Here is a 90,466-nt window from a genome sequence, read left to right as displayed (position 1 = left end):
CTCTTGTCGCGTTCATCGCGTCATCGATGCGATCCTTCTTCTCTCTGACCTCGACTTCCGTGGCACCGCCGACCCGGATCACAGCGACGCCGCCGGCGAGCCTCGCCAGCCGTTCCTGGAGCTTCTCGCGGTCGTAGTCGGAGGTGGTTTCCGCAAGCTGGATCTTGATCTCGGCGATGCGGGCCTCGATGCTTGCCCGCTTGCCGGCGCCGCCGACGATCGTGGTGTTTGCCTTGTCGATCATCACCTTCTTGGTGCGCCCGAGCGTCTCGAGGGAAACATTCTCGAGCTTGAGGCCCAAATCCTCCGAGATGATGGATAGCCGCCGGGGCAACGTCCGACCTTCGGATCAACGTTTTTGGACGGAAAGGAGCATGCGAGCTCCCGGAACGGCGTGGAGGCGCCAGAAGCGGTCGTCGATGGTCAGAAAATATTTGGCCTTCAGCCATGTGTTCGACGGTCCGCTCCTGTAGCGGCTGTCGGCTCGCTTCGAGATGATGCTCTCGAACCCCACATTCTCGATGGCGCGAAGGATCGCTAGCGCACTGCCCTCGAAATGCTCGCTGTACTGGATCTTGCCGAGGCCGTGCTCAACCAGTTGCCACAGCGCCTGCTTGCGCTGCAGCAGGGGCAAGGAGGCTAGATTGCGACCGTCGAGATGGAGGATGTCGAACGCGACGAACACCAGCCGGCTCGGTTCGTTCCATATCGCGGCTTCCAGCGCAGGACAATCGGGAGCGCCCTGCTCGCCTGACACAATGACCTCGCCGTCGATAACGGCAGCCCGGCATGGCAGCTCGACCGCCAGCGCGATGGGCCAGTATTTCGTGGTCCAGTCACGGCCGTTCTCGCTGCAAAGACGCACGCCGCCTTTGTCGATGATGATCTGTGTTCGGTAGCCGTCAAGATTGACCTCGTGAACCCATCCCTCATCTTCGGGCGGCTCCTTGACCCGAGTCGGGATCTGCGGCGGAATGAACTCCAGCCAGCCGCCGTTCACCATGGTACGCCTACTCAATGACGCCACCTTTGACCGCGCAGCGGCAGCTGATCGGCACAGGCAGCCGGACATCCCCCCAACTGGAACGCCTGCCGCCTGTGCCGAGCCCCCGCTAAGCCACTGTGGCCGAGCCCCCGCTAAGCCATCCCGAACATCCACGAACGAGGCCGGGTTGTCGTTACCTTCGCATCCTAATACTTATCTTGGCGTACATATCTCGCTCGGTGCGGCGCACTTGCACCGTCCGACTGCCATGTGCCATCCGGATTGCCGCCAGCCCACGCAGTCCGGGGGGCCTGGTCAGTCCATCAAAAGCACCAGAGCGGGATGCAGCTTCTTCAGGTTCGGCAATGATTTCGATTTCCAGGGTATGTCGGGCGTTCCACGCACGACGAGTCGAACATCGGGATGCTTGCGCACCTCGATGGTAAATTTCGCCAGCAGGTTGATGCCGGAAGAGTTGAGAAAGTGAAGGTCCCACAGATTGAGCGTAATGGAAGCGGGATTTGAGGCAAGAACACTGGTCGCCAAGGCCGTGATGGGCGCACCGGCCTGGCAAGCCGCATGCGCCGTCGAAGAAAATATCGCTTCCTTCATTCCACACGCGGTAATCGTCTGTCTTGATTTCCATGGCCTGGCTTCGAGCGTTGAAAAGAGCAAAGGTACGAGCGCCGGCGCAAGTGACGGGGCAGCCTCATTGTTAGCTTGAACGGCGCGCGGCCAACGACGTCGATCACGCTTCGGCGCCTGCCTCGCAAGCGCCTCGTCCTGCCTCTTAGCGCTCATCGCGTGGTGCCATATCCGATTCGGGTATGCCCATGCCCGCCTCAATGATGTGGTGTACCACAGACACCTGGCAAGACTAGCGGAACGCCAGTCCACGGAAGCGGTCATCACGCCGGATTACAGCAGGAAATGCATCCCGAGAAAAGTTTCTGGATGCGAAGCTAACGACACTCTTCAACCTGGTGCGTATAGAATCTGGCATCATGAAAGCGTAGTTGAGGAGACCACGAAATGAACGCAAAGCTCAAAGGAGAAGCCCGCCGCAAGATCATTCTTGATGGATATTTCAATAACGAACCTTTGAAAGATATTGCCGCCAAGCTCGGATGCTCACTGGCGAGTTTAAAGGTCAGCGCCAGTAAACTCGGCTGCACTCGGACCCCAAGGGCGGCGGCTGAATTTCGACGCGGCTTCCATGTCCCCGAACACAAACGGCAAGATTACTACCAGCTGATGATCGCTGGGCAGTACAGGGCCCACGAGTGCGCGCAGATCTTGGGACTTTTGACGATGCAATCATCGGGGGCCGAGTAGTCGCCTACAATTCCGTCGACGATATTGTCCCTCAGGCATTTCATCGCCTCAGCGGTTCATCAGTAGGAAGCCCGCCGCAAAGCACGGGTGACGGGCCCTGAAAGGTTGGCACAGATGCTGCGTCGGCGTTTCAATCGCACCTGCCTCAGCCCTCACGACTTGGCTATCTGCGAACGCGTGTTCAATCAGGTCTGCGCAGATGAAAATCTCGACCCGTTGGAGCCGGACGCCGAAATTCTGGCGGTGATGGTTGTGGCCATCTTTCGAAATGCTCACACCAGCGAGCGCGAACTGCTGGAGACTGTCAGGTCTCGACGGCAAAAGGCCGCGGGAACCGCGCATTAGTGCATGTCGCCCAAAGGTGCGCAGCGGTTTTGCTACAACGAGATGGATAAAGCAATAACCTAAGGCGCGTTCGCATGAATCCATTCAGTCGCGACGCGCTTTGGCCAAGGCGCCGGACTTGAAAACCGGCGCGGGCACGAGTTCACGGTGGTTCCAATCCCACTCCCTCCACTGGTTGAGATTTGCTTCGGAAGATCGTTTTTGATGCAAGCGGACCTGTTAGCAGTGATGTCGGCTGTCGTGTTTGGGTCAAAGGTGTGAATTTGACGACATCACGGGCTCTAATCAGCGCGGTCATCCGTCCGATCTATGAGCGGGGCTCACGCGCCACGGCTAATCGCCGGTCATCTGCTTGAGGCAAAAAGGCATGGTGCGACGCACAAAAATATTGCAATGCACTGCAGATGCCGTAACGTCAGTTTCTTAAATGAACGAGACGGCTTTTGTAAAAGTCCGCCCACCGAAAGGATGGAGACTATGGCCAAGACCGCTGATAAGACTGCTGAAATCATCGAGAACGTAGAACTCCCAACCGTTGACGAGGTAACTGATCAGTTCCGCGCTGTCGCCGAAAAGGGCGTCGAGCAGTCGAAAGAAGCATTGTCGAAATTGGAAACCGGCGCCGAGACGACCCAGAAGGCTCTCCAGTCAACCTTCGAAACTGCCAAGACTGCTAGCAATGAGCTGTCGCTGAAGACGATCGCCGCGTTGCGCGCTAATGCTGAGGCGAGCTTTTCTCACCTCGAAGCCCTGGTTGCCGTGAAATCGCCCTCCGAGTTCATCGAACTACAGACTGCCTTCTTGCGCAAGCAGCTGGAAAAGAGCGTCGAGCAGGGCAAGGAGTTTCAGGCGGCGGCAACGAAAGCCGCCGAAGATGTATCCAAGCCGATTAAAGACGTCTACGAGAAGGCGATGAAGGATCTCAAAGTCGCCTGATTAGCTAGGCAATCGGAAATCTCCGCAAAGAAAAGTTCCGAATGACGGCAGAAGTGGTTGCGGCGACACGATTTAAGGCTGCAAACCGCCCTATAACTTACAAAGCAGTCGAGTTAGCAAACGAATTCAGTGACCGCACGCCATTGGCGGCGTTGGAGGCGCTTCATCGATCGTGGCAGCTGATCGATTGCATGCCTTCAACCTGGGCCGTCTGTAGTATTCAATCCCTCATCGGCTCGCCGAGCGTATGCATCAAGCGGTTCGCCCAGCCGAAGATGGCAGCGGACAGGACCAGGTCGAGACACTCCAGCTCGTTGAGCCCGACGTCGACCAGCGCCTGAGCGTCGGCCGCGGTCGCCTCGGGCGGCGTGGTCGACAGGCGTGCCGAGAAGTCGAATATTGCCTGGAGGTGTTCGTCGAGCGTTGCCTCAAGACCGTCGGCGAAGACAGCTTCGATGACGTCCGTCCGTTTTGTAAGGTTGTTGAACCGCGAGGCGTGCACCGCGGCGCAGTATACGCAGCGGTTGACGACGGAAGCGGCGACGGCTCCCAGCTCGCGCTCGCTGCCCGTCAGCCCATCGCGCCCGTACATGATCAGATTAAACAGGGGTGAGCGGACCGCGAGCGACTCTGGGTCATGCGCAAGCGTGAGCACATAGGGCGAGATGCCCTTGCCGGACGGCGTCACCTGCATCGCCGCGCGCTGCTCGTCGGTGGCAGTCGCGAGATCGACTGGAACCACATAGGGTTGCCAGCGCGGTATCGTGGTGGTGAAAGTGTGGACGAGCTCGCTCAACGCATTCCTCCGATCAGCGTGATACCCGCAATGACGCGCACCTGGTAGTTGACGAAGGCCGCGAGCTCCGAGAGCCTGACTATATCAGCGTCGGCTACGCCAACCTCGCGCAACGCGTCCACATGGGCGCGTGTGGCCTCGCGTGGCGCGAGCGTGAGCCGATCGGCGTGACGGACTATCTCCGCGGTACGCCGGTCCGTCACGTTCGTGCCGGGATTGACGAGCGATGCTGTCGTCGGTTCGTCGGCGCGGGCGACCAGGGTGTCGTAGTGGCTTGCGAGCGCCGGGTTGCGATTGAGGCGCGCCATACGGGCGGCGAGCGCGGCCCTGAGGCCATGAGACAGGCCGCCGGGTTCGCGCGGCAGTAGCACGGCATTGTGGGCCGCTTCGCTGAGGCGCAAAATCTCCGCGCGTTTCTCCATGGCTTCCGCAAGCGCGGAACCCGGCCCTGCGGAGGCAAGGTTTTCGATGAGTCTCAAAGCAAGCCCCAGTACGTCAGCAGGCATGCGATCTAGGTAGGCGCGACGTGCCACTATGTCAAATGAGAATGATGCCCAACTTTCGATGTGGAAATTTTATCTATTCCCCATCGTCAATTGAGAAATGCCATGCTTTAATGACATGACGGAGAGTGGTTGATGTCAAATATGCATTCTAACTCTTTCGATATCCGACAACTTGAGGCCTTCGCAGCGGTGATGTCCGCCGGTAGCGTGACCGGAGCGGCACGGCTGCTTGGCCGATCGCAGCCGGCGGTCACTCGGCTTATTCAGGATTTGGAAGCCGATATCGGCTATGCGCTGCTGCATCGAAGCGGACCGCGCATCAGCCCGACCGCGCGCGGTCTACTCTTTCACGCCGAGGTAGAGCGCCATCTCGCCAGCCTGACCCACATCCGCGAACGGGCAAACGCTATCGGTCTCGATGAGCCTGCTTCGCTGACGATCGCGGCCACGCCTTCACTTGCGGCCGGCGTTCTGCCCCAGGCGATCGCGGCCGTCGCGCCAGACCTGCTTCCGCGTCATCTTCATGTACAGGCGCTGGCGGCCGAGAACGTGGTGCAGGCCGTGCTTGCCCGTTCGGCGGACTTCGGGATCGCCAGCCTTCCGCTGGAACACCCCGGCCTTGAAGTCCACTGGGTCGCCGACGCTCCATGCGTCGTCGCTCTCGCGGTGAGCGATCCTCTCGCCGAAAGCGACATTGTGCGCCTTGCCGATCTTGCCGAACGTCGCATCATCACCCTGGCGAACCCTTATCGCCTGCGGCATCGCGTGGACGAGGCTCTTGAAAGGGCGGGCGTGACACCGCGACGGATCATCGACGTCAACGCCTCGATGACGGCCCTCACGATGGTCAAGGCTGGACTGGGGGTCGCCATCGTCGAGCCGGCGACCGTCTACGGCGTTCCGCTCAAGGGTATCGTGATGCGCGTGCTCGACCACACGATCCCCTTCCTATTCGGCGTCATTTCGCCTGCCGCGCTGCCGATGACGTCGACCGTCGCCGCCATGATCGACGCGGCGCGCACGGTTGCCTTGGCGATGCCTGGCTGCCGCCTGCACGACTCGTCCGGCGACGCATTGGCCGACACCGTCTACGGGCAAACTTTGCTATCCGAGGAAGCGCCGTCGTGAGCGACATGTCAGGGTTTCCGACCTCTCTCGACGCCCTCGAGGCGCGCCTGCAGCAGGATCTCGCCTGGCTGGAACTGCCGGCCAAGGCCTGGGTTCCGACCCGCGTCGTCGACGAACAACGTGTAACCGATGTGGTGATCATCGGCGCCGGCATGGCCGGGCTTGTCGCCTCGGCCATGCTGAAGCGGCTCGGTGTCGCCAACCACATCGTCCTCGACAAGGCACCTGCCGGTCGAGAGGGTCCGTGGGTCACCTTCGCGCGGATGCGAACACTCCGCTCCCCGAAGCAGTTGACCGGACCGGCAATGGGGCTGCCGGCCCTCACGTTCCGCGCCTACTATGAGGCGCTGCATGGCCGCGAAGCCTGGGGCGCGCTTGACAGGGCACCGCGCCAGACGTGGATGGACTACCTGGTCTGGTACCGCCGCGTGCTCGACCTGCCGGTACGCAACGGGGTCACCGTCGACGCTATCCTCCCGCGCCCGGACGACATGCTCGACATCGTATGCCGTGAGGACGGCCACACCAAAACGACGGTCGCCCGCCACGTGGTGCTCGCGACGGGCCGCGACGGCTTGGGTGGTCCCTTTTTACCGCCTGTAGCCGACGACATTGATCGCAAGTTCTGGGTTCATACCGCCGACGCTATCGATTTCGCCGCACTCCGCGGCAAGCGCGTCGGCGTGGTGGGAGCCGGCGCTTCTGCGATGGACAACGCCGCCACCGCGCTCGAGGCTGGGGCGGCACGGCTCGACCTGTTCGTGCGCAGGACGGATCTGCCACGGATCAACAAGTTCACCGGCATCGGCAGCCAGGGCGTGGTGCACGGCTTCGCCGGCCTGCCCGACGACTGGAAGTGGCGCTTTCTTGACTACGCCATGCGGGCGCAGACGCCGCCGCCCCGCCCCAGCGTTCTGCGCGTCAGCGCCTTTCCGCAGGCCCATCTCCATCTGAAAAGCCCAATCACCGGGCTGGAGCAGGACGGCGATCACGTCGTGGTGACGACGCCGAAGGGCCGCTATCCCGTCGACTTCCTGATCTTCGGCACCGGCTTCAAGATCGAGCTGACGAACCGGCCGGAGCTCGCCGCCGTCGCACCCCACATACGCCTGTGGCGTGACCGCTTCCCCGCACCGGCTGAAATGCCGAACGGCGAACTCGAAGCCTCGCCCGATCTTGGAAACGCGTTCGAATTCCTCGAAACAGAGCCGGGTGCCTGCCCAGCGCTCTCCCGGATACACTGCTTCAACTTTCCAGCTACGCTGAGCCACGGCAAGCTCACGGGTGACATTCCTGCCATAAGCGAAGGTGCCGACCGGCTAGCGCGTGGCATTGTCAGGGCGCTCTTCGTCGCCGACCGCGAGCGCCATTTCGCCGATCTCCAAGCGTTCGACACGCCCGAGCTCCTCGGAGACGAATGGGCGGACCACGAGACAGCGCCAGACGATGCGAGCGACGACCCGGCGCTTCCCGGACCATCTCCCGAAAGGACACCCACCAGAAATGCTTGAACTCAAAGATCTAAGGCTGTCCTACGGGAACACGCAGGTTTTGAACGGCGTCGATCTCTCTGTTAAGCGCGGAGACGTGGTGTCGATCATCGGCCCCAGCGGTACCGGCAAGACCACGCTGCTGAAGTGTATCAACTACCTGGTAAAGCCGGCGTCCGGCACCATCGCGTTCGATAAGGTCAAGATGGACTACCAGCGCCCAGACAAGACCGCGGTACAGGCGATACGGCTCCGGACGGCCATGGTCTTCCAGCAGTTCAACGTCTTCAAGAACATGACGGTCATCCAGAACGTGATGGATCCGCTGGTGGTAGTGCAGCGCAAGTCCAGGGACGAGGCGCGGGCGATCGCCCTGAAGGAGCTCAATCGGGTAGGCCTCTCCGACAAACTGGACAGCTACCCGTCCCAGCTCTCCGGTGGCCAGCTCCAGCGGACCGGCATCGCGCGGGCGCTCGCGATCAAACCAGACGTGATGCTCTTCGACGAACCCACGTCGTCGCTCGATCCCGAACTCGTAGGCGAAGTTCTTAGGGTGATCAAGGACGTCACGTCATCGGGGATCACCTCGCTGCTCGTCACCCACGAGATGCAGTTCGCGAAGAACATCTCGAACCGCATCGTCTTCATGGATCGGGGGGTCGTCGCCGCCGACGGCAGCCCGGCCGAGATATTCGACGCGCCGTCGAATCCACGCCTTGCCCAATTCCTCAATTCCGAGCTTGCAATCCAGTAGAGAAAGGACGCCTGAAATGTCTTCTATCAGATCAACTTCTCGCCGTTGGTTCGGCCTCGCCGTGGCTGGCGTCGCATTCGCTATCGCAACGGCTGGCGTATCCCATGCCCAGGACGTGCGCAACATCAAGATCGCGACGGCAGCCGAATCCAAGCCGCTGTCCTGGGGTGCGATCGGCGTCGAGCCGCAGGGCTACGAGCCCGACGTCCTGAAAGCCATCAACGCGAAACTCCCCCAGTACAAGTTCGAGATGGAAGGCGCCGCCGACATCGCTCAGGAGACGGGCCTCGCCACTGGCAAGTACGACATCGCGACCGGCGGCTACTACCGTGCGCCCGCTCGCGAAAAGCAGTTTCTTATTCCAGAGAGCCCTATTGGCGCCAGCCTGATCAAGATCTATAGCCGCAAAGACAGTGGCATCAACGAGATGAAGGATCTCGTCGGCAAGAAAATCGTGCCCGTCACTGCCGGCGGCGGCATCTACAAGTTCGCTACCCAGTGGCAGGAACAGAACCCAGACTACCAGATCGAGATCACCGCATCGAGCGCGGGTATCCCCTATCCGGATCGCCTGAAGGAAGTCCAGAACGGCAAGTACGACGCGCTGGTTCTGCCGTCCAACCTTGGCGAGCAGACGGTCATCGACCAGCAGAAGCTCGACATCAAAGCGAGCGAGCCCGTTGCCATCAACAACACCTTCGTCCTGATCCACCGCTCCGAGGAGAACAAGGCCCTCTCCGAAGACATCGACAAGGCGCTGAAGGAACTCAAGGCCGACGGTACGCTCGCCAAGCTCTCGCAGAAATGGTTCGGCGAGGACATCACCACGTACATGAAGTAACGAAAGCTCGCACTAAACGAGTTCTCGGACTGCCGACGATCAAGGCTGAAACTGAAAGAAGGGAGTGTCGTACTGTGGACCTTTCCATAATGATCCCCGAGCTGCTCAAGGCGTTGCCGCTGACACTCGCGATCACGTTCACGGCCATGATCGTCGGCTTCTGCCTGGCGCTGATTGCGACGACATTCCGGGTGCGCAGAGTACCGGTGATCAGTCACCTGGCCGACCTCTACGTATCCTATGCCCGGAGCGTCCCCGTCGTCCTCCAGCTGTTCGTCGCGTTCTACGGGCTTCCATTGGTGGTCGGTCTGCTCGAAATCGAAGATTTCGTCTCGCCTACTGTGGCTGCGATGCTGGGGCTCAGCTTCTACCACGGAGGTTATCTGTCGGAGGTCATGCGGCCGGCATACCTGGCCGTCGATCGCGGCCAGCATGACGCGGCGGACAGTCTCGGATACACTTTCCGTCAGAAGCTCACTCGCGTGCTCGGACCACAGGCGGTGCACATTGCGTTGCCCGGCTACGGAAACTCCATCATCTACCTGATCCACAACGTTGCGCTGGTCATGTACATCGGGGCGGCGGACGTGATGGCGACCGCGCATCTGGTCATGGAGCGGGACTACAACCAGTACCAGTTCGAAACCTATCTCGTCCTGGCGGTGATCTATGCGCTGCTGTGCCTGGCCGCGTGGCTTGTGGTGCGCTTCTTCGAACTTCGGTCCTCGAAGTTCGCACCAAGAGCGGCTCCCGCGAAGGCCACCATCATGGCAAGCGTCTGATCGAAGAGGAGGTCATCACATGTTCGATTCCGAAGTTCTTCTTCCCGATCTCTGGGATATACTGGGCGCGGTGCCCATGACGCTCCTGATGGCGCTCGCGATCTTCGTCTTTTCCACGATCGTCGGTAGTCTGTTTGCGATGGTCGAATATCGCAGGATAACTGTCCTGCGGGAACTCGTCGTGGCCTACAAGGTTGCCTTCAAGGGCGTCCCGATGGTGATTGTAATCTTCCTCGCCTACTACGGCCTTCCCCCGGCACTTCAGTTCCTGGCCGCGCTAGTTGGAATAGAGTTCAACGGTCACTTGACGCCTAACTGGGTCACACTCATCGTTGCGTTGACTGCTTGCGTCGCCGCTTTCCAGGCGGAGGTCGTGAAGGGCGCCCTGAACTCCTTTGACACCGGTCAGGCGGACGCGGCCTATTCGTTGGGCTACAAACGCAGCCAATTGTTCCGGCGGGTCATGCTTCCCCAGGTGATCGTAGCCGCAATCCCGGACCTCGCCAACTCGTTCATGGTGATCATGAAGGCGCTTTCTCTCGGATTCGCTATCGAGGTTGTTGACATCTTTGCGCAGTCCCAGTTGACCGCTGCGCTGAATTTCTACTACCTCGAAGCCTTCTTGATCGCGGTCGTCATCTACATGGTGATCGCCTATATCGTCACACATGGCGCCGACCGGGTGGAAGCAGCCCTTAGGGCGCGGACCTAGGGAAGCCTCGCCGTAGTACGGCACATTGGTTGCCTTTTGAGGGTAAGCCGAGATGACCACAGATAGCATTCCGTCGTAAGATCAAACGATTGGCGTTCAGGTAGCTGCCACACTGCATCGTCGGCATGGGAGCCTACTTCAGCGCGCACTTCGTCAGCGGACCAAGCATCTTTGGGCTTTGCATGAAGCTGAACGCACCGCCTCCCCAGTCGGTGATGAGGCCCTGTCTTTTGGCGAACGCCCGCTGAACGCCGGAACTTGACGGGAATGTTGTTGGCGATCGCACTGGGCAAGCGGGCCAGTTGACCGCCTCAGACGCAATCTCCGTCCCTCAATAGCACGTCGAGAACCGCCACATCCGGACATTCCTCTGACAACCACCTTTGGGCCCCCTCACAGGAGCCAGAGCGACAGTAAATCCTGCTTCGCAAAGGTCACTTCAAGGTCGAACGTTGGCTCATCGTCGGCAACGAGGACCTTGGTTTTTCATGATTTCCCTCGCTGAGGCTCCCCGCAAGCGACCTCCGTGCCGGACCAGGGAGAGAGGCCACGCTCGCCCTCGCCGAGGACAATCTGTTGAGGCTCCACATCTAGCTTGAGCCCGGCCGCCGGTGCTTGCAGGAGCTTCCAAACCAGAGCCGTTCCGTCCTTACGCTGCCTGCACGTTTTTCGAGATCCGCGCCCACTGCGGAATCCAGTCGCGGTGCGCGGCGAGCAGGTCGTCGACCAGCGACCAGATCTGGTCGAGATCGAGCTCGGCGGCGGTATGCGGATCCATCATCGCCGCGTGATGGAGATGCTCGCGGTTTTCCGTCATCAAGGCCGCGACAGTCAGTTCCTGCACATTGATATTGGTGCGGATGAGCGCCGTCAGTTGCGGCGGCAAGGCGCCGATGAAGGTCGGCTGGATGCCGGACGCATCGACCAGGCACGGCACTTCGGCCGCGCAATTTTCCGGCAGCGAGGTGATGCAGCCATTGTTGCGGACATTGCCGTAAATAACCGAGGGCTCGCCGGTCCAGACCGAGTTCATGATCGAGGAAGCATATTCATGGCTCTCCTCGATCTCGATGTTCTCGGCGCTCCGGTAGGCGGCCGCCTGCCCTTTCCAACGCTCGATCTGCTCGATGCAGCGCTTGGGATATTCATCGAGAGGAATGCCGAATTTCTCGATCAGATCGGGCCTGCCGTCCTTGATGAAATAGGGCGTGTATTCGGCGAAATGCTCCGAGCTTTCGGTGACGAAATAGCCGAGGCGGGTCAGCATCTCGTAACGCACCTTGTTCGGGCAGCGCGGATTCCAGTGGCTGGGTTTCGGAAATCGCCCGTCGCGGTAGCCGCGCACGAGATCCGGATAAAGGTCGCGGTAGCTGCCATCGGCCTGCCGATGCTCGAATTTCAGGTAGAAGGCCATGTGGTTGATGCCGGCGGCACGGTAACGGATTTCCTCGAGCGGGATTTCGAGATCGCGGGCGAGCTCGAAAGCCGTTCCCTGCACCGAATGGCAGAGACCGACCTGCTTGATGAGCGGATACTTTTCCGCAATCGCCCAGGTGTTGATCGCCATCGGGTTGACGTATTGCAGGAGGATGGCGTCGGGGCAGATTGCCATCATGTCTTCGCAGATTTTCCAGAGATGCGGCACGGTGCGCAAACCCCTCATGATGCCGCCAACCCCGAGCGTATCGGCGATCGTCTGGCGCAGGCCGTATTTCTTCGGCACCTCGAAATCAGTGACCGTGCAGGGCTCGTAGCCGCCGATCTGGAAGGCGACGACGACGAAGTCCGCGCCTTCTAGGGCCTTGCGCTGGCTGGAATGCGTCTCGATGGTCGCCGCAGCGCCAAGCGTCTTGACCAGCTTTCCGGCGACGATCTCGCTTTCTTCGAGGCGCTGCGGATTGACGTCCATCAGCGCGATCGTAGCGCCCGAAAGAGACGGCCGCTGCAGCACATCGCCGATGACATTCTTCATGAAGACGGTGGAACCGGCCCCGATGAACGTGATTTTGGGTTGTCTCGTCATGAATTGCGCCTCTTGTCTGCGATTTATGCGGCTACCTCGAACGCGGCCTTGACGAGCCGTTCGGTATAGGCGGTCCTCGGATGGGAAAGAACCTCGTCGACGGGTCCCTCCTCGACGATTTTACCGTGCTGCATCACCACGACCCGGTGACAGAGCGCGCGTACGACCTTGAGATCGTGGGAAATGAAGAGATAGCTCAGGCCGCGCTCGTCCTGCAGTTTGCGCAGGAGGTCGATGATCTGGGCCTGAACGGAGAGATCTAGCGCCGAGGTCGGTTCGTCGAGCAGGATGAATTCCGGTTCGAGTGCGATTGCCCGCGCAATAGCGATGCGCTGGCGCTGGCCGCCGGAAAACTCGTGCGGGAAGCGCGACAGGATGTTGTGCGGAAGCCCGGCGCTGATTAGGGCGTCCCTGACCCGCTCGAGCCGATCGCCCTTGTCATTGCCGAGCCGATTGACGATCAGCCCCTCCTCGATGATCTGGCCGACCGACATGCGCGGATTGAGCGAGGAGAACGGATCCTGGAAGACTACCTGCATGCGCGATCTGAGCGGCCGCATCTGGTCACGTGTCCTGGCGTGGATCGGTTCGCCGTCGAAGAAGATTTCGCCGCCGTCGGCGGTCAGGAGCTTCACCAGCGCTTGCCCGAACGTCGTCTTGCCGGACCCGGATTCGCCGACCAGCCCCAGCGTCTCGTGCCGGTGAAGCTTCAGGCTGAGACTGTCTACGGCGACCAGGTCCTTGAGCCGCGGTTTGAAGAAACCGCCATGCTTCAGCATGAACGATACCCGGACATTGCTGCCTTCGAGAATGACGGCGGAGTCCACCGGCGGCGGATTGGCTATGCCCTTGGGCTCGGACGCCAGAAGATGGCGCGTATAGGGGTGCTGAGGGTTTTCGAAGAGCGCTGCGGTGGTGTTGTGCTCCATCACCTCGCCCTGGCTCATGACATAGACGTAGTCAGAAAACTGGCGAACGACTGTCAGGTCGTGGGTGATCAGGATCACCGCCATACCGAGCTTCTGCTGCAGATCACGGATGAGGTTGAGGATCTGCGCCTGCACGGTGACGTCGAGTGCCGTCGTGGGTTCGTCGGCGATGAGTACGTCCGGATTATTGGCGAGCGCCATGGCGATCATGACGCGCTGGCGCTGACCGCCGGAAAGCTGGTGCGGATATTGGTTGAAGCGGCTTTCCGGGTCCGGAATCTGCACCTGCCGCAACAGCTCCAGCGTACGCTTCGCAGCTTGCCTGCGGCTCATCTTCTGATGAACGCGGATCGCCTCGATGATCTGCGTGCCGATCGTGTAGACCGGATTGAGCGAGCTCATCGGCTCCTGGAATATCATCGAAATGCGGTCGCCGCGCAGCGCCCGGCGCTGCCGGTCGGAGAATTTCAGCACGTTCTTGCCATCATATTCGATCCGCGATTGCACGGCCACGGTGGCGCGCTTGGTGAGCAGGCCCATGACCGTGCGCGCCGTCACCGACTTGCCGGAGCCGGACTCTCCCACCACAGCGATGGTCTCGCCGCGATAGAGCTGAAACGAGACATCCTTGACCGCGTCGACCGTTCCGCCTTCCACCTTGAAGGTCACCGCGACATTGCGGGCGTCGATGATCGGGCTGCCGGTCCTCACCGCATGATCGTGACGTTCGTCGGGCGCCATCGAGGTCTTTTCCGTCAGAGCCATGGTGCCGGCCTTCTCAATAGGGATCGACGGCATCGCGAAGACCATCGCCCAGCGCATTGAACGCAAAGACGGTGACCAGCACGAAACCCACGGGGGCAAGGATCCAGGGATAGGACCCGATGACGGAGTATGTCGCGGTATCCTGCAGCATCAGCCCCCAGGAGATCAGCGGCGGCTTCACCGCGAAACCGAGGAAGCCCAGGAAGGATTCAAGCAGCACGACGTTGGGGATCGCCAGCGTGACGGCGACGATGACGTGGCTCATGACGTTTGGGAAAATATGCTGAAAGATTATCCGGCGGTCGGTTGCGCCGATCGCCATCGCCGCCCGCACATAGTCGATCCGCGCCAGCGCCAGCGTCTTGCCTCGAACTTCGCGCGACATCTGTGCCCAGCCGAGCGCCGACATGACGAAGATGACGAAGGCGAGGAAGACATTGGTCGGCGCCGTCACCGGAATCAGCGAGGTGAGCGCGAGATAAAGCGGCAGTTGCGGAAAGGCGAGCACCAACTCGACGAAGCGCTGCACCCATGCGTCGAACCTTCCGCCGAAATATCCGGACACCATGCCGACAGTCGTGCCGACTACCGTGATGATGAACACCACGGTCAGGGCGATCATCAGCGAAATGCGCGAGCCGTAGATGACGCGCGACAGCACATCGCGGCCGAACTTGTCGGTGCCGAGGAAATTGACCGGGCTTCCGTCGGTGGCGCCGAAGAAATGCCGATGCGCCGGGATCAGTCCGAAAAGCCTGTACCCGAACCCTTTGACGAAAAAGCCGAGCGTCTGCGGGTTTTCGTAGTCGGGGCCTACGATCGGCTGGAACGTGACGGGGTCGAATTCATCTGTTTCACGGATCGGATAGCTGCGCGGCGGAAAGACGAAGTTCCCGTCCCGGTCCGTCATGCTGATGGTCTGCGGCGGCGCGAAACCGACGCCGGTCAGCTTCGGATCGACGGGTGCGAAGAACTCCGCGAATATCGTCATGATCATCAGGAGGCAGACAAAGATCAGCCCTATCATGCCGGTCCAGGATCGCTTCAGACGGCGCCAGACAAGCGCAGTATAGGTTTCGTTGCCATGGCCTTTGGCCGGCGGCACGGAGGCGGAGACTACGGGTTGGACGTCGGCTTTCATGCGTCGGCCCCTCCCCCAAGGCGAACCCGCGGGTCGAGCGCTGCAAGCAGCATGTCGGCGATGATGTTGCCGACGATCAGGGTCACCGACAGAACCAACATGAAGGTCGCCGTGACATAGACGTCGCCGATCCACATCGAGCCGACGATGGCCGGGCCGACCGTCGGCAGGGCGAAGATGATCGCGGTCTCGATCTCGCCGGTCAGCATGTAGGGCAGCACGACGCCCTGATACATGACGAGCGGATGCAGCGCGTTCGGCACAGCGTGGCGCATGACCACCGTGCGCTCGCTCAAGCCCTTGGCCCGAGCCGTTTCGACATATTGGGCGTTCAGCGTATCGAGAAGATTGCCCCGCATGACGCGCATGTTGTAGGCGAGCCCGCCCAAAGTGGCGATCGCGATGACCGGCCAGACATGCTTGACCAGATCGACGAACTTGCCCCACGACCAGGGCGCCCCGCCGTAGCGGGCGGAATGGAAACTGTTGATCTCAGTGACATTGAAGTGGAACACCAGGACATAGACGATGATCAGCGCCATCAGGAAGCGCGGCACCGTCATGCCGAGAAACGAGATCCCCGACAGCACGCTGTCCACCCAGGAATATTGCCGGGTTGCCGCCAAGACGCCGAAGGTGATGCCGATCACCGATGCCAGGATATGGCAGACGAGCGCCAGCGCCAGCGTACGGGGCAAACGTTCGCCGACCACATCGGCGACAGGCTTGTTGTAGAAGAGACTGTGGCCGAAATCGCCGCGGGTGACGATGCCGGTGATCCAGTTGACATACTGGAGGGGCAAGGGCTTATCGAGGCCATGCGCGATCTTGTAGGCCTGCGCCTGGGCGTCGGCCTTCTCGAAGGACGCGCCACCCTGGTTGATCAGTTGCGAGCGCACATAGTCGCTGTAGTCGCCCGGCGGGGCCTGGATGATCGCGAACGTCACGACGCTCAGGACGAAGAGGACAGGAATCGCCGAGGCGATACGCACAAGCAGAAATCTGAACATGATCGTGTTTGCTTCTCTTGTGGCGCGTGGCGATCTGCTCCTTCACGAGGCGCGGTATCTCCACGGTTCAATTCGGAACCTCCCCTCCGGCGGATGCCCGCCGGAGGAGAAATCGACTGCGGTCAGTTGATCGGACCGCCTTCACCGGGCTTGCCCGGAAGCTGCTCGGGGAACAGCTCGTAGTCGCCCTGCTTGTCGGCGGCGACGAAGACCCGTTCGCGTATGATCGTGTCCTCGGCCCAGTTGAACATGAAGATCGGGGCGCCTTCGGGAATGTTGGAGAAACGCTTGTTGATGATGAGCGCGCCCGGATATTCCGTAAGGCCGATCGTATCGAGATTCGACGTCGAGACCTTCTGGAACTGTTTCATCAGTTCGGTCCGCTCGTCGTTGTCGTTGCTGGAAATGAACTTGTTGACGATGTTCACCATCTCCTGCTCGAAGGGCATCAGATCGACCGTCCCGTCCTTCCCTGCTCGGTGATGCCAGCTCGTACGCGGGCCGGTCGGGGCAAGCTGGGTCGTGTTCTGCACGACCGAGGTCTGTTCCTGTTCATTGCGGCGAACAAGCCAGTCGAAGCGCCCGGCATACTGCGTTGCGTCGCGCTTCGCGCCATCGATTGTGTTCAGCACGACCTTGAGGCCAAGCTGTTCCATCTGGCCGACCAGACCTTCCGCGAGATTGCGATCGGTGCTGTAGTCGGAATTCACGAGAAGCACGATCTGTACGTCCGAGCCGCCAGCTGTACCGGCCGGGAAGTTGACGGCGCCGTTGCCGTCCGTGTCCTTCAACCCGACCTTCTCCAGCAGCGCCTTGGCGCCTTCCAGATCGAACGGGTAGTACACTGTCGAGGCGCGATCATAGAAGCTCGTGCCAGAGGAAATGCCGCCGGGATAGATCGCCGTGAACGGACCTTTGACGAGGGATTCGCCGAGTTTCTCGCGATCGATGGCCATGGTCACGGCCTTACGGAAATCGACGTTGCGATTGAGCTCGCGTACGGCCTGCGCCCGCTCGTCCGGCTCACCCCAGCCATTGGCCGAGAAGTTCATGCGCAGATTGTAGCCGATCAGCCGGGCGCCAAAGGCCAGCCGCGCGGGAGCCGTTTCCTGTGCGGCGCGCTTCAGCGATTCCACGAAATTTTCCGGCTGCTCCAGGTTCGAGAAATCGCCGGACCCGGCGATCGCCTGCACGTCGCGATCGGCCCAAGTCGAAAGCTTGTAGTGCAGTTCGTTGAGATAGGGCAGCTGATTGCCGTCTTCGTCCACCTTCCAATAGTAAGGATTGCGGCGAAGCACGATGACGTCGTCCGAACGGTATTCAATAGGCACCCAGGCGCCCATGACGGGCATATTCAAGTATTCCGGCGGAAAGCCGTTCTTGTACTCATCATAGGTGGTGCCTGCATAGTTCGGATGCTTGGTCTTCAAAATGTGCGAGGGGCCGGGGCAGAAGGTTCCGTAGGCCATCGCATAGAGATGCTGGCGCGGGAACGCGTCCTTAAAAGTCCATTCGATCGTATATTTGTCAATCGCCTTCAGGGTGGTGCCTTTTCCGAACGTTTCCGGTGTTGCACCGTTCAGCGGCGAGACGTTCGGATCGACGACATTGTCGTCCCAATAGAACATCACGTCATCGGCGTCGAAGGGATCTCCGTCGGACCACTTTGCGCCTTCGATCAACTTCATCGTCAGTGTGTGTCCGTCCTGCGACCACTCCCAGCCCTTGGCAAGGTTGGGCAGCGGCTCGACGTCTTTGGCATCGACCTGGAAGAGCGGCGCGGTGCGCGTCAGGCATTCGAACATCGCAATGTCAATGCCGCCCCAGCCTTGCGTCTGCCCGGCGCTGTAGTTCCAGCCTTCCGGCCGACCGCCGATGACGTGGCGCATCGTGTCGCCATAGACACCTGTCCCGTCGGGCATGTTGCCTGTGTTGAAGACCATCGGCTCCTTCGGCAGCCGCTCGGCCAACGGAGGCAGTTTCCCGGTCTTGACGAATTTTTCGGTGACCCACTCCGGCTCGCGATATTCGGATAGCGCCTTGAATTCCAGAATTGAATCGCGCGGCACGTAAGTGATCTTGCCTTGCGCCGGAAACGGCGGCTGTTCCGGCACGATGGTCGGCTCGGAGGCCGAGGCCTGGATCGCGAACGCCGATACGCCAAACAGAAGCGCGGCGACGGTTTTCATGCAGCAAAAAATGTTCATTGTCCTGGTTTCTCCCTTATGCTTCGGGCCTGCCGCGATGGCATGGCTCTCCTCCTACAAGCATCGAACGAAGCGGTATTCCGCTTTCTCAGATGACAGTGCCGTGCTGCCAGGGCGCATTCGCCGAGGCGCGATCCTGTCCGCCCGGTTTTCCGGAACATTGGCTTATCGCAGCCAATAACTCAGCCGGCCACGCGCAATTTCATGGCTTCCTTTTCGGCCCTGATCTCTTCGATCGAGCGAACCTCGCGGCGGGCGACGCCCTTCCATTCCCGCGTTTTTACCGTCGCGCGGCTCAGCCGCTCCTTGGCGCCGTCGATCGCATGGGCGTATTGCGGCAACCATTGCGCTTGCGCCACAACCATCTCGTCGACCATCTGCCAGATCTCTTCCGGCGTGCAGATGGCGCCAACCAGCGGATCGTGCAGTACGGCCAGTTTCAGGAGGTCGATGTCGCCGGAGATTGCCGCGTGGACGGACATGCGCTGGACATTAATCGACGAAATGCAGGTCGCGGCGCAGGCTTCCGGAAGCGTGATGCCGGCCACCATGTTGATGCCGAAGCGATCGACGAAACCAGGCGATTCAATGATTGCATCGGACGGAAGATTGGTGATGACGCCGCCGTTCTTGACGTTGAAGTGCCCGCGATAGACCCGACCGGTCTCGAGCGCCTCCAGTATGTGGCTGGCGTGCTCGTTCGAGCGGCGCCCCGGATCGATGGGTTTTCCCGCATCTTCGAGGAATTGCGGGAACTCGGTTTCGAACCAGTTCCGGGTTTCGGTCGAATAGCGCAGATAACCGCCGGTTTCGCCGTGGATCCAGTCCGACATGTCGATCCACTTGGCAGTCTCCTCAGGCCGTTTGCGGTACCAGGGTAGATATTCCGACAGGTGGCCGTTGCTTTCGGTCGAATAGACGCCGAAGCGCTTCAGCACGTCGATCCTGAGTTTCTCCTGCCGCGAGAAGACAGGGTGCGCCTCGAAGGCGGCGACGAGCTCATCCTTGCCGATCTTGCGGCCCTTGACGCGAACGTCGACGAACCAGGTCTGGTGGTTGATGCCGGAGCAGACATAGTCGAGTTCGCCTTCCCCGGCGCCGAGAATCTCGGCGATCTGCTCTGCCCCATGCTGGACCCCATGGCAGAGACCGACCGTATCGACCTTGCCGAATTCGATCGCCGCCCAGGTGTTCATCGCCATCGGGTTGGCATAGTTCAGGAATTTCGCGCCCGGCTCGGCCAGTTCGCGAATGTCCTTGCAGAAATCCAGAATGACCGGGATGTTGCGCTGGCCGTAGAGAATGCCACCGGCGCAGATCGTATCGCCGACGCACTGGTCGACGCCATATTTCAGGGGGATGCGGATATCGTCGGCATAGGCGGCGAGACCTCCGACGCGCACACAGCTAATGATGTAGCGCGCGCCCTCGATCGCCTTGCGGCGGTCCGTCGTCGCGGTCACCCGTGCAGGAAGCTGGCTCGACTTGACGATCCGCAGGAGAATTGACTCGATCATCTTGAGATTGTGCTCGCTGATGTCGGTCAGTGCGAACTCGATGTCGCGTAGCTCCGGCACACACAAAATGTCCGTGAACAGCTTCTTGGTGAAACCGACGCTGCCCGCGCCAATAATTGCGATCTTAAATCTGCTCATTCGAACCTTCTCCGCAAGCGGATTGGACCGATAGGTAAAATCGGTTCGTGGAAATCCGGTCTAGGCGTGTTATTCGGAAGACACGCAACCAAGCGGCGTGCTACCGGGATTTCATCCTCATCTCTTTTATTTTTGGTCAATATGCGCAACATCACGTCCCTCCGGTAGGGCGTAGATGTGCTTTGTAGGGTAATTTTGTGCTGCAAAAACTCATCGACCTTGGACCAGTGATGAAGATGATTTCTCTGCCGCGCGCTCGGCAGCGATTGCACACCATGCCGACGAGCACCGGCTACGACGTGAGAACGGATGCCGGCTACAGCTGGGATGGCCGCAGGCGCGGGCAGACGCCGTTCACAGTGATGCAGCACACCATCAGCGGCGCCGGAAACCTGCGTTACGGAACCAGGTCCTACCGCATCGCTCCGGGCGAGACGATGCTGTTGGTTGTTCCACATTCGCACCGCTACTGGGTCGAAAAGGGCGGGCGCTGGGAGTTTTTCTGGATATCGATGCATGGGGCGGAAGCGTTGCGCATCCATAGAGAGGTCCTAGCAACGAAAGGACCGGTGTTCAGCCTGCGGGCAGCGACCGTCGATAATCTGGCCGATTGCGCCTACCGGCTGGTCAAAGGTGACGGCTCAACGCCGGCGCGCGCCTCGGCAATTTCCTACGAGGCGGCCATGGCACTCTATGACGACGTGTTCCAACTGCACGGAAATGACGTGGCGGAGAATTCGGTAGTGCGTCAGGTGACTGACTATATCGGTGCGCATCTGCATCTGCCGTTGCCGGTCGATGAGCTGGCGCGGCTTTCCGGTCTCAGTCGCGCGCATTTCTCGCGTGTGTTCGCGGCGCATGAAGGTATTCCTCCGGCTGAGTTCGTCCTCAACAGACGCCTCGACCGCGCAGCAAAGCTACTGACCATGTCCGCCGACCTTCCGGTGAAGGATATTTCCGGCATGTGCGGCTTCGAAGATCCCAACTACTTCGCCAAGGTATTCCGACGTGGCTTCGGGGTCAGTCCGACAGAATTCAGAACCACAGGCATGTATGCAAGCGCCGGGTATCAGCAGGGGCAGATTTTGGACAGGTGACAAATAGCGCTGACCTGTCACCCTTTGATGGCTGCTTTTAGCGCGAGAGAGACCGTCAACTTGGTCACTCGGACATCGGCTTTCAGGAGGCGGCAAAGCTGATCTCGACGTCCGAGATCGGCGCGAAGCGGCCACCTCCTGGAATCCGAGAACGGGGAGGACGCGAATGCCTTCTGGCGCAGAACCGCAATTCTCGTTCAACTGTCCGAATCAGGAATTGCACCCGGGCCCGCCGAACAGGAAGTTGGAACTTTTCTTCATGCTGTCTTAGGCGATATAGCCACCCGAAGTGCTGCGAAACTTGCACAATAGCATCGGCTCACCACGAAGGATTGCCGCGTGGAGACACCCTGGGGCTCCGCAAGCGTAGCACCACTGCATCCGTCAAATGCAAGATTTCTCAATGCGGATGAAAAGAGCGCCGCGTTCGTCGAAAGCATGCGCGCAGCGCGAATGTGCTCTCGGGCGAGATACAGTTCCGCCTCGATTATTCGGCGGTGATCGATCAAATCGATGTAGGCGATGCAGAAATCCGCATTCATGGAAGGCCCACGACTCTGCTCCACCCCGAGCCACCTTTTCCACGGCTGAACCCGCGAAAACAATGAGCCGGTAGCCTGAACCACGGTGCCGGGCGGACAATGAGGTGCTTGGCGAAGCGTGACGGAGATCGACCACGCGTTTGCCCAGCACGCCCGGCGGGAGGGGCAGTCGATCAAATAGGTGCTCTTTTGCCGGAACCTGAGTCGACAGCCCCAGCGCATTGGCTGCGCGAGCGCCAGCCATCTGCACGTGCGATCCCGTCTCCCGCAAAGCCCACCCCGAGCGGGCCAGGCCAAGGTCCGTCAGCCGATATCAAAGCGACGGATCACGCTTCCCTCGAATCGGAACATATGCCGGGTCTGGGTGTCGAACAGCAGTTTGCCATCGTGGTCGCGCGCCGTCAGATGGACATCGACATACGCCGTCCCGTCTGAATTGTCGTGGTATTCAAGGGGCTCGGCACGCGAATCCATCTTCTTCCATTGATCTTGCCAGTATTCCCGAACCTCGTCGTGCCCGTGAACATGGCCGCCATCGAGACCATTCGCCCACATGACGTCCGAGTGCATTGCCGCCAGCGCCCCTTCGAGATCGCGGCTATTGAACGAATCGTAGAGGCGTTTGAGCAGTTCGTTTCGGGACGGCATGGAAGACCTGGTCGGTTTATTCAAGCCACGCTCCCCCTGTTGTCAGAAAGGCAATTCATCAGCTCTATCACTTATCCTTTGACTGGATGCTGAGCGAGTAGAGTAGACTAATTCTCGGCCGCGCCCACGCGTCAAACTCTCGAAGCGAGGCAGGGAGCCGTGAGCGTTGCGGCAGGGCAAACATTTAACTCGCGCATCTGCTCATGCCGGAACGTGCAGGAGCAGCGGTGAATCGGCACGCGGCCGCACCGTCCGGCCGCTCATCCTGCTGCCGGCTCATAGCCGTATGCGTCGCCCTTACGCACCACGCGACCGATGCCCGGCCAGCCAAGGTGCGCGCCGGCGATCCACGTTCCCGCCTCGGACGCGTCACGGAAAACCTTGAGGCGGGTTGCGCGTGCGGTCGCCTGATGGTCGTCATAGCCCCAACTGAACGCGGGGTCGCCGAACTGCAAAGGCGGCACATGAACGACGTCCCCGAAGAACAGGAAACGGTCCTCGTCCGTGCCGAACGCGTAGCCGGTATGACCGGGTGCATGACCGGGCAGGGCGACCGCCCTCAATCGCTCGGCCACCTGGTCGCCATTCCGGACGGGCTTCAGCAGGGATCGGAACTGTGCAAGGTGCGCCTCAGCGAAAAAGCGCTCGACAGCCACCTCGGGAATTACGATCGCCTTCAAGTTCGGAAAGAGCACTCGGTCGTCGGGGGTCAAAAGTCCTTGCACGTGATCCTGATGGGTGTGGGTGAGCGCCAAGACCGTGATCGAAGCCGGGTCGATCCTGGCTTCCGCCATGGTCTGCTCGAGACGCCCTACTGTCGGAGCCCAGCCCCCTCCTCCGCTGTCGATCAGAACGCCGTCAACGCCTGAACCTGCGAGGGCGAAGCAATTGACAGACAGGCGAAGCGGCCCTGCCTGCGCAGCTTGCGGCACCGGGTTATTCTGCGGGTCCCGCAACAGGTCCGCCGGCATCTCGATGTAGCCGTCCGAGAGCGACCAGACACGCCATCCTCCGGACCTGCAACTGAAGACGTTGTCGCTGTGGGATGTCACGATCACAAGGCCACCCTCCGGAAGCGTATTTTCAGCTCGCTCTGCCTTCGCAGTTGCGGATCAACCTGCAAGTGTGCCGCTGGCCATGCACAAGGCGATCACACCAAAGAGGTCGCGTTTGGATAGACCGTCGTTCACACCCCTGGCGTTCCCCCAAAAGTGTGCGGTTTTGGTCGCGCTAGGCACGAGCCATAACACCAAAATGTGTGCGCCCACGCTTGACATTTCTCAAGGGCTGCCGAGAAAATCCAACAAGCGTGGCGGTGCGAAGCCCTGATGCCGGCTGGTGACAAGAGGATTCCCGTTGTCGAGCCAAATGACCGTTTCGCCGGTAGCAGACCCGCTGATCCTGGCCGCTGCGGCGCGCGGTGTTGAGCGTGCGATCGCAGCAGCCGGCGTCAATTCGCATCGTGTCCTCGAACTTGCGGGCGTCGATCCGGCCAGGATCGCCGATCCCTTGCTGCGTCTAGAACTCGGGGATTATTGCCGGCTGTTCGACGTCGCAGCCCGCGAGACCGGTGACGATTTTTTCGGCGCACGTTTTGGACAGGGGTTGATGACGCCGGAGCACTTCAACGCGGTTAGCAAGCTGGTGGTCAGTGCCCCGACTGTCCGCGATGCTCTGGCGGCGCTTGCGGAGAATTACCGCTGGATCCAGGAAAACTCGAGACTGCAATTCACTGTCCATCGGGGTTTCGCTTCGCTCGAATATCAGATCTGTGACGCCCGCATCTCGCACAAGCATCAGGACGCCGAGTTGACCATCGCTGCCCTCTGCGGCCTCATTCGGCACTTTTTCGGTCCCGCATGGCAGCCATCTGAAACGCATTTCGAACATGGGCAAGGCGGCTTGCGAAGGGATTACCAAAGAGTCTTTGGAGAGGCGGTCTTCGATCAGAATATCAATGCAATCCTGATCGATTCGGCGTTGCTCGACCGGCCAATGCCCCAACAAAATGCGCGCGCCTTCGCCGAGTTTCGCGCCTTAATCCGCCATCAGCTCGCTTCGGTGGACCGTGAAGTCGACCTGCGCAGCGACCGGGACAGCCGGCTGAGTCTGCTCGCACATGTGATACAGAGCCAGTTCAAGGTTGGCGATGCATCCATCGGTGCTGTCGCCAAGCGGGTTGGCCTCACGGTGCATGGTCTTCGTCGCCAGTTGAAGGACTGCGGCGTGGCCTATGATGAGTTCGTCCTGTCCGTGCGGCAGGTCGCGGCGAGACGCTACGTGGAGAGCTCCGATTACGATCTGACAAGCATCGCGCTTATGCTCGGCTATTCGGAGCTCAGTGCCTTCAGTCGGGCGTTCAAGCGCTGGCACGGCCAAAGCCCGAGCGCACTGCGAAGTCATGCTACCGATCGCTAAGTCATGCAGCCGGACTCGGATGACTGAGCGCGTCGTCGAATCCCGGCCTGTGCGGTCTCCGCCGCGACCTCGACTGAGGCATGGGTCCCGCGTCAGCGTGTTTCCATTGTCATCACCTTCTGAGCGATCTTCCAGGTTCCGCCAACTCTTAAGCACGATAGCATGTGGGTCATATAGCGCGGTGGGATCTGCAGGCTCAGCCTCACGAGCGCGAGATCGCGCTCGACGTTGATTGAGAGGATCTCGTCATGCCGCTCAAGTCCGAGTTTCTTCGGGGCGCAACATTCCTGTTCGAAGATCGAAAGCGTTGGACCGACCGGACCTCGGCGTTCATCGCCCCAGAAAGCGGCCGTGCTGGACCATCGCGATACCCTGAAGCGAGCGGAGGAGCATCGTCGCCCAATGCCGCGCGTTTCAAAGCGCCGATGGGCTCACCCGCTTCGAGCGCACGCGCCGCGGCTGTAATCGGCACCATCGGGATAGCGCCACGCTTGTTACTCCCACCGTCCGCTTTCCGGCGCCAAACTATCTCACGGCCAACAACGGGCAATGGGGCAGCGTGAGGAGATCTTGAAGTTGGTGGCCTCCGACACAAGCAGGCCACGGCTATAGGCGACACTGAGCCCGACAAGTTAGCTAATGCAGGATCTGGGCCAGAAATAGCTTGCTGCGCTCGTGGTGCGGGCTTGAGAAGAACTCGGCCGGTGTGTTGATCTCGACGATTTCACCCTGGTCCATGAAGACGACACGGTCGGCCACCTGTCGGGCGAAGCCCATCTCGTGGCTAACACACAGCATGGTCATGCCCTCTTCGGCCAGCGAAACCATGGTGTCGAGCACTTCCTTGACCATTTCAGGGTCGAGCGCCGAGGTGGGCTCGTCGAACAGCATGATCTTCGGGCTCATGCAAAGCGAGCGCGCGATGGCCACCCGCTGCTGCTGGCCGCCTGAAAGCTGCCCGGGACATTTGTGCGCCTGATCCGGGATCTTCACGCGATCGAGGTAGTGCATCGCGACCTGCTCGGCTTCCTTGCGCCGCATCTTGCGCACCCAGATCGGCGCCAGCGTCAGGTTTTCCAAAACGGTCAGGTGCGGGAACAGATTGAAGTGCTGGAACACCATGCCGACGTCGCGGCGGATTTCATTGATCTTCTTCAGGTCGCCGGTCAGTTCAATACCGTCCACGACGATGCGGCCCTGCTGGTGCTCTTCCAGTCTATTGATGCAGCGGATCATGGTCGATTTGCCTGAACCAGACGGTCCGCAGATCACCAGTTTTTCACCGCGTTGGATGGTGAGATCGATATTTTTCAGTACGTGGAAGGTCCCGTACCACTTGTTCACGCCGACCATCTCGACGGCGGTGGGATCGTTTGTCATGGGCAGGGACGGAACGTGCCGGATGGCGGATACGGAAGTCAACATTGTAGCATTCCTAGTGAGCGGCCGGGCCCCGCCGCTCCAGGAAATCGGCGAAGCGGGCGAAGGAGAAGGACAGCGCAAAGAAGATCGCGCCAATGAAGAGAAAGGTCTCGGCCGCCGGCGACGGCCATTCGGGGTCGGCCAGTGCAGCCTTGCCTGAACTGATCAGGTCGAACAGCCCGATGACCAGGACAAGGCTCGTATTCTTGATCATGACGATGATGGTGTTGGCGAGCGCAGGGATCACCACCCGAATGGCCTGCGGCAGGATGACCAGACGTTGTGTGTGCCAAAAGGGCAGGCCGAGCGCCGCCGCCGCCTCATACTGCCCGTTCGGGATGGCCTGCAGGCCGCCGCGGATCACTTCGGCGAGATAGGCAGCCGCGAAGATGGTGAGCGCGACAAGCGCGCGCACGAATTTGTCGGGCAGTAGCGCCTCGGGCAAGAACAGCGGCATCATGATCGACGCCACGAATAGGATGGACAGCAATGGCAGTCCGCGCACGGATTCGATCAGCACCACCGCGCCGACCCGGACGGCCGGCAGGGTCGAGCGCCTTGCCAGCGCGAGCAGGATGCCGACCGGAAAGGCGATGCCGATGGCGACGACGGTCAAGATCAGCGTCACCGGCAGACCGCCCCAGGATGAAGTCGGCACTTCGGCCAGTCCGAAGCCTCCCCCCATCAGCCAGAAGATCAAAGCGAACGCCGCCACCCAGAGCGCCAGCAGTCGTGACGTCCAACTCGCCGGACGCACCGACCAGCCGAGCAGCGCCAGAATGAGCAGGCAAACAATGGCTGGGCGCCAGCGTTCGTCGAACGGATAGATGCCGAACAGAAGTTGGCCGGATTTGGCATAAATGAAGCTCCAGCAGGCGCCGGTGGCTGCTCGGCAGGCATTCGGGTCGGGGTCGAAGAGCACCGCATCGATTACCAGCCAGCGCAGCATGGGCGGTACGGTGACGACGAGCAGCGCGCCGAACAGCAGCGTGAGCGCGGCGTTGAGCGGTGTGCCGAACAACAGCTTGGCGAGGCGCCGCAGGCCGATGAACCGGAAATGGCCCGGCGTTGCCTCGGAGGACATGGGAAGGGACATGGCCATGGTCACCGCTCCACGATGGCGATGCGGCGGTTGTACCAGTTGGCCGCGCTCGACAGGGTAAGATTGAGGGCGAGATAGGCGCCGAGGATGATGAAGACGCCTTCGATCGAATGGCTGGACTTGCTGATGATGGTATTCATCACCGCGAGGAAGTCCGGGTAGCCGACGGCGATCGCCAGCGTCGAATTCTTGACGACATTGATGTACTGGCTGTTGAGCGGCGGGACGATCACCCGCAGCATCTGCGGGATGACGACCAGCCGCAGGATCTTGCCACGTGACAGGCCGAGCGAATGGCCGGCGTCCCACTGGCCGCGGCCGACCGACAGAACACCGCCGCGTACGATCTCGGCCACGAAACCGGTGGTGTAGATCGTGAGGCCGACGAGGATGGTGCTGAGCTCGGGCGTCAGTTCACTGCCGCCCCGGAAGTTCGAACCCGTGAAGACCGGGAAATCGACGGCGAAGCGAATATCGGCGAGCCACAGTCCCACGACGCCGGCAGCCAGGATTGCCGGCACAACCAAAGGCGGCAAGCGACCACTCCGGGCGAGACCGTAGCCGAGCGCGGCGAGCGTCAGGGCGAACAGGATGATCAGCGCGCCTGTCATGCCGATGTCGATGCTGATCGCCGGCACGACGAAGCCGCGCATGGATGCGTAAACACCGGGCAGCGGATTCAGCGCTTCGCCGACCGGCGGCAGAACCTTCCACCACAACGAATAGAGGAAAATCAGAAGGACGATCGGCGGTGAGTTGCGGGCTATTTCAACCCAGACACGGCAGGTACCGGCTGCCAGGGGATTGCTGCTCAGCCGGGTGATGCCGACGACGAGGCCAAGGACGGAGGAGAAGAAGATGACAAGAGCGGAAATGAAGACCGTGTTGGCCAGCCCGACAACGATCGCCCAAAAGTAGGGATCGCGCGATTTATAGGTGAGGATGGCCTCGGAAATGATGATCCTGGACGGCATCGTCAGGAAATCGAAGCCAATCGGGATACCGCGCGCCTTTAGATTGGCGAAGGTGGTGGAGACCAGCAGCGCGGCGAAAGCGATGACAGCCGTCACCAACATGCCTTGAATGATGATCGATCTGGTCTTGGCGTCGCTTAACATGCCGGCCTCGGTTCATCGATTGAAGGGAAGGGGCGCGCGCCCGGCACGCCCCGACCAAGGCTCAATCCCATGGGAAGGGATAGTTGAGACCGCCGTCTTTCCACAGCGCATTCATGCCGCGTTCGACCTTGAGCGTGCTGTCCTTGCCCAGGTTCTGGTCCCAGATTTCGGCATAGTTGCCCATCTGCTTGATGACGTTGTAGGCCCATTTGTCGTCCAGCCCGAGCGGCGCGCCAAAGCCGGGCTCTTCGCCAAGCACCCGTTTGATCTCCGGATTGCCCGCAGCGAGCTTTTCATCGACGTTCTGCGCGGTGATGCCGTTGGCCTCGGCCCAGAACAGGGCGTTCATCGTCCAGCGCACCACGTCGAAGAGCTGGTCGTCGCCGCGCGCGACAGCGACGCCATTGGGTTCAGCGGCGTGGCCGACCTTGAGGATGTCGTAGTCGTCCGGATTCTTGGCCACGGAGGCACGCTGGCCTGCCGCGGCGGTGCCGTCGGTTACGTAGGAGTCGCAACGACCACCGAAGAAGGCGTCACGCGCCTGAATGGTCGAGTCGTAGTAGACCTTCTTCATGGAAATCCCGAATTCCTCCTCGGTCTCCTCAATGGCCTTTTCGGTCAGGGAGCCGCCGCCCTGCAGGCAGACGGTCTTGCCGTCGAGCAGTTTCGGCTCAGTGATGTTGTCGGCCTTGCGCACCAGCACACCGTCCGTGTCGTAGAGGTTGATCCAGACAAAACGGACAACCGTGTCCCGTGTAAACGTGATGGTGGATGTGCGCGATAGAATGTCGATCTCGCCCGTCTGCAGGGCCGGGAAACGTTGGCCGGCGTTGAGGGGCACATAGCGGATCTTATCCTTGTCGCCGAGGATAGCGACCGCGAACGCGCGGCAGATGTCGGAATCGAAGCCGCGATAATAGCCTTTCTCGTCGGGGCGCGAGAGACCTGGCACGCCTTGGCTGGCGCCGCAGCTCACATAACCGCGCTCCTTGATCTTGTTGACGACGGCCTGCGCCGACACGTCGCCGACGCCGGTGGCCAGACCCACTAGCCCGATCGCGATACCGGTGATCCATTTCAAACTTCTGGTTTTCATCGTTATTCCCCTTGTTTGTTGAGTTTCTTGTCACTCGGCAGCCTTGGCATCGGCCAAGGCAGCTCCGTTCCGCCGGCCTTCGGCAAAAAGGTCGAAGGCTTGGGAAAGATCGGCCAGCAGGTCGTCGGGTGCCTCGAGGCCGATCGACAGGCGCCAGACCGGACCACGCTTCAGCCAATCGGGGGCGGGCCGGTCTCTTCGCGGATCGCTGACCGAGATCAACGAATGCACACCGCCCCAGCTCGCGCCCAGCCTGAACAGGCGCATGCGAGCGAGAACTTTCGATTGGAGCGGGGCCAGTTCCGGCCGTAGCACGAAGGAGAACACACCCGCCGAACCGGCGAAGTCGCGTTTCCAGACAGCGTGGCCGGGGTGGTCCGGCAGGCACGGGTGAAGGAGCTGGGCGATTTCGGTCCGCCCTGACAGCCACTCCATGATGCTGCGGGCCGTGGCGTCGGCGTGTCGCATGCGCACCGGCATGGTCATCAAGCCGCGCTCGCATAGCGCGCAGTCTTCTGGCGAAACGCCGTAACCGAGAAATCGCGCCGTATCCTTGAGGCGCCGGAACAGAGCCTCATCACGCACGGCGAGCGAACCCATTAGCAGATCGCCATGGCCGCCGGCATGTTTGGAAAGCGCCTGCATAGAGATGTCGACGTTGTAGTCGAGCGGCTTGAACAGCAGGTGCGAAGCCCAGGTATTGTCCGCCGCCACCAATGCGCCGGCCTTGTGAGCTACTGCCACGATGGCCGGCACGTCCTGCACCTCCAAGGTGGTCGAGCCCGGCGATTCCACCCACACCAGCCGTGTCGTGTCGTCAAGCAGCGCAGCTATTCCAGCGTCGAGCCGGGGATCATAGGAAACGGCGTGGATGCCGAGCGGCCCCAGAAAACGGGCCATCATGTCGCGCGCCGGACCGTAAAGTGTTTCAGGCATCAGCACCCGGTCGCCGCCGCGGCAGGTGGCCATGGTCGCCAGCACGATGGCTGCCATGCCAGAAGGGACGATAAGCGCGCGCGTCGCGTGCTCCAGCATGGCGATATGATCCTCCAACTGACGGCTGGTCGGCGTGCCGTAGAGCCCGTAGCTGAAGCCGTCATACAGACGCGCGACGCGACGTTCGAAGGATTCCAGATCGTCGAAGATGACGGTCGACGCACGCTCAACAGGCATCGCCAACGACTGGAATGGCTCTTGCGAACGCTTGGGAGGATGGACATGGGAGGTGTCGTCGCGCTGGGTCATAGGCAAACCATAGCCATCTCGCCCATTGCTATCTATGACCGCAACGATAAAGTTCATCCGTTTTTGATATGGCTTATCCATGAACCTGCACGACGTCGATGTCTTCAACGCAATCATGATCACACGCGGCGCTGGCGCTGCCGCAACGCTGCTCGACACCTCGCAGCCAGCGATCAGCCGCTCGCTCGCGAAGTTAGAGGCCGAACTCGGCTTCAAGTTGTTCGACCGCATCCGCGGCAGGCTGGTAGCCACGCGCGAAGGCGAACTTTTCCATGCAGAAGTGAAGGCTAATCTGGTCGGTCTCGACCGGCTGAAGCTGCGCGCGGCCCAGATCAAGGAAGTGGGCACGGGGACGATCCGTGTCGCCAGCCTGTCGGCACTGGGGCATGGGCTAGTGCCGCGCGCCATCGTGGCCTTTTCGCGCAAGCATCCGCAGGTGCGCATCAGCTATCAGGTGCGCACCTCAAATGTGGTGCGCGATCTGGTGGCTTCAGGCAGTTTCGACATCGGGCTCGCCGCTGACGAGGTGGACACGAGCGGTGTGCTCCACAGCGTCTTCAACACGCCGCGCGCGGTTTGCGTGATGCCGAAGAACCATCGACTGGCGGAGAAAGCGGTGATCACGCCAACCGATCTCGCCGACGAGGCGTTCCTGGCACTGTCACCGGAGGACACGGTGCGGGTTGCGATGGACAAGGTCTTCGCCGCGCATGGCGTGCGCCCGCGCATCCTGATCGAGACCCCCTATGGCCTGACGATCGCCATTCTTGCTGCAAGAGGCATGGGAATCGGCCTGGTTAATCCGTCCGTTATCGCCGACCGCATGATCGCTGGCATTATCGCGACACCATTCGAGCCGGCGGTCCATTTCCGAGCGCTGATCCTGCGACCGCCAGACGGCATCAACGCGGCTCTGATCACCGATTTCACGGCGGAACTCTATGCCGCGCGCAATGTGCTGTCGGCCGAAGAGTAGGCAAGGAAGCACGGTCCAGAGGCGAGGCAGGCCAATACCTGTCCAGCATGAGATAAAACGAATTCCTCGAGACCGAGAGGAGACTTTGTCAACGAGGCGATGTAGGTCTGGATTCTGCGAATCCCGACGTTAGCTGTAGCGTCTAGGAAGGTCCGCAGATGGCGCGGCACTGATGCCGGATCACTTGATACCGGTGACCGTGATGCGTCCGTTGACGCGGTCGGCTCTGAACTCGATCGCCTGGCCCGTTTTGACTTTATCGAGCAGGCCCTGCTCCGCGACGACGAACACCATCGTCATCGCGGGCATGTCTAGATTGGTCAGCGGCTCATGCTTGATCGTCAGCTTCTGCTGTTTGGCGTCGACCTTGACGACTTCGCCCTTCACGTATTCCTGCGCAAGCGCGCTGCCGCCGAGCACGAGCACGAGCGCGAGTGTCGAGAGTGCCTTTATCAATGGTGTCATGATTGTTTCCTTTGCGGTTTTGGCGATCAGTTGGCGACGCTGATGTCGCCCTTCATGCCGGAATCGTAGTGACCCGGTATCAGACAGGCGAAACCGAATTCGCCGGCATTGGCGAAGGTCCAAATGATCTCGCCTCTGGCGCCGGGAGCCAGCCGGATCGAGTTGGGATCGGCGTGTTCCATTTCGGGGAACTTCTCCATCAGCGCCTTGTGCTCCATGATCCCGTCATGGACGTCCATGACGAATTCGTGGTCGACTTGGCCCTTGTTGGCGAACTTCAGGCGAACGGTCTCACCCTTCTTCACCTTGAGCACGGCCGGTTGGAACAACATCGTCCCGTCGTCCTTCTCCGACATCGAGATGTTGACGGTCCGCTTTGCCTTGCCAGCCTCGCCAGGGTTGCCAATCGGCATTGCGGCGGCTTTGTCGCCATGGCCTCCGGCGTGGGTTCCACCGGCAAGAGCTGCTCCGGAACTGACCGCCATCAAAACGGCCGCTGCGATTATACGTTTCATGCTGCACTTTCTCTCATTGTTGAGGTTGAGGGTTTCGGGTTCTCATCCCTGTTTGCCGTGACCGCCGTGCGTTGCCGGGCGATGTATTCGGGCTGGACCGGCCGACCTTGTCGGTGACCTTCGAGTTGTCGACGCCGATGAACGTGGGCACGTCGTGGCCCATGGCGTTCATTGTGTGGTGCGACTTATGGCAATGGATCGCCCAGTCGCCATCGTATCTGGCTTCGAACTCATATGCCCGCATTGCACCGGCGGGGGGTGTCGATCGACACCTCCGACGATCCAAGGATATTGCTTCAATACCGAGATTCGAGCACGGGTCAACGAAGGCCGTTGCAAGAACGGTATTGCTCGAAGCCGCCATCCGCCACAACATTTTTCATACATTTTTGTAAGGCTTGTGTATGGCTCGTGGCCACCTGCGAGTGGTCGTCAACCTCGCTGCAGAACTCCTGAATCAGGAATGGAATAGCGGACGGCCGACGCAACCCCTGTGCGACGATCTCGGCGCCTCAAGCAGACGCGACAGTCAGACTCCGTTTTTCATGACGTCTGCTTGCACGCGCGCTCTTTTGCCTTTGAAGCCGCATTGGATGGCCATGCATCGGCGCAAGAGAAACTGCGACAGCCGTTCAACATATGGCATTTCAGAAGCTGATCTTCCCGACTTCGGCTTCAGTCGCGGCGACGCATGAGAATCACAAAAATGTAAATCCGAGGGAAGGTACCCGTGAATTCGACCCGGCAGCCTGTTGTTGCTGAGCGTTCGAACGCTCGCTTTCGACAAAAGGACTGAACCATGAAACACACCATCGGATATGCATTGATAGTCTTCGCGGCAATGACCTCGACCAGTGTCGCCAGCAGCGGCACGAACCCGACAAGCTCCGGCATCGACAGGGTATTGCAGGGTCATGGATCGGCGGGCGAAACCGCGAAATCGGCATCCAACCCCGACATATCTTACCGAGTGCTCGACAATGGCGAAATCCAGAAGACCAATTCCGCCTATGATCGAGTTGAAGTCGTGAGCCCGTCATGGTGGCAGGGCATGAGTACCCGCCAGCGCGATAGCTGGGCGGGCCGATAGCAGGACCAACACCGCAGCTCCGCATCCTCCCACGGATCCAATGCAGGGCAAACCAGCCGGCAGCACCGCCGGCTGGTTTGCCCTTCAACCGCTTCGCTAACGAGTCTGACTCAAACCTTGCTCCAGTGCAGCGAAAATACTCTCCACGCACCTCCGGGATGGTCGCCGCTTATCCAAGCGACGCGTCACGATGCTGTAATCACCGGCCACGATCCGCCAAGCTACGGGCCCATATTGAACACAGTTGTGAGAGAATCCGTAGTCATCGTCGGAATCACCTAGCCATTGCCCGGAAATAGAAAAAGGTGAGCCCTATGTTGGACTTGCGGCACAATGAAGGGATACGCCAAAATGACGATACGAGTGATCAATTGTCGCGAAAGTTGCAAGGCGCTTTCGCTTGCAAACCGAGTTGTCGATCCAGTTCATGGATGTTGAGACATCAAAACCCAGTACCTGGCTGGTGGAAAGGCCGCGTCACCGACTAATGGCATTGTGCCGGAAAACCCGCCGAGCAACGCCTCACTGAGACATCGCTTCGTACGCCATCGCTGGCAGAAGAAAACTGAATAAAAGGTCATCAACGCTTGGCGCGCCAAGCCAGATGAGAGATTACCATTATGAAAATTCTCTTGGTCGAAGACGACGAACAAATCAGCCGCTACATCGAAAATGGACTGAACTCTTGCGGCCATGTGGTCGATGTCCTGACAGACGGGCGCGATGCTTTGCTTGTCGGACTGCGTGAACCCTATGACGTTGCAATTGTGGATCGGATGCTGCCAGGCCTCGATGGCTTGTCGCTCGTGCGGGGTCTTCGAGGCGCCGGCGGAAAGGTGCCAGTGATCTTCCTGACGGCGGTGGGCGGCGTCAACGATCGAGTTGAGGGATTGGAGGCAGGTGCTGACGATTACTTGATCAAGCCCTTTGCCTTCTCCGAACTCCTGGCCCGCGTCAATGCTCTGCGAAGGCGCCCTCCGATCACCGCCGAAAAGGCAAAGCTGAAGGTGGCTGATCTGGAACTCGATCTCTTCAGCCGCCTCGCCACCCGCAGCGGAACTACGATCGAATTGCTCCCTCGGGAATTCGCGCTGCTTGAACTCCTGATGCGTAACGAGGGCCGCATACTGACCAAGACCATGCTCCTGGAGCGGATCTGGAACTTCAACTTCGACCCACAAAGCACCGTGGTGGAAACCCATATCAGCCGACTGCGGGCGAAGATCGACAAACCATTCGATGTTCCGCTCCTGCATAATACACGCAATACCGGCTACACCATTCATGGCCGACGCTAGTATCGCCAGAAGCACGTCGATCCGCCTTGCCGCGTTCTACATCTCCCTGTTTCTGCTTTCGTTCCTTGGAGCCAATTTCGTCGCTTACAACATGGTCGCCTCCTATCTGTACGAGCGGCTGGATTCCAATGTGATGGAGCGGTTCCGGGAGATTTCTTCCGCCTATAAGGGGAACGGTGTCGATGGCGCTGCCGCCATGATCCGAAGCCATGGTCCGGCGATCAGGGGACAGGAGACGCTTTACACACTGAAGGATCCCAACGGCGACTTCCTGGCTGGCAACATTGATATTTCCGCCGTGCCGCCGGGATTTTCCACGCGCTCACCGACAAGCCACGACGCGGCGCTCAACAACTACCGGCTCTACCGGAAGAACCTGGACGGCTACGACCTGACCGTCGGCGTAAGCTATGACGACACCAATCGCTTGCGCGGCATCGCGCTTGTCAGCTTCGGCTGGGGAACGGCGATCGTACTTGCCGGAGGCCTCGGCGCGGGTGCAGTGTTGGCGTTCCGCACACGACGGCGTATCGCTGGACTCTCGGGTGCCATGAAGGCCGTCGGCGCCGGCGAACTCGCTGCCCGCCTGCCGATCTCCTTGCGCGGCGATGACATCGACATGCTGGCAACTGAGGTCAATGTCGCGCTGGCACAACTGCAGGCTAGCGTCGCGGCGATGACGCAGGTAACGACCGACATCGCGCACGACCTCAAGACGCCGGTCGGTCGGCTGTTTCTAACGCTTGAGGCCGCTTCCGAAAGCAAAGACCAAACGGCCACGAGATCCCTCATCGAAAAGGCGATGGGCGAAGTCTCGCATATAGCCGGCACGTTCGAGGGCTTGCTGCGCATCTCGCAGATCGAGTCCGGCGCACGCCGTTCGCGATTTGCAAAGGTGAACCTTTCAGAGTTGGTCGCCGAAATCTACGATATCTATAGTCACATCGTGGAAGACGCCGAGCGTTCGCTGGTTCTGTCCAGTGACGGCCGAAACACGGCCTCATTCATATGCGGCGATGCCGATCTGCTGAAGCAGATGTGCGTGAACCTTATTGTCAACGCAATGCGCCACACACAACGAGAGGCCCGGATTGCGATCGGTGTCACGACGCAGGCGAATCGCTACTCCATCGTCGTCAGCGACAACGGACCGGGCATCCCGGCGGAGGAGCGGCAGAAAGTGTTCAAGCGCTTCTATCGCTTGGAAAAGAGCAGGACCACCGAAGGGACAGGGCTCGGCCTCAGCCTGGTCAAGGCCATATCGGACATGCACGGCGCGACAATTTCCCTGGACGACAATAGTCCCGGCTTAATCGTGAGGACAGAATTCCCACGTACACGATGAGTGGAGGCGCCGATTAGGGTGCATCTCCTGTGTTCGCTTGATGAACTCGATCATGAGGGAGAGTGCTGGTTCGGCGTGGGTCTCAAGCAGGAAATGTCCGCCGTCGAAAATATGCGCTTCCGTGCGCGGCAGATCCTGCATCCAGGACAGCGTTTCGGCGATATCGAAATGGGGTCGTGACGGCCCCACAGCATGAGCGCAGGCGGTTGCCATCTCTTCAAATACGCCGCGATCGTATCGAAACGCGCGGCATGGCTTTTGTAGTCGCCGATGAGCGCGAGGTGTGTCTCCATGCGGCCGTGAAGATTCATCACCCTCCAGTCCTCGACCCAGGGTTCGCCCCTGATCGTCGCGGCGACCTCCTCTGGCAGCCCGGCCGTGTATTGCTCGCGCGTGAATTCAAAGGTCAGGTCGGGGGTCGTGGCTGCTTCGTTCTCTTTTGTCGGTTCTGACCAGAATTTTAACACGGCGTCCCAAACGGGGCCGAAGCCGGTTCGATGCGCGTTTGCGTTCTGGATGATGAGTCCCGAAACCAGCTCGGGCGCTTGCGTGGCAATCTGCAGACCCACGGCGGCGCCCCAGCCATGAATGTGGATGAAGCGGCGACCAATCTCGAGGTGAGCCAGCAATTCGGAAATTGCCTCGCTGATCGCGGCGAAGGAGAGTGTCGGCGGAACGTCGGACTGGCCATGGCCTGGGAGGTCGGGCGCGATCACATAGGCTGCGCCCGCCAGTTCGGGAATCACCTCGCGGAATGCACGTGCGGAGCTGGGAAACCCATGCAGGAGAAGCAAAGCGGGTTGGATGGATCGCCCGCAGTGACGTAGGCAAGCTCGGTTCCACCGGAGAGACGCATTTGGCGTGGGGCAGGCAGCTTCATGTCAAGATTCCTTTTTGCCGTCTGGAAATGGAGTTAAATTCAAACGAGTGGCGCGAGTTCCGGATGTCGCCGAGAGCGTTTGGCCGGCGAGACGCGCGAGCATTGCGGCCGAAAACTTTCCTACAAGCGGCTGGAAACTCCGTGATCCACTCCTGTTTCGGATTCGGCCGTCGCTACTCGGCTGAGGATCAGCGGCCTGCTTGTCCGACCGCTGCGACAACGCGCTCTATCGCTGCCGTCAGAGAAGTCGTTCCGCGCCGGTGCTCGCTGTCGTTCTGGCGCACGAACAGCCCATTGGCGATTCCCTCATACATGCCGAGGAGCGCGCTCGACACCTCGCCGGGCACGCCTTCCTCGGCAAGCAGCGCGGCACGCTGCTCCGGCGGAACAAGCACCGACTCCACCGGCCGGCCGAGAATTTCCTCGAATGCCGACGCCACGTCGCCGGCGCTCCAGTCCTCCGGTCCGCCCAGTTCCACGACCCGCTTGCCGATCCATTCCTCACGAAGGAGGGCTGCCGCCGTGCGGCCGACATCGATCGTGCTCACCATCGGGATTTGCTGAGAGGGCTCGATAAAGGTCGGCAGCACGCTTTCCGACAGAACTGGTTCCGCCACCTCGCTCCAGGTCTCGACAAAATAGCCCGACCGCAGAAAGGCGGTCGCCGGCGCCACCCCGTCAAGCAGCGCCTCAAACCGGTTGAGGGTGGCGATGACCCCGGTGCCGGAGACATGTTGCGCTCCGATGGACGACAGGACGACGGCCTTGGGGAGCCGCGCCCGCCGTGCCGCATCGGCCAGCGCCGCGCCGAGTTCTTCCGTGCGCGCGTAGGGATCACCGCTCACCGGCGGCGGATTGAGCAGGAACGCGGCCTGCGCGCCCTTCAGCGCATCGGCCATCGCACCGGGATCCTCGATGCTCGCGACTGCCACCTCGGCGCCGAGGGTTGTCCATTTTTCGCTCTGTTCCTTGCGACGCAGGACGACACGAACAGCCTCGCCGCGTTCGATGAGCGCGCGCGCTGCTTCGCCGCCTGCCCGTCCGTTTGCTCCAAGTACAATATACATGATTGCTGCTCCTTCGGTTTGCTCGATGGAGGAAGGATAGGTGCTAGGTTGTCATGCGTCTAATACATGGTATGTATAGCCATCATGCGCGAAGTGAATTTACGCCGGATCGACCTCAACCTGCTGGTGGCGCTCGAGGCGCTGTTGGACGAGAAGAACGTCACCCGTGCCGCAAACCGGCTCGGCATGAGCCAGCCGGCCGCGAGCCGTGCACTCGGGAGATTGCGCGCGCTGTTTTCGGATACGCTGCTGGTCGATGGGCCGGGCGGTTACGTTCTCAGCGCCCGCGCTGAGGAGGTGCGCCCCGTTCTGCGCCGGATACTGGCCGGCATCGGCGAGATGCTGGAGGCGAACCCGTTCGATCCCGCGACGGCGAAGGGTCAAGTTCGGCTTCTGATGCCCGATCTTCAGGCCGCCGCGCTCGCGCCGCATTTGCTCGCTCGCCTCGCACGAGAGGCACCGTCCCTTGATCTTGACATTGTCGCGCCGGGCGCGAACGGAATCAAAGCGCTGGAGGACGATGACGCGGATGCGATGGTGGCGCTGATCGACGAAGCACCCGCCGGTATCCGCCGCCGCCGCCTCTATGACGAAAAACTTGTGACATTAGTGCGCACGGATCATCCGGCCGCTGTCGGAAAACTCACGCTTGACCGCTTTCTGGCGCTTGAGCACATCGTAGTGAGCGTCACCGGCGTCGGGCCTGCGCCCGTCGATGAGGTGCTTGCGCGCATGGGGCGAACGCGACGGGTGAAGCTGCGCGTGCCGAACTTCTTTGCAGCGGTGGAGATAGCCGCCCGCTCCGACCTCATCATGACCCTGCCGTCGAGCCTGGCACGCGCCGCCGCCAGTATGAAGCGCCTGGTATCGTTGCCGCCGCCCCTCGATCTTGGGAGCTTCACGATGAGTCTCGCATGGCATGCGCGTCAGCAGGACACCCCCAGGCACATCTGGCTAAGGCGCGCTATTGTCGCGGCGGCGGCGGATATGTCATCGGCGATTGACGTTGGAAACTGAGGCCGCAAAGCGGCTCTCTGTAGCACAACTCCTCGAGCCGACTCCGCGTTCAAGGAAGATGCTCTAGAAGGGGCTCAACCGAAGCCTAGGTTCGGCGCTGCGTTTCCGCCTGCTCGAGTGCCTTCAGTCGCGGTCGGCCCCCTCCGCGTGCCAGAGCTGGATCGGGTTGCCCTCTGGATCGGCAAGCCGGGCGAACCGACCGTTTGGGTAGTGTTCGGGGCCGACCTCAACCTCTAATCCGGCCGCGGTGAGTTGTGCGACCATGGCCTGGAGGTCGCGCACCCGGAAATTGATCATCCACTGCTGATCGACCCGACCTAAATAGTCACTAGTTGCGGCAAAGGGAGCAAAAACGGTGGCGCCCTGCTGTTGCTCCCACGAGCGGTCATAGCTTTCTGGAGGCAGCGCCACGCCGAGATGGTCGGCATACCATCGAGCGAGCGCACCGGGCTCCTTCGCTCGGAAGAAGAAGCCACCGATGCCGAGCACCTTTTCCATTTTGTCTCCTTACTGAGGCGATCGCGGTGATGACCACCCCAATCCATATGCGTAATGCCAGGCTCTACAGGGCTTCTTGTTTAGCGACTGACGATACCGCTGATTTGGAGTCCTGAAAGCGCCTGTCTCCACTGTGCAACAGCCCGAGTTTGTTGGCGAACCATTCTGGAGGTCGCGGTGCGGACCAAGCAGACATTAGCGTGGCGCGGAATTTGGCTGTCACCAGTGGTGATTTAACCCACGTTCGATTGCAGCGGAGATGACGGCCACTGGAAGGTCAGCAATCACACCAATGGGAGGAAGATGTCGGTGATGGCCTCGTGCTCTGGGACGATCGGAACAAAACTCACCCGCTGACAGTAGAGAGGAAAATCCCGAAGAGCCTCACCGCTTGACGGCAATCAGTCGCGATACAAAAATTCAATCGCGAGCTCGACATCTTCTGCCCCGATTACTCGAAGCACCGCACATCGTCCGGCCCGAAGAACACCGGCTTCCACGCCCTGCTCGTTCATCTCTATTTTCCGATCGGTCGCTGCACATATGTCGACGCGGAATTCGTCCGGCGGCATCATCTCGGAATCCGAATGAAACACATTGTAGGTCGCACTAGACGCCGCGCCCAAACCTTCCGCCCTTCGCCAGGCGATGAATTTCTGAATAGTCTCGCCGACCAGGGCCGGATTGCCTCGGTGCTGCAAGACGGCAACGGGTGTTTCCGGCACGTCCAGGATGGTGACGTCATTCAAAGAGTACGCCGTTTTCATGAGCTTGCTCCGCGCGTTGGTCAATGGCCACAGGCGGGCAAACCACACCTCCCAGTCGGGCGTGTCCCGAAATGCCGAAGGCAATTGCCCAAAGCTCTTCCGAAACGCGCGGGCGAAGGCATCGGGCGCATCGTAACCGACATCCAGTGCGGTTTCGGTCACGCTCGCCTCGTCCTTGAACGCAAGCACCTGTCCCGCCCGTTTCATACGAACGAGTTGGACGTAGCGATGCACTGATATGCCGAAGTGTCCCCTGAATTGGCGGTGGAAATGGTACTTGGACCGCAACGGCACTAAGCGTGTCTAGGCTAAGGTCATCCTCAAGATGTCGGTCGATGTAGTTCAAGACCCGTTTCATACGCGAGTGGTAGGGATCTTGCCGCGTCGTCATCATGTTCTCCTGTGGTGAGAGCAATCTGCCAGCTTGCGAGAGTGCGCGCTCGACTGTTCTTGCTGAACACCGCAGGCGCTGTTCACTTCGATGGGAGCCGTTGGCGGTAGAGCACTGCTACTCGGCATATGTGAGAAAGCGACCGGCAGCCTTTTGCAGTCCTCGTTCGCGAGTGACAGGCCAATCTGTATTGGGTCGGTGCTCCTCCCTCCATTTTCCGAACCGCGCCGAACGCCGACCGTGGCTCACCAGACTGCGGCTCGCCGCTTGTCTACAATTACAACAGGGACGGCTTTTTGCGCCTACGCTACTATTCGGTTCGCGGGAGTATCCCTTCTTCCAAAACCGGCTTAATTCCAGAAACTAAGCCGGTACGCCCTAGCGCGAAAGACCGAAAAGATAATCAATTTCAATTGGTTAGAATGGCGCGCCCGAAGAGATTCGAACTCCTGACCCCCAGATTCGTAGTTTGCAGTTACGCCGCATGCCGGCGATAGTGGAAGAAGGCGTTTTCGATAGTGGGTGTAGCGATGTAGCGGTCTACTGACTCGAGCCCGACCGTTTCTTAGGTCGCGCCTACAGTTTTGCACGCCCTCCCCTGCCCGGCAGTGACGGAAGGTTGAACCCGTCGGGCGGCTTGCTAGGTTCCAGACTGGAGGTGGTAACCCGACATGAACACGGCACTGCTTTTGATGGCTCAGTATGGTGGTAAGGCCATCATCCCGATCGATGACGTCTGCCGAGACTATTTCTCCCACCTGACGTCGCCGAAATTGATTCAGCATTGGCATCCTCGGCTATGGCCATATCGGCAAGATGCTTGCCCTTCGCGCCAAAGCTTTTGGCGCATTGCGCCTGTTGAATACGCATCCTTGCCAAGCCGGATTGGGTTCCATAAGCGCGTCAGTCGAACCCCAAGGGTGCCCCAACAGCAGGGCTGGATTGGTCGATCCGCGGGGCGGTGAAACGCAGTGCAGGGCGCCGTGATTTTCCCGATCCGTCATTGCCGCGACGAACTTTGCGCCTAGAGTAGTGGCACATGCCGCAGCATGGAGAGTTCTCATGCGCCGCCTCTTCCGCTTTATCGCACTCGCCGCCAGCCTTGCCGCCTTCCCGGCCTACGCGCAGGAACGTCAGGTCTACAGTCTCCCGCAGGGCGCGCATCCCCATGACGTCGCGCCCGCGCCCGACGGAGACATCTGGTACACGGCCCAGCGACAGGGGGCACTGGGTATTCTCGATCCCGAGACCGGCAACGAAGGATCCAGCCCTCACGGTGTCATCCAGGGTCCGGACGGTGACGCGTGGATAACCGATGGCGGGCTCAACGCGATCGTGCGCTTCGACTCGACAACCGAGGAAATCAAGGTGTGGGCGCTTCCGCAGGACGTCGGCTACGCCAATCTCAATACTGCCGCCTTCGACGGCGACGGTCTCCTCTGGTTCACCGGGCAGAGCGGAATCTACGGAAGGCTCGACCCTGAGACGGGCGACATGAAAATTTTCCACGCTCCAGAGGGCCGCGGCCCCTACGGGATTACTGCGACCCCCAACGGAGACGTCTACTTCGTGTCGCTCGCCGGCAGCTATCTGGCAAGCATCGACCGCAAGAGCGGTGAACCTCGAGTGATCGAGCCTCCGACCCCGGACCAGGGGGCGCGCCGCGTGTGGTCGGACAGCCGGGGACGGCTTTGGGTTTCGGAATGGAACGCGGGACAGGTATCGGTCTACGACCCCCATGACGGCGGCTGGAACGCTTGGCGTTTGCCCGGCGACCTTCCTCGCACCTATGCGGTCTATGTGGACGAGCGCGACATTGTCTGGCTCTCCGATTTCGGAGGGAATGCCGTGCACGCGTTCGATCCGCAGACAGACAAGTTTACGACGTACCCCAAGTCGACGGAAAACGCGGATGTCCGTCAGATCAATGGCCGCCGCGGAGAGGTTTGGCTGCCAGAATCCGGGGCCGACCGGCTGGTCGTGATCCGCACCGTCTCCGCCAAGTGAGGCGCCGTCCCAGCCGCGGCTTCATTAGCGCCAGCAAGGCGAAAATCGGTCTCCCCGTCCTTCCTCCGCGCTGCTAGCGCCGCGCTCCGTGCTGGATCGACGCGGATCCGCATCCGCGGATCGGCGCCGCCCCTTTTGCGGCGGCTCATTCCGTCAACGCTGTGCGGAAGCCTCATTGCTATGACCGTAAAGGCGCTTTGGAGCACGCAGACCGGCTTGGAAAGGCTCTTGAGGTGAAAATGGCGAAATGGTTCGAGCCGACCGGCGACAGCTATTTCTCGCATATCAACCACCAGAGCATCGAGGCCGTCATTCGTGAGGCGAAGGGTGATCAGGCCACGCTTGCCGTCGGCGGCGGGCAAGAAGTTCGACGATCATTTGCATCGAGTTGTGGCTCACATCTGGGGATCACGACCTGCACGGCCCCACTCCGGTAACAACAGGCTGCAAAATTGGAACAGTCGTTTGGCCCTCTCCACAGCCCTTCAGACGCGTCTTTGATCATTGCCTGAGGAACGCGCCCGTGTAGGTCTGGCCAGCAAGCCTAACGGTTCCGGCGAGGGCTTCGTCGGACAGCATAACAAAACTGACCTCCGCGCCATTCGGTAGGCGCTCAAGCTTCAACGTAGTCCCCACAATTCTTCCAGCGCCGGCGGCCTCTCCCGGATAGTTGTCGCCCAGATTTCCCCACGCATAGGTGACCGTCACCTTCCCATCGGAAGAAATCGTCTGAACAGCAAGTTTGGCGTCATACATCCCATCCAATCGTCCGGCCCATAGACCCGAAAAAGCAGCGTACTTTGTTGGAACGCCCTTGCCAGGAGAAATGACCGCCACGGATTGATGCATGATTGCTGAGCCGGAAGGAACCAAGGCAGGTTGGGGAGGAATGGCACCAGGTTCTAACGCAGGTTCGAGAGTGGCCGGTTGCAACGTTTCAGGAGCCGATTGGCACGCGGCTAGGGCAAGTGCCGCGAAGCCAAGCATTGCGTTGCACATTCGGTGTGCCATCTTCTGGTGCCCCGGCCATCTTTGAATCTAGCGCAGGCCGACCTTATCGCGCGTTTTCACAAGCTGTGTCTACGCAAGGTAAGTCATACGACAGCGGGTCGTCGAAGAACCCGCAGCGGTCGTGAGTGAATGCCTCCATTCGTCGCCCAAGTAGCGGCCTGGAGCGCCATTCGCCCGGCATCCGCTGGTTCATTAGGAGTTGAGCGGGAGGATCAGCAGTTGACCTTCTAGATCACATAGTGAGGCCGTTGCGACTGTATTCCTGAACCTTCGACAAACGAGTACACGCCGGTCCAACGGACTCACCAAGCTGCTGAATGAACCGCTCTAGATGCATTCGACAGACGTTTGACCGACGAAAGCTTAAGCCCCCCAAGATGCCGCGGCCTATTTCAAGTGCTGTCGCCCGGTACTGGACGGGGTGTTTGTAACCGGCGACGAAGTGACGGCGGGAGGCCTGATCATCGCAGGCGTGTTGACGGGCTTGCAGGTTCGCATCGAGCGCCGCGCTCCTACCATTGTCGAAGGAGAGGCGTTATGACAGTCGCCTATCGAAAACCGGTCGCTCGTCGTCTCGGTTGGAGGCTTCGCCGCGAGCATCGCGGCGAAGTCGATCGAACACCAGTTCGACGCCGTCACCCATTTTCCGGACCGGCGCGCAAATATTGAGCTCGACGAGCTTGCAGCGCGTCTCAATGACTTTGCGGCCCATGTCGAGGACCTCACCGGCTTAAGCACCGCTAGAGATGCGCATCCGTTTGCTCAGGATGTCCAGGATCGCCGTCCCGAGCACATCTCGTCTTGAGATCGATGGTTCTGTGGTCAAATTGAGGGGCCGAGGCGGCAATTGGTGCCGCCTCGGAAAGTTCAGGTCCGTAAAGTATTCCCATCCGCTTTGGCGAGGCCCTCAAATCGTCGGCGGTAACAGCGCTTCCGCCAACGCCAAGGCACCGGGCTGAATATCTTGGATCGTCACCCAGGTGACCTGGTGAAGACCCTCGCCCTCGACGGAGAAGACGGCATCCGTGACCTTTCGAATGATTTCCTGTTTCTGTTTGAGGGTCAGATAGTCACCAACCCCGGTGATCTGACGAGCGGCATTGTGGTCTCCTTTTGCTTGAGTAGGATCAGGCCGCTTCCGACCACTCGAGGGGTTTGAAGGCGGCGTCGAGCGGCGTCTTGGCGATATGCGTGGTGTAGTTCGAGATGGTCTTGAGCCCGACGCCGAGAACGACCTCCAGCACCTGCTGCGGGCCATAGCCGGCGGCGAGGAACGCGGCGCTGTCTTCCTCGGACACCCAGCCCCGTGCGCGAGTTACGGCGGCGGCAAAGCGGCGCAGCGCCTCAAGCTTCGGATCGGGGATGGTGGCGTCATCGCGGATGGCGTTGACCGCATCGACCGGAACCTTCTGCATCCCGGCAATCGCCGTGTGCACCGACATGCAGTAGGCGCAGCCATTTTCGCGGCTGACGGCGAGAAGGACGACTTGGCGTTCCGCCGCCGACAGCGACGAAGCGTCGAAAATCTTCGACAGTGTCAGATAGCCCTCCAGCAGCGCAGGGGCGGTGGACATGACGGCCAGAAGGTTGGGCAGAAAGCCGAACCCCTTCTGCGCCGCCGCCAGCGTCGGCCTCGCGGCCTCCGGGGCGGTTTCGATGGTGTTGACAGGGTAGTTCACGAAGTTCTCCTCGATCTCTGCCGTTCTGGAACGATCGTTCCAGGCCGGGTGCAATGAGACAGCCGGGCTGCCACCGGGCGGCGCCCGGATTGGTGGCCCGGGGCGGGTGTCACCCCCGGGGTAATTTCAATGACCAGAAAGCCTGTGGCTCAGATCGTCGAAGCCGCCGACATGTTCATCACCCGCGAAGATCTGCGGGACTGTCCGTGCGTGCGGCACGCGTCGCCGCAACTCTTGCAGCACTTCGGGCCCCGACACGTCGTGGTCGACAAAAGGCAGGTTGCGCGCTTTCAGAAGGTTCTTGGCAGCCGTGCAGTAACTGCATCCGGGGCCGGTAAAGATTTCGATATTGATCATGGACAACGCCCCTCAGTGGTTTACGTGGAGGATCGGCGCGGTGCCGTCGAACATCGATTCCAATCTCACCCTGAGCGCATTCGCCAAATGCCGGTCGTTCTGGCGCCTGAAGACTCCATGACGTGGCTGACCGATCCCGACCCGGAACACCTGATGAAGCCGTTTCCAGAGGATCTGATGACCATGTGGAAGATTGGCCGGAATGTCGGCAACCCGCGCAACAATCGGCCCGATCTGCTCGATGAGGTGCGGGACGATCTGTTCGACCTATAGCAACGCCCCATACTGCGCCAGCTTATCAGCGCTTTCTGTTCTTCATGAGAGCGCGGACTTTGATGATCATCGAAGCGTTGCCATCCGCCGCGTCGGTAAAGCAGGCGAAGCTTTGCCAGCGCAGTCTTCATTATGCCGAGGTAAAGTCGGCCTGATCCGGTATCGCAAAGGCGCGCTGTTCAGCACGGTCGAGAGCGCTGCTCTGCACGAATTGCGACAGGGGCGGATCAAAGCGAAGGAAGCTGAACAGCCGACAGTGCGCGGCCCACTGCTTCGGGTCGCCCCCCTCGACCGCGAGGCGAGTATGATCGATGCGTTGGTGCCAGGCTTCTGAACTGATAATCACGACGATGGTAGTCATTCTCGACGATACAAGAGTGCTGCCATTTATTCGGACAGGAGCTACCGGTTCGATTGAACCGGGTAGCGGTGAACGGAAAGGGCACAAACACCCTTCGGCCGCGATTTCGCCAATAGCAATACCGCAGAAACGTGCCACTTTGGCGGAGGATGTGCGCCCTCCGAGGGCAGAAGTTACAGGTTCGAATCTGTCGGGTGCAGCATTGCCGCAGTTCGCTTGCCGACAACTATTCCTGCTGGAATTGACAGGGCCAATCTTCAGGCCTCGTCAAGCCAGAAGGCAACTCGGTCCGGGCGTCTCCGCAAGCCATGTTGAGCTGCCACTGGGACAGACCCGCCGAATTGGAAAGGTCGACGCCCTCGATACGGGTCAGAAAGAAAAAGGCGCGGTCAAAGTCTATCGGCGCGGTGAACGTCGCTCCTCGGAAGTCCGCCCGTGCGAGATTGGCAAACGAGAAGCGGCTGCCGCTGATATCGGCGTCATGGAACTGCGCACGCCCCAATTCTGCCTTTGTGAAATCAACATTGGTCAGATTGGCGTCCTGGAAATTCGAGCGCTGCATTTCCGCGCTCGCAAACACAGCGCCCTGCGCGTCCATACGGCTGAAGTCGGTCCTGTAGGCCTCGATTCTGTCGAACCGGGCGCCTTTGGCGGTCGAGTCGGCCAGGGAAGCACGCACAAGCGTTGCCTTCTCAAGATTTGCCGCAAGGAGATTGCTGTTCCTGAGGTCGGTCGAAGTGAAATCAACACCGAACAGGTTCGCCCCGCTCAGGTCCTGTCCTTCTAGGATGAGAAGCTTCTTGTCACACTCGTGCCAATTGACGCCAGGCGTCGCGGCTGCGTGGCAATTGTGAGCAGCAGTGGCGTTCTGCCAAGCAAACACAGTGCAAACCACTAGAACCAAGCCGGATGCGCCGTAAGCTCTGGTTCGCCTCAAAGTCATTGTTGTTGCACCTCTGCTACTCGCCGACACTCAACCTTACCACATCTGCTGACACTCGAGCCACGGTGACCACCGCCGTCACAGTTAGCGCATTTCTCATATTCAAGCTTTGATGTTGATCAACCGATCAACCCGCGCGTAGGGCGCGATTTGCGAGCGCCTCCCCATATCATCGGCGGTCCAGCAGAGATTCATTTGTCGCCGGCCAGGCGCATCATTCCGTACTAAGCCGAGGAGAGCGGTCGTTCAGGCTGGCGCAGTCGCGTGCCAAGATTGGCCTCCGCTCTGGACGTTTGTCTCGCTAATGGGGAGCCTGCTCGGGTGCTGACCGCCACCGCCGGCGTCCGCTGCCGACAAGCGTGAATCCGCTTGGTTCCGCACCGATCGGTACTTCCCGACGGCGAGGTTGACCCGGCACGGGGTGCTAGTCGCGTATCCTGATTCCGCTGTCGCATGAACCCCACGACTTCGCTTAGCGAGGCCGAAGTTGATCTCTGCCATCTACCAGGTCGAAGCATCAACCCCGCATATTTGTGTCGTAAGCTGACGTGCCGCGAATACGCCGTTTTCGGTAGGCAGGCTTTATGGCGGGCGCGCAACCTATTCTTGGATTTTTATCAATGTAAACAATGTCGTATGGCGGAGAGGGAGGATTCGAACTCCGCGCTTGGAAGAGCGTCCTTCTCGTCTTCACCGTGCAGGCCGGTTACTCTGGGCGGCAGAGTGCCCTTCCGCGCTTCGCCAAACTGCCGTGGAAAAGGCCTTGCCGTTTTTTCCGGCGGGGCTTTGATCAGATCGCGACTATTAGTGATTTATGCTGGAACTGGTTGCGGAGGTCGGAGTCGGACTTATTTGCGCTGATTAAGAAGCCCCGTCAGCAAACGAACTCGGTCACAGCACTGTATTGGCGGTATCCCTCTCCCACTGCCAAAGTTTCTTCAAATGAAATCAGCCGCTTAGGTGCAGTTTAATGCGCATGGGGCGGCTGATTTTCATGTCGCGCATGTTGCAAATCACTACCGTTGATTTCCAACGGTTTCCTGCGACTATCAGCGGGTACACGCGACATGGATGTGGACGGCTCCCAAACTTGGGACACCTTTCTTGAAAATTAAGATTGATATTGGCATAACGGGTTGAAATATAAAGAAAATATCGTCAGAAAGACATGAATTTCGGCATGATTTCGGCATTTGCGCCTTGACCAATGCCGAAACGGGCGCAAGCCCAAGGATCGGTGGCCGAGTGGTTTAAGGCTCTGGTCTTGAAAACCAGCGTAGCGGCGACTCTACCGTGGGTTCGAATCCCACCCCATCCGCCAATGCCCCAACATTCTCTGTCTCGGCCCGATGCGCACGAACCGCGCAGAACCGCGGGGCTTTTCAATTTAAGCTGCCAACTGCGCTGCCGGCCTCCCGGGCTGAATGGGCGTGCTCTGGCACAACATTCTCTGAAGCTCTCAACTTCGCATTTTTGGTTCTCAGCTTTCAATCCGAACAGTTTCAATTATTTGCAGTGCGCCAGCAGTCAGCAGGTTGGGTGAACTCTTTGCACGAGACGCATCGAAGGTCGCGATTCGCCCCGATCAGGCCTTCCAAAGTGATTCCGCAGAACGACAGCAATGGGTCATGGGCGTGAATTCGGCCGAGCGCGAACGAGCTTCCGCTTAGGGTCGAACCTTGCCGTTTGAATTGCTTGGCGGGAAAGAGCACAGAGCGCCAAACCGGTCGCTCAGCAGAGGTACGATCGCCGTCCGCTTCTGGCGCGACCTGCTCGTTCTGGCAGATGAGCCGAACGGCAGCGTCGCCGCGTGACGTTCGCGACATTCGCATCGCGGCCGCTTCAAACGGCTTGATGTCGCCTTATTTGGTGTTGGAGCAAGCTATCGTGTTAAGATCGCTGGTCGGCACCGTGCTACCTTTAGGGCAACGCGGCTGCAAGTGCCGGTTCGTACGCATGAGTATACTGCCAAGCTGACCGCAGAAGACAATGCAAAGATTTTCTTGCCGCAGATTTTCGCAAAAGCAAGGAGACGTTCATGAGCGCAAGTGGCCGATATCTCCGGAGCCTGGTGGCATGCATGCTTGCCTGTGTCTTCTGGGTGGATACCGCTTCAGCGCAGTCGAATAACGCCGGCTGTACGTTCGAACTGGTAGCAGGTACGTCCCGGCAAATTCTGAGATGCCGGGAAGGCCTTACCATCATTGCGGAAGATGGCGCTCGTTTTGCACTGGTGGACCGTGATCGAAATGGTAGTGCCGATGCGGTCAGATTACGGCGCAAGGCGCTGTTGCTCGATGCTCCAGCCGGCAGGGTCCGGGGTGGCTTCGCTGTCGTCACCCCGCAGGCCATCGCCGCGGTGCGAGGTACAAAATGGGCAGTCGACGTTGCCCGAGGCAAGACGTCTGTTTTCGTCGTCAAAGGTCGCGTCGCCGTGCAAAGGCCGGCGTCCAATGCTGGCGTAGTCCTCGGGCCGGGCGAAGGCGTCGATGTGGAAGCCGGAACAGGCACACTGACGGTCAAGCGCTGGCCCGCCGCACGTGTTTCGGCTTTGATGGCCCGTTTCGGTCGGTAAGCTAAATGAGCGGGCGAGCGCTTCAGACGCTGATCGCGCTCGTTCTGGCGGGTCTTTGGGGGGCCGGCCTTGGCTTTGCGCACTGGCGCGGCAACATGTGGTCCCTCGATCGCGTCGAAGCAACGATGACGGATCTTCGAACGCTTGTTCGGGGAACGGCAAAGCCGCCGGAGCTGATTACCATTGTCGCAATAGACGATGAAGCGGTCCGAAACGAGGGCCGCTATCCCCTCAGCCGCGCCACGCTTGCCCGGATTGTCGATACGATAGCTCGCTTTGGACCGAAAGCCATTGCGGTCGACCTGCTGCTGGTCGATCCCGGGAAAAAAGGGGATGATGAGGCGCTCGCGCGTTCGCTGCGTGGGACTTCAAGCGTAATCGCTGCTGCAGCGGTCTACTCGGGAGGTAAACAATCGATTGTAGCCGAGGGCGATGGCCCTCTCGCCCGAGTGCCGAATGCCAAGCGGTTTCTGTGGCCCCTGAAAGCGTTCTCGGATATCGCCGCTGTCGGCGTCGTGAACGTGGTTACCGACTGGACGGGAACGCCTCGGTTCGTGCCGTTGCTGTTTCGGGCCGGAGATCGGACGGAAGCGTCTTTCTCCCTGCGCGTTGCCGCCATGGCGGTGGGAGAGGATCCGGGAATTGCGCCCGACTATCTATCTCTGGGCGGACAGCGGATTCGGACGGACATTGGTCACATACTCCCTCTGACATTCTATGGCCCCCGCGGCACGATCCACACGATCAGCGCCACGACGGTGCTGGGCGGCCAAGTCGATGGCGGCATTATTCGGGATCGAATTGTTGTGATCGGAGCAACTGCAACCGGCGCCGGCGATGTTTTCCCGACACCGTTTGATCCCGTGCTCCCAGGCGTCGAGGTCATGTCGACGGCCATTGCCCATCTGATGACCGGCGACGGCATAGTGCGAGATCAGTACGTTCGCCTTGCAGATGCCGGCTTTGCAGTGGTGCTGCCAGTGGTTCTTGTGGGGCTGTTGGCATGGCGTCGCAACGCCATCGGCCTTGCAGCGATCGTCGGCGTGGTTGTGATCTGGTTCGTGGTCAATATGACCGCATTCTCACACCATATCTGGCTGAGCGCGGCGTTGCCGATGGCCGCCGCCGTTCCGCCAGCTATTTTGTTCGGGGCCGCGCAGCTTTGGTTGGGCAGGAACCAGGCCCAGTTTTTCGCCACGCAGAGCGAATTGCTTCAACGAGTTCAGGCCCCGGGCTTTGCGGGGTGGCTCGCGAAGCATGGCGACTTTCTCCTGGAACCTGTCCGGAGGGACGCCGCCATCATATTCATTGACCTGTCCGGTTTCACCGGACTGAGCGAAACATTGGGGCCGAACGCCACACGCGAACTTTTGAACACGTTCCATGCGTTGGTGGACGAAGAGGTGACAAGCTGCGGTGGCGTTGTCACGAATTTCATGGGTGACGGAGCCATGATCCTGTTCGGTCTACCGGAAGCAGCGACAGATGATGCCTTCAATGCTGCCCGCTGCTGCGCAGCGCTCTCCAGCCGTACCAACAACTGGCTCGTCTCGTTGCCCGCATCAACTGCATCTAGGCTCGGCTTCAAAATCGGAGCGCATTACGGAACAATCGTTGCGTCGAGACTCGGTGGCAAAGGCCGTCAGCACATCGCGACTACGGGTGATACGGTTAACGTCGCCAGTCGCTTGATGGAGATCGCGGCCGACCAAAATGCCGAAGTCGCGGTGAGCGACAAAATGCTGCAAGTCGCCGGCCGCGACTGCGAGTTCTTCAAATCTGGTGCTCTAAGAGGACCTGTGGAAGCACAGGTCCGCGGGCGTTCAGGCTCGCTCGCAATCTGGCTGTGGCAGAGTTCGCAGACGCTGTAGGATACCGGGCCTCGTGAACAATGATGGTACCGGAATGTCTGAATGGCGCCCGTTTGGCCGCGACACTTCAAATCCTGCCTGAGGCCCCGGCCAACTCGAATGGGAGGTTCTGAAAAAATCCGCATTGATGGAACGCCGCTTCGGGGTCAACTTGCGTCGTGCCGGCTCTGGGCGTCAAATCTGCGAGAAGGGTCCGAACTCGGTCGTTCAGAGTGATTGGTTTTTGACCCCGGCGCTCACAGCCGCTCGAGTGTCAGCAGGCGGGGTAACCGCGCCTGGTCTCAGCAAGCTCCTCGGCGCCTTCAGCCGCAAGGTCATCGGCTGGGCGATTGCGACCCACCTGAAAGCGGAACTTGCCATTGAGGCGCTCGACAAGGCGATTGCGGCACGTCGGCCGGCACCGGGAAGTGTCATTCACCATAGCGATCGCGGCGTCCAATACGCCTGCGCTGACTACGCGGCACGACTTGCAAGCCACGACATCCAGCCGAGCATGAGCCGCATCGGCAATCCTTATGACGATGCCAAGGCCGAAAGATTCATGAGGACCCTGAAGGAAGAGAAGGTGGATGGCCAAGTCTATATCGCGACATAGACGATGCAACGACAAGGATCGGCGAGTTCATCGAGGTGGTCTACAACCGGCAGCGCCTGCACTCTGCTCTCGACTATCTCTCGCCGGACGCACACGAGACCAGTCTCATGCAACTACGGCAAAAGACACCAAACGCAATCCACAACAAGGAGAACTGTTACTGATTACTGTCTCACCGAAGGGGTGCAGTCCAATGGGTGACAACCTCGTGCCGAACGGGTTGTCGATTGCTTGCAAGGTCCTCTGTTCCAGGTCGATATATCCCAAATCATAGTGCATGAAGGAGACGAGCCAAATGCCGTCGTCGACTTCCTTGATGCCGATCCTCGATGGATCTCGAAACACAGTAACGGTTTCGACTAAGTCCCGCATCGCCTCGGCGGATTCGGAATCGCCACCCACAATGCCTTTGGCAAGCCCCGTTTGAAGTTGGTTTAGTTGTTCCTCGTAGCGTGCCAGCACCGCGGGATGCAGCGCGATCACACCGGTCGCCGCGGGTACCTGGTCCAGTTCGGCCACAATGCCCATTGAGCGTCGTTGATTGCGGTCCCGTGCGCAAATCGACGCCGATTGGCAGATCCCTGAAGATCAAAGACCGTAGAAGACTGCGGTTCAACGGCGCTGGTTGCGATGACTGGCTTCGACCTTTGTCCAACTTTCTCCGATCCGATCGGTTTTGCTGAGGATTGGCCAAGTCAAGGATGCCGATCAGTTCGCCGCGTAGCGCGGCGATGACCTCGCCTCGCTTGCTACCGGGCGAACGAATCACCTCACCGACAGACTACTTGCGGCAGCCCAACCTATGGCGTGGTTAGTGTCCCTTCAATGTCTTGGTCGGTTCCGTTGCCGTCGGGCGTGCGTCTCGGCGACGGCGAATGGCGTTGTCGCGGATTTCGTCCTTGGACAGGAAAGTTGACCTGGTCGATCAGCACCTCATGCACCAGATCGGCGCCTACGCGAGTGTTGATAGTATCGCGGATGGCTTTGCGGAAGGCGTCGAGGTCGATCGTTTCCTTCTTGGTGAAGTCGATCCGACGATTGGAATAGGGATAGGAGTAGACCTGATCGGTCATAAGCGGCCGGTATCGACAGCTTTTTTATCTGCTCCGGCTCGACCGTGTAGACGAGCTTGGTCAGAAAATAGCCGTCGATCTTGGAATCGTGGATCAACGGCACCGAGATGACGTCGGTCTTCACGCAATCAAGACCGCCCAGCATCAGCTTCGGGTCTCTCGCCGACACCCTACGACGCAATTTCTTGTTCGATGCCACCATGAGAGTCCTCCCGTGACGGCTGCGCATCCATGCGCAATCAGACGCCGAGATAGCGATCCTGCAGTTCAGGCGTGAGGTCGGCGGGACGGCCGGTCCAAACCGTCGTTCCCTTTTCGAGCACAAAACAGCGGTCGGTGGATGGCAGCAATTCGGCAAGCGTCTTGTCGACGATCAGGATCGACTGCCCTTCCGCCTTGAGCGTACGGATGACCGTCCAGATGTCGTGTCGGATCACCGGCGCCAATCCCTCGGTCGCCTCATCGAGGATAAGCAGGCGCGGATTGGTCATCAGTGCGCGGCCGATCGCCAGCATCTGCTGCTCACCGCCGGAAAGCGTCCGTGCCATCTGGTCGCGCCGTTCGGCGAGCCGCGGAAACAGTCCGTTGATCTCCGCAAGCGACCAGCGGCCGGGGCGCGCGGCCGCGGAGAGATTTTCCGCAACGGTGAGGTTGGGAAAGCAGCGCCGCCCCTCCGGCACCAGCCCGATGCCGAGCCGCGCAATGCGGTGCGGACGCATCGCCTGGGTCTCCCTTCCGGCGAAATGGATTGTTCCGGATCGCGCCGGATTGAGCGCCAGGATCGAACGGATCGTGGTCGTCTTGCCCATGCCGTTACGGCCCATCAGCGCCACGACCTCGCCCTCGGCGACGTCGAGTTCGACACTGAATAGAGCCTGGCTCGCACCGTAGAAGGTTTCCAGTCCGGCGATCTCGAGGAGGCTCATGCCGGATCTCCCAGATAGGCGCGCCGCACTTCCGGATCGGTACGGACCTGATCGACCGTGCCGGAAGCGATGATGCGCCCGTAGACGAGAACGGAGACCCGGTCGGCAAGCGCGAAGACCGCATCCATGTCGTGCTCGACCAGGAGGATCGGCGCTTCCTCGCGCAGCCTGTCGAGAAAGCCCGTCAGCGAGCGCGAGCCTTCCGGCCCCATGCCAGCCATCGGCTCATCGAGCAGGAAGGCTTGCGAGCCGAGCGCCAGCGCGATGGCGATCTCGAGCTGGCGCCGCTCGCCGTGCGAAAGCTCGGCGGCCGGAACGCGTGCGCGCGTCGCCAGCCCAACCCGCTCGAGCGACGCCATTGCGGGCTCGATGAGCGACGCATCGCCCATCACCGGCCGGAAGAAACGGAAGGACGAGCCCTGTCGCGACTGGACGGCGAGCATGACGTTGCGCAAAGCGGAGAATTCCGGCGCCAGCGACGAGACCTGGAAGGATCGTCCTAATCCCATCCGGGCGCGTTCGACAACGCCGAGATGGCCGACCGGCCGGCCGAGAAAGTCGATGTCGCCGCTGTCGGGCGCCAGCGTGCCTGCGATCTGATGGATAAGGGTCGACTTGCCCGCCCCGTTAGGGCCGATCAATGCATGGATCTCGCCCGGCTTCAGGTCGAGGCTCACATTCTCGGTGGCCTTCAACGCGCCGAAGCTCTTGCACAGGTTGCGGACAGCGAGGACGGCATCAGCCATGACGCATTCTCCCCGCGAGAAATCCGACAAGTCCGCCACGGGCGAACAGCACGACGGCCAGGAGAGCGAGGCCGAGGAAGAACTGCCAGCGTTCGGTCAGCCCGCCGAGGACGAATTCGAACACCACGAACAGCATCGCGCCCGCCACCGGTCCCCACAGCCGGCCGACGCCCCCGAGAACGACGATGATGATGAGTTCGCCCGACATGTGCCAGGACAGCATCGACGGGCTCACGAAGCGGTTGAGGTCGGCATAAAGCGCACCGGAGAGCGCCGTGATCATGCCGGAGATAATGAAGGCGACGAGCCCTATCCGAAACGGCGCGATGCCGATCGACGCAACGCGCAGTTTGTTCTGACGGGATGCCTGGAGCGCGGCACCGAAGCGCGAACCCCTGATCAGCGCGAAGATCAGGAGCGCCGTCAGAAGCAAAGCGTAGCAGACGAGGAAATAGTTGATCGGTATGAGCGTGTTTATGCCCGGCACCACATTGCGGATAGTGATCGACAGTCCATCCTCGCCGCCATAGGCGGGCCAGGAGATCGCGAAATAGTAGGTCATCTGTGCGAAGGCCAACGTGATCATGATGAAGTAGACGCCGGAGGTGCGCAGGCTGATCACGCCGATGGCGGCCGCCAGCAGCCCGCCCGCGAGAACCGCCACCGACCAGACCACCAGCATCTGGTTGGTGCCCGGCAGGGCGAACAGGCCAAGGTTGAGCGGCTGGCCGGCAAAGGCGTGGCTCGCGAGAATGCCAGCCGCGTAACCGCCGACGCCGAAGAAGGCGGCATGGCCGAACGAGACCAGCCCGCCTAGGCCAAGCGCCAGGTTAAGCCCGACCGCGGCGAGACCGAGGATCGCCATCCGAGTGGCCAGCGTTACATAGAAAGGCTTGCCGAGCTGGAGCGCCAAAAAAGGCATCGCCAGCAGGATCAGGGCCAGCGTTACGTTGATCGCGGTTTCGCGGGAGATCGTCATCGGTTCATCCCCTCGCCGCGAACAGGCCCTGTGGCCGCACCCAGAGGATGACCGCCATGACGATGTAGATTAGCATCGAGGCCAACGCGCCGCCGACGAGGCCGGCCTGCGATGGGTTCATGAGGAGGCCGAAGAGTTGTGGCAGCAGGAAGCGCCCCATCGTGTCGACGAGGCCGACGAGGAGTGCTCCCACGAGCGCGCCCTTGATCGAGCCGATGCCGCCGATCACTATGACGACGAAGGCAAGGATGAGCACCGGCTCGCCCATGCCGACCTGCACCGACTGCAGCGCGCCGACCAGCGCGCCGGCGAGCCCGGCCAGCGCCGCTCCGAGCGCAAAGACGACGGTATAGAGCGTACGGATGTCGACGCCGAGCGCACCGATCATTTCGCGATCGGATTCACCGGCGCGGATTCGCATGCCGAGCCGCGTCTTGGAGATCAGCAGGAAAAGCCCAACCGCCACCGCGACGCCGACGCCGATGATCGCGAGGCGGTAGAGCTGATACCGCGAACCGCCGGGGATTGGCACGGTGCCCCGAAGCAGTGGCGGAATGTCGAGATAGAGCGGAAAAGAGCCGAACAGCCAGCGCGTACCTTCGGAAAAGATCAGGATCAATGCGAAGGTCGCCAGCACCTGGTCGAGATGGTCGCGCTCGTAGAGACGACGAATGACAAGGATCTCGATGATCGCGCCGGCGGCAGCCGCCGCCGCGAGGCTGGCGGCGAGCCCGAGCCAGAACGAGCCGGTGGCGGCCGCGACTGTGGCGCACGCGAAGGCGCCGACCATGTAGAGCGATCCATGGGCAAGGTTGATCAGCCCCATGACGCCGAAGATGAGAGTCAGGCCGGCGGCCATGAGGAACAGCATCACGCCGAGCTGCAGCCCGTTGAGGACCTGTTCGATGAAAAGAGCGGTTTGCAAGGTCGGTCAGGCTCTTCTGGTCAAATTGGGCCGCAACACGGGCAGACCAAGTCGCTGCCGTGCGGCAGAGGGCGAGGGTTGGAGGCCACAGGGAAGCCGGCAGGAGATACGGCTCATCATCCCCTGCCGGTACCGTCTCCCCGCAAGCGGAGAGAAGGCATGATCATTTCATCCCGCAGTCGGCCGCGTAGGCGTCCTGGTGTTTCTCGAAGGCGGTGCCGATAATCTTGTTGGTGAGGCCGCCGTTATCCTTAATCACCTCGCGCACATAGATGGTCTGGATCGGATGGTTGTTGTTGCCGAACTCGAAGTCTCCGCGCACCGACTCGAAATCGGCTTCCTTCAGCGCGGCGCGAAAGGCGTCGGCATCCTTGACGCTCGCCTTGGCTGCGGCCGAGAGGATAAGGTTCGCCGTGTCGTAGCCCTGGCTGGCGTAGAGCGAGGGCAGACGCCCGTATTCGGCCTGAAAGGCCGCGACGAAGGCCTTGTTGGCTTCATTGTCGATGTCCTTGTTCCACTGTGAGGAGTTTTTGACGCCCAAGGCAGCATCACCAACCGCGGCGAGGATGTCCTGGCTGAGCGAGAAGCCGGGACCCATGATCGGGATGCCGACGTCGGACTGGGCATACTGCTTCATGAAGGCGATGCCCATGCCGCCCGGCAGGAAGAAGAACACGGAGTCGGCGCCGGAGGCGCGGATCTGCGCGATCTCCGCGGCATAATCCGTCTGGCCGACCTGAGTGTAGATTTCGCCGGCAAGCTCGCCCTTGTAGAAGCGCTTGAAGCCGGTCAGGGCGTCTGTCCCGGCGGGATAGTTCGGCGCCATGATGAAAGTCTTCTTGTAATCCTGGTTGGCGTACTGGCCCATGGCCTCGTGCAGATTGTCGTTTTGCCAGGCGACGTTGAAATAATTCTCGTGGCACTGCGCGCCGGCCAGCGCCGAGGGTCCGGCATTCGGCGACAGGTAGAATTTGCCCTGCGCAACCGCGCTCGGAACAACGGCCATGGCTAGATTCGACCAGATGATCCCGGTCAGGATATCGACCTGGTCGGACTGGATCATCTTGTCGGCGATCTGCACCGCGAGTTCCGGCTTCTGGCCGTCATCCTCGATCACGACCTCGATCTCGCTGTTGCCGGCCTTTTTGAGCGCCAGCATGAAGCCGTCGCGGACATCGATGCCAAGGCCCGCGCCGCCGCCCGAAAGCGTCGTGATCATGCCGACCTTGATCGGCTCGGCCGACGCGAGACCGGATACGCCCAGGGAAAGCGCCACGAGGCTTGCTGCAATCAGTTTCTTCATAGTGTTACTCCCGTTGTTATCTGTATCGTTGTCTGGACCCTCTGGGACCTTCACGATGAAAGAATCCCCGCGGCTTTGCCAGCCCGGACGAAATGTTTTTGTTATTGGGTCGCCGTGCGGCCGATGGTTCAGAACTCCGTCCTCGCTGTCCAGGGCCTGGGAAAAGCTCCACTTCCAGTATTCGCTGGGGGTATGACCCCCCGCTGTGCCGACGTCGATGACATGATCGATGCCGTTGTCCTGCGCTGTTCTTGCCATCAGCCTTGCTCATCGCGCAGGCGAAAGCGCTGGATCTTTCCTGTCTGCGTCTTCGGCAGTGTGGTGACGAACTTGACCGAGCGCGGATATTTGTACGGCGCGATGACCGCCTTGACGTGCTCCTGCAGGAGCCGCGCCGTCTCGTCGTCGGCCGAAGCGCCTTCGACGAGCACGACATGCGCTTCGACGATCTGGCCGCGTTCCTCGTCCGCCGCGCCGATGACCGCGCATTCGAGCACAAGGTCGTGAGCCAGCAGCGCGGCCTCCACCTCCGGACCCGCGATATTGTAGCCAGACGACAGGATCATGTCGTCGGCGCGGGCGGCGAAGCGGAAGCGTCCGTCCTCATCCTGAATGAAGGCGTCGCCGGTCAGATTCCAGCCGTCTCGGACATACTCCCGCTGGCGCTCGTCGGAGAGGTAGCGGCAGCCTGTCGGACCGCGCACGGCGAGCTTGCCGATCGTACCGCGCGGTATCTCGTTCATCTGGTCGTCGACGATCTTCGCCTCGTAACCGGTTACCGGCCTTCCGGTCACTCCCGGCATGCGATCGTCGAGCCGATTGGTGATGAAGATGTGCAGCATTTCGGTGGCGCCGATACCATCGAGGATCGGCTTGCCAGTCTTCTGCGTCCACTCCTCGTAGACAGGCGCGGGCAACGTCTCGCCGGCAGAGACCGCGATGCGCAGCGAGGAGAGATTGGCGCCCTCGTCCATTGCCTTCATCATGGCGCGATAGGCGCTCGGTGCGGTGAACGAGATCGTCGCGTAATACGTCTCGATGATCTCGACCATGTTGGGTGGCGTCGCGTTTTCCAGAAGCGTCGCCGCAGCGCCGAAGCGCAGCGGGAAGACCGCGAGCCCGCCGAGCCCGAAGGTGAAGGCGAGCGGCGGCGAGCCGACGAAGACGTCGTCTGGCGTGACGCCCAGAATTTCCTTCGCATAGCCGTCGGCGATGATCAGGATGTCGCGATGGAAATGCATCGTTGCCTTGGGCACGCCGGTGGTGCCCGAGGTGAAGCCAAGCAGTGCAACATCGTCCCGGCCGGTCTTCACCGCCTCGAACCTGACCTGCTTGTCGAGCGCAACGCGGTCGAGTTCGGCGTCATGGTTGGCGGTGCCGTCGAAGCCGACCACCTGCTTCAGGAAGCGGCTATCCTTTGCGCAGGCGATGATCTCGTCCTTGATGCGCGTGTCGCAAAGCGCAAGTGTGATCTCAGCCTTGTCGACGATCTTTGCCAACTCGCCGGCGCGCAGCATCGGCATGGTGTTGACCACCACCGCGCCAGCCTTGGTTGCGGCCAGCCAGCATGCGACCATCGCCGGGTTGTTGGGCGAGCGGATCAGGATGCGATTGCCGGGCTTGACGCCATAGTTTTCGACCAGTGTGCGGGCAAGCCGGTTGGTCCAGTCCGTCAGTTCCTTGTAGGTGCGTCGGCGGCCATTGCCGATCAGCGCGGTGTGGTCGCCGAAGCCCCTCTCCACCATGCGGTCGGTCAGTTCGACCGCGCAATTCAGGTAGTCGGGATAGTCGAAGCCATCCTGCGGCAGGTCCGGCCACTCGTCCTGCGGCGGCAGGTGGTCACGACAGAAGGTGTCGGTATAGGCGGTTGGTCCGAGTTTCATGCCGCCACTCCCACGATTGCGCAAACCACCCTGGAGTGAGGGTGCTGAATCGACAAGCGACAATCCATGTTCTTCATGCTCCCATTGTCTGGCGCGCGATCACTTCTCGGACTTCCGACGCGCCCTCGTAATTTGCAAGGCCCGCGGATTTCGCGATCGACGATGTGCTCCTTGCGCACGCCGTCGCCGCCTACACCGCTCTGTCGACCATCGCCTGCGCCCGGCCGGTGGTGGAAAGCCTGCCATCGCAGCTTCTCTCGTAACCCGCGCGGCACCGGAATCCCTTGGTTTTGACGGCAGGATGACATCGAACCGGTTTTATTCAAGCATGAACTTTCATGATTGAAATATTCCTGTATCTGGACAGGTTGGCACTGCCGGGCAATTAAGGCCGACATCGACCGGGAGATGGCAATGATCTATCGTCGCGTTGAAGACTGGGACGACGCCTATGCGAACGGTCCCAACATCCCGGGCGGCGACCGCTGGCCCGGCCTGTGGGCGGAGCAGGCCAAGGCATTTCGCGACAAGCTCTCTGCTAAGGGAAGAATGAAGCTCGATCTTCCCTATGGCGACCTGCCGCGCAACCGCTTCGACCTGTTCCTGCCGGAAGGCGAGCCAAAAGGGCTCGTCGTGTTCGTTCATGGTGGCTACTGGGTACGTCTCGACAAAAGTCTCTGGTCGCATCTGGCGGGAGGCAGCCTCGCACGCGGCCATGCAGTCGCGATGCCCTCCTACACGCTCTGTCCCGATATCCGCATCTCCGGCATAGTGACGGAAGTCGCGGCGGCAATCGAGACTGCCGCGAGGATGATAGGAGGGCCGATCCACCTTGCCGGCCATTCCGCGGGCGGCCATCTCGTGTCGCGGATGATTACGACGTCCGCGCCGCTTTCGCAGGACGTGCAGCGGCGGATTGTATCCACGGTGTCGATTTCCGGGCTCCACGATCTGCGGCCGCTGATGAACATCGCTGCCAATGCGGATCTCAAGATCGACCGGGAAGAAGCAATGGCGGAAAGCCCGGCGCTGCTCGAGCCCATGGCGGGAGCGCGATTGGCCTGCTGGGTCGGCGCGGGCGAGCGTGCCGAATTCATCCGTCAGAACGCCCTGCTCGCCAACATCTGGACCGGCTTCGGTGCATGGACGTCAGCTATCGAAGAGCCAGACCGGCACCATTTCAACGTCATCGACGGGCTTGCCGATTCCGACCACGCCCTGACGAGAACCTTGTTGACAGGCTGAAGGCGACGCCCGACTCTGGCCGGGGATTTGCTGAGGCAGTAGCCTGAAGGGCCGGACTGCAGTGCGAGGAATACGATGAGACCGGTTTTCGTGCAGCTTCAATGTTCGCCTGGCAAGACCTACGAGGTTGCCGACGAGCTGTTCGAGCGCGAGGTCGCGTCGGAACTCTATTCGACCAGCGGTGATTACGACCTGCTGATGAAGGTCTACATCGAAGATGGCGTCGATATCGGCAAATTCATCAACGAGAATGTCGCCAATGTGCCGGGCATCGTCCGTTCGCTGACGACGCTGACCTTCAAGGCGTTTTGAGCCTCCCCAGGACATTTCCGCCCGACTCCGAAAATCCGGTTGCGCGCTGGATCGGAATTCAACCACATCGCCGACGCTATCGATGGCGCGGCAGTGCTACATCACCCGACTGCGGACCATGACGTAGGTTTTCGTCGGCATGCCATTTGGCTCTCACACCGCGTTCGCTTTATGAAAACCACTCGTACCTATACATGTGAACGAGACAGACGATCAGGGTTCTTGCGTTCAAAAACGAGCGCCCCTTCTTGATCACCAGGATCGGCTTCTTGAGGGTCGTGATGTCGAGCAAATGCCGTCGACCGCGATGATGTCGGCGGCCTTGCCGGTTCTCATCCGGCGCCAGCGAAGCACTGGCGCCCTGTCGTTTCACGGCACCGCGCCAATCGCATTCTCGCGAAGATGGCCTAGGTCGCGCGCCAAACAGGCGAATGCGCCGCCTCGGGTTGATCGTTCAATCGGTTCTTGAGGATATCGATGAGGCTGATGGTGACCGCGATCACCGCAGGGCCGAGGACGAGCCCTGATGCTCCGAAGAGGATGATGCCACCGACCGCGCCGATAAAGGCCACCAACGTGTGGAGCCGCAGCCGGCTCCCGACAAGCATCGGATAGAGCAAATTGTCGATGCCGGCGACGACGACGCCGCCCCAGATCGTCAGTATCGCCGCGCTCACCCACGCCCCTTCCAATGCGAGATAGATCGCTGCCGGCACCCAGATCACGAAGGCGCCGAGCACTGGCACGATGGCCAGAAGTCCCATCACCAGCCCCCAGAAGACCGGAGTGGGCAGGCCGAGCCACCAGAACATCAGGCCGCCCAGCGTTCCCTGCACGGCGGCGACGAGCACGGTACCCATCAGGATCGCATGCACCGTCTCCGCAAAGCGGGACAGCATGTATGCCGTCTCCGGAGCACGCAGGGGCGAAAGACCCTCGATCCCCCGCAGGGCGGGTTCGCGGTCCCGCAGGAAGTAGAACAGCAGGTAGAATGTCAGCACGAACATCACGGCCTGATTGATCGAGACGCGCAACAGCGACGTGCTTTGTCCCGTCAGCCATTGTACAAGTGCGGCGACCGAGCCCGCCGGATCGAGTTGGTCCTCGATCCACAGGGCAACGGCCGAAAGTGTGGGATAGTTCGACATGAAACCATCCGCGTCCGAACCCCGGATGACCCCCTCCAGATAGGTCGCTCCGTTTACCGCCTCGCGAACGAGCTGCTGTGCAACGAATACCAGCGGCAGGCCGACGGCGATCGCCGCGACGCCAACCGATATCAGGGCCGCCAGATTTCGATTTCCGAGCCTTCCCTCGACCCACCGATGAGCCGGATAAAGGACGATTGCCAACACGAGGGCCCAAGTCAAAGCCGGTAGAAACGGCAGCGCCAGCAGATAGCAGACATACAGACCGAGCGCTGTCGCCGCCAGGACGCCAAGCAATCTCAGTTGTTTCAAGTCCGGCATTTGTTTCAGGTCAGGCATCTGTCGTCGTTTCACAAGCCAGGCAAGCCTAATCGGTTCCCGGAAAAAGGGCAGCTACCGTTGCCGTGCCCTTACGGTGAAGGCGCTGTCGGCCCGCACGGGCAAGCACATCAACGGGTTCACCGGCAATTTCCACATCGGGACACGCGGTTCAGTGTGAGAACAGCACCGGCAACCTGAGGTCATCGAGCACATCCTCGGTTGCCCCGCCCAGCACAAAATCGCGAACGACGGAGTGGCCGTAACCGCCCATCACCAACAGATTGGCTCCCCGCTCGATGGCATGCGATTGCAGACCGATGCCAACCGGGCGCTCGTCAGCGTCGATAGAGGCAGCCTCAGCCGTCAGCCCCCTCTTCCCAAGGCCCGCTGCCAGGCGCTCGGCGCCATTGCCTTCCATGATGGGCTTCTCACCGACGATGGTGAGCACGGTGATCTTGGATGCCCGCTCAAGGAATGGCTTGGCGTCAGCAACGGCGCGCGCCGCGACCCGGCTCCCATCCCAGGCGATCGCAACATGGTCGATCGGCTCGAAGGCCGGGGTCTCCGGCAACAGGATGGCCGGGCGGCCGGATCCGAACATGACGGCTTCCGCGGTAGCCCGCGAAGTCGGATTGTCGGTCTCCCATCCGAGCAGCGAGATATCGAAATAACGTGCCTCTATCGCCGCGGCTTCGCCAATCAGCGCCAGCGTGGCCGACGATACGCCGGTCGTCAGGCTCACCGGCCTCCTTGCGGCTTCCTCACGAATCCTCTCAAGCAGGTGCTCGCCGCGCTGGCGGCTCGCGGCTTCGGCTTCGCGAATGAGTTCCGGCAATTTGAGCAGTAGCCGCGACATGACGTTCGAAACGTCTGGAATATGGGCGTTGATGACTTCGGCATGAAGGTCGGCGTCCAGATATGCTGCAATCGCCGTCGCATTGGATGCGATCACATCCGAGTTGCTGTCGGGATAGGTGGCAAGAGGGAGAAATGCCTGCGATTTCACGGGTCGACACCCCTAGTTGAAACGACCATCGCCAAACACCGATTGGGTGGCGACGCCGAGGGTATAATTGACGCGAACCGGCCGCGACGCTTTGATGTGGCTCAAATCGAGCAGCGGCACTGCGCAAGAAGCAACACGCCATGCTTTCGCCAAACCGGCGTTTCGGCCCGGCGTTCCGGCGACATCCGGTCCCTGAGCAGGAATCCGGAATCGTCAAAATCTGGTCGCCGGGCATCTACCGGCCAATCGATCGTTGTCTTCGATTGATCCAGATCAACGCGTTTCGGCCTTTCGCGCAGTCTCCTCAGTCAGTCTTTAAAGGGGAGAACAAACGTGCCAACGGACAGCTTGCTGGTCACTATCGCCGTCTTGGTCGTCTTTGCATTTTTCATGGCTGTGCTGGGCTATGCCTCTTTCGATGAATCGCGTCGCCTGCCAGGTGCGAAAAATCGCGCCAGAATTCAGTCAAGTCGAAAGCCTGAAGCATCAAATATGAGATAGCGCCCCGTAATCAGGGGAATCTTGAGGATCGGGCCCTCCTGATTTCGGTCCTGCATCGGCGGGCCCGCAACGTATGCGTGTCCCTTCAGTGTGGTCTGCCAGATCGTGGGGAAGTCCACGCCCTTGCTTCGCGTCAAATTGCACTCCTTGACAAGCCTGGAGACGATGTTCGCCATCGGCGCGACCTCTTCGATAAACTGCTGATTCTCAACGCATCCTATGATCGCGACCGCCTGCATTTGATCTAAATCAAATGACCCGACATTTCTCGCTCTTTGGGCAGGTTATGCCGGTTGGATGCTGCCCATCGCTTTGCCCAAGTGCGGTTCCATGGCTTGCTCGTGGACACCGGTCTTGCAGTCATCGTTCAAGGCCGCGCACGGGCCAATAGAAAAAAGGCCGGACTGTTAAAGTCCGGCCAAGCATGAAGGTTCAAAACCTCCAGAGGGGAACGCGCCGGACGCAATGGGAGGAAACATCCGACGCAAGGCATATATGGGTTAGCCCAGGTGGCGTTTCAACGACATGTGGTGGGCCACATCGGCCGCTCCGTAGAGCCACGTGCGGATTCGATCATCACGACCCATGTTTCAGTTTTAGCGTGACAGCCATGTGAGAACGGTTTTACTGCACTGCTTAACGGTCCAGTTGTCGGTGATATGATGCCGCCTCCCCATAGCAAGAACGTCATCGTTGTCGGCGAGACCGGAATGCCGGCTGCACTCGGCACCCCCCCGCTCTAGGGATCCACCATGCTTCTGGGAGCCATCGCCGACGATTTCACCGGTGCGAGCGATCTCGCCAATACGCTTGCCAAGGGCGGCATGGCGACGACGCAATTCGTCGGCATTACAGCCGATCCGGCGCCGTTCGGCTGCGAGGCAGGCGTTGTCGCCTTGAAGACACGATCGATCGCCGCCGAGGAAGCGGTGCGCCAGTCGCTTGAGGCCGCGCGCTGGCTGCTCGCGCAAGGCTGCGAACAGATCGTCTTCAAATACTGCTCGACATTCGATTCCACCCCGAAAGGCAATATCGGTCCGGTCGCCGAAGCCCTGCTCGACCTTCTCGAAGCGGACGTGGCGGTCGTCTGCCCGGCCTTTCCCGCGACCGGGCGGCGGCTGTTCATGGGCCATCTGTTCGTCGGCGACGGGCTGTTGAACGAATCCGGCATGGAGAACCATCCGCTGACGCCGATGACCGACCCCGATATCCGCCGCTGGCTTCGGCTCCAGACCCGTGGCGAAGTGGGGTTGGTGCCGCTGCATACGGTCCGTGGCGGTGTGTCGGCCATCGGGCAGGCCTTCGCTGAGCAGCAGGCACAAGGACGGCGGCTTGTCGTCGCCGATGCGGTCGCGGACGGCGATCTTCTACTGCTCGGTCAGGCGCTTGCCGACCACAGGCTCGTGACTGGCGGCTCCGGCATTGCGATGGGGCTGCCGGAGAATTTCCGCAAGGCAGGCCGGCTTTCGCGAAGAGCGCACGCCGCCGCAAGCGCCGCCGGACCGGCCGTCGTGCTGTGTGGCTCCTGTTCGAAGGCTTCGCAGGCGCAGGTCGCCGCCTATCTCGCCGCCCATCCAGGCCTCGCTCTCGATCCGGCCGCGCTCATGGACAAAACCATGACCGTCGACCGCGCGGCCGATTGGTTCTGGCGGCAAAAACAGGTGCCGATCATCTATTCGACAGCCGACGCCGCCGCCGTTTCCGGTGCCCAGGCGCGCTACGGGCGCGCCGAGGTGGCGGAGGCCGTAGAGGGTTTCTTCGCAACGCTCGTGCGCCGGCTCGTCGACGGCGGGGTGCGCCGCGTGGTGGTCGGCGGCGGCGAGACATCCGGCGCCGTGGTCGAGGCGCTCGGCGTCAGCAGCCTGCAAATTGGCGAAGAGATCGACCCGGGTGTACCGGCGTTGCTGGCAGATCGCGGCGACCCGCTTGGCCTCGCGCTCAAGAGCGGCAATTTCGGCGCCAATGATTTCTTCGAGAAAGCGGTACAAAGGATCGGTACGCCATGAGCGAACAGGCAGTCCGCGACAATCTGGTCAAATGGGGCAAATCGCTGTTCGAGCGCGGCCTCACCGCCGGCTCGTCGGGCAACATGTCGGCGAGATTAGACGACGGGTTCCTGTTCACGCCGACCAATTCCTGCCTCGGTTTCCTCGACGCGGACAGGCTGTCGAAACTCGACGCCTCGGGCAAGCATGTCTCGGGCGACGCACCGACCAAGGAATTGCCGCTGCATTTCGGCTTTTACGACCAGCGGCCCGCGGCGTGCGCCGTGGTTCATCTTCATTCGACCTATGCGACCGCGCTCTCCTGTCTCTCCGACGTCGATCCGGCCGACGCCATCCCGCCGATCACGCCCTATGTCGTGATGCGTGTCGGACAGGTGCCGGTGGTGCCTTACACCCGCCCCGGTTCGGAGGCGGTCAAGCCGCTGATCGACGCGCTTGCCGCGCGTCATCCCGCCGTCCTCTTGCAGAACCATGGGCCTGTGGTAGCCGCCGCCTCGCTCGATGCGGCGGTCTTCGCCATCGAGGAGCTCGAGGAGGCGGCAAAACTTGCCGTCATCTTGCGAGGCATGAGCGTCCGCCATCTCGAGGCCGGCGCCATCGCCGAGCTCAACCAGCATTTCAAGCTGAAGTGACCATGCCGAAATTTTCCGCGAATCTCGGTTTCCTTTGGACCGACCGGCCCTTGCTGGACCGCATCGCCGCAGCCGCATCGGCGGGTTTCAAGGCGGTTGAACTGCATTGGCCCTATGACGTCCCGGCCGGGCTTGTGAAGCAGGCTTGTGAAAAGCACGGCGTGGGATTGCTCGACATCAACACGCCTGTCGGCGATGCCGCCAAGGGCGATTTCGGCCTCGGTGCGCTGCCGGGCCGGCAGTCGGATTTCGCCAAGACCTTCCACGAGGCCGCGGCCTATGCGCGCCAGAGCGGCGCTTCGTCGGTCCATGTCATGGCCGGTGTCGTCGTACCGGCGGCCAAGCCGGAAGCCACCGAAGTCTTCGCGCGCAATCTCGCCTTCGCGGCAGCTGCCGCCCCGGATCTGACCCTGCTTCTGGAACCGATCAACCAGCGCGACAAACCGGGATATTTCTATTCGACGATCGCCGAGGCGGCGGCATTGATCGAGCGCGTCGGCGCGTCCAACATCCGGATCATGTTCGACGTCTATCATGTCGGCGTCAGCGAAGGCGACATCCTCAAACGCCTCGAACGACACTTGCCGATGATCGGCCATGTGCAGATCGCCGCCGTTCCCAGCCGCGCCGAGCCGGACGAAGGCGAGATCGCCTATTGCGCCATATTCGCGGGGTTGGACCGGCTTGGCTATGCCGGCTGGGTCGGCTGCGAATACAGGCCGCGCGCCGGCACCCACGAGGGATTGCGCTGGATGAAGACGCTCCAGGTCCTGATGACCCGGAAATCGCTCTGTTAGACGAGCGAGGCGAGGAGTGTCCCGAGGAACACTCCTCGCCCGTTTTTACTCCGAAAGCGTGAAGGGTGCCGTGTATTTGTCGACATTGTCCTTGGTGATGAGAAGGCAGTCGAACAGCTGCTTCTCGGTCGGCGCCCCAGTCTTGCCGGTCCTTATAAACGAATCGGCCTGTTGTACGGCCTTCGCCGAGTAGACGGCGACCGGCTGGAGCACGGTGTACTGCAAGTCGCCCGCCTTGATCGCGGCGACGGCATCCGGGGAGCCATCGAAGCCGCCGACCTTGATGCTCGACAGTTTTCCGGCTTCTTTCAGCGCTGCGATCGCGCCGAGCGCCATCTCGTCATTGCCGCTCGTCACGCCGATGATATCGGGGTGGGCTTGAAGCAGGCTCTGCATCTTGTCGTGGCCCTGGGTACGGTCCCAGTTGGCGACTTCCGAGCCGACCTTCTTGAGGTCCGGATACTGGCTGATCACGGTTTCATATCCGTTTGACCGGGTGGCGGCGTTGTTGTCGGACGGAGCGCCTAGAAGTTCGACGTAGTTGCCCGTCTCGCCGATGTTCGTCACCCACTGCTGTGCCCCCAGAGCGGCGCCCTGGGCGTTGTTGGAAACGAGCTGTGCCTTGGCCAGGCCCTCCTGGTTGATCTCGGCATTGACGAGGAAGACCGGGATGTTCGCGGCAATGGCCTTCTTCACGGCGCCGATGGATCCGCTCGCATCAGCGGGATCGAGGATGATCGCCACGGATTTGTTGGTGATCGCGGTGTCGATCAGTCTGCTTTCCGTATTCGTGTCGGCTTTCGATGCACCGACAGTCGCGGTGTAGCCGAGTTTTTCGGCCTCGGCCTTGGCCACATTGCCTTCGGTGAGCCAGTACGGGTTGGCGGGATCGATGACGATGATCGAGATGAGGCCTTCGGCCGACGCTACGGTTACCGACCCTGCGAGGACCGGAGCGGCCAGCGCAAAGGCCGTGAGCATCAGAATTCTTGCCTTGCCATACATGAAATTTCCTCCTTGGTTAGCGATGGTACCGGTCAGCCGGCAATCTTCTCGTGAGCGGGAGCGGCCGTCTGGGCCTTGCCGCCTTGTTGCGGAGAAGTCGAAGGGCCGTCGGTCGAGCCCGGGAGCTTGACGCGACGGCGATACTGAATGGCGTTGAGCAGCACCGCCAACACGATGACCGCGCCGGTGAACACTGTTTGCCAATAGGCGGAGACGCCAATGATCACGAGGCCATCGGAGAGGAAGCCGATGACGAAGGCCCCGACCAGCGTTCCGCGGATGTTGCCTCGACCACCGGTGAGCGCCGCGCCGCCGATGACGACGGCCGCAATGGCGGTCAATTCGTAGGAATTGCCGGCGGTCGGTCCTGCCGAGGTCAGCTCGGAGGACAGGATGAGACCGGCCACCGAGGCGCAGATGCCGGACAGCATGTACACCGACACCTGCACTTTCTTCACCGGCACGCCGGAGAGTTCCGCCGCGCGCTCGTTGCCGCCCGAGGCATAGAGCCACCGACCGAAGGCCGTGCGGTTGAGGATGATGCTGCCGATGATCGCGATGACCATCATGACCAGCACGCCGACGGGAATGCCGAACAGCCGGTTGAAGCCCAGCCAGTCGAAGCCGGTATTGCCCAGTTCCGGCTTGCCGCCGAGGTCGTTGTAGGTCAGGCCGTTTGTCATCAGCAGCGCGGCGCCGCGCACCACATACAGCATGCCCAGCGTAGCAACGAAGGCAGGCACCTTCAGCCAGGCGATGAGGACACCGTTGACTAGGCCGACCAGTGCGCCCAGCGCGCACACCAGCACCACAACGACCCAGACCGGGGGGAACAGCACGACGCCGAGCATTTGCAACTGCACACCCTGCATCAGGAATCCCGCGACGACCCCCGACAGCCCGAGCGTCGACCCCACCGACAGATCGATGCCGCCGTTGAGGATGACCAGCAGCATGCCGACCGCAAGGATGCCGAAAATGGCGACATGCGACGCCATGGTGAGGAAATTGCCAAGCGAGAAGTAATAGGGAGACAGCATCGAGAAGACGACGATGATCACGATCAGCGCCAGGAACGCCCGGCCCTCGAGCAACAGCTTGGCCACACTGAAGCCACCGCTCGATGTCCTCGGGCCGGAGCGGCTGCGATTCTGACTGGCGTTGGTCACGGTCTGGCTCCTGTATTTTTCATGATCAGACAAGCACGGCCTCGCCCGAGGCGGCCATGATCTGCTCTTTCGTGACATCGGCGCTGAACTGAGCCGAAATCCTGCCTCGACGCATGACGATGATCCGGTGCGCGATGCTCAGGCACTCGGCAACTTCCGAGGTCGAGAACACGACCGCGAGCCCCTGCGCGGCCCGCTCGCCGATCAGCCGGAACACCTCCGCCTTGGCGCCGACGTCGATCCCGCGACTAGGCTCGTCCAGCAGCATGACCTTGGGGTTGGTGGTCAGCATTTTGCCGATGACGACCTTCTGCTGATTGCCGCCGGACAGCGATCCGATGGGCGCGCCTCCGCCCGCGGTCTTGACGCGCACATCGCGGATGGTTCCGTCGATCAGCGACCGCTCCCGCGACCGCGACAGCATCATCCCCTTGACGAAGGCACCGATGCTGGCGAGCGACAGATTTGCACCCACAGACATCGTCTGAACCAGCCCGTCGCGTTGGCGGTCCTCGGGTACCAGCACAAGCCCCCTGTCTATCCGCTCGGCAATGCTGAGGCGGGAGATGTCCTTGCCCTCCAGCAAGACCCGTCCGCCCGTCATCGGCAGGCGTCCGGCGACGGACTCCAGCAATTCCGTGCGCCCGGCGCCCATCAGCCCGTAAATACAGACGATCTCGCCCGCGCGCACTTCAAGCGACAGCCGGTCGACGACCAGGCGATCCGAACCCGAAACATCGGCGATGCTCAATTCATCGATCGACAGGGCAACCTCGCCGAATGCGTAACCCGTGGGTGGAGATCCCAGGTCGAAGTTCTCGCCCACCATGTTGCGGACGATCCATTCGAGATCGATATTCTTCGCATTGGCCGTCGCCGTGATCGCTCCGTCGCGGAGCACCACGGCGTGGTCGGTGATCTGCAGCGCCTCCTCGAGGTGATGAGAGATGTAGACGATCGAGACGCCGCGGGCGGTCAGGTCCCGGATCACGCGGAACAGCACCTCGACCTCGGTCGCGCTCAGCGCGGACGTCGGTTCGTCCATGATCAGGATACGCGAATCCACCGACAGCGCGCGTGCGATCTCGACGATCTGCTGCTGGCCCAGACGCAGATCCTGCACCAGGGTCATCGGATCGATGTCTTCCTCGAGATCGGCCATCAACAGTCGCGTCTGACGAGCCTCCTCCGCGAAATCGAGGCCGGTGGCGCCACGCAGCTCACGGCCCATGAAGATGTTGTCGCGCACGCTGAGATTGGGTGCGAGGCTCAATTCCTGATGGATTATCGAGATGCCGCGGTTCCGAGCGTCGACGGTAGACGAGAAAGCGACGGGACGGCCATCGAGTTCGATGCTTCCCGATGTCGGCGTCTCGACACCGGAGAGGATCTTCATCAGCGTCGACTTGCCGGCACCATTTTCTCCGAACAGCGTGGTGACCTCGCCACGGCGGATGTCGAAATTGACCCCTTTGAGGGCATGCGTGCCACCATAGGATTTTACGATGTTGCGCGCTGCGAGCACGGTGTCCGCTGGAGCCGGCTCGAATTGAGGTGCCGCATTCATTGAACGCTCAGCTTCACGGGCGTGACGAGCCAGCCTTTGGGGTTGATCAACTTGAAGACGCCGACGACCGAGATCGTCTTGCCGATGAGCTTGGTGTTGTCGATGGTCGACAGAACCTGCTTCTTCATCTCGTTGTTCAGAGCCGATCCGGCGTTCTGGTACTCGATCTGGTTGGTGAATTGCCCGAAGGTGATCGTACCCGTGGCATCGCGCAGGTCGGTTCCGTTGATCGCCGGCCCGGTCTGCACCCGAATAACCAGGGTGCTGGGAACGTCGTCAACCTTGACGTTATAAATGCCGGACTTCCCTTCGCCGACCACGCCGGTGAACTTGACGGAAAACTCCGTCCCGACATTGGCTGGCACGCCATATTGCTTTTCCGCCGCGGCCTTGTCCTTGGCGATTGCCGACGCCAGGACGCCGGCGGCCACCGCGCGCTGGTCCACGGCGGACTGGACATTCGGAAACTCGGACTTGCCGAATGCCTCCGGCGAAAACGCAACCTTTCGCGCATCTTCCGCCGAACCGATTACAACGACCTTGGTGTCGAGAGCCATCGCGCCGAGCAAGATTATGATCGCGGCCGCGGCGATAATCCAACGAACGCCGGGGGTGACCCGCCGATTGATCGTGGTGACAGGCTGTGAACTCATCACGCGAGGACCTGTGGCGTGACACCGATCAGATCACGATCACGACTGGCGGCGCTGCTGGATTTCATCCATCTCCTCCCGAGATGATATTATTATCTTCAGTTGAAAAATTTTTCACGCGTTCGTGTCGTTGTCAATTCGCCTCCACAGGGACCAGCGTGCAACAGGCGCCATGGAGAAGACCCTTGCCGTGTGGCAGTTGATTGCGACCGAGAACCAACAGCCGCTGTTCGGCGGCTGCACGATGGTGTGACGCGATCGCGTGTGCTGGTTCGTCAGCCAACTGCCTTGAGCGAGAAATTCCTCACGCGCCGAAGCCTTTCGCAACGGTCCGGCCCAAGCACGAAATCGACCATACATTAGTGTTAAGTTCACGTCAACATATGTGATATTTTGACCGTTCTCCGGCACACTTAGAGAACCGACATGTGTGAACAAGGCTTAGCATGCTGTTTTCACGTGATATTTTTTTGAAAGGCAGGACGTTCCGGCGACGCTCCGCTGCAATCAGTAAGTCCATTACAATCGCACTAGATTTTTGTCGCTGAGCTGCGTGACAGCGGCGTCGAGCTCCTCGGATATCCGTTGCGGATCCCAGTTGCGCGCCCGGCCCGCAATGGCGGCGATCTGCTTCAAGTCGCTTATGGTTAGCGAACCGCCAATGGCGAGCGTCGTACGCCGCATGACGATATCGGCCAAATGCTCGACGAATTCGTTGCGGACGATGTAGTCGATTTCGGATGTGCCATAGTCGCTCGCCCCCGGCAGGCGATCTTCATTGTTCCATGGGCTTTGGTGGCGGGCGATCGGCAACGCCTTGGTTCCGTATCGCGATAGAAGCTGGTCGAGACGGCGTTCGTCGATGCCTGAAGCCGATTTGGCATCGGCTAACCAGGCAGAGCGCGCCGCAGGCTCGGTTGGAAAACCCTTGCCGCCGCCGATCGGCATCGATCGCGTGGTAGCTTTGCGGCCGCGCCCCAGCCGGTCGAGTATCGTGTCGGCAACTTCTTCGGCAAAGCCGCGGAACGTCGTCCACTTGCCGCCGACCAGCGAGATAATCGGAAAGGGCCGCGAATTTTCCGGCTCGACGATCGGCGCCGAATGATCCCGGCTGATTAGGCCGGGAACCGAGGCGTCGGATGCGGGCAACGGTCGGATGCCGCTATAGGCATAGACGATCTGGTCGCGTCCGAAGGTCATGCCCGGTATCAGCGCTCGAACGCTTTCGAGCAGATAGTCGATCTCTTGCGGCTCGCAACGCACCGTGTCCGGATTGTCGGCCTGGATGTCGGTCGAGCCGACCAGCGCCAGACCGAGATAGTCGTAGACGAGGCAGATGCGGCCGTCATCGGCTTCGAAGTAAAGCATGCGGCCCGCAAGGCTTCGCACCAACTCGTCATGCTTTAACAGGATGTGCGAGCCCTTGGTGCCGCCGATCATTTTCGACGGCGCGCCGAGCAAGGCGTTGACGTCGTCGATCCACGGGCCGGCGGCATTGACGACCAGTTTCGGCCGCACCGAAAACACGCCACCATCCTCGGACCGGCCCCTGTCTTCTGACTGGCCCCTGTCTTTTGACTGGCCCCTGTCTTTTGACTGGAAAGTCAGCACACCGTCGGATGACGAAACCAGCGCCGTGTAGTTGGCGGCCGCGGCGAGCATATTTGCCGCCAATCCGTCGGTGATCAGCTCGAGCACCAACCTTTCGGGATGACTGATCTTGGCGTCATAATAGGTGCCGGTGGCGACGATCGACTTGGTCAGCGCCGGCATGTCGCGCAGCGCCCGCCGCCGTCCGACCAGCCGGTGGCGTGGCATCACCCTATGCCGTGATCCATAGAAATCGTAGATCGCCAGACCGATCTTGATGAGGATGGCGCCGCGGCTGCGCGGCGCGCTGGTCGAGCCCAACAGCGTGCGCACGGCCGCCCACATGCCCTTGGCCCAGGAAAAGATCGGGATGACCGTCGGCAGCGGGCTGACATAGTGCGGCGCGTTCCTCAACAGCAGGTTGCGCTCCAACGTCGACTGCGCCACCAGTCCGAACTCGCCCGTTTCGAGATACTTGAGGCCGCCATGGATCAGCCGCGAGGGTGCCGCGCTGGTGCCCGATCCGAAATCGCCCTTGTCGACGATCAGGCAGCTGACGCCTTGCGCGCACAAATCGCGAAACAGGCCAGCGCCATTGATGCCGGCGCCAAGAATGACGACGTCGACGTCGCCCGTCCTTGCCATGGTGGCGATGCGCCCAGTGTGGTCCGGTACGGAGTGGTCCGGTAAAGCGGAGTGCGACAGGCCGGCGTCGTCGGCAGGGTTCATGATCGGGCCATGTTGACGACGCGCAGTTTCACGCCGGCTTGTTCAAGCTTTTGCGCTTGCGCGTCGCTTATGCCGTCGGTCGTCAGCACTGCGTCGAAGCGGGTCAAATCGTCGAAGACATGCAGGGCGACCTTGTCGAACTTGGAATGGTCGACGGCAAGAATGCGTTTGGCCGAGGCGGCAAACATCGCTTGCTTGACCCGCACCACATGCTGGTCCTGGATAAAGGCTGTGGTGCCTGAGATCGCCGAAGCCGAGCAGATCAAAAGATTGGCGCGCAGTTGCGCCACGGCATTCTCGCAGACGATGCCGATATAAGCATTGTAGGTGCGATGGTATTGACCGCCGAGACAGATGAAATCGATGTCGTCGACATTGGTCAGGAGTGCCGCGGTCGCGACACTGTTGGTGATGACGGTCAGCGGTTTGATGTCAAGCAGCAGTGGCGCGATCGCGTTCGCCGTCGTCGAATCGTCCAGCATGACGGCCTGGCCGGCCTCAACATAATTCAGCGCCGCGTGCGCCAGCGCGTCCTTCTCGGCCCTGCCGACCGTCACCCGGTAGCGAAACGCGCTTTCATAAAGGCCGGAAGGCTGAACGGTCACCGCGCCGTGCAGCTTGCGCAGCACGCCCTGGCGCGCCAGTTGGTCGATGTGGCGGTGGATGGTCATGCGCGACACGCCGAAATGCTCGACCAGATCGTCGATGCGCACCTGGCCGAACTTGATCACATAGTCGGCGATTTCCTCGCGCCGTTCGTCGGCCTTGATCATGCAGCCCCCTCAGGGCTTTGCCCCGCCAGTCTTTCGATCTCGGGCCATAGCGGCTTGAGCGATTCGGCAATGCGGCAGTAAAGAGAAAAACGATCCTCGAAAACAGCGCTGCGCGCTCTGTCGGGCAGATATTCGCGGCTCGTCTTGCTGACGGCCCGCGCCCCCTGTTGCGGCGAGGCAAAAAGGCCAACCGCGGCGCCGGCGCAAAGAGCTGCGCCGAAGGCCGCCGCCTCGTCGGTCGACGTGACGATGACCGGCACGTCGAGCACGTCGGCAAACATCTGCGCGAACGCCGGATTGCGTGAACCGCCACCGGTGAGCCGCACCTCGCGAACGGCAAAGCCGCCCCGCAGCGCATCGACGTGTGTGCGATGATTGAAGACGATGCCTTCCAGCACCGCCTTCAGCATGTCGCCGCGATCATGCCAGCCATGCAGGCCGAGAAAGCTGGCGCTGGCGGCATTGCCGTAAGGCGAGCCGAACAGATAAGGATGGAAGAAGATGGTCGAAGGCTTGCCAAGCGCCACGTCGATCTCTGCCGCCAGCATCTCGTGGATCGAGCCGCCGGTCCTTTTGGCTTCATCCTGTTCCGGGCGGCAGAGCGTGTCGAGAAACCAATCGTAATTCGCCGTCGAGGCTGGTGAGATCGACATGTTGTTCCAACGCCCCAAGTCGATGGCGTTGCGGCAGAACCAGCGCGGATCGAGGCGCGGCTCGATTGAGACGATCTCGTTGATCGAATAGGTGCCGGCGACGATGCTGACCACGCCCTCCTCATGGCCGCCCATGCCAAGCGCCGAAGCCGTGACATCATGCAGGCCGCAAGCGACCGGCGTGCCTTCTGCAAGCCCGGTCAGTGCCGCTGCATCTGCGGTGACGTAGCCGACGACATCGGCCGAATGCGCCACCGCCGGCAAAGCTTCGAACACCCCCTCAAGACCGAAGATGCCCATCGCCTCCGGCGCAAAGCTTTGCGTGCGCACATTGGTGAACGAGGTGCTCGCCTCTGTCAGGTCTGTACCGATGGTGCCGGTCAGGCAAAACCGCAGCCAGTCCTTGCAGGCGAATATGTGCGCTATTCGGTCGAAGCGTTCCGGATCGTTCTCCCTCAACCAGACCAGCAAAGACGAAGGTGAGGAAGCATGCGGTACCTGGCCAGTCAGAGCGAGCGCGTCGGCGAAGACCGAACCTTGCGACCATCGGTCGACAATTTCGCCCGCCCGGCTGTCCAGCGACAATATGCCGGGACCCAGCGGCCGGCGATTCCTGTCGAGCAGGTACAGGCCATCGCCATGCGCGGTCGCCGCCACTGCCTTGATGTCGCTGGCTGGCCTACCGCTCAAGGTGATGGCTTCCCGGATCGCCTCGGCGGTCGCTTGCCAGAGACCGGCCATGTCGCGTTCGACCCAGCGCGCATGCGGCATCGACTGCGGCACCCGCCGTCGCGCCACCGACAATTGCGAGCCGTCGGCATCGAAGATCACCGCCTTCGTCACCGTCAGACCGTTGTCGATCCCTAGCAGGCTGGACATGGTTACCTCTCAGCTCAGCGCTTGCCGATACGCGTTGCGAATAGGATTTTGGTGCATTGCGCTCGACGACGGATGAGGGAAGCTGCCCGAGTGACGCAGCAGCCGAACAGCGATGGGAATTCCGAACCAACGGAATCGACCATACTATGGTGTTAAATTAACGTCAATGTGTGTGATTTTTGAGATCAATCTTGCGGCCGAGGCCCTTACGGCCGCCGATGTCCGAACCCGGACCGGCCGCGGCAGCTTCTGACGAACAGGCGCGCATACAGCGCGATCTCGCCACCATCGCTCCACCGCAGATGGCAAGGTCATGGGAAATAACGGTGACCGGGGCCAATCGTGGCAGCTACGACGTATCTGCCACGACAAGGATCCCATCGGCTCAGTCGATGTCGAATGACACGCCCTGGGCGAGCGGCAGCGCCTTGGAATAGTTCACCGTATTGGTGGCACGCCGCATATAGGCCTTCCAGGCGTCGGAGCCCGACTCGCGGCCGCCGCCGGTTTCCTTCTCGCCGCCGAAGGCGCCGCCGATCTCGGCGCCTGACGTGCCGATATTGACGTTGGCGATGCCGCAGTCCGAACCGTCGACACCGAGGAAGCGTTCGGATTCCTGCAGGTCGCGGGTGAAGATCGATGACGACAGCCCGGCTCCGACCGCATTGTGCTCGTCGAGCACGGCGTCGAAATCCGAGTATTTCATCACATAGAGGATCGGCGCGAAGGTCTCTTCCGTCACCGGCGACACCTGCCGGGGCATCTCGACCAGTGCTGGATGAACGTAATAGGCGTCGGGATGGCCGTTCTCGACCCGCGCACCGCCGGTCACCTTGCCGTCATGCGAAGCCGCTTCCTTGAGCGCCTTCTGCATATTGTCGTAAGCGGCCTTGTCGATCAGCGGCCCGACCAGCGCGCTTGTCTCCATCGGATTGCCGACCGAGACGCTTTCATAGGCCTTCTTCAGGCGCGGAACCAGGGCATCATAGATGCTCTCGTGCACGAACAGGCGCCTCAGCGTCGTGCAGCGCTGGCCGGCCGTGCCCATGGCGCCGAAGGCGATGGCGCGCAAAGCCATGTCGAGATCGGCCGTCGGGCAGACGATGCCGGCATTGTTGCCGCCGAGTTCCAGCACCGCGCGCGCAAAGCGCTTCGCCAGCCGCGGACCGACGTCCCTGCCCATGCGGGTTGAGCCGGTGGCCGAGACCAGCGGAACCTTCAGATGGTCGACCAGGATTTCGCCGACGGCGCGATCGCCGATCAGCACCGGCGCCAATCCTTCGGGCGCATCGCCGAAACGTTTTGCCGCGCGCTTGAAGATCGCTTCGCACGCGAGTGCCGTCAGCGGTGTCTTTTCCGACGGCTTCCACACCACCGCGTCGCCGCAGACCAGCGCAAGTGCTGCATTCCACGACCACACCGCAACCGGGAAATTGAAAGCGGAAATGACGCCGACGACTCCCAGCGGATGCCAGGTTTCCATCATGCGATGGCCGGGGCGCTCGGTCGCGATGGTCAGGCCGTACAATTGCCGGGAGAGGCCGACGGCAAAATCGCAGATGTCGATCATCTCCTGCACTTCGCCGAGCCCTTCGGACGGAATCTTGCCGACCTCGATCGATACCAGCCGGCCAAGCTCGGCCTTGTGCGCGCGCAGTTCCTCGCCAAGCAGCCGAACCAGCTCGCCGCGCCTTGGCCCCGGCACCAGCCGCCACGCCTGGAAGGCCTTATGGGCACTATCGATGGTCTTGGCCGCATCGGCCGGCGAGATCGTCTTCAGCGCGGCGATCTGCTCACCCGTCACCGGACTGCGCACGATAAGATCGCCGCCCGAAAGCGTATCCCCGGCAACCCCCAGCCTCGCCAGCAGCCCGGCCGTTTCCTTCGCAATCGTCATCTTTGTCCCTTTCAGATCCAGTCGCTTAGCGTCTGTGCACGCGCCGTGTGCTCATCGGCACATCAGGGGCGCTGTCATGACGTGGCATTACTCGTTTCAGGGAAAAATCGCCACCCCGGCATGGTCTAAGCCGAGGTCAGACCGTTGAACCAGTGAGGCGAGCGTTCAGTGCGCCGTCCGCGCGGCTCCCCGCGTGGCGCCTTCCTTCATCAGCCGGTCGATATGCATGCGGATATGGGCGGCCTCGGCTGCCGTGTTGGCAAGCGCGATGGCACGGTCGAAGGCAGTACGCGCCTCCTCGCTTCGACCGAGCTGCATCAGCAGGCCGCCCTTGAGGCCGAAGAAATGGAAATAGCCGGAAAGCCTTTGTTCCAGGGGCTCGATCATGGCAAGTGCCGCTTCCGGCCCGCGCACCTTGGCGACCGCGACGGCGCGATTGAGCGTCACCACCGGCGACGGCTGCATCTGCTCGAGCAGGCCGTAGAGCAGGTCGATCTCGTTCCAGTCCGTATCTTCGGGCTTTTCCGCCCGCGCATGCAGGGCGGCGATCGCGGCTTGCACCTGGTAGGGACCCGGCTTCTGGTGGCGCAGCGCCTTGTCGACCAGCGCCAGCCCCTCGTCGATCATCTTGCGACTCCACAGGCTGCGGTCCTGGTCTTCGAGCAGCACGATCTCGCCATTCTCGTCGAAACGCGCCGGCGCACGCGCATGCTGGAGAAGCAGAAGCGCCGTCAAACCCATGATCTCCGGCTCGGTCTGGAACAGCCTGAGCAGCAGCCGGGCCAGTCGGATCGCCTCTTCGCAGAGCGGCGCGCGGGCCGGTGCCTCGCCGCTGTTGGTCGAATAGCCTTCGTTGAAGATCAGGTAGACCATGGCGGCAACGGCGGCGAGACGTTCGGACCGCTCGACCGCGCCGGGCGTCTCGAACGGCACGCCGGCATCAGCGATGCGCGCCTTGGCACGCGTGATGCGCTGCTCCATGGCGCTTTCACCGACGATAAAAGCGCGGGCGATCTGCTTGACGCTCAGGCCTGAAACGATACGCAACGCCACGGCGATCTGCTGCGTCGCCGGCAGGTCGGGATGACAGCAGATGAACAGCAGCCGCAATATGTCGTCGCGGTAATGCGCGCCGTCCAGCCGTTCGGCGATGTCGGTCTCGGCATCCTCCAGATCGGAGATCTGGTCCTCTTCCGGCAGCGGCGCCTGCTTGGCACGCTTGCGCACTGCGTCGATGCCGCTGTTGCGGCCGACGAAGATCAGCCAGGCTGCCGGATCGCGCGGCGGCCCGTTTGTCGGCCAATTCTTCAGCGCTCGCAGGCAGGCGTCCTGGAAGGCTTCCTCCGCCGCATCGAGATCGCGGAAGTAGCGCAGCAGCGCACCCATCGCCTGTGGACGGGCGGTGCTGATCGCCGTGCTGATCCAGGTAAGGTCGGTCATGCGGGAACCTTGGCGGGGCTGAAGAGCGAAACCGGCCGTATTTCGTAGGAGCCGCCGCTCGGGTTGACCTCGGAAAGCTCGCGGGCGAAATCGACGGCTTCGTCGAGATCAGCGCATTCGAGGGTGTAGAAGCCGAGGAACTGTTCCTTGGTTTCGGCAAACGGACCGTCGATGACGATCGATTCGCCCTTGACCTTTCTCAGTGTCGTCGCGGCGGTCGTCGGCAGCAACCGCGCCACCGGGCCAAGCCGGCCCGCCTTGGCGTATTTCTCCTGCACGCCGATGAGCTTTTCCATGACGGCATCGTCCTGCTCCTTGCTCCACGAGCAGACGACGTCTTCGGAGGCATAGCAGAGGATAGCGTAGAGCATTGGGGCGTCCTTTTCTTCTGTCAAAGGACGAAACAGTAGAACCGATCCCGACACAGCGTCGATAAAAAAATGTGTCCTGCGAGGCCGTGAAAGTCTGCGGTTGCTCTGTCTGGTTCAGCCTTCTTGCGCCTTCAGCCATCTCAGAACGAGAGCTTCTTCATCAAGGCCGGCTATCGATCGCTTCCGCTTGTTCGCATCCGCCATTTCGCTGAGCAACCGTCCTTCGGACCAGGCATCGAACACTTGCGGGTGGATGTAGCATTTGCGGCAGATGGCGCGCGTGTTGCCCAGCCGCTCGGCCACCTTGTCGATGACGCCGTTCATCACCCGCTTCTGTTGTGCCTGGCTTTCGGGTCGTTCGGTTTGCGCAAACAGCGACGCGGCATGGATGGTGCCGCCCCAGGTCCGGAAATGCTTGGAGCTGAAATCGACCCCTGCCGTCTCCCTGATGTAGCGGTTGACGTCGTCGGAGCGGATCGGTCGCCTGCTTCCTTCCTCGTCGAGATACTGGAACAGCTTCTGGCCCGGCAGGTCCTGCGCCCCGCGCACGATCCTGGCGATCCGGCGATCGACGAGCTTCAGCTTCCATTCCTTGCCGGACTTGCCCTTGAAAGCGAAACGCAGGCTCGAGCCATTGATGTCGACATGGCGGTCGCGCAGCGTGGTCAGCCCAAAGCTGTTGTTGTCGCGAGCATAGGCGGCATTGCCGACGCGGATCATCGTATTGTCGAGCAGCCAGACCACAGCGGCGACAACCCGCTCCAGCGACAGACCGCGACGGCGCAGATCGGCGTCGATCTGGCGTCGCAGCTCAGGCAGGATTTCGGCAAAGGCGACCAGGCTCGAGTATTTGACGCCGTCACGCTCCTCAGCCCACAGCGCATGATACCGATACTGCTTGCGCCCACGCTGATCCCGGCCGGTCGCCTGGATGTGACCGTCGGCATCCGGCGCGATCCACACATCCGTCCACGCCGGTGGAATGGCGAGCGCCTTGATGCGGGCCATAGTGTCCTCATCGACGCCCTGCCCGTCAGGCCCTTTGTATGAAAATCCTCTGCCGGCCCTAAAACGGCGGATACCGGGCTCGGTATCGGTGATGTAGGTAAGCGAGGCTCGATCGGCACAGGCTTGCGATCCATTTTTCGGCACCCCGTTCTTTGGTGCAACCTTCCTGGCGACCGATCGGCCAGACGACGACCCGGATTTGTCCAGCATGTCCTCTCCACGAAGTTTTTCCCGTAGATAAGCGCCGGACCCGCAGCTGGTTCCCCCATGGATTGCGGACTCGCTGCCGTCATGTCTTCTCGAGCACGACCGGAATGACGTCGACCGCTTGCTCGCCGACCTGCCCGCCCGTCGTCTTCAGCACGCCGACGATCGGCGCTACATCCGAATAGTCGCGGCCGTGGCCGACGGTGATGTGGTCGTTGCTTGCCCGCATGCCGTTGGTCGGATCGAATTCCTGCCATCCGGTGTCGCGTCCGCACCACACCTTCACCCAGGCATGCATGGCGTCGGCCCCTTCCAGTCGCGGTTTCCCGCGCGGCGGAATGGTGCGCAGGAACCCGCTGACATAGCCGGCGGGAACACCCAGGCCGCGCAGGCCGGCGATCATGATGTGTGAAAAATCCTGGCAGACACCCCGCTTCAGGCTGAAAGCGTCGCTGGCTCGGGTCCGAACGGTGGTCGCTTTGCCGTCATAGGTGAAATCGCGATGAATGCGGCTGCACAGGTCCATGGCCGTGCCGACGACGGAACGGCCGGCACTGCCCTGCGCGTAACTCGTGATCGCCGCATCGACGCCTGCATGGTCGCTGGCTGCCAGAAAGTGATGCGGTGTATCGGGCGACAGCGACCGCACCGCGTCGAGTTCCACGCGCAGCCGGGGAATGTCGGGCGATACGTCAAGCCCGGGTTCCGGCCGCGAGACCGCAACGCGCGCGCTCATCCTGATGTCGAGCGCATCGTGGACGTCGCGAAAGGCGATCGACGTGACGCTGTTGCCGAAGAAGTCGGAAAAGTCCGAGCGTTCGCTCGGCGACGGCGCGAAGGATAGCGAAGCGGCGATCACGCGCTGCACCCCCGATATCGTCGGCGGCAGCACATGCACCTGATGACGGCCGCCGCCGGCTGCGGCATCATAGTCGTAACGCAGATTGAGCCTGATGTCGTAGAGCATACTTACCCGAAATAGGCCTTGGCGAGGCTGTTGTAGAGGCCGCCGATCTCGTCGGCGAGATCGTCCAAGGCTTTCGCCGTCATATCCGAGGGCTCCTTGATGGCGATTGCCGTGTTGAGCTGCAGGATCTCTTTTGCCGCCGGCGACATATGCCCCTCGCCGCCGACGGAAGGCAACAGCGCGATTTCGGCCTTCAGCCGCTCAAGCTGGAACAGGATCGAGCGCGGGTTGAGCGGATCGAGCACCAGGAGATCGATCACCGTGCGCCGGCCGGCCTGCACCGGATACTGCCGCCGATGGGTCATGACGCTGTCGCCGATCTCCAGCATCATGTCGAGCGCGCCGTCCGGCGCAGCCGCCCTGGTCAACCGGGCGAGCGTGCGGGCGATCTGGATACCGCGTTCCAGCCGCCGGCCGATCTCCAGGAAGCGCCAGCCGGTGAAGCGGTACATATTCTCATGCAGCAGGCCGGAAAACCCGGCGAGCTTGCGCAGGATGACCGTCATCGCCCGCGTCGCATCGTCGCCCGGCGCCACCGTTGTCGCGAATTGATGAATGGTCTTCGACAGGTCCTTCAGCGCCAGCCAGCCATCGGGCGAAAAGCGGTCGCGGATCTGTCCGGCACTGTAGACGGCGCTGTCCAGCGTGCCGATCAGCCCCAGCGGGATCGCCGTCGCGGTGTCGATGCCGAACGGTTCGAGATAGTCCCTGATATCGGCAAGCAGCGGCATGTCCGGGTCGGACGCCTCGGCCAGCCGCACGTGATAGGCGCGCAGGATGCGTACCGTGTCTTCCGATCGCTCGATATAGCGGCCGAGCCATGTCAGGTTTTCCGCCGAGCGGCTGGGCAGGCTGCCCGGCATGCTGCGGGTGAAGCTGTCGTGCTCCTGCGGCAGCAGCGTCTCGCGCTCCACCGGCCTGTCGCTGACCACCCAGACATCCGCCGCCTGACCGCCGCGCTGCATGGCGAGTGCTGTCGGGTCAAGCGAAAAGCCGACGCGGGCAAAACCGCCGGGCATCACCGTCCAGCCTTCCGGCGTTCGCGCCAGATAGACGCGCAGGCTTGCCGGCCGCGGCTCCAGCCAGCCGCCGACATAGACCGGCGTGGTCGAAAGCGTCACCGCTTCCTGTCCGACAAAGTCGCCGCCGTCCCGTTCGATCTGCGCTATCAGTTCGGCCCGTTCTCCGGCCGACAGCGCCGAGCCCAGCCTGGTGGACTCGTCATCCTCGAAGGCAAGCCGCGTCGACAGCGCCGGACCGATTACCATGCGGTCGATATTGGCGAGCACATGCGCGCGCTCCGTGTCCCGCCCGCACCACCAAGTCGCGACGCTCGGCAAAAGAAGCTCCTCATTGCGCAATTCGCGCGAAATCTTCGGCAGGAAGGCGAACAGCGCCCGCGTTTCCATCAGCCCGGAGCCGAGTGCGTTGACGGCCGAAACGGCGCCCCGGCGGATCGCCTCGACCAGCCCCGGCGTGCCGATCTGCGAATCCGGCCGCAATTCGAGCGGATCGGCGAATGCGGCGTCGAGCCGTCGCCACAGCACGCTGACCGGCATCAGCCCCGAAACCGTGCGCACCATAAGCCGGCCGCCGGAGACGGTCAGATCCTCGCCTTCGAGCAGCATGATGCCGAGATAGCGGGCGATATAGGCATGTTCGTAATAGGTTTCGTTGAGCGGCCCCGGCGTCAGGATGGCGACCCGGCCGCCTGATCCCTTGGCCATGCCGTTCAGCGCGTCGCGAAAGCGACGGAAGAAGCCGGCAAGGCGGTGCACATGCATCTCGCCATAGATGTCGGACAGCGCACGCGTGGTGGCGACGCGGTTTTCCAGCGCGAAGCCGGCACCTGACGGCGCCTGCGTGCGGTCGCCCAGCACCCACCAGCGGCCGTCCGGTCCACGGCCGAGCTCGAAGGCGCAGAAATGCAGGAAATGGCCGCTGGCCGGCCTGATGCCGACGACGGGCCGCAAATATTCCGGGCTCGCCGCGATCAGCCCCGCCGGCAGGATACCTTTCTCGATGAGCCGGTTCGGCCCATAGATATCGGCTATCGTCTCCTCGAACAGCTCGGCCCGCTGGACGAGGCCGGCGCTGATGTCGGCCCATTCCTGCTCCTCGATCAGCAGGGGAACATGCGCCAGCGGCCATTCGCGCTCGTTGGCGCCGGCCTTGTCATAGACGCGGTAGTAGACACCGGCGTCGCGCAGATACTGATCGGCGCGGGCGAACCGCTGGGCGAGCTTTTCTGGCCCCAGGTTCTCCAGTGCCTCGATGAAGTTCGTCCAGACCGGGCGGGGATTGCCCGATGCATCCACCATCTCGTCGACGACGCCATCGATCGGCTGGTAATGCTCCAGCAGGTTATGCGGCCTGCCGCGTATTTTCTCGTGATTCCCCTTTGCCATGGCTGATCAGAGTCTTGCAGGCCGCCGCAGGTCAAGGGTCATCGGGAAATCTTCAGCGGCTTCTTCGTCGCGCAGCACGTAACCGGACGGCGTATGGCCGCGCGGCTCGAAGCGGGCGAGCCGCCGCGCCTCCGCTTCGTTGCCGTTGACCGGAAAGGTGTCGTAGCTGCGCCCGCCGGGATGCGCGACATGATAGACGCAGCCGCCGACCGCCCGGTCCGACCAGCGGTCGTAGATGTCGAAGACCAGCGGCGTGTTGACCGGCAGCGCGGGATGCAGGCCCGAGGCCGGCTGCCAGGCCTTGAAGCGGACGCCCGCCACCGCGATCTCTCTGGTATCGGTCACCTTCATCGGCACGATGCGGCCGTTGCAGACGACGGCGTGACGCTCGGGGTTGAGCCCTTCGGTCTTCACCTGCAACCGCTCGACCGAGGAATCGACGAAACGCACGGTGCCGCCGATCGCGCCCTGCTCGCCCATGACGTGCCACGGTTCCAGCGCCTGCCGCAGCTCCAGCTTGATGCCGGCATGCTGGACCTCGCCGCAGAACGGAAAGCGGAATTCGAGCTGCGCGTCGAACCATTCGGGGCGAAACTCGAGGCCGTTCAGCTTGAGGTCGTCCAGCACGTCGAGAAAGTCAGCCCAGACGTAGTGCGGCAGCATGAAGCGGTCATGCAGCGACGTGCCCCAACGCACGAAGCGGCCATCGAGCGGGTCGTTCCAGGCGCGGGCGATGATGGCGCGCACCAGCAATTGCTGCGCGAGGCTCATGCGCGCATTGGGCGGCATCTCGAAGCCGCGGAACTCGACCAGCCCTAGCCGGCCGGTCGGGCCGTCCGGCGAAAACAGCTTGTCGATGCAGATTTCCGAGCGATGCGTGTTGCCGGTGACATCGGTCAACAGATTGCGGAACAGCCGGTCGACCAGCCACGGCAATGGCACATTGCCCTTGTCCGGGTGCGGCACTTGCGCCATTGCGATCTCGAGTTCGTAGAGCGAATCGTGGCGCGCCTCGTCGAAGCGCGGCGCCTGGCTGGTCGGGCCGATGAACAGGCCCGAGAACAGATAGGACAGCGACGGGCGCCGCTGCCATTGCAGCACCAGGCTCTTCAAGAGGTCGGGGCGGCGCAGGAACGGGCTGTCATTGGGTGTCGCGCCGCCGACGACGACATGGTTGCCGCCGCCGGTGCCGGTATGGCGGCCGTCGATCATGAACTTGTCGGCGCCAAGCCGCGTCTGCCGCGCCTCCTCGTAGATCGCCGTGGTCGTCGCCACGCAGTCCTGCCAGTTCGCAGCCGGGTGGATGTTCACCTCGATGACACCGGGATCCGGAGCCACACGGATGACGTTGAGGCGCGGATCGTGCGGCGGGCCGTAGCCCTCGATATGGACCGGCAGGCCGATCGCCTTTGCCGCGTTCTCGGCCGCCGCGACCAGTTCGAGATAATCTTCCAGCGCCTCGACGGGCGGCATGAACACGCAAAGCCGTCCGTCGCGCGGCTCGACCGAAAGCGCGGTGCGCACCGCGCCGCCGATCTCGGTGATCTCCTGTTCGACACGGTCCTGCTGGCCGGTCGCGGCGGTGAAGGACACCGCCTGCTGGCGTCGCGCCATTTCGTCGGCGCCTTCCAATTCGGCCAAAGTGCGCTCGGGCAAAGAGGCAGCCTCCGGCAAGGGAGCGGCCTCAGGCACAATAGCCTCGCGCGCCGGCAATGGTCCGCGCGGCAGGGAAGGATCGACCGGCACGATGTAGGGGAATTGTGCCGGCGGCACATAGGGAAGCGTGCCGAGCGGCAGGCGGTAGCCGACCGGTGAATCGCCCGGCACCAGGAACAGCTTGCCGCGCCGCGTCTTCCATTTCTCCGAACGCCAGCGCGGTCCCGACGCCTGGCTGTTCCAGCGCTGCACAGGCAGGACATAGCCCGACGGCTTGGTCAGGCCGCGCTCGAACACTCGCGCCATGCGGCTGCGCTCCTCGGGGTCCTCCAGCTTGGAATTGGACGGATCGACATTGTCCGGCAGCTTGCCTTCCTTGAGCAGCCACTCGGCCGGGTCCTCATAGGCTTCGCTGACCATGGTCTTGTCGATGCCGAGTTCATCGGCAATCGTCGTCAGCAGGCTTTCAGCCTGCTTCGGCCCAATATTCGCTTCGCTGTTTTCCCGTGCGATCAGCGACGGGTCGCTCCACACCGGGTCGCCGTCGGTGCGCCAGTAGAGCGAGAAGGTCCAGCGCGGCAGGCTTTCGCCCGGATACCACTTGCCCTGCCCGTAGTGCAGGAAGCCGCCGGGCGCGAAACGCTCACGCAGCCGGCGGATCAAAGCATCGGCCTTTTCGCGTTTTGTCGGGCCGACGGCGGCGGTGTTCCACTCCTCCGCCTCGAAATCGTCGATCGACACGAAGGTCGGCTCGCCGCCCATGGTCAGCCGCACGTCCCCGGCCTCGAGCGCGGCGTCGACCTGATTGCCGAGCGCATCGAGCGCCTGCCAGCTTTCGTCGGAGAACGGCTTGGTGATGCGCGGGTGCTCGGCGATGCGGTCGACCCGCATGTCGAAGCCGAACTCGACATTGGCGAAGCTCGCCATGCCGGAAATGGGCGCGGCGTTGCGGAAATGCGGCGTGGCCGCCAGCGGCACATGGCTTTCGCCGGTGAGCAGGCCGGAGGTCGGGTCGAACCCGATCCAGCCGGCCCCCGGCAGATAGACTTCGCACCAGGCATGGAGGTCGGTGAAGTCGATCGCCGTGCCAGGAGGCCCGTCAAGCGCGACGAGATCGGGTTTCAACTGGATCAGGTAGCCGGAGACGAAACGCGCGGCGATGCCGAGGTTCCTCAGGATCTGCACCAGGAGCCAGCTCGAATCCCGGCACGATCCCTTGCCGGCGGCCAGCGTTTCCTCAGGCGAAAAGACGCCGGTTTCCATGCGCACGATATAGGCGATCTCGCGTTGCAGGCGCGCATTGAGGTCAACGACGAAATTGACGGTGTTGGTTGGAATTCGATCGATGGTTTCCAGGAACGCCGACAGCAGCGGCCCGGCCGGTTCTGGTGTCCGGTAGATGGCGAGGTCGTCGCTGATCTCTTCCGGATACTCGAAGGGAAACGTTTCGGCCGACGGCTCGACGAAGAAATCGAACGGATTGTAGACCGTCATGTCGGCGACGAGGTCGACCTCGATCTTCAGTTCCGTCACCGGTTCCGGAAACACGAAGCGGGCAAGGAAGTTGCCGTAGGGGTCCTGCTGCAGGTTGACGAAATGGTTCGCCGGCTCGACCTTCAGCGAATGGCTGAGCACCTTGGTGCGGGAATGCGGCGCCGGCTGCAGCCTGATGACCTGAGGGCCGAGAACGACCGGCCGGTCATATTTGTAATGGGTCAGGTGGTAGACGGCTGCCAGAATTGCCATGGTGCCCCGGAAGTCGGCGTTTCGAAACGAATTCGCCGAACCCTGACACAAATGCTGGCCATTCTCCAAGCAGAGATGTTGCGGTGCACCTAATTTAAGCAGCGCCAAACGATCCGACGGCGTCTAGAAGAAGGCCTGCAACCCGGTCTGTGCCCGTCCAAGGATCAGCGCATGCACGTCATGCGTGCCCTCATAGGTATTGACCGTCTCCAGGTTCTGCGCGTGGCGCATGACATGGTAGCTGATCTGGATGCCGTTGCCGCCATGCATGTCGCGCGCCTGGCGGGCAATGTCGAGCGCCTTGCCACAATTGTTGCGCTTGACGATCGAGATCATCTCCGGCGCCATCTTGCCTTCATCCATCAGCCGCCCCACGCGCAAGCTGCCCTGTAGCCCGAGCGCGATCTCGGTCTGCATGTCGGCGAGCTTCTTCTGGAAAAGCTGCGTGCCGGCCAGCGGCTTGCCGAACTGCTTGCGGTCGAGGCCATACTGGCGAGCCCGATGCCAGCAATCCTCCGCCGCTCCCATCGCGCCCCAGGAGATGCCGTAACGCGCCCGGTTGAGGCAGCCGAACGGACCTTTCAAGCCGGAGACGTTGGGCAGCAGCGCGTCTTCACCGACCTCAACACCTTCCATCACCACTTCGCCGGTGATCGACGCACGCAGCGACAGCTTGCCGCCGATCTTCGGCGCCGACAGCCCCTTCATGCCTTTTTCCAGCACGAAGCCGCGAATTTGGTTTTCATGCGCCCCCCCACTCGCGCCGGACAACTTCGCCCAGACGACGAAGACGTCGGCGATCGGTGCGTTGGAAATCCACATTTTCGAGCCGGAGATCTTGTAGCCGTTTGCCGTCTTCTCGGCCCGCGTCTTCATGCCGCCCGGGTCTGAACCGGCATCCGGCTCGGTCAGGCCGAAGCAGCCGATCCACTCGCC

At 61.4% G+C, this 90,466-nt stretch carries 80 protein-coding genes, 1 tRNA gene and 7 pseudogenes; 29 read left to right on the top strand and 59 right to left on the bottom strand.

The window, feature by feature from the left end; translation table 11 throughout:
• From groEL to IQ26_RS11365, 3 genes and pseudogenes are all read right to left on the bottom strand, one after another.
• Window positions 1–313, bottom strand: a pseudogene (gene groEL, locus IQ26_RS11375) (chaperonin GroEL); the annotation flags it as partial.
• A gap of 36 nt (window positions 314–349) precedes the next feature.
• Entirely contained in the window at window positions 350–1,018 is a 669-nt protein-coding gene (locus IQ26_RS11370; RefSeq protein WP_456086158.1) for an ATP-dependent DNA ligase, read from the bottom strand.
• Between the two features lie 282 nt (window positions 1,019–1,300).
• Window positions 1,301–1,631: pseudogene (locus tag IQ26_RS11365) on the bottom strand (slr1659 superfamily regulator).
• Between the two features lie 386 nt (window positions 1,632–2,017).
• Here IQ26_RS11365 and IQ26_RS11360 point away from each other — a divergent pair.
• From IQ26_RS11360 to IQ26_RS11350, 3 genes are all read left to right on the top strand, one after another.
• Window positions 2,018–2,320 (top strand): hypothetical protein, encoded by a 303-nt coding sequence (locus IQ26_RS11360; protein WP_145716854.1) that lies wholly within the window; start codon window positions 2,018–2,020, stop codon window positions 2,318–2,320.
• Window positions 2,321–2,434: 114 nt separating this feature from the next.
• A complete protein-coding gene (locus IQ26_RS11355) occupies window positions 2,435–2,665 on the top strand; it encodes a hypothetical protein (protein WP_145716852.1) in 231 nt (76 codons plus the stop codon).
• A gap of 477 nt (window positions 2,666–3,142) precedes the next feature.
• Window positions 3,143–3,601, top strand: coding sequence for a phasin (locus IQ26_RS11350; protein ID WP_145716850.1), 459 nt, complete (start codon window positions 3,143–3,145; stop codon window positions 3,599–3,601).
• A 220-nt stretch (window positions 3,602–3,821) separates the two neighbouring features.
• On the opposite strand, the gene IQ26_RS11345 is transcribed toward IQ26_RS11350, so the two are convergent.
• Together IQ26_RS11345 and IQ26_RS11340 are read right to left on the bottom strand one after the other, a co-directional pair.
• Window positions 3,822–4,397 carry a peroxidase-related enzyme gene (locus IQ26_RS11345; protein WP_145716848.1) on the bottom strand — a complete coding sequence of 192 codons (576 nt, stop codon included), beginning with the start codon at window positions 4,395–4,397 and terminating at the stop codon, window positions 3,822–3,824.
• On the bottom strand, window positions 4,394–4,876 hold the full coding sequence (locus IQ26_RS11340) for a CMD domain-containing protein (RefSeq protein ID WP_145716846.1): 483 nt from the start codon (window positions 4,874–4,876) through the stop codon (window positions 4,394–4,396). The genes IQ26_RS11345 and IQ26_RS11340 overlap by 4 nt, the downstream gene beginning before the upstream one ends.
• A 159-nt stretch (window positions 4,877–5,035) precedes the next feature.
• Here IQ26_RS11340 and IQ26_RS11335 point away from each other — a divergent pair, with 159 nt between their 5' ends.
• From IQ26_RS11335 to IQ26_RS11310, 6 genes are all read left to right on the top strand, one after another.
• The gene (locus tag IQ26_RS11335) at window positions 5,036–6,031 is read left to right on the top strand and encodes a LysR family transcriptional regulator (protein ID WP_145716844.1); all 996 of its coding nucleotides are present in this window, start codon (window positions 5,036–5,038) and stop codon (window positions 6,029–6,031) included.
• Window positions 6,028–7,542, top strand: a complete 1,515-nt coding sequence (locus IQ26_RS11330; protein WP_145716842.1) for an NAD(P)-binding domain-containing protein — start codon at window positions 6,028–6,030, stop codon at window positions 7,540–7,542. Before IQ26_RS11335 ends, IQ26_RS11330 begins: the two co-directional genes overlap by 4 nt.
• A complete protein-coding gene (locus tag IQ26_RS11325; protein WP_145716839.1) occupies window positions 7,535–8,275 on the top strand; it encodes an amino acid ABC transporter ATP-binding protein in 741 nt (246 codons plus the stop codon). Before IQ26_RS11330 ends, IQ26_RS11325 begins: the two co-directional genes overlap by 8 nt.
• A gap of 16 nt (window positions 8,276–8,291) precedes the next feature.
• Window positions 8,292–9,116, top strand: a complete 825-nt coding sequence (locus IQ26_RS11320; RefSeq protein WP_145716837.1) for an amino acid ABC transporter substrate-binding protein — start codon at window positions 8,292–8,294, stop codon at window positions 9,114–9,116.
• A gap of 74 nt (window positions 9,117–9,190) precedes the next feature.
• Entirely contained in the window at window positions 9,191–9,898 is a 708-nt protein-coding gene (locus IQ26_RS11315; RefSeq protein WP_145716835.1) for an amino acid ABC transporter permease, read from the top strand.
• A 19-nt stretch (window positions 9,899–9,917) separates the two neighbouring features.
• Complete coding sequence (locus tag IQ26_RS11310) at window positions 9,918–10,610, top strand: amino acid ABC transporter permease (protein WP_145716833.1); 693 nt, start codon at window positions 9,918–9,920, stop codon at window positions 10,608–10,610.
• A 649-nt stretch (window positions 10,611–11,259) separates the two neighbouring features.
• On the opposite strand, the gene melA (IQ26_RS11305) is transcribed toward IQ26_RS11310, so the two are convergent.
• The 6 genes from melA (IQ26_RS11305) to melA (IQ26_RS11280) all read right to left on the bottom strand — a co-directional run bounded on the left by melA (IQ26_RS11305) (window position 11,260) and on the right by melA (IQ26_RS11280) (window position 20,340).
• Window positions 11,260–12,633, bottom strand: coding sequence for an alpha-glucosidase/alpha-galactosidase (gene melA, locus IQ26_RS11305; RefSeq protein WP_145716831.1), 1,374 nt, complete (start codon window positions 12,631–12,633; stop codon window positions 11,260–11,262).
• Between the two features lie 23 nt (window positions 12,634–12,656).
• Window positions 12,657–14,327 (bottom strand): ABC transporter ATP-binding protein, encoded by a 1,671-nt coding sequence (locus tag IQ26_RS11300; RefSeq protein WP_145716828.1) that lies wholly within the window; start codon window positions 14,325–14,327, stop codon window positions 12,657–12,659.
• A 13-nt stretch (window positions 14,328–14,340) separates the two neighbouring features.
• Window positions 14,341–15,468: an ABC transporter permease gene (locus IQ26_RS11295; protein WP_145716826.1), complete on the bottom strand. Its 1,128-nt coding sequence runs from the start codon at window positions 15,466–15,468 to the stop codon at window positions 14,341–14,343.
• The gene (locus tag IQ26_RS11290) at window positions 15,465–16,478 is read right to left on the bottom strand and encodes an ABC transporter permease (RefSeq protein WP_145716824.1); all 1,014 of its coding nucleotides are present in this window, start codon (window positions 16,476–16,478) and stop codon (window positions 15,465–15,467) included. The genes IQ26_RS11295 and IQ26_RS11290 overlap by 4 nt, the downstream gene beginning before the upstream one ends.
• Window positions 16,479–16,600: 122 nt before the next feature.
• Window positions 16,601–18,685: an ABC transporter substrate-binding protein gene (locus tag IQ26_RS11285; protein ID WP_162457934.1), complete on the bottom strand. Its 2,085-nt coding sequence runs from the start codon at window positions 18,683–18,685 to the stop codon at window positions 16,601–16,603.
• Between the two features lie 182 nt (window positions 18,686–18,867).
• A complete protein-coding gene (gene melA / locus IQ26_RS11280) occupies window positions 18,868–20,340 on the bottom strand; it encodes an alpha-glucosidase/alpha-galactosidase (RefSeq protein ID WP_145716823.1) in 1,473 nt (490 codons plus the stop codon).
• Window positions 20,341–20,570: 230 nt separating this feature from the next.
• On the opposite strand from melA (IQ26_RS11280), the gene IQ26_RS11275 reads away from it, so the two are divergent.
• Entirely contained in the window at window positions 20,571–21,437 is an 867-nt protein-coding gene (locus IQ26_RS11275; protein WP_145716885.1) for an AraC family transcriptional regulator, read from the top strand.
• Window positions 21,438–22,088: 651 nt separating this feature from the next.
• On the opposite strand, the pseudogene IQ26_RS41435 reads toward IQ26_RS11275, so the two are convergent.
• The 3 genes and pseudogenes from IQ26_RS41435 to IQ26_RS11260 form a co-directional block, all read right to left on the bottom strand.
• Window positions 22,089–22,247 (bottom strand): annotated as a pseudogene (locus tag IQ26_RS41435) (DUF6088 family protein); the annotation flags it as partial.
• Between the two features lie 35 nt (window positions 22,248–22,282).
• A complete protein-coding gene (locus IQ26_RS11265; RefSeq protein WP_240547064.1) occupies window positions 22,283–22,651 on the bottom strand; it encodes a nuclear transport factor 2 family protein in 369 nt (122 codons plus the stop codon).
• Window positions 22,652–22,887: 236 nt separating this feature from the next.
• Window positions 22,888–23,685 (bottom strand): MBL fold metallo-hydrolase, encoded by a 798-nt coding sequence (locus IQ26_RS11260; RefSeq protein WP_145716818.1) that lies wholly within the window; start codon window positions 23,683–23,685, stop codon window positions 22,888–22,890.
• 310 nt (window positions 23,686–23,995) lie between these two features.
• Here IQ26_RS11260 and IQ26_RS11255 point away from each other — a divergent pair, with 310 nt between their 5' ends.
• Window positions 23,996–25,045 carry an AraC family transcriptional regulator gene (locus tag IQ26_RS11255; RefSeq protein WP_145716816.1) on the top strand — a complete coding sequence of 350 codons (1,050 nt, stop codon included), beginning with the start codon at window positions 23,996–23,998 and terminating at the stop codon, window positions 25,043–25,045.
• Between the two features lie 92 nt (window positions 25,046–25,137).
• On the opposite strand, the gene IQ26_RS11250 is transcribed toward IQ26_RS11255, so the two are convergent.
• The 6 genes from IQ26_RS11250 to IQ26_RS11225 form a co-directional block, all read right to left on the bottom strand.
• Complete coding sequence (locus tag IQ26_RS11250) at window positions 25,138–25,344, bottom strand: nuclear transport factor 2 family protein (RefSeq protein ID WP_208760142.1); 207 nt, start codon at window positions 25,342–25,344, stop codon at window positions 25,138–25,140.
• A 337-nt stretch (window positions 25,345–25,681) separates the two neighbouring features.
• On the bottom strand, window positions 25,682–26,425 hold the full coding sequence (locus tag IQ26_RS11245; protein ID WP_208760141.1) for an amino acid ABC transporter ATP-binding protein: 744 nt from the start codon (window positions 26,423–26,425) through the stop codon (window positions 25,682–25,684).
• Window positions 26,426–26,480: 55 nt separating this feature from the next.
• Complete coding sequence (locus IQ26_RS11240; protein ID WP_240547063.1) at window positions 26,481–27,569, bottom strand: amino acid ABC transporter permease; 1,089 nt, start codon at window positions 27,567–27,569, stop codon at window positions 26,481–26,483.
• Window positions 27,570–27,571: 2 nt separating this feature from the next.
• Entirely contained in the window at window positions 27,572–28,687 is a 1,116-nt protein-coding gene (locus tag IQ26_RS11235; protein ID WP_145716812.1) for an amino acid ABC transporter permease, read from the bottom strand.
• 61 nt (window positions 28,688–28,748) lie between these two features.
• Entirely contained in the window at window positions 28,749–29,783 is a 1,035-nt protein-coding gene (locus IQ26_RS11230) for a transporter substrate-binding domain-containing protein (RefSeq protein ID WP_145716810.1), read from the bottom strand.
• A gap of 30 nt (window positions 29,784–29,813) precedes the next feature.
• Complete coding sequence (locus IQ26_RS11225) at window positions 29,814–31,028, bottom strand: trans-sulfuration enzyme family protein (RefSeq protein WP_145716808.1); 1,215 nt, start codon at window positions 31,026–31,028, stop codon at window positions 29,814–29,816.
• 79 nt (window positions 31,029–31,107) lie between these two features.
• Here IQ26_RS11225 and IQ26_RS11220 point away from each other — a divergent pair, with 79 nt between their 5' ends.
• Window positions 31,108–32,004 (top strand): LysR family transcriptional regulator, encoded by an 897-nt coding sequence (locus tag IQ26_RS11220; RefSeq protein ID WP_145716806.1) that lies wholly within the window; start codon window positions 31,108–31,110, stop codon window positions 32,002–32,004.
• Between the two features lie 180 nt (window positions 32,005–32,184).
• Here IQ26_RS11220 and IQ26_RS11215 read toward each other — a convergent pair whose 3' ends face one another.
• The 3 genes and pseudogenes from IQ26_RS11215 to IQ26_RS11205 all read right to left on the bottom strand — a co-directional run.
• Complete coding sequence (locus tag IQ26_RS11215) at window positions 32,185–32,469, bottom strand: copper-binding protein (RefSeq protein WP_145716803.1); 285 nt, start codon at window positions 32,467–32,469, stop codon at window positions 32,185–32,187.
• Between the two features lie 26 nt (window positions 32,470–32,495).
• On the bottom strand, window positions 32,496–32,984 hold the full coding sequence (locus IQ26_RS11210; protein ID WP_145716801.1) for a cupredoxin domain-containing protein: 489 nt from the start codon (window positions 32,982–32,984) through the stop codon (window positions 32,496–32,498).
• Between the two features lie 105 nt (window positions 32,985–33,089).
• Window positions 33,090–33,240 (bottom strand): annotated as a pseudogene (locus IQ26_RS11205) (multicopper oxidase domain-containing protein); the annotation flags it as partial.
• Between the two features lie 543 nt (window positions 33,241–33,783).
• On the opposite strand from IQ26_RS11205, the gene IQ26_RS11200 reads away from it, so the two are divergent.
• The 3 genes from IQ26_RS11200 (at window position 33,784) to IQ26_RS11190 (ending at window position 36,717) form a co-directional block, all read left to right on the top strand.
• Window positions 33,784–34,074 carry a hypothetical protein gene (locus IQ26_RS11200; RefSeq protein WP_145716799.1) on the top strand — a complete coding sequence of 97 codons (291 nt, stop codon included), beginning with the start codon at window positions 33,784–33,786 and terminating at the stop codon, window positions 34,072–34,074.
• A gap of 620 nt (window positions 34,075–34,694) precedes the next feature.
• Complete coding sequence (locus IQ26_RS11195) at window positions 34,695–35,372, top strand: response regulator (RefSeq protein ID WP_145716797.1); 678 nt, start codon at window positions 34,695–34,697, stop codon at window positions 35,370–35,372.
• Window positions 35,359–36,717 (top strand): sensor histidine kinase, encoded by a 1,359-nt coding sequence (locus tag IQ26_RS11190; RefSeq protein ID WP_145716795.1) that lies wholly within the window; start codon window positions 35,359–35,361, stop codon window positions 36,715–36,717. The genes IQ26_RS11195 and IQ26_RS11190 overlap by 14 nt, the downstream gene beginning before the upstream one ends.
• A gap of 50 nt (window positions 36,718–36,767) precedes the next feature.
• Here the strand turns inward: IQ26_RS11190 and IQ26_RS11185 are convergent, their stop codons facing one another.
• Window positions 36,768–37,463 carry an alpha/beta hydrolase gene (locus IQ26_RS11185; protein WP_240547062.1) on the bottom strand — a complete coding sequence of 232 codons (696 nt, stop codon included), beginning with the start codon at window positions 37,461–37,463 and terminating at the stop codon, window positions 36,768–36,770.
• 322 nt (window positions 37,464–37,785) lie between these two features.
• Window positions 37,786–38,664, bottom strand: a complete 879-nt coding sequence (locus IQ26_RS11180; RefSeq protein ID WP_145716793.1) for an NmrA family NAD(P)-binding protein — start codon at window positions 38,662–38,664, stop codon at window positions 37,786–37,788.
• Window positions 38,665–38,748: 84 nt separating this feature from the next.
• Between IQ26_RS11180 and IQ26_RS11175 the strand changes: the two genes are divergently transcribed.
• Complete coding sequence (locus tag IQ26_RS11175; protein WP_145716791.1) at window positions 38,749–39,681, top strand: LysR family transcriptional regulator; 933 nt, start codon at window positions 38,749–38,751, stop codon at window positions 39,679–39,681.
• Between the two features lie 123 nt (window positions 39,682–39,804).
• Here IQ26_RS11175 and IQ26_RS11170 read toward each other — a convergent pair whose 3' ends face one another.
• Window positions 39,805–40,179, bottom strand: a complete 375-nt coding sequence (locus IQ26_RS11170) for a VOC family protein (RefSeq protein WP_145716789.1) — start codon at window positions 40,177–40,179, stop codon at window positions 39,805–39,807.
• A gap of 284 nt (window positions 40,180–40,463) precedes the next feature.
• Window positions 40,464–41,337, bottom strand: a pseudogene (locus IQ26_RS11165) (AraC family transcriptional regulator).
• Window positions 41,338–42,008: 671 nt separating this feature from the next.
• Between IQ26_RS11165 and IQ26_RS11160 the strand changes: the two are divergent.
• The 3 genes and pseudogenes from IQ26_RS11160 to IQ26_RS11150 form a co-directional block, all read left to right on the top strand.
• Window positions 42,009–42,119: pseudogene (locus tag IQ26_RS11160) on the top strand (pyocin activator PrtN family protein); the annotation flags it as partial.
• A gap of 280 nt (window positions 42,120–42,399) precedes the next feature.
• Window positions 42,400–43,344, top strand: coding sequence for a Vgb family protein (locus IQ26_RS11155; protein ID WP_145716787.1), 945 nt, complete (start codon window positions 42,400–42,402; stop codon window positions 43,342–43,344).
• 239 nt (window positions 43,345–43,583) lie between these two features.
• Window positions 43,584–43,781 carry a hypothetical protein gene (locus IQ26_RS11150; protein WP_145716785.1) on the top strand — a complete coding sequence of 66 codons (198 nt, stop codon included), beginning with the start codon at window positions 43,584–43,586 and terminating at the stop codon, window positions 43,779–43,781.
• A gap of 64 nt (window positions 43,782–43,845) precedes the next feature.
• Here IQ26_RS11150 and IQ26_RS40335 read toward each other — a convergent pair whose 3' ends face one another.
• The 3 genes from IQ26_RS40335 to IQ26_RS11125 form a co-directional block, all read right to left on the bottom strand.
• Window positions 43,846–44,343 carry a hypothetical protein gene (locus tag IQ26_RS40335; protein ID WP_145716783.1) on the bottom strand — a complete coding sequence of 166 codons (498 nt, stop codon included), beginning with the start codon at window positions 44,341–44,343 and terminating at the stop codon, window positions 43,846–43,848.
• A gap of 1,139 nt (window positions 44,344–45,482) precedes the next feature.
• Complete coding sequence (locus tag IQ26_RS11130; protein WP_145716781.1) at window positions 45,483–46,034, bottom strand: carboxymuconolactone decarboxylase family protein; 552 nt, start codon at window positions 46,032–46,034, stop codon at window positions 45,483–45,485.
• Window positions 46,035–46,160: 126 nt separating this feature from the next.
• Window positions 46,161–46,391, bottom strand: coding sequence for a glutaredoxin domain-containing protein (locus IQ26_RS11125; protein WP_145716779.1), 231 nt, complete (start codon window positions 46,389–46,391; stop codon window positions 46,161–46,163).
• 117 nt (window positions 46,392–46,508) lie between these two features.
• Here IQ26_RS11125 and IQ26_RS39115 point away from each other — a divergent pair, with 117 nt between their 5' ends.
• Entirely contained in the window at window positions 46,509–46,664 is a 156-nt protein-coding gene (locus IQ26_RS39115; RefSeq protein ID WP_156090930.1) for a hypothetical protein, read from the top strand.
• Window positions 46,665–46,794: 130 nt separating this feature from the next.
• On the opposite strand, the gene IQ26_RS11120 is transcribed toward IQ26_RS39115, so the two are convergent.
• Window positions 46,795–47,025 carry a hypothetical protein gene (locus IQ26_RS11120; protein WP_145716777.1) on the bottom strand — a complete coding sequence of 77 codons (231 nt, stop codon included), beginning with the start codon at window positions 47,023–47,025 and terminating at the stop codon, window positions 46,795–46,797.
• Between the two features lie 226 nt (window positions 47,026–47,251).
• Complete coding sequence (locus tag IQ26_RS11115; RefSeq protein ID WP_145716774.1) at window positions 47,252–47,968, bottom strand: pentapeptide repeat-containing protein; 717 nt, start codon at window positions 47,966–47,968, stop codon at window positions 47,252–47,254.
• 1,231 nt (window positions 47,969–49,199) lie between these two features.
• Here IQ26_RS11115 and IQ26_RS11110 point away from each other — a divergent pair.
• The 4 genes from IQ26_RS11110 (at window position 49,200) to IQ26_RS11095 (ending at window position 53,009) form a co-directional block, all read left to right on the top strand.
• Window positions 49,200–49,289, top strand: a tRNA-Ser gene (locus IQ26_RS11110).
• 717 nt (window positions 49,290–50,006) lie between these two features.
• On the top strand, window positions 50,007–50,543 hold the full coding sequence (locus IQ26_RS11105) for a FecR domain-containing protein (protein ID WP_145716772.1): 537 nt from the start codon (window positions 50,007–50,009) through the stop codon (window positions 50,541–50,543).
• A 5-nt stretch (window positions 50,544–50,548) separates the two neighbouring features.
• Entirely contained in the window at window positions 50,549–52,414 is a 1,866-nt protein-coding gene (locus IQ26_RS11100; RefSeq protein ID WP_145716770.1) for a CHASE2 domain-containing protein, read from the top strand.
• A gap of 127 nt (window positions 52,415–52,541) precedes the next feature.
• Window positions 52,542–53,009, top strand: a complete 468-nt coding sequence (locus tag IQ26_RS11095) for a DDE-type integrase/transposase/recombinase (RefSeq protein ID WP_145716768.1) — start codon at window positions 52,542–52,544, stop codon at window positions 53,007–53,009.
• 192 nt (window positions 53,010–53,201) lie between these two features.
• On the opposite strand, the pseudogene IQ26_RS39935 reads toward IQ26_RS11095, so the two are convergent.
• The 8 genes and pseudogenes from IQ26_RS39935 to IQ26_RS11055 all read right to left on the bottom strand — a co-directional run.
• Window positions 53,202–53,336: pseudogene (locus IQ26_RS39935) on the bottom strand (transposase); the annotation flags it as partial.
• 473 nt (window positions 53,337–53,809) lie between these two features.
• A complete protein-coding gene (locus IQ26_RS41430) occupies window positions 53,810–54,082 on the bottom strand; it encodes a hypothetical protein (RefSeq protein WP_407660282.1) in 273 nt (90 codons plus the stop codon).
• Between the two features lie 239 nt (window positions 54,083–54,321).
• Window positions 54,322–55,008, bottom strand: a complete 687-nt coding sequence (locus IQ26_RS11080) for an ABC transporter ATP-binding protein (protein WP_145716766.1) — start codon at window positions 55,006–55,008, stop codon at window positions 54,322–54,324.
• Window positions 55,005–55,754 (bottom strand): ABC transporter ATP-binding protein, encoded by a 750-nt coding sequence (locus IQ26_RS11075; protein ID WP_145716764.1) that lies wholly within the window; start codon window positions 55,752–55,754, stop codon window positions 55,005–55,007. The genes IQ26_RS11080 and IQ26_RS11075 overlap by 4 nt, the downstream gene beginning before the upstream one ends.
• Window positions 55,747–56,727 (bottom strand): branched-chain amino acid ABC transporter permease, encoded by a 981-nt coding sequence (locus IQ26_RS11070; RefSeq protein WP_145716877.1) that lies wholly within the window; start codon window positions 56,725–56,727, stop codon window positions 55,747–55,749. Before IQ26_RS11070 ends, IQ26_RS11075 begins: the two co-directional genes overlap by 8 nt.
• A 10-nt stretch (window positions 56,728–56,737) precedes the next feature.
• A complete protein-coding gene (locus IQ26_RS11065; RefSeq protein ID WP_145716762.1) occupies window positions 56,738–57,658 on the bottom strand; it encodes a branched-chain amino acid ABC transporter permease in 921 nt (306 codons plus the stop codon).
• Window positions 57,659–57,821: 163 nt separating this feature from the next.
• A complete protein-coding gene (locus IQ26_RS11060; RefSeq protein WP_145716760.1) occupies window positions 57,822–58,961 on the bottom strand; it encodes an ABC transporter substrate-binding protein in 1,140 nt (379 codons plus the stop codon).
• Between the two features lie 257 nt (window positions 58,962–59,218).
• Window positions 59,219–60,844 carry an AMP-binding protein gene (locus IQ26_RS11055; RefSeq protein ID WP_145716758.1) on the bottom strand — a complete coding sequence of 542 codons (1,626 nt, stop codon included), beginning with the start codon at window positions 60,842–60,844 and terminating at the stop codon, window positions 59,219–59,221.
• Window positions 60,845–61,258: 414 nt separating this feature from the next.
• Here IQ26_RS11055 and IQ26_RS11050 point away from each other — a divergent pair, with 414 nt between their 5' ends.
• Together IQ26_RS11050 and IQ26_RS11045 are read left to right on the top strand one after the other, a co-directional pair.
• The gene (locus IQ26_RS11050) at window positions 61,259–62,089 is read left to right on the top strand and encodes an alpha/beta hydrolase (RefSeq protein ID WP_145716756.1); all 831 of its coding nucleotides are present in this window, start codon (window positions 61,259–61,261) and stop codon (window positions 62,087–62,089) included.
• A gap of 75 nt (window positions 62,090–62,164) precedes the next feature.
• A complete protein-coding gene (locus IQ26_RS11045) occupies window positions 62,165–62,401 on the top strand; it encodes an Lrp/AsnC ligand binding domain-containing protein (protein ID WP_145716754.1) in 237 nt (78 codons plus the stop codon).
• 169 nt (window positions 62,402–62,570) lie between these two features.
• Here IQ26_RS11045 and IQ26_RS11040 read toward each other — a convergent pair whose 3' ends face one another.
• The 4 genes from IQ26_RS11040 to IQ26_RS11025 form a co-directional block, all read right to left on the bottom strand.
• Window positions 62,571–62,774 (bottom strand): hypothetical protein, encoded by a 204-nt coding sequence (locus tag IQ26_RS11040; RefSeq protein WP_145716751.1) that lies wholly within the window; start codon window positions 62,772–62,774, stop codon window positions 62,571–62,573.
• A 34-nt stretch (window positions 62,775–62,808) separates the two neighbouring features.
• Window positions 62,809–63,888 carry an AI-2E family transporter gene (locus IQ26_RS11035; protein ID WP_145716749.1) on the bottom strand — a complete coding sequence of 360 codons (1,080 nt, stop codon included), beginning with the start codon at window positions 63,886–63,888 and terminating at the stop codon, window positions 62,809–62,811.
• A gap of 151 nt (window positions 63,889–64,039) precedes the next feature.
• Window positions 64,040–64,876: a universal stress protein gene (locus IQ26_RS11030; RefSeq protein ID WP_145716747.1), complete on the bottom strand. Its 837-nt coding sequence runs from the start codon at window positions 64,874–64,876 to the stop codon at window positions 64,040–64,042.
• 461 nt (window positions 64,877–65,337) lie between these two features.
• The gene (locus tag IQ26_RS11025) at window positions 65,338–65,616 is read right to left on the bottom strand and encodes a hypothetical protein (protein WP_145716745.1); all 279 of its coding nucleotides are present in this window, start codon (window positions 65,614–65,616) and stop codon (window positions 65,338–65,340) included.
• Window positions 65,617–66,129: 513 nt separating this feature from the next.
• Here IQ26_RS11025 and otnK point away from each other — a divergent pair.
• The 3 genes from otnK to IQ26_RS11010 are packed head-to-tail and all read left to right on the top strand — an operon-like array spanning window position 66,130 to window position 68,812.
• Window positions 66,130–67,383: a 3-oxo-tetronate kinase gene (gene otnK / locus IQ26_RS11020; protein ID WP_145716743.1), complete on the top strand. Its 1,254-nt coding sequence runs from the start codon at window positions 66,130–66,132 to the stop codon at window positions 67,381–67,383.
• Window positions 67,380–68,015: a 3-oxo-tetronate 4-phosphate decarboxylase gene (gene otnC / locus IQ26_RS11015; RefSeq protein ID WP_145716741.1), complete on the top strand. Its 636-nt coding sequence runs from the start codon at window positions 67,380–67,382 to the stop codon at window positions 68,013–68,015. Before otnK ends, otnC begins: the two co-directional genes overlap by 4 nt.
• 2 nt (window positions 68,016–68,017) lie before the next feature.
• A complete protein-coding gene (locus IQ26_RS11010) occupies window positions 68,018–68,812 on the top strand; it encodes a hydroxypyruvate isomerase family protein (RefSeq protein WP_145716739.1) in 795 nt (264 codons plus the stop codon).
• 45 nt (window positions 68,813–68,857) lie between these two features.
• Here IQ26_RS11010 and IQ26_RS11005 read toward each other — a convergent pair whose 3' ends face one another.
• The 15 genes from IQ26_RS11005 to IQ26_RS10935 form a co-directional block, all read right to left on the bottom strand.
• Window positions 68,858–69,817: a D-ribose ABC transporter substrate-binding protein gene (locus IQ26_RS11005; protein WP_162457931.1), complete on the bottom strand. Its 960-nt coding sequence runs from the start codon at window positions 69,815–69,817 to the stop codon at window positions 68,858–68,860.
• Between the two features lie 32 nt (window positions 69,818–69,849).
• Window positions 69,850–70,923 carry an ABC transporter permease gene (locus IQ26_RS11000; protein WP_407660283.1) on the bottom strand — a complete coding sequence of 358 codons (1,074 nt, stop codon included), beginning with the start codon at window positions 70,921–70,923 and terminating at the stop codon, window positions 69,850–69,852.
• Between the two features lie 88 nt (window positions 70,924–71,011).
• A complete protein-coding gene (locus IQ26_RS10995) occupies window positions 71,012–72,553 on the bottom strand; it encodes a sugar ABC transporter ATP-binding protein (RefSeq protein WP_145716735.1) in 1,542 nt (513 codons plus the stop codon).
• Window positions 72,550–73,206, bottom strand: a complete 657-nt coding sequence (locus tag IQ26_RS10990; protein ID WP_145716733.1) for a DUF2291 family protein — start codon at window positions 73,204–73,206, stop codon at window positions 72,550–72,552. Before IQ26_RS10990 ends, IQ26_RS10995 begins: the two co-directional genes overlap by 4 nt.
• 519 nt (window positions 73,207–73,725) lie before the next feature.
• A complete protein-coding gene (locus IQ26_RS10985) occupies window positions 73,726–75,525 on the bottom strand; it encodes a glycerol-3-phosphate dehydrogenase/oxidase (RefSeq protein WP_162457930.1) in 1,800 nt (599 codons plus the stop codon).
• The gene (locus IQ26_RS10980) at window positions 75,522–76,298 is read right to left on the bottom strand and encodes a DeoR/GlpR family DNA-binding transcription regulator (protein WP_145716731.1); all 777 of its coding nucleotides are present in this window, start codon (window positions 76,296–76,298) and stop codon (window positions 75,522–75,524) included. Before IQ26_RS10980 ends, IQ26_RS10985 begins: the two co-directional genes overlap by 4 nt.
• Complete coding sequence (locus tag IQ26_RS10975; protein ID WP_145716729.1) at window positions 76,295–77,830, bottom strand: FGGY-family carbohydrate kinase; 1,536 nt, start codon at window positions 77,828–77,830, stop codon at window positions 76,295–76,297. Before IQ26_RS10975 ends, IQ26_RS10980 begins: the two co-directional genes overlap by 4 nt.
• Window positions 77,831–78,215: 385 nt before the next feature.
• Complete coding sequence (gene amaB, locus IQ26_RS10970; RefSeq protein ID WP_145716727.1) at window positions 78,216–79,727, bottom strand: L-piperidine-6-carboxylate dehydrogenase; 1,512 nt, start codon at window positions 79,725–79,727, stop codon at window positions 78,216–78,218.
• A 165-nt stretch (window positions 79,728–79,892) separates the two neighbouring features.
• On the bottom strand, window positions 79,893–81,167 hold the full coding sequence (locus IQ26_RS10965; RefSeq protein WP_145716725.1) for an RNA polymerase sigma factor: 1,275 nt from the start codon (window positions 81,165–81,167) through the stop codon (window positions 79,893–79,895).
• The gene (locus IQ26_RS10960) at window positions 81,164–81,538 is read right to left on the bottom strand and encodes a YciI family protein (protein WP_145716723.1); all 375 of its coding nucleotides are present in this window, start codon (window positions 81,536–81,538) and stop codon (window positions 81,164–81,166) included. The genes IQ26_RS10965 and IQ26_RS10960 overlap by 4 nt, the downstream gene beginning before the upstream one ends.
• Before the next feature lie 114 nt (window positions 81,539–81,652).
• A complete protein-coding gene (locus IQ26_RS10955; RefSeq protein ID WP_145716721.1) occupies window positions 81,653–82,756 on the bottom strand; it encodes a DNA topoisomerase IB in 1,104 nt (367 codons plus the stop codon).
• A 79-nt stretch (window positions 82,757–82,835) separates the two neighbouring features.
• Window positions 82,836–83,720: a transglutaminase family protein gene (locus IQ26_RS10950; RefSeq protein ID WP_145716719.1), complete on the bottom strand. Its 885-nt coding sequence runs from the start codon at window positions 83,718–83,720 to the stop codon at window positions 82,836–82,838.
• Window positions 83,721–83,722: 2 nt separating this feature from the next.
• Window positions 83,723–86,128, bottom strand: a complete 2,406-nt coding sequence (locus IQ26_RS10945) for a circularly permuted type 2 ATP-grasp protein (RefSeq protein ID WP_145716718.1) — start codon at window positions 86,126–86,128, stop codon at window positions 83,723–83,725.
• A 6-nt stretch (window positions 86,129–86,134) separates the two neighbouring features.
• Window positions 86,135–89,530, bottom strand: coding sequence for a transglutaminase family protein (locus IQ26_RS10940; RefSeq protein ID WP_145716716.1), 3,396 nt, complete (start codon window positions 89,528–89,530; stop codon window positions 86,135–86,137).
• Between the two features lie 123 nt (window positions 89,531–89,653).
• On the bottom strand, window positions 89,654–90,466 hold an 813-nt coding region (locus tag IQ26_RS10935), incomplete at its 5' end, for an acyl-CoA dehydrogenase family protein (RefSeq protein WP_145716870.1).

Origin of the sequence: Mesorhizobium tianshanense, assembly GCF_007830515.1 — a bacterium.
GTDB classification, from domain to species: domain Bacteria; phylum Pseudomonadota; class Alphaproteobacteria; order Rhizobiales; family Rhizobiaceae; genus Mesorhizobium; species Mesorhizobium tianshanense.
Note: the sequence above shows the minus strand (reverse complement) of the source record. Positions and strands in the feature narration are given on the sequence as shown.

Bases quoted from the DNA above. Each gene is read 5' to 3' on its own strand.
- IQ26_RS11355 (WP_145716852.1), top strand. From the start codon at position 2,435: ATGCTGCGTCGGCGTTTCAATCGCACCTGCCTCAGCCCTCACGACTTG.
- IQ26_RS11080 (WP_145716766.1), bottom strand. From the start codon at position 55,008: ATGAGCCTCCTCGAGATCGCCGGACTGGAAACCTTCTACGGTGCGAGC.
- IQ26_RS10960 (WP_145716723.1), bottom strand. From the start codon at position 81,538: ATGCTCTACGCTATCCTCTGCTATGCCTCCGAAGACGTCGTCTGCTCG.
- IQ26_RS10965 (WP_145716725.1), bottom strand. From the start codon at position 81,167: ATGACCGACCTTACCTGGATCAGCACGGCGATCAGCACCGCCCGTCCA.
- IQ26_RS11050 (WP_145716756.1), top strand. From the start codon at position 61,259: ATGATCTATCGTCGCGTTGAAGACTGGGACGACGCCTATGCGAACGGT.
- IQ26_RS10990 (WP_145716733.1), bottom strand. From the start codon at position 73,206: ATGAGTTCACAGCCTGTCACCACGATCAATCGGCGGGTCACCCCCGGC.
- IQ26_RS11220 (WP_145716806.1), top strand. From the start codon at position 31,108: ATGAACCTGCACGACGTCGATGTCTTCAACGCAATCATGATCACACGC.
- IQ26_RS11295 (WP_145716826.1), bottom strand. From the start codon at position 15,468: ATGAAAGCCGACGTCCAACCCGTAGTCTCCGCCTCCGTGCCGCCGGCC.
- IQ26_RS11320 (WP_145716837.1), top strand. From the start codon at position 8,292: ATGTCTTCTATCAGATCAACTTCTCGCCGTTGGTTCGGCCTCGCCGTG.
- IQ26_RS10950 (WP_145716719.1), bottom strand. From the start codon at position 83,720: ATGCTCTACGACATCAGGCTCAATCTGCGTTACGACTATGATGCCGCA.
- IQ26_RS11245 (WP_208760141.1), bottom strand. From the start codon at position 26,425: ATGACAAACGATCCCACCGCCGTCGAGATGGTCGGCGTGAACAAGTGG.
- otnC (WP_145716741.1), top strand. From the start codon at position 67,380: ATGAGCGAACAGGCAGTCCGCGACAATCTGGTCAAATGGGGCAAATCG.
- IQ26_RS11035 (WP_145716749.1), bottom strand. From the start codon at position 63,888: ATGCCTGACCTGAAACAAATGCCGGACTTGAAACAACTGAGATTGCTT.
- IQ26_RS11350 (WP_145716850.1), top strand. From the start codon at position 3,143: ATGGCCAAGACCGCTGATAAGACTGCTGAAATCATCGAGAACGTAGAA.
- IQ26_RS11025 (WP_145716745.1), bottom strand. From the start codon at position 65,616: ATGCAGGCGGTCGCGATCATAGGATGCGTTGAGAATCAGCAGTTTATC.
- IQ26_RS40335 (WP_145716783.1), bottom strand. From the start codon at position 44,343: ATGTGCAACGCAATGCTTGGCTTCGCGGCACTTGCCCTAGCCGCGTGC.
- IQ26_RS10945 (WP_145716718.1), bottom strand. From the start codon at position 86,128: ATGGCAAAGGGGAATCACGAGAAAATACGCGGCAGGCCGCATAACCTG.
- otnK (WP_145716743.1), top strand. From the start codon at position 66,130: ATGCTTCTGGGAGCCATCGCCGACGATTTCACCGGTGCGAGCGATCTC.
- IQ26_RS10980 (WP_145716731.1), bottom strand. From the start codon at position 76,298: ATGATCAAGGCCGACGAACGGCGCGAGGAAATCGCCGACTATGTGATC.
- IQ26_RS11255 (WP_145716816.1), top strand. From the start codon at position 23,996: ATGACCGTTTCGCCGGTAGCAGACCCGCTGATCCTGGCCGCTGCGGCG.
- IQ26_RS11190 (WP_145716795.1), top strand. From the start codon at position 35,359: ATGGCCGACGCTAGTATCGCCAGAAGCACGTCGATCCGCCTTGCCGCG.
- IQ26_RS11225 (WP_145716808.1), bottom strand. From the start codon at position 31,028: ATGACCCAGCGCGACGACACCTCCCATGTCCATCCTCCCAAGCGTTCG.
- IQ26_RS11310 (WP_145716833.1), top strand. From the start codon at position 9,918: ATGTTCGATTCCGAAGTTCTTCTTCCCGATCTCTGGGATATACTGGGC.
- IQ26_RS39115 (WP_156090930.1), top strand. From the start codon at position 46,509: ATGACGTGGCTGACCGATCCCGACCCGGAACACCTGATGAAGCCGTTT.
- melA (WP_145716823.1), bottom strand. From the start codon at position 20,340: ATGAGCAGATTTAAGATCGCAATTATTGGCGCGGGCAGCGTCGGTTTC.
- IQ26_RS11120 (WP_145716777.1), bottom strand. From the start codon at position 47,025: ATGACTACCATCGTCGTGATTATCAGTTCAGAAGCCTGGCACCAACGC.
- IQ26_RS11060 (WP_145716760.1), bottom strand. From the start codon at position 58,961: ATGAAGAAACTGATTGCAGCAAGCCTCGTGGCGCTTTCCCTGGGCGTA.
- IQ26_RS10975 (WP_145716729.1), bottom strand. From the start codon at position 77,830: ATGTCCAGCCTGCTAGGGATCGACAACGGTCTGACGGTGACGAAGGCG.
- IQ26_RS41430 (WP_407660282.1), bottom strand. From the start codon at position 54,082: ATGACCGATCAGGTCTACTCCTATCCCTATTCCAATCGTCGGATCGAC.
- IQ26_RS11230 (WP_145716810.1), bottom strand. From the start codon at position 29,783: ATGAAAACCAGAAGTTTGAAATGGATCACCGGTATCGCGATCGGGCTA.
- IQ26_RS11200 (WP_145716799.1), top strand. From the start codon at position 33,784: ATGAAACACACCATCGGATATGCATTGATAGTCTTCGCGGCAATGACC.
- IQ26_RS11115 (WP_145716774.1), bottom strand. From the start codon at position 47,968: ATGACTTTGAGGCGAACCAGAGCTTACGGCGCATCCGGCTTGGTTCTA.
- IQ26_RS11210 (WP_145716801.1), bottom strand. From the start codon at position 32,984: ATGAAACGTATAATCGCAGCGGCCGTTTTGATGGCGGTCAGTTCCGGA.
- IQ26_RS10940 (WP_145716716.1), bottom strand. From the start codon at position 89,530: ATGGCAATTCTGGCAGCCGTCTACCACCTGACCCATTACAAATATGAC.
- IQ26_RS11045 (WP_145716754.1), top strand. From the start codon at position 62,165: ATGAGACCGGTTTTCGTGCAGCTTCAATGTTCGCCTGGCAAGACCTAC.
- IQ26_RS11335 (WP_145716844.1), top strand. From the start codon at position 5,036: ATGTCAAATATGCATTCTAACTCTTTCGATATCCGACAACTTGAGGCC.
- IQ26_RS11075 (WP_145716764.1), bottom strand. From the start codon at position 55,754: ATGGCTGATGCCGTCCTCGCTGTCCGCAACCTGTGCAAGAGCTTCGGC.
- IQ26_RS11125 (WP_145716779.1), bottom strand. From the start codon at position 46,391: ATGATCAATATCGAAATCTTTACCGGCCCCGGATGCAGTTACTGCACG.
- IQ26_RS11170 (WP_145716789.1), bottom strand. From the start codon at position 40,179: ATGGAAAAGGTGCTCGGCATCGGTGGCTTCTTCTTCCGAGCGAAGGAG.
- IQ26_RS11240 (WP_240547063.1), bottom strand. From the start codon at position 27,569: ATGGCCATGTCCCTTCCCATGTCCTCCGAGGCAACGCCGGGCCATTTC.
- IQ26_RS11095 (WP_145716768.1), top strand. From the start codon at position 52,542: ATGGAACGCCGCTTCGGGGTCAACTTGCGTCGTGCCGGCTCTGGGCGT.
- IQ26_RS10985 (WP_162457930.1), bottom strand. From the start codon at position 75,525: ATGAACCCTGCCGACGACGCCGGCCTGTCGCACTCCGCTTTACCGGAC.
- IQ26_RS11325 (WP_145716839.1), top strand. From the start codon at position 7,535: ATGCTTGAACTCAAAGATCTAAGGCTGTCCTACGGGAACACGCAGGTT.
- IQ26_RS11275 (WP_145716885.1), top strand. From the start codon at position 20,571: ATGAAGATGATTTCTCTGCCGCGCGCTCGGCAGCGATTGCACACCATG.
- IQ26_RS11055 (WP_145716758.1), bottom strand. From the start codon at position 60,844: ATGAAACTCGGACCAACCGCCTATACCGACACCTTCTGTCGTGACCAC.
- IQ26_RS11150 (WP_145716785.1), top strand. From the start codon at position 43,584: ATGGCGAAATGGTTCGAGCCGACCGGCGACAGCTATTTCTCGCATATC.
- IQ26_RS10955 (WP_145716721.1), bottom strand. From the start codon at position 82,756: ATGCTGGACAAATCCGGGTCGTCGTCTGGCCGATCGGTCGCCAGGAAG.
- IQ26_RS10995 (WP_145716735.1), bottom strand. From the start codon at position 72,553: ATGAATGCGGCACCTCAATTCGAGCCGGCTCCAGCGGACACCGTGCTC.
- IQ26_RS11360 (WP_145716854.1), top strand. From the start codon at position 2,018: ATGAACGCAAAGCTCAAAGGAGAAGCCCGCCGCAAGATCATTCTTGAT.
- melA (WP_145716831.1), bottom strand. From the start codon at position 12,633: ATGACGAGACAACCCAAAATCACGTTCATCGGGGCCGGTTCCACCGTC.
- IQ26_RS11105 (WP_145716772.1), top strand. From the start codon at position 50,007: ATGAGCGCAAGTGGCCGATATCTCCGGAGCCTGGTGGCATGCATGCTT.
- IQ26_RS11175 (WP_145716791.1), top strand. From the start codon at position 38,749: ATGCGCGAAGTGAATTTACGCCGGATCGACCTCAACCTGCTGGTGGCG.
- amaB (WP_145716727.1), bottom strand. From the start codon at position 79,727: ATGACGATTGCGAAGGAAACGGCCGGGCTGCTGGCGAGGCTGGGGGTT.
- IQ26_RS11010 (WP_145716739.1), top strand. From the start codon at position 68,018: ATGCCGAAATTTTCCGCGAATCTCGGTTTCCTTTGGACCGACCGGCCC.
- IQ26_RS11300 (WP_145716828.1), bottom strand. From the start codon at position 14,327: ATGGCTCTGACGGAAAAGACCTCGATGGCGCCCGACGAACGTCACGAT.
- IQ26_RS11180 (WP_145716793.1), bottom strand. From the start codon at position 38,664: ATGTATATTGTACTTGGAGCAAACGGACGGGCAGGCGGCGAAGCAGCG.
- IQ26_RS11215 (WP_145716803.1), bottom strand. From the start codon at position 32,469: ATGACACCATTGATAAAGGCACTCTCGACACTCGCGCTCGTGCTCGTG.
- IQ26_RS11155 (WP_145716787.1), top strand. From the start codon at position 42,400: ATGCGCCGCCTCTTCCGCTTTATCGCACTCGCCGCCAGCCTTGCCGCC.
- IQ26_RS11290 (WP_145716824.1), bottom strand. From the start codon at position 16,478: ATGTTCAGATTTCTGCTTGTGCGTATCGCCTCGGCGATTCCTGTCCTC.
- IQ26_RS11100 (WP_145716770.1), top strand. From the start codon at position 50,549: ATGAGCGGGCGAGCGCTTCAGACGCTGATCGCGCTCGTTCTGGCGGGT.
- IQ26_RS11005 (WP_162457931.1), bottom strand. From the start codon at position 69,817: ATGTATGGCAAGGCAAGAATTCTGATGCTCACGGCCTTTGCGCTGGCC.
- IQ26_RS11285 (WP_162457934.1), bottom strand. From the start codon at position 18,685: ATGAACATTTTTTGCTGCATGAAAACCGTCGCCGCGCTTCTGTTTGGC.
- IQ26_RS11195 (WP_145716797.1), top strand. From the start codon at position 34,695: ATGAAAATTCTCTTGGTCGAAGACGACGAACAAATCAGCCGCTACATC.
- IQ26_RS11235 (WP_145716812.1), bottom strand. From the start codon at position 28,687: ATGTTAAGCGACGCCAAGACCAGATCGATCATCATTCAAGGCATGTTG.